Source organism: Bacillus sp. LQ16 (assembly GCF_057784645.1).
This window is the reverse complement of the sequence record NZ_CM173491.1, coordinates 4,452,374-4,566,482: the sequence shown is the minus strand read 5'-3', so window position 1 is coordinate 4,566,482 and position 114,109 is coordinate 4,452,374. Positions and strand designations below refer to the sequence as shown.

Annotated in this window: 123 protein-coding genes, 2 pseudogenes and 3 other annotated features (2 of these 128 cut by a window edge); of the genes and pseudogenes, 93 read left to right on the top strand and 32 right to left on the bottom strand. The window is 36.4% G+C overall.

Features of this window, described 5'->3' with window-relative positions:
* The 7 genes from AC3EMB_RS23095 to AC3EMB_RS23065 form a co-directional block, all read left to right on the top strand.
* On the top strand, window positions 1–2,576 hold the 3' portion of the coding sequence (locus AC3EMB_RS23095) for a DNA translocase FtsK (protein ID WP_488517288.1). Its footprint begins 1,420 nt before the window's first position; the window shows 2,576 of its 3,996 coding nt (coding positions 1,421–3,996); its start codon lies off the left edge, out of view; the stop codon is at window positions 2,574–2,576.
* A gap of 61 nt (window positions 2,577–2,637) precedes the next feature.
* The gene (locus tag AC3EMB_RS23090) at window positions 2,638–3,756 is read left to right on the top strand and encodes a nicotinate phosphoribosyltransferase (RefSeq protein WP_366987531.1); all 1,119 of its coding nucleotides are present in this window, start codon (window positions 2,638–2,640) and stop codon (window positions 3,754–3,756) included.
* A 252-nt stretch (window positions 3,757–4,008) separates the two neighbouring features.
* A complete protein-coding gene (murC, locus tag AC3EMB_RS23085) occupies window positions 4,009–5,319 on the top strand; it encodes a UDP-N-acetylmuramate--L-alanine ligase (protein WP_000219469.1) in 1,311 nt (436 codons plus the stop codon).
* 182 nt (window positions 5,320–5,501) lie between these two features.
* A complete protein-coding gene (locus AC3EMB_RS23080) occupies window positions 5,502–6,050 on the top strand; it encodes a GNAT family N-acetyltransferase (protein ID WP_053563537.1) in 549 nt (182 codons plus the stop codon).
* Window positions 6,047–6,538, top strand: coding sequence for a GNAT family N-acetyltransferase (locus AC3EMB_RS23075; RefSeq protein WP_071731401.1), 492 nt, complete (start codon window positions 6,047–6,049; stop codon window positions 6,536–6,538). Before AC3EMB_RS23080 ends, AC3EMB_RS23075 begins: the two co-directional genes overlap by 4 nt.
* Window positions 6,539–6,614: 76 nt before the next feature.
* Complete coding sequence (locus tag AC3EMB_RS23070) at window positions 6,615–7,019, top strand: PH domain-containing protein (RefSeq protein WP_488517287.1); 405 nt, start codon at window positions 6,615–6,617, stop codon at window positions 7,017–7,019.
* On the top strand, window positions 7,016–7,198 hold the full coding sequence (locus tag AC3EMB_RS23065; RefSeq protein ID WP_023523191.1) for a hypothetical protein: 183 nt from the start codon (window positions 7,016–7,018) through the stop codon (window positions 7,196–7,198). Before AC3EMB_RS23070 ends, AC3EMB_RS23065 begins: the two co-directional genes overlap by 4 nt.
* A gap of 48 nt (window positions 7,199–7,246) precedes the next feature.
* Here AC3EMB_RS23065 and AC3EMB_RS23060 read toward each other — a convergent pair whose 3' ends face one another.
* Window positions 7,247–8,362, bottom strand: coding sequence for an aminopeptidase (locus AC3EMB_RS23060; protein WP_000654729.1), 1,116 nt, complete (start codon window positions 8,360–8,362; stop codon window positions 7,247–7,249).
* A gap of 187 nt (window positions 8,363–8,549) precedes the next feature.
* Between AC3EMB_RS23060 and AC3EMB_RS23055 the strand changes: the two genes are divergently transcribed.
* The 5 genes and pseudogenes from AC3EMB_RS23055 (at window position 8,550) to ccpA (ending at window position 13,084) form a co-directional block, all read left to right on the top strand.
* Entirely contained in the window at window positions 8,550–9,062 is a 513-nt protein-coding gene (locus AC3EMB_RS23055) for a DUF948 domain-containing protein (protein ID WP_001197721.1), read from the top strand.
* On the top strand, window positions 9,062–9,388 hold the full coding sequence (ytxJ, locus tag AC3EMB_RS23050) for a bacillithiol system redox-active protein YtxJ (protein WP_001057469.1): 327 nt from the start codon (window positions 9,062–9,064) through the stop codon (window positions 9,386–9,388). Before AC3EMB_RS23055 ends, ytxJ begins: the two co-directional genes overlap by 1 nt.
* A 117-nt stretch (window positions 9,389–9,505) precedes the next feature.
* Entirely contained in the window at window positions 9,506–10,528 is a 1,023-nt protein-coding gene (locus AC3EMB_RS23045; protein WP_000738029.1) for a CamS family sex pheromone protein, read from the top strand.
* Window positions 10,529–10,694: 166 nt separating this feature from the next.
* Window positions 10,695–11,600: pseudogene (locus AC3EMB_RS23040) on the top strand (bifunctional 3-deoxy-7-phosphoheptulonate synthase/chorismate mutase).
* 485 nt (window positions 11,601–12,085) lie between these two features.
* Window positions 12,086–13,084: a catabolite control protein A gene (gene ccpA / locus AC3EMB_RS23035; RefSeq protein WP_001103303.1), complete on the top strand. Its 999-nt coding sequence runs from the start codon at window positions 12,086–12,088 to the stop codon at window positions 13,082–13,084.
* A gap of 34 nt (window positions 13,085–13,118) precedes the next feature.
* On the opposite strand, the gene AC3EMB_RS23030 is transcribed toward ccpA, so the two are convergent.
* Complete coding sequence (locus AC3EMB_RS23030; protein WP_003271799.1) at window positions 13,119–13,481, bottom strand: DUF4288 domain-containing protein; 363 nt, start codon at window positions 13,479–13,481, stop codon at window positions 13,119–13,121.
* Between the two features lies 1 nt (window position 13,482).
* Window positions 13,483–13,719 (bottom strand): DUF3949 domain-containing protein, encoded by a 237-nt coding sequence (locus AC3EMB_RS23025; protein ID WP_000637898.1) that lies wholly within the window; start codon window positions 13,717–13,719, stop codon window positions 13,483–13,485.
* A gap of 453 nt (window positions 13,720–14,172) precedes the next feature.
* On the opposite strand from AC3EMB_RS23025, the gene AC3EMB_RS23020 reads away from it, so the two are divergent.
* On the top strand, window positions 14,173–14,445 hold the full coding sequence (locus tag AC3EMB_RS23020) for a DUF3917 domain-containing protein (protein WP_000636589.1): 273 nt from the start codon (window positions 14,173–14,175) through the stop codon (window positions 14,443–14,445).
* A gap of 48 nt (window positions 14,446–14,493) precedes the next feature.
* Here the strand turns inward: AC3EMB_RS23020 and mscL are convergent, their stop codons facing one another.
* The 3 genes from mscL to AC3EMB_RS23005 form a co-directional block, all read right to left on the bottom strand.
* Entirely contained in the window at window positions 14,494–14,892 is a 399-nt protein-coding gene (mscL, locus tag AC3EMB_RS23015) for a large-conductance mechanosensitive channel protein MscL (protein WP_000267003.1), read from the bottom strand.
* A gap of 128 nt (window positions 14,893–15,020) precedes the next feature.
* Window positions 15,021–15,947, bottom strand: a complete 927-nt coding sequence (locus tag AC3EMB_RS23010; RefSeq protein WP_144465123.1) for a Gfo/Idh/MocA family protein — start codon at window positions 15,945–15,947, stop codon at window positions 15,021–15,023.
* A 79-nt stretch (window positions 15,948–16,026) separates the two neighbouring features.
* Window positions 16,027–16,707, bottom strand: a complete 681-nt coding sequence (locus tag AC3EMB_RS23005) for an ankyrin repeat domain-containing protein (protein WP_095690127.1) — start codon at window positions 16,705–16,707, stop codon at window positions 16,027–16,029.
* 149 nt (window positions 16,708–16,856) lie between these two features.
* Between AC3EMB_RS23005 and AC3EMB_RS23000 the strand changes: the two genes are divergently transcribed.
* The 3 genes from AC3EMB_RS23000 (at window position 16,857) to AC3EMB_RS22990 (ending at window position 19,414) form a co-directional block, all read left to right on the top strand.
* Window positions 16,857–18,311 carry a HAMP domain-containing sensor histidine kinase gene (locus AC3EMB_RS23000; RefSeq protein WP_095690128.1) on the top strand — a complete coding sequence of 485 codons (1,455 nt, stop codon included), beginning with the start codon at window positions 16,857–16,859 and terminating at the stop codon, window positions 18,309–18,311.
* A gap of 1 nt (window position 18,312) precedes the next feature.
* Complete coding sequence (locus tag AC3EMB_RS22995) at window positions 18,313–19,002, top strand: response regulator transcription factor (protein WP_003271808.1); 690 nt, start codon at window positions 18,313–18,315, stop codon at window positions 19,000–19,002.
* A gap of 121 nt (window positions 19,003–19,123) precedes the next feature.
* Window positions 19,124–19,414, top strand: coding sequence for a hypothetical protein (locus AC3EMB_RS22990; protein ID WP_000900160.1), 291 nt, complete (start codon window positions 19,124–19,126; stop codon window positions 19,412–19,414).
* A gap of 38 nt (window positions 19,415–19,452) precedes the next feature.
* Here AC3EMB_RS22990 and AC3EMB_RS22985 read toward each other — a convergent pair whose 3' ends face one another.
* The 4 genes from AC3EMB_RS22985 to acuA form a co-directional block, all read right to left on the bottom strand.
* Window positions 19,453–20,340, bottom strand: a complete 888-nt coding sequence (locus tag AC3EMB_RS22985) for an alpha/beta fold hydrolase (protein ID WP_414731445.1) — start codon at window positions 20,338–20,340, stop codon at window positions 19,453–19,455.
* Between the two features lie 142 nt (window positions 20,341–20,482).
* Entirely contained in the window at window positions 20,483–21,649 is a 1,167-nt protein-coding gene (gene acuC, locus AC3EMB_RS22980; RefSeq protein WP_095690130.1) for an acetoin utilization protein AcuC, read from the bottom strand.
* The gene (locus AC3EMB_RS22975; RefSeq protein WP_000634583.1) at window positions 21,646–22,290 is read right to left on the bottom strand and encodes an acetoin utilization AcuB family protein; all 645 of its coding nucleotides are present in this window, start codon (window positions 22,288–22,290) and stop codon (window positions 21,646–21,648) included. Before AC3EMB_RS22975 ends, acuC begins: the two co-directional genes overlap by 4 nt.
* A 17-nt stretch (window positions 22,291–22,307) precedes the next feature.
* The gene (gene acuA, locus AC3EMB_RS22970; RefSeq protein WP_095690131.1) at window positions 22,308–22,940 is read right to left on the bottom strand and encodes an acetoin utilization protein acetyltransferase AcuA; all 633 of its coding nucleotides are present in this window, start codon (window positions 22,938–22,940) and stop codon (window positions 22,308–22,310) included.
* 176 nt (window positions 22,941–23,116) lie between these two features.
* Between acuA and acsA the strand changes: the two genes are divergently transcribed.
* The 6 genes from acsA (at window position 23,117) to tyrS (ending at window position 28,383) form a co-directional block, all read left to right on the top strand.
* Window positions 23,117–24,835, top strand: coding sequence for an acetate--CoA ligase (acsA, locus tag AC3EMB_RS22965; RefSeq protein WP_000862047.1), 1,719 nt, complete (start codon window positions 23,117–23,119; stop codon window positions 24,833–24,835).
* A gap of 81 nt (window positions 24,836–24,916) precedes the next feature.
* Window positions 24,917–25,477: a maltose acetyltransferase domain-containing protein gene (locus AC3EMB_RS22960; RefSeq protein ID WP_095690132.1), complete on the top strand. Its 561-nt coding sequence runs from the start codon at window positions 24,917–24,919 to the stop codon at window positions 25,475–25,477.
* A 66-nt stretch (window positions 25,478–25,543) separates the two neighbouring features.
* On the top strand, window positions 25,544–25,999 hold the full coding sequence (locus tag AC3EMB_RS22955) for a hypothetical protein (RefSeq protein ID WP_000066427.1): 456 nt from the start codon (window positions 25,544–25,546) through the stop codon (window positions 25,997–25,999).
* A complete protein-coding gene (locus tag AC3EMB_RS22950) occupies window positions 25,980–26,525 on the top strand; it encodes an RNA polymerase sigma factor (RefSeq protein ID WP_095690133.1) in 546 nt (181 codons plus the stop codon). The genes AC3EMB_RS22955 and AC3EMB_RS22950 overlap by 20 nt, the downstream gene beginning before the upstream one ends.
* Complete coding sequence (locus AC3EMB_RS22945) at window positions 26,506–26,751, top strand: hypothetical protein (protein WP_001293786.1); 246 nt, start codon at window positions 26,506–26,508, stop codon at window positions 26,749–26,751. The genes AC3EMB_RS22950 and AC3EMB_RS22945 overlap by 20 nt, the downstream gene beginning before the upstream one ends.
* Window positions 26,752–26,828: 77 nt before the next feature.
* Window positions 26,829–27,056 (top strand) — a binding site (T-box leader).
* A 70-nt stretch (window positions 27,057–27,126) separates the two neighbouring features.
* Window positions 27,127–28,383, top strand: a complete 1,257-nt coding sequence (gene tyrS / locus AC3EMB_RS22940; RefSeq protein WP_488517286.1) for a tyrosine--tRNA ligase — start codon at window positions 27,127–27,129, stop codon at window positions 28,381–28,383.
* A gap of 78 nt (window positions 28,384–28,461) precedes the next feature.
* Here tyrS and AC3EMB_RS22935 read toward each other — a convergent pair whose 3' ends face one another.
* Entirely contained in the window at window positions 28,462–28,749 is a 288-nt protein-coding gene (locus tag AC3EMB_RS22935; protein ID WP_002198228.1) for a YjdJ family protein, read from the bottom strand.
* Window positions 28,750–28,914: 165 nt separating this feature from the next.
* Here AC3EMB_RS22935 and AC3EMB_RS22930 point away from each other — a divergent pair, with 165 nt between their 5' ends.
* Window positions 28,915–29,043, top strand: a complete 129-nt coding sequence (locus AC3EMB_RS22930; protein WP_000050944.1) for a hypothetical protein — start codon at window positions 28,915–28,917, stop codon at window positions 29,041–29,043.
* A gap of 86 nt (window positions 29,044–29,129) precedes the next feature.
* On the opposite strand, the gene AC3EMB_RS22925 is transcribed toward AC3EMB_RS22930, so the two are convergent.
* Both AC3EMB_RS22925 and rpsD read right to left on the bottom strand, forming a co-directional pair.
* Window positions 29,130–30,278, bottom strand: coding sequence for a type I restriction endonuclease (locus tag AC3EMB_RS22925; protein ID WP_071731409.1), 1,149 nt, complete (start codon window positions 30,276–30,278; stop codon window positions 29,130–29,132).
* Window positions 30,279–30,490: 212 nt separating this feature from the next.
* A complete protein-coding gene (gene rpsD / locus AC3EMB_RS22920) occupies window positions 30,491–31,093 on the bottom strand; it encodes a 30S ribosomal protein S4 (protein ID WP_000135315.1) in 603 nt (200 codons plus the stop codon).
* A 400-nt stretch (window positions 31,094–31,493) separates the two neighbouring features.
* On the opposite strand from rpsD, the gene megL reads away from it, so the two are divergent.
* A complete protein-coding gene (megL, locus tag AC3EMB_RS22915) occupies window positions 31,494–32,669 on the top strand; it encodes a methionine gamma-lyase (protein ID WP_000726576.1) in 1,176 nt (391 codons plus the stop codon).
* A 62-nt stretch (window positions 32,670–32,731) separates the two neighbouring features.
* Here the strand turns inward: megL and AC3EMB_RS22910 are convergent, their stop codons facing one another.
* On the bottom strand, window positions 32,732–33,211 hold the full coding sequence (locus AC3EMB_RS22910) for a GAF domain-containing protein (RefSeq protein WP_095690136.1): 480 nt from the start codon (window positions 33,209–33,211) through the stop codon (window positions 32,732–32,734).
* A 147-nt stretch (window positions 33,212–33,358) separates the two neighbouring features.
* On the opposite strand from AC3EMB_RS22910, the gene refZ reads away from it, so the two are divergent.
* Window positions 33,359–33,997, top strand: coding sequence for a forespore capture DNA-binding protein RefZ (gene refZ / locus AC3EMB_RS22905; RefSeq protein WP_000814914.1), 639 nt, complete (start codon window positions 33,359–33,361; stop codon window positions 33,995–33,997).
* An 11-nt stretch (window positions 33,998–34,008) separates the two neighbouring features.
* Here the strand turns inward: refZ and AC3EMB_RS22900 are convergent, their stop codons facing one another.
* Window positions 34,009–34,953, bottom strand: a complete 945-nt coding sequence (locus tag AC3EMB_RS22900; RefSeq protein ID WP_071731410.1) for a DMT family transporter — start codon at window positions 34,951–34,953, stop codon at window positions 34,009–34,011.
* Window positions 34,954–35,077: 124 nt separating this feature from the next.
* Here AC3EMB_RS22900 and AC3EMB_RS22895 point away from each other — a divergent pair, with 124 nt between their 5' ends.
* The 8 genes from AC3EMB_RS22895 to AC3EMB_RS22860 all read left to right on the top strand — a co-directional run bounded on the left by AC3EMB_RS22895 (window position 35,078) and on the right by AC3EMB_RS22860 (window position 44,648).
* Window positions 35,078–35,917, top strand: a complete 840-nt coding sequence (locus AC3EMB_RS22895; RefSeq protein ID WP_095690138.1) for a LysR family transcriptional regulator — start codon at window positions 35,078–35,080, stop codon at window positions 35,915–35,917.
* 210 nt (window positions 35,918–36,127) lie between these two features.
* Window positions 36,128–37,840, top strand: a complete 1,713-nt coding sequence (gene ezrA / locus AC3EMB_RS22890) for a septation ring formation regulator EzrA (protein ID WP_000377317.1) — start codon at window positions 36,128–36,130, stop codon at window positions 37,838–37,840.
* Between the two features lie 230 nt (window positions 37,841–38,070).
* Window positions 38,071–39,213, top strand: coding sequence for a cysteine desulfurase family protein (locus AC3EMB_RS22885; RefSeq protein ID WP_000638976.1), 1,143 nt, complete (start codon window positions 38,071–38,073; stop codon window positions 39,211–39,213).
* A 6-nt stretch (window positions 39,214–39,219) separates the two neighbouring features.
* Entirely contained in the window at window positions 39,220–40,434 is a 1,215-nt protein-coding gene (gene thiI / locus AC3EMB_RS22880; RefSeq protein WP_000989275.1) for a tRNA uracil 4-sulfurtransferase ThiI, read from the top strand.
* 80 nt (window positions 40,435–40,514) lie between these two features.
* A complete protein-coding gene (locus AC3EMB_RS22875; RefSeq protein ID WP_000124490.1) occupies window positions 40,515–40,712 on the top strand; it encodes an alpha/beta-type small acid-soluble spore protein in 198 nt (65 codons plus the stop codon).
* Between the two features lie 175 nt (window positions 40,713–40,887).
* Entirely contained in the window at window positions 40,888–42,474 is a 1,587-nt protein-coding gene (gene mbcS, locus AC3EMB_RS22870; protein WP_182811921.1) for an acyl-CoA synthetase MbcS, read from the top strand.
* A 102-nt stretch (window positions 42,475–42,576) separates the two neighbouring features.
* Window positions 42,577–43,008 (top strand): VOC family protein, encoded by a 432-nt coding sequence (locus AC3EMB_RS22865; RefSeq protein ID WP_000600350.1) that lies wholly within the window; start codon window positions 42,577–42,579, stop codon window positions 43,006–43,008.
* 71 nt (window positions 43,009–43,079) lie between these two features.
* Window positions 43,080–44,648, top strand: a complete 1,569-nt coding sequence (locus AC3EMB_RS22860; RefSeq protein WP_353810701.1) for an amidohydrolase — start codon at window positions 43,080–43,082, stop codon at window positions 44,646–44,648.
* Between the two features lie 193 nt (window positions 44,649–44,841).
* Here AC3EMB_RS22860 and AC3EMB_RS22855 read toward each other — a convergent pair whose 3' ends face one another.
* Window positions 44,842–45,645 carry an NAD kinase gene (locus AC3EMB_RS22855; RefSeq protein ID WP_000785186.1) on the bottom strand — a complete coding sequence of 268 codons (804 nt, stop codon included), beginning with the start codon at window positions 45,643–45,645 and terminating at the stop codon, window positions 44,842–44,844.
* Window positions 45,646–45,850: 205 nt separating this feature from the next.
* On the opposite strand from AC3EMB_RS22855, the gene AC3EMB_RS22850 reads away from it, so the two are divergent.
* From AC3EMB_RS22850 to ackA, 5 genes are all read left to right on the top strand, one after another.
* Window positions 45,851–46,489 carry a DUF2953 domain-containing protein gene (locus AC3EMB_RS22850; protein ID WP_002094156.1) on the top strand — a complete coding sequence of 213 codons (639 nt, stop codon included), beginning with the start codon at window positions 45,851–45,853 and terminating at the stop codon, window positions 46,487–46,489.
* A gap of 12 nt (window positions 46,490–46,501) precedes the next feature.
* Window positions 46,502–46,897 (top strand): GerW family sporulation protein, encoded by a 396-nt coding sequence (gene ytfJ, locus AC3EMB_RS22845; RefSeq protein WP_000350007.1) that lies wholly within the window; start codon window positions 46,502–46,504, stop codon window positions 46,895–46,897.
* A gap of 134 nt (window positions 46,898–47,031) precedes the next feature.
* Window positions 47,032–47,532 carry a thiol peroxidase gene (gene tpx / locus AC3EMB_RS22840; RefSeq protein WP_000024527.1) on the top strand — a complete coding sequence of 167 codons (501 nt, stop codon included), beginning with the start codon at window positions 47,032–47,034 and terminating at the stop codon, window positions 47,530–47,532.
* Between the two features lie 199 nt (window positions 47,533–47,731).
* Window positions 47,732–48,718: a class I SAM-dependent methyltransferase gene (locus tag AC3EMB_RS22835; protein WP_000084365.1), complete on the top strand. Its 987-nt coding sequence runs from the start codon at window positions 47,732–47,734 to the stop codon at window positions 48,716–48,718.
* 299 nt (window positions 48,719–49,017) lie between these two features.
* The gene (gene ackA, locus AC3EMB_RS22830; protein ID WP_000034575.1) at window positions 49,018–50,211 is read left to right on the top strand and encodes an acetate kinase; all 1,194 of its coding nucleotides are present in this window, start codon (window positions 49,018–49,020) and stop codon (window positions 50,209–50,211) included.
* Between the two features lie 23 nt (window positions 50,212–50,234).
* Here the strand turns inward: ackA and AC3EMB_RS22825 are convergent, their stop codons facing one another.
* Both AC3EMB_RS22825 and AC3EMB_RS22820 read right to left on the bottom strand, forming a co-directional pair.
* On the bottom strand, window positions 50,235–50,669 hold the full coding sequence (locus tag AC3EMB_RS22825) for an NUDIX hydrolase (RefSeq protein ID WP_016080077.1): 435 nt from the start codon (window positions 50,667–50,669) through the stop codon (window positions 50,235–50,237).
* Window positions 50,670–50,739: 70 nt separating this feature from the next.
* Entirely contained in the window at window positions 50,740–51,375 is a 636-nt protein-coding gene (locus AC3EMB_RS22820; RefSeq protein ID WP_001054296.1) for a DUF1796 family putative cysteine peptidase, read from the bottom strand.
* A gap of 137 nt (window positions 51,376–51,512) precedes the next feature.
* Here AC3EMB_RS22820 and AC3EMB_RS22815 point away from each other — a divergent pair, with 137 nt between their 5' ends.
* Window positions 51,513–52,346 carry an EcsC family protein gene (locus tag AC3EMB_RS22815; RefSeq protein ID WP_001256853.1) on the top strand — a complete coding sequence of 278 codons (834 nt, stop codon included), beginning with the start codon at window positions 51,513–51,515 and terminating at the stop codon, window positions 52,344–52,346.
* A 31-nt stretch (window positions 52,347–52,377) separates the two neighbouring features.
* Here the strand turns inward: AC3EMB_RS22815 and AC3EMB_RS22810 are convergent, their stop codons facing one another.
* Window positions 52,378–53,040 (bottom strand): YitT family protein, encoded by a 663-nt coding sequence (locus tag AC3EMB_RS22810; RefSeq protein WP_001244515.1) that lies wholly within the window; start codon window positions 53,038–53,040, stop codon window positions 52,378–52,380.
* A gap of 855 nt (window positions 53,041–53,895) precedes the next feature.
* Here AC3EMB_RS22810 and AC3EMB_RS22805 point away from each other — a divergent pair.
* Window positions 53,896–54,090: a hypothetical protein gene (locus tag AC3EMB_RS22805; protein ID WP_000910278.1), complete on the top strand. Its 195-nt coding sequence runs from the start codon at window positions 53,896–53,898 to the stop codon at window positions 54,088–54,090.
* A 28-nt stretch (window positions 54,091–54,118) separates the two neighbouring features.
* Here the strand turns inward: AC3EMB_RS22805 and AC3EMB_RS22800 are convergent, their stop codons facing one another.
* Window positions 54,119–54,436 carry a hypothetical protein gene (locus AC3EMB_RS22800; RefSeq protein WP_000417218.1) on the bottom strand — a complete coding sequence of 106 codons (318 nt, stop codon included), beginning with the start codon at window positions 54,434–54,436 and terminating at the stop codon, window positions 54,119–54,121.
* 166 nt (window positions 54,437–54,602) lie between these two features.
* Between AC3EMB_RS22800 and AC3EMB_RS22795 the strand changes: the two genes are divergently transcribed.
* From AC3EMB_RS22795 to AC3EMB_RS22785, 3 genes are all read left to right on the top strand, one after another.
* A complete protein-coding gene (locus AC3EMB_RS22795) occupies window positions 54,603–55,808 on the top strand; it encodes an argininosuccinate synthase (protein WP_000412315.1) in 1,206 nt (401 codons plus the stop codon).
* Window positions 55,805–57,193 (top strand): argininosuccinate lyase, encoded by a 1,389-nt coding sequence (argH, locus tag AC3EMB_RS22790; protein ID WP_053563557.1) that lies wholly within the window; start codon window positions 55,805–55,807, stop codon window positions 57,191–57,193. The genes AC3EMB_RS22795 and argH overlap by 4 nt, the downstream gene beginning before the upstream one ends.
* A gap of 102 nt (window positions 57,194–57,295) precedes the next feature.
* Entirely contained in the window at window positions 57,296–57,649 is a 354-nt protein-coding gene (locus AC3EMB_RS22785; protein WP_053563558.1) for a DUF3139 domain-containing protein, read from the top strand.
* A gap of 44 nt (window positions 57,650–57,693) precedes the next feature.
* Here the strand turns inward: AC3EMB_RS22785 and AC3EMB_RS22780 are convergent, their stop codons facing one another.
* The gene (locus tag AC3EMB_RS22780) at window positions 57,694–57,873 is read right to left on the bottom strand and encodes a hypothetical protein (protein ID WP_000342760.1); all 180 of its coding nucleotides are present in this window, start codon (window positions 57,871–57,873) and stop codon (window positions 57,694–57,696) included.
* A gap of 95 nt (window positions 57,874–57,968) precedes the next feature.
* Between AC3EMB_RS22780 and AC3EMB_RS22775 the strand changes: the two genes are divergently transcribed.
* Window positions 57,969–58,664: a hypothetical protein gene (locus AC3EMB_RS22775; RefSeq protein ID WP_095690143.1), complete on the top strand. Its 696-nt coding sequence runs from the start codon at window positions 57,969–57,971 to the stop codon at window positions 58,662–58,664.
* A gap of 41 nt (window positions 58,665–58,705) precedes the next feature.
* Here the strand turns inward: AC3EMB_RS22775 and AC3EMB_RS22770 are convergent, their stop codons facing one another.
* A complete protein-coding gene (locus AC3EMB_RS22770) occupies window positions 58,706–59,164 on the bottom strand; it encodes a universal stress protein (protein ID WP_001066672.1) in 459 nt (152 codons plus the stop codon).
* Between the two features lie 147 nt (window positions 59,165–59,311).
* Here AC3EMB_RS22770 and AC3EMB_RS22765 point away from each other — a divergent pair, with 147 nt between their 5' ends.
* The 9 genes and pseudogenes from AC3EMB_RS22765 (at window position 59,312) to AC3EMB_RS22725 (ending at window position 64,778) form a co-directional block, all read left to right on the top strand.
* On the top strand, window positions 59,312–60,103 hold the full coding sequence (locus AC3EMB_RS22765; protein WP_095691524.1) for an SDR family oxidoreductase: 792 nt from the start codon (window positions 59,312–59,314) through the stop codon (window positions 60,101–60,103).
* A gap of 213 nt (window positions 60,104–60,316) precedes the next feature.
* Window positions 60,317–61,450, top strand: coding sequence for an alanine dehydrogenase (gene ald / locus AC3EMB_RS22760; protein ID WP_001219401.1), 1,134 nt, complete (start codon window positions 60,317–60,319; stop codon window positions 61,448–61,450).
* A 141-nt stretch (window positions 61,451–61,591) separates the two neighbouring features.
* Window positions 61,592–61,993, top strand: coding sequence for a hypothetical protein (locus AC3EMB_RS22755; protein ID WP_488517285.1), 402 nt, complete (start codon window positions 61,592–61,594; stop codon window positions 61,991–61,993).
* Window positions 61,994–62,037: 44 nt separating this feature from the next.
* A complete protein-coding gene (locus AC3EMB_RS22750) occupies window positions 62,038–62,370 on the top strand; it encodes a cupin domain-containing protein (RefSeq protein WP_000450933.1) in 333 nt (110 codons plus the stop codon).
* Complete coding sequence (locus tag AC3EMB_RS22745; protein ID WP_000736718.1) at window positions 62,367–63,155, top strand: GNAT family N-acetyltransferase; 789 nt, start codon at window positions 62,367–62,369, stop codon at window positions 63,153–63,155. The genes AC3EMB_RS22750 and AC3EMB_RS22745 overlap by 4 nt, the downstream gene beginning before the upstream one ends.
* A gap of 2 nt (window positions 63,156–63,157) precedes the next feature.
* Window positions 63,158–63,502, top strand: coding sequence for a DUF6176 family protein (locus tag AC3EMB_RS22740; protein WP_001100204.1), 345 nt, complete (start codon window positions 63,158–63,160; stop codon window positions 63,500–63,502).
* A 72-nt stretch (window positions 63,503–63,574) separates the two neighbouring features.
* Window positions 63,575–64,030 (top strand): GNAT family N-acetyltransferase, encoded by a 456-nt coding sequence (locus tag AC3EMB_RS22735; protein WP_000703677.1) that lies wholly within the window; start codon window positions 63,575–63,577, stop codon window positions 64,028–64,030.
* A gap of 337 nt (window positions 64,031–64,367) precedes the next feature.
* A pseudogene (locus tag AC3EMB_RS22730) lies at window positions 64,368–64,508 on the top strand (anti sigma factor C-terminal domain-containing protein); the annotation flags it as partial.
* A 63-nt stretch (window positions 64,509–64,571) separates the two neighbouring features.
* Window positions 64,572–64,778 (top strand): hypothetical protein, encoded by a 207-nt coding sequence (locus AC3EMB_RS22725; protein ID WP_001248905.1) that lies wholly within the window; start codon window positions 64,572–64,574, stop codon window positions 64,776–64,778.
* Between the two features lie 13 nt (window positions 64,779–64,791).
* Here the strand turns inward: AC3EMB_RS22725 and AC3EMB_RS22720 are convergent, their stop codons facing one another.
* Complete coding sequence (locus AC3EMB_RS22720; RefSeq protein WP_095690146.1) at window positions 64,792–65,619, bottom strand: DUF2785 domain-containing protein; 828 nt, start codon at window positions 65,617–65,619, stop codon at window positions 64,792–64,794.
* A 94-nt stretch (window positions 65,620–65,713) separates the two neighbouring features.
* Here AC3EMB_RS22720 and AC3EMB_RS22715 point away from each other — a divergent pair, with 94 nt between their 5' ends.
* On the top strand, window positions 65,714–66,088 hold the full coding sequence (locus AC3EMB_RS22715) for a hypothetical protein (RefSeq protein WP_140155676.1): 375 nt from the start codon (window positions 65,714–65,716) through the stop codon (window positions 66,086–66,088).
* Between the two features lie 20 nt (window positions 66,089–66,108).
* Window positions 66,109–66,474: a DUF3221 domain-containing protein gene (locus AC3EMB_RS22710; RefSeq protein WP_088024373.1), complete on the top strand. Its 366-nt coding sequence runs from the start codon at window positions 66,109–66,111 to the stop codon at window positions 66,472–66,474.
* A 29-nt stretch (window positions 66,475–66,503) separates the two neighbouring features.
* On the opposite strand, the gene pepQ is transcribed toward AC3EMB_RS22710, so the two are convergent.
* The gene (gene pepQ / locus AC3EMB_RS22705; RefSeq protein WP_000994037.1) at window positions 66,504–67,601 is read right to left on the bottom strand and encodes a Xaa-Pro dipeptidase; all 1,098 of its coding nucleotides are present in this window, start codon (window positions 67,599–67,601) and stop codon (window positions 66,504–66,506) included.
* 149 nt (window positions 67,602–67,750) lie between these two features.
* Here pepQ and AC3EMB_RS22700 point away from each other — a divergent pair, with 149 nt between their 5' ends.
* Window positions 67,751–68,434 (top strand): metal-dependent hydrolase, encoded by a 684-nt coding sequence (locus tag AC3EMB_RS22700; protein ID WP_000868922.1) that lies wholly within the window; start codon window positions 67,751–67,753, stop codon window positions 68,432–68,434.
* Between the two features lie 39 nt (window positions 68,435–68,473).
* Here the strand turns inward: AC3EMB_RS22700 and AC3EMB_RS22695 are convergent, their stop codons facing one another.
* Window positions 68,474–68,635 (bottom strand): hypothetical protein, encoded by a 162-nt coding sequence (locus AC3EMB_RS22695; protein WP_000976304.1) that lies wholly within the window; start codon window positions 68,633–68,635, stop codon window positions 68,474–68,476.
* 244 nt (window positions 68,636–68,879) lie between these two features.
* Between AC3EMB_RS22695 and AC3EMB_RS22690 the strand changes: the two genes are divergently transcribed.
* The gene (locus AC3EMB_RS22690; RefSeq protein ID WP_000201579.1) at window positions 68,880–70,193 is read left to right on the top strand and encodes a CBS domain-containing protein; all 1,314 of its coding nucleotides are present in this window, start codon (window positions 68,880–68,882) and stop codon (window positions 70,191–70,193) included.
* Window positions 70,194–70,403: 210 nt separating this feature from the next.
* A complete protein-coding gene (locus AC3EMB_RS22685) occupies window positions 70,404–70,667 on the top strand; it encodes a DUF3949 domain-containing protein (protein ID WP_000093046.1) in 264 nt (87 codons plus the stop codon).
* Between the two features lie 7 nt (window positions 70,668–70,674).
* On the opposite strand, the gene AC3EMB_RS22680 is transcribed toward AC3EMB_RS22685, so the two are convergent.
* Window positions 70,675–70,980, bottom strand: coding sequence for a YtpI family protein (locus tag AC3EMB_RS22680; RefSeq protein WP_001144766.1), 306 nt, complete (start codon window positions 70,978–70,980; stop codon window positions 70,675–70,677).
* Window positions 70,981–71,139: 159 nt separating this feature from the next.
* On the opposite strand from AC3EMB_RS22680, the gene AC3EMB_RS22675 reads away from it, so the two are divergent.
* Complete coding sequence (locus AC3EMB_RS22675; protein WP_071731425.1) at window positions 71,140–72,072, top strand: DHH family phosphoesterase; 933 nt, start codon at window positions 71,140–71,142, stop codon at window positions 72,070–72,072.
* Window positions 72,073–72,123: 51 nt separating this feature from the next.
* On the opposite strand, the gene ytrI is transcribed toward AC3EMB_RS22675, so the two are convergent.
* Both ytrI and AC3EMB_RS22665 read right to left on the bottom strand, forming a co-directional pair.
* On the bottom strand, window positions 72,124–72,627 hold the full coding sequence (gene ytrI, locus AC3EMB_RS22670; RefSeq protein ID WP_001265736.1) for a sporulation membrane protein YtrI: 504 nt from the start codon (window positions 72,625–72,627) through the stop codon (window positions 72,124–72,126).
* Window positions 72,624–73,037: a YtrH family sporulation protein gene (locus AC3EMB_RS22665; protein WP_002005839.1), complete on the bottom strand. Its 414-nt coding sequence runs from the start codon at window positions 73,035–73,037 to the stop codon at window positions 72,624–72,626. Before AC3EMB_RS22665 ends, ytrI begins: the two co-directional genes overlap by 4 nt.
* 42 nt (window positions 73,038–73,079) lie before the next feature.
* Between AC3EMB_RS22665 and dnaE the strand changes: the two genes are divergently transcribed.
* From dnaE to AC3EMB_RS22625, 8 genes are all read left to right on the top strand, one after another.
* Entirely contained in the window at window positions 73,080–76,406 is a 3,327-nt protein-coding gene (dnaE, locus tag AC3EMB_RS22660) for a DNA polymerase III subunit alpha (protein WP_488517284.1), read from the top strand.
* Between the two features lie 133 nt (window positions 76,407–76,539).
* Complete coding sequence (ystJ, locus tag AC3EMB_RS22655; RefSeq protein ID WP_161114790.1) at window positions 76,540–77,748, top strand: NADP-dependent malic enzyme; 1,209 nt, start codon at window positions 76,540–76,542, stop codon at window positions 77,746–77,748.
* A 14-nt stretch (window positions 77,749–77,762) separates the two neighbouring features.
* Complete coding sequence (locus AC3EMB_RS22650; RefSeq protein WP_000204444.1) at window positions 77,763–78,407, top strand: FadR/GntR family transcriptional regulator; 645 nt, start codon at window positions 77,763–77,765, stop codon at window positions 78,405–78,407.
* 185 nt (window positions 78,408–78,592) lie between these two features.
* Window positions 78,593–79,462: an acetyl-CoA carboxylase, carboxyltransferase subunit beta gene (accD, locus tag AC3EMB_RS22645; RefSeq protein ID WP_000942855.1), complete on the top strand. Its 870-nt coding sequence runs from the start codon at window positions 78,593–78,595 to the stop codon at window positions 79,460–79,462.
* Window positions 79,450–80,424, top strand: coding sequence for an acetyl-CoA carboxylase carboxyl transferase subunit alpha (accA, locus tag AC3EMB_RS22640; RefSeq protein WP_000818801.1), 975 nt, complete (start codon window positions 79,450–79,452; stop codon window positions 80,422–80,424). Before accD ends, accA begins: the two co-directional genes overlap by 13 nt.
* A 128-nt stretch (window positions 80,425–80,552) precedes the next feature.
* The gene (pfkA, locus tag AC3EMB_RS22635; RefSeq protein WP_000821158.1) at window positions 80,553–81,512 is read left to right on the top strand and encodes a 6-phosphofructokinase; all 960 of its coding nucleotides are present in this window, start codon (window positions 80,553–80,555) and stop codon (window positions 81,510–81,512) included.
* A 53-nt stretch (window positions 81,513–81,565) separates the two neighbouring features.
* Window positions 81,566–83,323: a pyruvate kinase gene (gene pyk / locus AC3EMB_RS22630; RefSeq protein WP_001232667.1), complete on the top strand. Its 1,758-nt coding sequence runs from the start codon at window positions 81,566–81,568 to the stop codon at window positions 83,321–83,323.
* A 194-nt stretch (window positions 83,324–83,517) separates the two neighbouring features.
* A complete protein-coding gene (locus tag AC3EMB_RS22625; RefSeq protein ID WP_000871631.1) occupies window positions 83,518–83,907 on the top strand; it encodes an FxsA family protein in 390 nt (129 codons plus the stop codon).
* Between the two features lie 614 nt (window positions 83,908–84,521).
* Here the strand turns inward: AC3EMB_RS22625 and ytvI are convergent.
* Window positions 84,522–85,640, bottom strand: coding sequence for a sporulation integral membrane protein YtvI (gene ytvI, locus AC3EMB_RS22620; RefSeq protein WP_006926492.1), 1,119 nt, complete (start codon window positions 85,638–85,640; stop codon window positions 84,522–84,524).
* Window positions 85,641–86,201: 561 nt separating this feature from the next.
* Between ytvI and AC3EMB_RS22615 the strand changes: the two genes are divergently transcribed.
* The 5 genes from AC3EMB_RS22615 (at window position 86,202) to AC3EMB_RS22595 (ending at window position 91,299) form a co-directional block, all read left to right on the top strand.
* Window positions 86,202–86,663, top strand: coding sequence for a DUF441 domain-containing protein (locus tag AC3EMB_RS22615; RefSeq protein ID WP_000625507.1), 462 nt, complete (start codon window positions 86,202–86,204; stop codon window positions 86,661–86,663).
* 387 nt (window positions 86,664–87,050) lie between these two features.
* On the top strand, window positions 87,051–88,199 hold the full coding sequence (gene citZ / locus AC3EMB_RS22610) for a citrate synthase (RefSeq protein WP_000503651.1): 1,149 nt from the start codon (window positions 87,051–87,053) through the stop codon (window positions 88,197–88,199).
* 160 nt (window positions 88,200–88,359) lie between these two features.
* The gene (gene icd, locus AC3EMB_RS22605) at window positions 88,360–89,652 is read left to right on the top strand and encodes an NADP-dependent isocitrate dehydrogenase (RefSeq protein WP_071731427.1); all 1,293 of its coding nucleotides are present in this window, start codon (window positions 88,360–88,362) and stop codon (window positions 89,650–89,652) included.
* A gap of 19 nt (window positions 89,653–89,671) precedes the next feature.
* Complete coding sequence (gene mdh, locus AC3EMB_RS22600) at window positions 89,672–90,610, top strand: malate dehydrogenase (protein WP_000153232.1); 939 nt, start codon at window positions 89,672–89,674, stop codon at window positions 90,608–90,610.
* Window positions 90,611–90,825: 215 nt separating this feature from the next.
* Complete coding sequence (locus AC3EMB_RS22595; protein WP_000914180.1) at window positions 90,826–91,299, top strand: MaoC family dehydratase; 474 nt, start codon at window positions 90,826–90,828, stop codon at window positions 91,297–91,299.
* Window positions 91,300–91,355: 56 nt separating this feature from the next.
* On the opposite strand, the gene AC3EMB_RS22590 is transcribed toward AC3EMB_RS22595, so the two are convergent.
* A complete protein-coding gene (locus tag AC3EMB_RS22590) occupies window positions 91,356–91,487 on the bottom strand; it encodes a hypothetical protein (RefSeq protein WP_001238014.1) in 132 nt (43 codons plus the stop codon).
* A gap of 95 nt (window positions 91,488–91,582) precedes the next feature.
* Here AC3EMB_RS22590 and AC3EMB_RS22585 point away from each other — a divergent pair, with 95 nt between their 5' ends.
* The 12 genes from AC3EMB_RS22585 to dnaI all read left to right on the top strand — a co-directional run bounded on the left by AC3EMB_RS22585 (window position 91,583) and on the right by dnaI (window position 104,769).
* A complete protein-coding gene (locus AC3EMB_RS22585; RefSeq protein WP_053563568.1) occupies window positions 91,583–91,819 on the top strand; it encodes a hypothetical protein in 237 nt (78 codons plus the stop codon).
* 162 nt (window positions 91,820–91,981) lie between these two features.
* A complete protein-coding gene (gene phoP, locus AC3EMB_RS22580) occupies window positions 91,982–92,701 on the top strand; it encodes a two-component system response regulator PhoP (protein ID WP_001065220.1) in 720 nt (239 codons plus the stop codon).
* Window positions 92,694–94,457 carry a sensory box histidine kinase PhoR gene (gene phoR / locus AC3EMB_RS22575; RefSeq protein WP_053563569.1) on the top strand — a complete coding sequence of 588 codons (1,764 nt, stop codon included), beginning with the start codon at window positions 92,694–92,696 and terminating at the stop codon, window positions 94,455–94,457. Before phoP ends, phoR begins: the two co-directional genes overlap by 8 nt.
* 285 nt (window positions 94,458–94,742) lie before the next feature.
* The gene (gene polA / locus AC3EMB_RS22570; RefSeq protein ID WP_063548740.1) at window positions 94,743–97,376 is read left to right on the top strand and encodes a DNA polymerase I; all 2,634 of its coding nucleotides are present in this window, start codon (window positions 94,743–94,745) and stop codon (window positions 97,374–97,376) included.
* Between the two features lie 12 nt (window positions 97,377–97,388).
* A complete protein-coding gene (mutM, locus tag AC3EMB_RS22565) occupies window positions 97,389–98,219 on the top strand; it encodes a DNA-formamidopyrimidine glycosylase (protein ID WP_071731428.1) in 831 nt (276 codons plus the stop codon).
* Window positions 98,220–98,291: 72 nt separating this feature from the next.
* Entirely contained in the window at window positions 98,292–98,924 is a 633-nt protein-coding gene (gene ytaF, locus AC3EMB_RS22560) for a sporulation membrane protein YtaF (RefSeq protein WP_000281743.1), read from the top strand.
* A gap of 51 nt (window positions 98,925–98,975) precedes the next feature.
* Window positions 98,976–99,578, top strand: a complete 603-nt coding sequence (gene coaE, locus AC3EMB_RS22555) for a dephospho-CoA kinase (RefSeq protein WP_053563572.1) — start codon at window positions 98,976–98,978, stop codon at window positions 99,576–99,578.
* A 109-nt stretch (window positions 99,579–99,687) separates the two neighbouring features.
* Window positions 99,688–100,716, top strand: coding sequence for a glyceraldehyde-3-phosphate dehydrogenase (locus tag AC3EMB_RS22550; protein ID WP_000198974.1), 1,029 nt, complete (start codon window positions 99,688–99,690; stop codon window positions 100,714–100,716).
* 390 nt (window positions 100,717–101,106) lie between these two features.
* Entirely contained in the window at window positions 101,107–101,490 is a 384-nt protein-coding gene (speD, locus tag AC3EMB_RS22545) for an adenosylmethionine decarboxylase (protein ID WP_002003660.1), read from the top strand.
* 283 nt (window positions 101,491–101,773) lie between these two features.
* Complete coding sequence (nrdR, locus tag AC3EMB_RS22540) at window positions 101,774–102,235, top strand: transcriptional regulator NrdR (RefSeq protein WP_001203687.1); 462 nt, start codon at window positions 101,774–101,776, stop codon at window positions 102,233–102,235.
* 152 nt (window positions 102,236–102,387) lie between these two features.
* Window positions 102,388–103,797 (top strand): replication initiation and membrane attachment family protein, encoded by a 1,410-nt coding sequence (locus AC3EMB_RS22535; RefSeq protein WP_000415025.1) that lies wholly within the window; start codon window positions 102,388–102,390, stop codon window positions 103,795–103,797.
* Between the two features lie 33 nt (window positions 103,798–103,830).
* Complete coding sequence (gene dnaI, locus AC3EMB_RS22530; RefSeq protein WP_000400120.1) at window positions 103,831–104,769, top strand: primosomal protein DnaI; 939 nt, start codon at window positions 103,831–103,833, stop codon at window positions 104,767–104,769.
* Window positions 104,770–104,800: 31 nt separating this feature from the next.
* Here the strand turns inward: dnaI and AC3EMB_RS22525 are convergent, their stop codons facing one another.
* Window positions 104,801–104,998, bottom strand: coding sequence for a DUF4177 domain-containing protein (locus AC3EMB_RS22525; protein ID WP_095690152.1), 198 nt, complete (start codon window positions 104,996–104,998; stop codon window positions 104,801–104,803).
* A gap of 236 nt (window positions 104,999–105,234) precedes the next feature.
* Here AC3EMB_RS22525 and ytxC point away from each other — a divergent pair, with 236 nt between their 5' ends.
* The 7 genes from ytxC (at window position 105,235) to AC3EMB_RS22490 (ending at window position 111,955) form a co-directional block, all read left to right on the top strand.
* Window positions 105,235–106,116, top strand: a complete 882-nt coding sequence (gene ytxC, locus AC3EMB_RS22520; protein ID WP_000569629.1) for a putative sporulation protein YtxC — start codon at window positions 105,235–105,237, stop codon at window positions 106,114–106,116.
* Between the two features lie 31 nt (window positions 106,117–106,147).
* Window positions 106,148–106,376: a binding site (T-box leader), on the top strand.
* Window positions 106,377–106,423: 47 nt separating this feature from the next.
* Window positions 106,424–108,361, top strand: a complete 1,938-nt coding sequence (thrS, locus tag AC3EMB_RS22515; protein WP_000786077.1) for a threonine--tRNA ligase — start codon at window positions 106,424–106,426, stop codon at window positions 108,359–108,361.
* Between the two features lie 210 nt (window positions 108,362–108,571).
* Window positions 108,572–108,692: a sequence feature (ribosomal protein L20 leader region), on the top strand.
* 62 nt (window positions 108,693–108,754) lie between these two features.
* Complete coding sequence (gene infC / locus AC3EMB_RS22510; protein WP_000973215.1) at window positions 108,755–109,258, top strand: translation initiation factor IF-3; 504 nt, start codon at window positions 108,755–108,757, stop codon at window positions 109,256–109,258.
* Between the two features lie 21 nt (window positions 109,259–109,279).
* Window positions 109,280–109,480 (top strand): 50S ribosomal protein L35, encoded by a 201-nt coding sequence (rpmI, locus tag AC3EMB_RS22505; RefSeq protein WP_001125945.1) that lies wholly within the window; start codon window positions 109,280–109,282, stop codon window positions 109,478–109,480.
* Between the two features lie 37 nt (window positions 109,481–109,517).
* A complete protein-coding gene (gene rplT, locus AC3EMB_RS22500; RefSeq protein WP_001138362.1) occupies window positions 109,518–109,874 on the top strand; it encodes a 50S ribosomal protein L20 in 357 nt (118 codons plus the stop codon).
* Between the two features lie 433 nt (window positions 109,875–110,307).
* Window positions 110,308–110,799, top strand: coding sequence for a dUTP diphosphatase (locus AC3EMB_RS22495; RefSeq protein ID WP_000365050.1), 492 nt, complete (start codon window positions 110,308–110,310; stop codon window positions 110,797–110,799).
* Between the two features lie 70 nt (window positions 110,800–110,869).
* Window positions 110,870–111,955 carry a M42 family metallopeptidase gene (locus AC3EMB_RS22490; protein WP_000163555.1) on the top strand — a complete coding sequence of 362 codons (1,086 nt, stop codon included), beginning with the start codon at window positions 110,870–110,872 and terminating at the stop codon, window positions 111,953–111,955.
* A gap of 40 nt (window positions 111,956–111,995) precedes the next feature.
* Here AC3EMB_RS22490 and AC3EMB_RS22485 read toward each other — a convergent pair whose 3' ends face one another.
* The gene (locus AC3EMB_RS22485) at window positions 111,996–112,613 is read right to left on the bottom strand and encodes a TetR/AcrR family transcriptional regulator (protein ID WP_000023672.1); all 618 of its coding nucleotides are present in this window, start codon (window positions 112,611–112,613) and stop codon (window positions 111,996–111,998) included.
* Window positions 112,614–112,910: 297 nt separating this feature from the next.
* Between AC3EMB_RS22485 and AC3EMB_RS22480 the strand changes: the two genes are divergently transcribed.
* Together AC3EMB_RS22480 and AC3EMB_RS22475 are read left to right on the top strand one after the other, a co-directional pair.
* Window positions 112,911–113,564 (top strand): HlyD family secretion protein, encoded by a 654-nt coding sequence (locus tag AC3EMB_RS22480; RefSeq protein ID WP_001071419.1) that lies wholly within the window; start codon window positions 112,911–112,913, stop codon window positions 113,562–113,564.
* Between the two features lie 12 nt (window positions 113,565–113,576).
* Window positions 113,577–114,109: the start of a DHA2 family efflux MFS transporter permease subunit gene (locus AC3EMB_RS22475; RefSeq protein ID WP_353810691.1), read on the top strand. 1,267 nt of this gene lie beyond the right edge of the window; the window shows 533 of its 1,800 coding nt (coding positions 1–533); its start codon is at window positions 113,577–113,579; its stop codon lies off the right edge, out of view.

Below are 114,109 nucleotides of genomic sequence, written 5' to 3'. Positions count from 1 at the left end.
AAGTAATTGTGGAAACGGAAGAGCTAGAAGAAGTGGAAGTAATTGCGGAAACAGAAGAATCAGAAGAAGTGGAAGTAATTGTGGAAACGGAAGAGCTAGAAGAAGTGGAAGTAATTGCGGAAACAGAAGAATCAGAAGAAGTGGAAGTAATTGCAGAAACGGAAGAGTCAGAAGAAGTAGAAGTAATCGCAGAAGCAGAAGAGTCAGAAGAAGTGGAAGTAATTGCGGAAACAGAAGAGCTAGAAGAAGTAGAAGTAATTGCGGAAACGGAAGAGCTAGAAGAAGTAGAAGTAATTGCGGAAACAGAAGAGCTAGAAGAAGTAGAAGTGATCGCAGAAACAAAAGCGCCTGTAGTAGAGACATTTGTAGCACTTGAGGAAATTCAGCAAGAAGATGAAGTAATTGAACAAAACAGTGAATTCATACATGTAGCTGAGGCTGATGAACAGACAAAGAACGATGTTCAAAGCTTTGCGAATGTTTTAATTACAGAAACAGAAGAAAATAAACGAGTTGTAGAAGAAGCACCGGTCGTAGAAGAGCAATCAGTTGAAGAAGAAGTGCCGGTCGCAGAAGAACAACCCGTTGTAAAAAAAGAAGAACCAAAACGTGAGAAAAAGCGTCATGTACCATTTAATGTTGTTATGTTGAAACAAGATAGAACACGATTAATGGAAAGACATGCAGCTAGAGCAAATGCAATGCAGCCTTCTGCTAATGTACGAGTAGAGAATAAGCCAGTACAACAAGAGGTAGCAGAACCACAAGTGGAAGAACAACCAATGCAGCAGGTGGTAGTAGAATCACAAGTGGAAGAAAGCCCAGTGCAGCAAGTAGTAGCAGAACCACAAGTGGAAGAACAACCAATGCAGCAGGTGGTAGCAGAACCACAAGTGGAAGAGCAACCAGTGCAGCAAGTAGTAGCAGAACCACAAGTGGAAGAGCAACCAATGCAGCAGGTGGTAGTAGAATCACAAGTGGAAGAAAGCCCAGTGCAGCAAGTAGTAGCAGAACCACAAGTGGAAGAACAACCAATGCAACAAGTAGTGGTAGAGCAAGTACAAAAGTCAATTTCAAGTACAGAACCAAAAGAGAAAGCATATGTTGTAAATCAAAGAGAGAACGATATGCGAAATGTATTGCACACCCCACCGACATATACTGTTCCGCCATTAGCGTTGTTGTCAATTCCACAGCAATCAGCGCTAGATAATACAGAATGGTTAGATGAGCAAAAAGAATTATTAGATACAACGTTTAATAATTTTCATGTTGGAGCACATGTTATTAATGTATCGCAAGGGCCAGCAGTAACTCGTTTTGAAGTGCAACCAGACCCAGGCGTGAAAGTAAATAAAATTACAAATTTAAGTGATGATATTAAGTTAAGTTTAGCTGCGAAAGATATTCGTATTGAAGCGCCGATTCCAGGGAAGAGTGCAATTGGAATTGAAGTTCCAAATAAAGAAAGTAAGCCAGTATTTCTTCGCGAGATTTTAAGAAGTCCTGTATTCACAAAGAGTGAATCACCGCTTACTGTTGCGCTTGGACTTGATATTTCAGGGGATCCAATTGTAACGGATATTCGAAAAATGCCGCACGGACTCATTGCGGGTGCAACGGGTTCAGGTAAAAGTGTGTGTATTAACGCGATTTTAACGAGTATTTTATATAAAGCGAAACCACATGAAGTGAAGTTAATGTTAATTGATCCGAAGATGGTTGAGCTTGCACCATACAATTCTGTTCCGCATCTTGTAGCACCTGTTATTACGGATGTAAAAGCAGCGACAGCTGCGTTAAAGTGGGCAGTTGATGAGATGGAGCGTCGTTATGAATTGTTTGCGCATGCTGGTGCTCGTGATTTAACTCGCTATAATACAATTGTAAGTGAGCGAGATATTCCAGGTGAGACATTACCTTATATCGTTATCGTTATTGATGAGTTAGCCGATTTAATGATGGTAGCACCAGGTGATGTTGAGGAAGCAATTTGTCGTATTGCGCAAAAAGCACGTGCTTGTGGTATTCATTTATTAGTTGCGACGCAGCGTCCATCTGTAGATGTTATTACAGGTTTAATTAAATCAAATATTCCAACGCGTATTGCGTTTACTGTATCATCTCAAGTTGATTCACGTACGATTATCGATATTGGGGGCGCGGAAAAATTACTTGGCCGTGGTGATATGTTATTTTTAGGGAACGGTACATCTAAGCCAGTTCGTGTACAAGGTGTATATGTATCGGATGATGAGATTGAAAAAACAGTTGATCATGTGAGAAAGCAAATGAAGCCGAATTACTTATTTAAGCAAGAGGATTTATTAGCGAAAACAGAACAGGCTGAGTCGGAAGATGAGCTGTTCTTTGATGCATGTCAATTTGTTGTAGAACAAGGGGGAGCGTCCACATCTTCTGTACAGCGAAAATTCCGTATTGGTTATAATCGCGCAGCACGTCTCATTGAAGAGATGGAATCGCAAGGGATTATTTCTGAAGCGAGAGGAACTAAGCCGAGAGATGTCCTTATTTCTGAGGATGAATTTGCTGCTATGCAGGAAACGAATGTATAGTCCACGGTTTTGCTGTATACTAATAGAAAATGTTGGATAGTAAAGTAGGGAGTAAAGCGACATGAAAGAAATTGAATTAAAATTAAAAGGTGAAATAAATCGACTAACAAATAAAACATTTAAATTTGACGAACGTGTTGGAGAAGGTTGGTTCTCCGCCGTTTACTTTTTAAAAACTAGAGAAATTATTGAAGAATTTCGCCCAAAAAGTGTTGTAACGATGCAATTTTTCCAAAAAGAAAATGCAGTTCTTTGCGGAACAGATGAAGTAATTGCATTGCTGCAAACATTCGCTAAAAATCCTGAGGGACTTGAAATTAACTCTTTAAAAGATGGCGATAAAATTAGTCCATTTGAAACAGTGTTAACAATTCATGGTCCTTATGAGAATTTCGGATTTTTAGAAGGTGTTATTGATGGGATTTTAGCTCGTCGTACATCGGTTGCAACAAACGTATATAATGTTGTCCAAGCTGCACGTAGTGTAGATAAAGAAAAACCAGTTATTTTCATGGGAGATCGTGACGATCATTATACACAACAAGCTGGTGACGGTTATGCAGCATACATCGGAGGTATGAGCGCACAAGCGACGCATGCAATGAATGAATGGTGGGGCAGAAGTGGTATGGGAACAATGCCTCACGCATTAATTCAAATGTTTAATGGTGATGTTGTAGAAGCGGCAAAAGCATATCATAAGAAATTCCCAGAAGATGAATTAGTTGTACTAATTGATTACAATAATGATGTTATTACAGATGCACTTCGTGTAGCGCGTGAGTTTGGATCAACATTAAAAGGTGTGCGTGTAGATACGTCTCGCACAATGATTGATCAATACTTTATTCGCCATCCAGAAGTACTTGGAACATTCGATCCACGTGGTGTAAACCCATCGCTCGTATTTGCACTTCGCAAGGCGCTTGATGAAGAAGGATTCCAGCATGTAGACATCGTTGTAACTGGTGGATTTGATGAAAAACGTATTCGTGAATTTGAAGCTCAAAAGGTACCTGTTGACATATACGGGGTAGGAAGTAGCTTGTTAAAAATGAATATTGGCTTTACTGGTGATAATGTAGAATTAAATGGGAAACCAGAAGCAAAAGCTGGTCGTAAATATCGTCCAAACCCACGTTTAGAGCGTGTTCAATTAGAAAAAAGAGAAGATATGTAAAAGAGAGAAAAACTGATAGGTGATTGACCCTATCAGTTTTTCTGTTATCATAGTATAGCGGCTTCTTTTTTGCTATAATGGACTTGTTATGGACATATAAAGAAGTACGTACGAGTTTATCCTGATAAGTGAAGGGAAAGAATAATTTCACTACATCAAAAATGTATGATGATTACCAAAATAAGAAAAGATTCATATACTGTCTTATAGATAGGCCGTTGTATTAGTTCGAAATGTTGGAGGTTCTTTAAGATGACAGTTTACCATTTTGTAGGAATTAAAGGAACAGGAATGAGTTCATTAGCGCAAATTCTTCATGATATGAAGCATACTGTTCAAGGGTCTGATTATGAAAAGCGTTTCTTTACACAAACAGCGTTGGAAAAGCGTAGTATCTCGATCCTTCCTTTTGATAAGAATAATGTAGAAGAAGGACAAGTGATTATTGCAGGAAATGCATTTCCTGATACGCATGAAGAAATCGTAGCAGCAAAAGAATTAAACATCCCAGTCCATCGTTACCATCACTTCTTAGGTGACCTGATGAGCCAATACACAAGTGTTGCTGTAACTGGTGCACACGGAAAAACATCAACAACAGGTTTGTTAGCCCATGTAATGCAAGGTGCACACCCGACATCTTACCTTATTGGAGATGGAACAGGGCATGGGGTAGAAAATAGTAAGTATTTTGTATTTGAAGCTTGTGAGTATCGTCGTCATTTCTTGTCTTACAATCCAGACTATGCAATTATGACGAATATTGATTTTGATCATCCAGATTATTTTGCAGACATCAATGATGTATTCAGTGCATTCCAAGAGATGGCATTGCAAGTGAAAAAAGGCATTATTGCATGTGGAGATGATGAAGAACTTCAAAAAATTCAAGCGAAAGTACCTGTTATTTTCTATGGATTTGGAGAAGATAATGATTTCCAAGCACGTAACATTCAAAAGAGAACAGATGGCACGATATTCGATGTATTCGTTCGTAATACGTACTATGACACGTTCAAAATTACAGGATACGGCAACCATAGCGTATTAAATGCATTAGCAGTAATCGCGCTTTGTCATTATGAAAACGTTGATGTAGAAGCAGTAAAACATCAATTAACAACTTTTGAAGGCGTAAAACGTCGCTTTAATGAAAAGCCGATGGGAGAGCAAGTAATCATCGATGACTACGCACACCATCCGACAGAAATTAATGCAACGATTGAAGCTGCTCGTCAAAAACATCCAGAGCGTGAAGTTGTCGCTGTATTCCAGCCACATACATTCTCACGTACAGAAAAGTTCTTAGATGAGTTCGCAGAAAGCTTAAGCAAAGCTGACCAAGTATACTTATGTGATATTTTCGGATCAGCACGTGAAAACAAAGGTGAATTAACAATCGAAGATCTGCAAAAGCGTATTGACGGTGCAGAATTAATTACAGATACAACAACGGATGTATTAAAGAAACATAAAAACGGCGTTCTAATTTTCATGGGCGCAGGTGACATCCAAAAATTCGAAGCAGCTTACGTAAAAGAAGTTCAAGTTGCAGAGAAATAATAGAAAAGACGCATAGCTTGGCTGTGCGTCTTTTTTATGTTGTCGTGGTTGTGCTTTAATGTTGAAACGTCGATATATATGGAGTTGTGTTCGATATATTTCAAAAATCGTTGATATATTGGTACGCGTTTTGAAATATAAATGTTAGAATAATAAGAAAACTAAAAAGGGGACTAAAAAACATGTTCACACTCCGAGTAGATGACGAAATCGAACTACAATTACTAGAAAAACATCATAAAGAGGAATTATATCAATTATTAGATCAAAACCGTAATCATTTACGGAAATGGCTCCCTTGGGTAGATGGGACAAAATCTGCTGATGCTTATGATGAAATTTTTCCGATGTGGTTAAAGAAGTTTGCAGAGGGAGACGGTTTTGAAAGTGGTATACGTTACAAAGGAAAGCTCGTTGGGATGGTAGGTATTCATCCAGTGAGCTGGGGGAAGAAAGCCGCGAGTCTTGGGTATTACCTTGCAGAAGATGCTGGAGGAAAAGGCGTTATGACGCGTAGCGTGAAGGCTGTGCTTCAATATGCATTTGAGAATTTAAAATTAAATAAAATGGAAATCCGATGCGGTGTTGAAAATGCGAAAAGCCGCGCAATTCCAGAACGTTTAGGATTTAAGTTAGATGGTATTTTACGAGATGAAGAATGGCTATATGATCATTTTCATGATATCGCTGTATATAGTTTACTAGCTTCAGAATGGAAAGAGATTCGATGAACGAGAAGATTCGTATTGTTCCATATGAAGGTACGTTTCAAGAGGAAGTAGTAGATCTTATCGTTCATATTCAGCAAAAAGAGTATAATGTTCCCATTACGAAAGAAGAGCAACCTGATTTACTTGAAATAGAAACATTCTATCAAAAGGATCACGGAAACTTTTGGGTAGCAATTTATGATGGTAAAGTAGTTGGAACAGTAGCTTTATTAGATATTGAGAATCATCAAGTAGCGCTAAGAAAAATGTTCGTGAAGAAAGAGTTTCGCGGAAAAGAATGGGGCGCATCACATATGTTGCTTCAAACAGCAATTTCATGGGCTGAGGATAAAAAATTGAAAGATATTTACTTAGGAACAACAGTAAAATTTTTAGCGGCACATCGTTTTTATGAAAAGAATGGTTTTCAAAGTGTGAGTATAGATCAGTTGCCGAAAAATTTTCCGGTGTTACAGGTAGATAAGAAATTTTATAGGTACATTGTGTAAAAGGTCATTTAGAAATGGCCTTTTTCTATGAACTAAAATGGAAATAGTGGTATAATTTGGATTAGGGGGTGTAGGTATGAACTTTCCAATTCAAAGAAGTAAGTCAGTAGTCATTTTTGTTTGTCTTACGTTAGCTTTTATGTGTATATATCCAATTGTCATGCTTTTCACTAATAAAGCGCATTGGATATCGGCGTTGATTGGGATGGGTTTATGCTTCATTGTAAATGTACCACTTGTTTGGGAAGTATTTATTAAAAAACATAAAGTAGAAAATGGCGTATTAAAGTACGGTGTTTTAAATGACGATATTGTATTGAAAGAGATAAGAATAATTCGTCAAGTTGGGAAATCGCTTGAAATTACGACGAATGCATATAAAGTACATATAATTGCGATGCCGCAAAATATGAATGACTTTTTGGCGCTTATCGAGAAAGAAAATCCACATGTGAAAATAGAAATGGTAGGTAAGAAATGAAATATGTAAAACCTTTGTTTTGTTTGGAAATTTTGCTTGTGTTTGCTATTTGCACTAGAGTATATATGAAATGGGATCTGCCCTTATATGAACCAATATTAATAGGTACTATCGCAGTGGCGCTTTTATATTATTTTCATTTTCAGCAAACAAAAAGTAAGAACAGTAGATCGATATAGGGTGAGGATAATAAAAAAACGCTCGGATATAATTCCGAGCGTTTTTTATTATTTTAAGTTCTCTGGGTTTAAAGCTTCTAATTCAGGTACAACGAAGCGTCCGTCTTTACGGATTAGTACGTCGTCGAAGTAAATCTCACCGCCGCCGTATTCAGGGCGTTGGATGCATACTAAGTCCCAATGGATGTTTGAATTGTTACCATTCCATGCATCGTCGTAAGCTTGTCCAGGAGTGAAGTGGAAGCTGCCATCGATTTTTTCATCGAATAGGATGTCTCCCATTGGATGTAAGATGTATGGGTTTACGCCGATTGCGAATTCACCAACGTAGCGTGCGCCTTCGTCTGTATCGAAGATTTTATTAATGCGTTCTGAATCGTTTGCAGTTGCTTCAACGATTTGGCCGTTCTCGAACTTAAGTTGTACATTTTCAAATGTATAACCGTTGTAAGGAGATGGTGTGTTGTAAGAAACTGTACCGTTAACAGAGTCACGAACTGGTGCAGAGTATACTTCACCATCTGGAATGTTTAAATGACCTGAGCATTTAATTGCTGGAATGTCTTTAATAGAGAATGTTAAGTCAGTTCCAGGACCAGTTAAACGAACTTTATCTGTTTTATTCATTAATGTAACAAGGCTATCCATCGCCTTATCCATTTTACCGTAGTCTAAGTTACATACTTCAAAGTAGAAGTCTTCGAAAGCTTCTGTACTCATTTTAGCAAGCTGTGCCATAGAAGCATTTGGGTAGCGAAGAACAACCCAGCGTGTTTTTGGAACGCGAATGTCTCTATGAACTTTTTTACCAACTGTTTGGCCATGAACTTTCATACGCTCACTTGGAACGTCAGCTTGTTCATTAATATTATCGCCAGAGCGAAGGCCGATATAAGCGTCCATGTCTTTCATTACGCTTGCTTCATATGCAGCGATTTGTTCGAAATGTTCTTCAGTAGCACCCATTAATAAAGAGCGATCTACTTGATGATCTTTTAAAGAGACGAATGGGAAACCACCAGCTGCATATGCTTCTTTTACAAGTGCAGTTACAAGTTCTTTTTGTAAGCCAAAGTTTTCAATTAATACTTTTTCACCTTTTTGTAAGCGGATAGAGTAGTTAATTAAATTGTATGCTAACTTTTCAATACGTGGATCTTTCATATGTAAAGCCTCCCTACTAATTATGTATCCTCTCCTATTGTAACCTACTTAGTGGAATTTGTTGAATGATTTATGTTACAGTTAACGAATAAGTATGAAAATTCTAATGATGAGATAGGGATTAGAATGAAACGGAAAATGATTGTATAATAGGGGAAAGTATGAAAAAGATAAAGGAAGTGATGAAATGCAAGTTCTTTTATATGTAAGTGCGGCTATTATCGCGGTTGCTTTCGCAGTATTAGTAGTGTATGTATGCAGAACGTTGTTATCGGTTCAGAAGACGTTAGAAAACGTTGCAAGCACGTTAGAAGGTTTAGAAAAACAAATGCAAGGAATCAGCGTAGAGACAGAGCAATTATTACATAAAACGAATGCGTTAGCTGATGATATTCAACAGAAGTCACAGTCATTAAATAAAGTGGTAGCGGGTGTAGATGGGATTGGAACGACAATCCAATCTTTAAATACGAAGCTTCGTAATGTATCAGACTCTGTAACGGACGAAATTGAAAATAACGCTGATAAAGTAGCGCAAGTTGTACAGTGGAGCAGTGCGGCGATTGAAGTATACAATCATTACCGTGCGTCGAGACAAGAGAAGAAGGTTGAAAAAGAAGAGCGTAAATTAGAAAGAATTGAGAAAAACGCTGAAAAGAAAGAGAAGCGCTCTAGATTTCGTATGAGAGGTGAATCGTGATGAATATGACAAAGCTTGAAACAATTGAAGAGCTTGAAGTCTTAGTAGAAAAGAATGAGCCGTATGTTCTTTTTAAACATAGTACGACATGCCCGATTAGTCACGGTGCATACACAGAATTTCAAGCGTATTGCAGTGAAGAAAGAGAAGTGCCAGCGTATTACTTATACGTACAAGATGCAAGAGATGTGTCAAATCGTGTTGCAGAACAATACAGTATTAGACATGAATCACCGCAAGTGCTATACATAAAAGATGGTATGGTAGTATGGAATACATCTCATTGGAATATTAAAAAAGATGCTTTAGAAGAGAATATAAAGTAAAAAGAAGCAAGCTAAAGGTGCTTGCTTCTTTTTTTTGTTTTTGTTGAAATATATTTAATGGTACACTATTAATAGTTCAAACTAAATAACTAGATTGTTGAAAGTAGGTTTTAAGTAATGAAGAAAATGGCATTATCCTTCGCAGTCGTAAGTTTATTACTGGGAGCTTGTAGTAACAATAGTAATACGATTAGTAAGAAGGATGAAGTTATACAAAAAGATACAAAAGAAAAAAGTATGATTCCGAGAACTGCTGTTTCTAAAGATTATTATAGAACTGTTATTCCTTTAAAAGAACAAAAGGTTATTAATACAGCTAATATAAAAACAAATTCTAAATTAGATTTAGCAGAGTATGAAAATGGTTTAATAAATATTGCAACGCAGCAATTTGATACAGAGAGCCACGTACTGCAATTAAATCAGTATATTCCAGAGAAACTAGTTGATGAACTAGTTGCGAAAGTAGAAGCGCCAGTTTTGACGAATATTATAGAACAAGACTATTTCGGAAAACAGAATTCAAATGAATTAAGTTTATCTGGTGTTATGATTGGCTTAGCTATGTCTTCAAGTGTATCGAATGAAGAAGCTATGTCTAAAGGGTCTGAAGTTGCTAAACAACTTATTGAAGCTATTAACAAAAATGATAAATATAACAAATCTCCAATTACGTTTGCTATCTTTAAGCAAGAAAGTACAAGTTCTTTAAAAAATGGTACGTATATTGCTAGTGCTACTGTTCAAAAGAATGATACGAACCTTGGAAATTGGAGTACAATTGATGAAAAGTCGTATTCATATCCTTCTGATGAATTTACACAAGCACATGGAGAAGATAATACAAAAATAACTAACTTTGCTAAGGAAATAAAAGGTTTTTCTACTGGAGATTTTATTCCAGTCAACGCAAAAGTTTCTTATAAGAAAGATCAAATGGATACATTAAATATGAATATTGTTATTAAATATAACGGTAAAACAGAATTAATGGCTCTTACCCAATTGGCTGCGCAAGGTATGTTGGACAAATTGCCTAAAGATGCGAAAGTCCAATTACAGATCAAGTCCGAGAGTAAAATTGAGGCCGTTATTATAAAAGAGAAAAACAGTGATAAACCGTTTGTTTCCTTCTTGTAAAAAAAGACAGTATGTAAACTGTCTTTTTTTTATTTTAAATGAAAATATACAATGTTTTTTGATGATAATTCATTGCTGTATATCGTGTGACAATCGTATATGTATCAACTATAATAAGTTATCTTAAAAAAGTAATATATAGGAATTTGAAAGATGTGGCTTTTTTATGGCATCACAACAATTAGGTCGTTTACGTTCTGAAATTGATCAACTTAATTTACAAATATTAGAGTTATTAAACGAAAGAGGTCGTCTCGTACAAGAAGTTGGTACTTTAAAAGAAGTATAAGGTGTGAAACGTTTTGATCCTGTACGTGAAAGAAATATGCTGGATTTAATTGTAGAGAATAATAATGGTCCATTTGAAACTTCGACTTTACAACATATTTTCAAACAAATTTTTCAAGTTGGTTTAGAGTTACAAGAAGAGGATTATCGTAAAGCACTACTTGTGTCTTGTAAGAAAAAATAGAAGATACGATTGTTGAAATTAATGCGTGGTGGTGCTTTCAAGCCACATACTTCACCGTATGATTTTCAAGGTCTTGGATTAGCAGGATTACAAATTTTAAATCCAAATGATATTGAGATGTCATTAGATTACGTTGATGTTATTCAAATTGGCACTCACAATATGCAAAACTTTGATTTGCTAAGGGCAGCTCGTGCTGTAAATAAACCAGTATTATTAAAACGTGGTCTATCAGCAACGATTGAAGAATTCATTAATGCGGCAGAATATATGATGGCAAAGGGAAATGGGAACATTATTTTATGTGAACGAGGTATTCGCACGTATGAAAGAGTGACGCGTAAGACGCTTGATATTTCCGCTGTACCGATTTTAAAGAAAGAAACACATTTACCTGTTGTTGTCGATGTAACGCATTCTACAGGGCGACGTGACCTTCTCTTATCAACTGCAAAAGCAGCGATGGCAATTGGTGCAGACGCAATTATGGCTGAAGTACATCCAAATCCCGCTGTAGCTTTATCAGATGAGGCGCAGCAAATGAATATTCCGCAGTTCAATGATTTTATGAATGAATTAAAATCATTTGGAAGTAAATGATAAAAAATTTTAATGAGCTGTTCCAATAAGGCGTTTTGGGGCATCTGTATAGAGACTGTCATTGTCGATTTTTGTTGGTAAGTTGATATATTTAAAAAATCGCTGATATAATTAGAGTTGTGGTAGATATATTTGGAAAATCGCTGATATATTTCGAGTTACGGTTCATATATTCGAAAAATCGTCGATATAAATTTCATTTACTATCGTACTGCTTAAAATAAGATTTCTACTTAGGAAACATCTATTTTTTTACAAAAAATGCTCTTTTTTCATAAAAAATACGAAAATACGAGAAAAGAAGCGAATTTTTTCGAAACTTTTGCGGGAAAATATTGTATGAGCCTGCGTTTTTATCGTATCATTAGTAAAAGGAAGAACTCGGGACGATTGGTGGCATCTGCAAATAGAGTTGATGTCTTTTTTTCATTCAAGTAACCGATACATAAAAATAGATAACAAAAATAGAAGGAGTGTGCGATGAGATGAACGTAACAATCTATGATGTAGCGCGCGAAGCGAACGTTTCAATGGCTACCGTATCACGCGTTGTGAACGGTAACCCAAATGTAAAGCCTACAACAAGAAAGAAAGTATTAGAAGCAATTGATCGTTTAGGGTACCGCCCAAATGCGGTAGCACGTGGACTAGCAAGTAAGAAGACAACTACAGTAGGTGTTATTATTCCTGATATCTCAAATACGTTTTATGCAGAACTTGCACGTGGAATTGAAGATATCGCAACAATGTACAAATATAACATCATTTTAAGTAACTCTGACCAAAACAAAGAGAAAGAGTTCCATTTATTAAATACGATGCTTGGAAAGCAAGTGGACGGAATTGTTTTCATGGGTGAAGATATTACAGACATTCACATTGAAGAATTTAAAAAATCTCCAGTACCAATTGTATTAGCAGCGTCATTCGATGAGCAAAATGAAACGCCATCAGTAAATATTGATTATACACAAGCAGCTTACGATGCAATGAAGCACTTTATTGAGCAAGGACATAAGCGTATCGGTTTCGTCTCTGGTCCATTCATTGATAAAGCGGGAAGCGCGAAAAAGTTACAAGGTTATAAAAAAGCTTTAGAAGAAGAAGGTATTTCATATGATGAAAATCTTGTAATCGATGGAGATTACACATATGACTCAGGTATCGAAGCATTCGAGAAGCTTTGGAGCAATGATGAAAAGCCAACAGCAATCTTCGTATCGTCTGATGAAATGGCACTAGGTGTAATCCACGCAGCACAAGACGCTGGATTAAACGTACCAACTGACGTAGAAGTACTTGGTTTCGATAATACACGCCTTGCATTAATGGTTCGTCCGCAACTTTCAACAGTTGTACAACCGATGTATGATATCGGTGCAGTAGCAATGCGTCTATTAACAAAGTATATGAACAAAGAAAAAGTGGAAGATCACACTGTTATCTTACCTCACCGTATCCAATTTAGAGATTCAACGAAGTAAGTATAAAAAAGCTCACAGCGATTGCTGTGAGCTTTTATTCATATTCAGGATAATATTTTTCAATTACTGTATCTACAGTTTCATTTTTCTTAACGTGTAAAAATCTTGCGTACAATTCTTTTCCAGTTTCAAATGGCGTATCGTCTAATTCAAACACATGTAACACTTTTCGGAACGTCCATGTGATTTGCTCATCATACATATTATCGTATGTGTGCTCCGATTGTATAGCTATATTTTCACCTAGTTCATGAGCTTCTTCTAAACTGTTTGCTTTAACAAGAATAATACTTTCTTCAAAAAGTGTATCGTGATTCTCTTCATAATGCTCATCAATTTTCGTAGGATCAGGCTCACCAGCATGAACAGACTCAAACAATAATTTTACAGCGTACACATTATGCTGCATGTTTCACTTTATAAATAATACTTGCGACAAGCGAAGCAGGTATTGTAAATAAGTTACTTTGATAATGGTAATGTACTTGGGATTCTTCATAAGACATGTTGTCATATAGTTCGTTTTGTGAGACATTCATTTTTTTCTGTTTTTCTTTGAGCATTTTAATGTAGTTGTACTGTATTGGGACGAGAATGATGAAATAAGCTAATACGATTAGTGAAATCCAAATCATTATGAACACTCCCTTACAAAGAATATTTGTATATGGTAATTATATCAATTTATATGAAAAATATCCATATTTTCCTAGTGGTCAATTTCTTTTCCAAAATGCAAAAAGTTCTTCAGCGCTTCGTAAATTATGTTCAAGGCATGTTTGGGCAGTGCGTTTTAAAACTTTGTATTAACTGTTCTAATCTAGAAGGATCATATTGTTTCACATGGCCAGTAATAATGGTTTCATCTTTGTCTAAGTCAATTGTAATTTAATCGAATCGCTCTACTTGTTTAAAATATCCTACAATATCATCTTCCAATTGAAATTCTCCCTAGTTTATAGCTTATTTAGAAGATTTCTCTATAAATTGTATGATTCCTTGTTATATGTCACATAAGTGCAAATTTACCTATTATAGGGCAATGTCATGTATAATAGAAAGAAAAGGCTTGTGAGGGGGGAGAAGAGATGATCGTTCTTTGGATAATTACGCTTTGTATGACTGCTATTTTTGCATATATGACGTTAAAACAAAATGGCTTAAAGCGATTTGTTCCAGGAAGTATTCTTGCAGGAATTGCCCTTATCACGTATGTAATTTCTATTTTTATTGAAAGTGTATCAGTAGATATGAGCACAAGTTTAATGTTTATTGGTATTACACTATTTGCAGGTAGCATTATGGTACTTATGGTTGCTGGTATTATTTTATTTATTCATATGAATTCGGAAACGTTATAGCATATAGAAAAGGCATGTCCCGAGGGACATGCCTTTTTATCCGTTCAATTATGCTCTATCTTTAGAAGAGTTTTGCTGTTTTAGTAAGTCGCGAATTTCGCCAAGAAGTTCTTCTTCTTTTGTTGGTTCTGGAAGTTCTTCCTCTTTTTCTTCTTCTCTTTTAGATGTTAGTTTGTTGAAAACTTTAACAAACATAAAGATAGCAGCTGCAATAATTAAGAAATCAAAAATAGTTTGGATGAAGTTACCATACATAATAGATGATTTACCGAATGTAATTTTTAAATCTGTAAAGTCAACGCCACCTAATACCATACCAAGTAATGGTGTGATGATATCTTTTACTAAAGAACTAACGATTTTACCGAATGCAGCACCGATTACAACCCCGACAGCTAAATCGATTACATTACCTTTGAATGCGAATTTTTTAAACTCGTTCCACATGTGTTAATCCCATCCTTTCCACGATTCATTATGAAATTTATAATTCCTATCAACATATTCTATAGAAATTTACGAGAGAAATAAAGAGGAAATGGGAATGAAAGTAAATTCTGAAAAATGTATCCGTTTTAATTTTTGTTTACATCATCTAGTAAAGATTGTAGCATTTGCTGCGTTTTTAATCCTTCTAATCCATCTACAACAGGCTTTGTATCGCCTTGTACACACTCAATAAAATGATGAACAGCATCTTCAAAACCACGTTGTTTTAACGTCGTATCCCATGATGGGGAACCACTTTGTGAAACTGAGTTTTCCTGTTCAATTTCAAATGTATTCATATTTTTTACGCGAATGATTTTCCCTGGCGTTACAAGTTCAATTTGTTCTAAATTTGTACCGGCATGGCGATGCATTGCAGTAGAAAGTAACAGTCCACTTGGAGTTGTATATGTATGATGTCCGTAAAGAAGTTCATTCTTTTCATTGATTTGCATCATATTGTGAACGACGTTAAGGTCATTATTAGCTAACCAGCGAGCTGTATCTACAATGTGTAAATAATCATCTAACATAGTGAAATCGTACGTATATGGCCCGACTTTATTTGTGCGATGCTTTTCAATTCGAATCCATGAAATATCATTAGCCTGTTCTTTGGCAGCGACATACATAGGAACGAATCTGCGATTAAATCCGACCATTAATTTTCGGTTATATTTCTCGCTCAACTCGACTAGTTGCTCAGCTTGTTCCACTGTAGCTGCTAGCGGCTTATCAACATAAACGTCGATCCCTTTTTTCAGAAGTTCAGAAACGATTTCATAATGTGATGCAGTTGAACTATGCACGAAGATTGCATCGCATTCCGAAGCTAACATTTCAATAGAATGAAAGTCTTGAATCCGGTATTGCTGGCAAACTTGTTTTCTTTTCTCCTCGTTAGGTGTAAACGCCCCTACAAAATTCCAATCTGTTTCTTTTGTAAGTGTTGGAAGATAGGCCTTTTGCGCAATACTTCCAAGTCCAATCATCCCAATTTTAGGTTTGTTCATTTTTATTCCCACCCTATTAATATTAATGTAACGGCTTAAATGTAGCATAGGGTGGGGGAGGAAGGCAAAAATTAGCTTTTTACTTACGTCCTTCTAACAAAATCTTCTCTATCTCTTCAAAGTTATGAGCGCGAGCATGCTCTAACGGGGTAACACCATCATGGTCTGGAATATTTACATCTGCACCGTGCTCAATAAGAAGGCGAATGACTTGTTGCTGTGTTTCGTTTCCGTTACTTAGTACGATGGCTTCCATTAAAGCTGTCCATCCGAGGTTATTTACATGATTTACATCAATAGTTGTTCGAGTGAGGAGTTCTTTTATAACGTCAATATAGCCATGTTCTGAGGCTGGGATAAGAGCTGTTCCGCCGTAACGATTTGTAATCATAGGATTTGCACCAGCATCAATTGTTAGCTTTAAAATGTCTAAGTAACCTTCCGCACCGGCGTATAGAAAGGGATTGTTTTTCATGTCATCTTGGATGTTTACGTCAGCACCAGATTCGATAAGCGCTTTTGCGGTTTTTACATCATTTTTGTATGTAGCAATCATAAGTGGAGTGCGTCCTTGATTATCCGTCGCATTTATATTTGCGCCTTGTTTTAGTAAAGATATAACAGTATTCGTTTCATTTTTTTCAGTAGCTGCTAGTAGTGCAGTCTCCATGTTTGTCATCTCCTTTTTTACTTCTTGTTCTTGCGAGCATCCTTGTAAAAAAATTACGCAACATATCATACTGAATGTTTTTTTGAACATGGAATTTCAACCTCCTAATTTCAACTGTAAAATAGGAACATTAAATTTTTATAAACTGACGCTAAAATTACTATAAAATCGCTTGAGTATTTGAACATATATTTTTATGCTTATGAATATGAAGGATGGGTAAAGTGAGGATGTAAATGATGTCTATTAAAACAAGGTTTTTATTTTCTTATATTGCTGTAATTCTCGTTTCTATTACGCTCATATTAGTCGCGGGATTTTTAATTGTTTTTTCGATAACAGGTGACTTGGAAGCAGTGAAAAATTTCTATAAAAGTTCTTACATTCAAAAGCCGCTTACATCAGAAGAAGAGAATGCCTATCTTGAATTAAAATTAGCGGCAAAGCAACATCAATCTCAATTATTAGATGAATCGTTCGTTTCATCAATTGAAAAAGAAGGCGTGAAAATAATTGTAAGAAAGGGAGAAAACATTTCTTATGCTACAAAGGGTTTTGAAAGTTCGACTTTAACAGAAGCCCTTCCGAAATTTGAAGCAGCAAATATTAATAGTCGTGGTACAACGGAACTAGGTGATACATTTTATCGATATGTAAAATTTGATTTTTATTTTGCAGAGAAAGAAGAAGGGAGTATATTTGTACTAAAAAAGCAAAGTTCATTTGTAGATCTTACACAAAAATTATTTCCAATCTTATTCGTATCGCTTTTACTATTAGCTATTTTACTTATTGGGTTATTAAGTTATCTCGTTTCAAGAAGTGTAATAAAACCAATTTTTGTATTGAAAGGCGCAACAGAGAAAATTAAAGAAGGAAATTTAGATTTTCAAATGCCAGTTACATCGCACGATGAAATAGGTCAATTAAATCAAGGATTTGAGGAAATGAGGAAGAAGTTAAAAGAATCGATTGAAGTACAAACGCAGTATGAAGAAAATCGAAAAGAACTTATTTCAAACATATCGCATGATTTAAAAACACCGATTACATCTATTATCGGATATGTAGAGGGAATAAAGGACGGGATAGCAAATACGCCAGAAAAAATGGATAAGTATTTAACGACAATTCACACGAAGGCAAAACATATGGACACACTCATTGATGAACTCTTTTTGTTTTCAAAGCTCGATTTGAATCGAGTTCCATTCCAATTTGAGACAGTTGAATTAAATACGTTTATGCAAGAATTAATAGAAGAGATGCAGATGGATTTAAGTGAAGAAGGTATAGAAGTTAACTTACAATTACATTCATCGCCATTATATGTAACGGCTGATTGCGAAAAGATAAATAGAGTTATATCAAATTTAATTCATAATAGTGTGAAGTACATGGATAAAGAAGAGAAGAAAATTACTGTAACAGTATCGAGTGATAACAATAATGTTATTGTGAAAGTGATGGACAATGGATCAGGTATAGAATCTGATACGCTACCGTATATCTTTGAACGTTTTTATCGTGCAGAACAATCGCGAAATTCTAGCACAGGTGGAAGTGGACTTGGTTTAGCAATAGCGAAGCAAATTGTTGAAGAACATGGCGGGGAAATTTGGGCGGAAAGCGAGCTTGGTAAAGGCACAAGCATTTTCTTCTCATTGGAAAAAGTAGAGGAATGTGGTGAGTAAATTGAAAAGAATTTTACTAATAGAAGATGAAGTAAGTATTGCAGAATTACAGCGAGATTATTTAGAAATTAATGATTTCCAAGTTGATGTAGAGCATTCAGGAGAAACAGGTTTACAAATAGCACTGCAAGAAGAATATGATTTAATTATTTTAGATATTATGCTCCCGAAAATGAACGGATTCGAAATTTGTAAACAAATACGTGCTGTAAAAGATATTCCGATTCTACTTGTTTCAGCAAAAAAAGAAGATATAGATAAAATTCGCGGACTCGGATTAGGAGCGGATGATTATATAACGAAACCGTTTAGTCCAAGCGAATTAGTTGCAAGAGTAAAAGCACATATTGCCCGTTATGAAAGATTATCAGGAAATGTAAGTAAGCAACGTGATACGTTATATATTCACGGAATTTCTATCGATCAACGAGCGAGGAAAGTTTTTATAAACAATGAAGAAGTGGCATTTACAACGAAGGAATTTGATTTATTAACATTCTTTGTAACACATCCAAACCAAGTATTAAATAAAGAACAGTTATTTGAACGCATTTGGGGATTAGATTCCGCTGGTGATTTAGCCACTGTTGTCGTCCACATTAGAAAGCTACGTGAAAAAATTGAAAGAGATCCTGCCCACCCGCAATATATTGAAACAGTATGGGGAGCTGGTTATCGTTTTAATGTATAGGGAACCTGCCGAGTAATTGGCAGGTTTTTTGTATGTTATTCGAATGAAAAGGAAGTAATAGGTAATTTATGTTAAAATATAAAGAGAAACAAAACAGAGGAGAGCATGGGGAGCGTGCTATATGTTGGGGGATATATTAAAAGATAATAAATCAAACAAGGCTTTAAAGATTGGAACTAATATCGTACTTATCTTATTGATTATTGGTGCAATACAAATGTTTTATGATGAAGATTCTACGAATGATCATTTTGGTTGGTTCTTTTTTGCGATCTTTTGGGTAATTAAAAGCATTTCTAGCTCTAAGGTAAGTTTAAAAGATAGAGATAAAAAGTCGGTATTACTTGATGTGGGTTTAGTTGTTATTTCTTGTATTTTTTTAGTTGTTTTTAGTGTGAAATATTTCTTTTGAAAAAAGCTCATAGTCTTATAGAGGCTGTGAGCTTTTTGTCAGTGTTTAGGTTTTCTTAATAATAACGGTACTAACGATTTATAAAATGTTTGAGTAGTAGAAGTAAACTGAGTAGCCTCTTCTAAAAAAGGATAATGGTTGCTCTCCTCAAATGTCACAAAAGTAGAATCGCATATACCCTCATGTAACTCGATAGAATATTGAATAGGACACTGCACATCGTGTCTTCCGCACATAATTAGTGTTTTTGTTTTTATAGAAGGTAAATACTCCCTTAAATCAAATAACGGATATTCATTGGCGAAAGCGTTCATCCGGTTAGCGGACATTGTTTTTTTGATTGGTTTACAAAAATAAGAGTTGTAGTTTTCTGGTTTATACAATGATAATTTTGTTCTCTCAGTAGATAGTTCTTTCCATTCTTCGCTTGTAAGGTGAGGGCTTTTTAAGTTTTCGATGAGCTCTTGCATATATTGAAACTGTGGATGTGCTGGGTGATAAATGCAAAATGGTGTTTCGGTATAGTTACTTGCTGCAGCTCCTGCTACGACTAATGATTGTAAGGAATTTGGATATGTAATCGCATATAAAAGTCCAAGCATACCACCTGTTGAATGACCAGCGAAATGCCATGTTGGAAGTTGTAATGCTTCTCGTATGGCTTCCAAGTCGTGGATTGTTTCAATCATGCTTAATTCGTTTTCTGACTGGGCGGTTACAGAGCTACCAGTATCTCGTAAATTAATGAGAAATACACGATGCGTAGCAGTAAAAACATCCGCAAAGTAATCACCAGTTTCATTAAATTGTGAATAGTGATGTGTAATACAAAGCGATTCGCCATCTCCTTTTGTAAAGAGTTCAAATGTACCACGTTTCGTGTGGATCATTTGTCGTTTCCACATAATATCACTACCTTTTCTCATAAAAGTTGGGCCAGGCTGTTATGAAATGAAAATATATCGGCGATTATCAAAATATATCAGCGATTATTAAAATATATCGACTTACCGATAGAAACCGACAATAAATAAAAGGAGGCTATTCAAAAACGAGCCTCCTTTTCGTTTAGTATAAAGATTTTGTCATATTATTCCGAATAATTTCAAGGGATTTCGCTACAGTTAATGCATTTTTTTCTTCAATTTCTGGTTTACGGGGGATAGGTTTATACATGTTGTCTGGATCTTCCCATGTGAGGGGAAGTTCTGTTTCTGCTTGTCCTTTCCAAGCTTCAATCCATTCTGGAGGGAGATAACCTGAGATGTTTTGGATGTTGTTCATTTCGAGCCAAATGAGCGCCCAAGCTCTTGGAACGACGCGCCAATGGTCATAGCCGCCACCACCGACAGCGATCCAGCGACCGTCGCAATATTCATTAGCAATTTCACGAGCGAGTTTCGGTATTTCGCGGTAAATATTCATGGTCGCACAAAGGTGTGTAAGTGGGTCGTAGTAATGTGCATCAGCACCATTTTGCGTTAAAATAATATCCGGTCTAAAGTACGCTGCAACTTCTTTTACAACAGTTCGATATGATTCTAAGAATGATTCATCTTCTGTAAAAGCATCGAGTGGAACGTTAAAAGAATAACTATAACCATTACCTTGTCCACGTTCGTTTACAGCGCCAGTTCCAGGGAATAAATAGCGACCAGTTTCATGCAGTGAAATGGTGCATACGTTAGGGTCATCATAAAACGACCACTGTACGCCATCACCGTGATGAGCATCTGTATCAATATATAAGACGCGTAAACCGTATTTCTTTTGAATATATTTCATTGCGATAGAACTGTCGTTATAAATACAAAAGCCAGATGCTTTGCCGCGAAAGCCGTGATGTAAGCCGCCGCCCAAATTAAGTGCGTGTTTTACTTTTCCGGAAAGAACAGCATCGACAGCTGTTAACGTACCGCCAACGAGCAATGCGCTTGCTTCGTGCATATTTGGGAACATCGGTGTATCTTCTGTTCCGAGTCCATATGTCATCGCAATTGATTTTTCTAAATTTCCTTCTCCAGCACGTTTTACCGCATTTATGTACTCCTCTGTATGAACGTAGGCAATCTCTTCATCTGTAGCCATCCGTGGTGAGATGATTTGAGAGGGAGAGATGAAACCGCCCTTTTGTAATAAATCATACGTAAGTGTGACGCGCAGTTGGTTAAAAGGATGATCAGGGCTAAATGAATAGCCCCGAAAGTCATCCGAATAAATAAACGCGCTACTCATGCTTGCATCCCCATGATGTTTGGCCATAATACGCGGTAGCCTTCTGCTTCAAGTGCATCAATCACTTTTAGAGGATTCATCGTTTGAATGCGGAAAACGAGTACTTTATCATTCTCGTCTTTTGCTGGATAGACGAGAACGCTCACGATATTTATTTGTAAATCACTAAAAATAGCAACGACTTTTCCAAGAATACCAGGTTCGTTTTTTACTTGAATTTCAATTTGCGAACTTGGTTGATGTGCTCCTGTTAATTTTACTAACGTGTGTAATACTGTAGATTCAGAAATGATTCCAACTAACTTCCCGGCCTTTGTAACAGGAAGGCAGCCAATTTTATTTTCAAAAAATAAAGTAGCAATCTCCTCAACGAAATCGAGAGGATGGCAAGTCATTACAGGATGTTTCATAATAAGTTCAAGCGGTTGCTGTAGCATATCGAGTGAAACTTGTTCATCTAGAATAGACGGACTTGCATCTCTTACATCCCGATCAGAAATAATGCCTACGACGTGATTATTTTGATCGACAATTGGAATGTGCCGAATGCCTTTCGTGCGAATCGTTCGGATTGCTGTTTCGATTGTATCGTTTGGATGTAGTGTAACTACATTTTGATTCATAATTTCTTCTACAATCATTCCAGTTGCCCCCTTTATTAATACATAAAACGATTGTGAAAACGTAGACGATCAAAAGCTTGAATAGAATCCGTATCAACGCGTTTACCGATGCGGACCATTAAACAGTTGGCGGGATGTGAACAAATTTCAGGATCGTCTGTAGCCATCCATTGTAACCCGCCGGCATTCATCATCTTTTCCATTACTTTTCGGTATTCCCACACATTCAATCCTGTTTGTTTCAAATCCCAGTGCCAATAATATTCAGTCGTCAATATAATGTAATCTTCCATATAATCGTCCATCATAGAAACCTCTAGTAAGTTCTTTCCGACAGAACTCCCGCGGAAGGCTGGGACTACTTCAATTGCCCCAAGCTCAATTAAGTTTTCCATTTTTCCTTCTGACCATCGTTCAAGTGGATCAGGATATAAATATGTAACATATCCAACAATCATTTGGTCATGTCTAGCAATAATGAGTCGAGCTTCTGGTAATTTAGAAATTTCGACAATTGCTTTATATTGCTGTTTAGCAGGACGAAATGCAACTAAATCTGGATGAAATTCATACATTTCAAGATTATGTGTAGAGACAGGACCTTCAATAATTAAAGTGCCTTTCGCTGTTTTTAAGTTTCTAGCATTGTATATTTTTTTATGAATCAATGTATTGCTCACCACCTTGAGGGTTTGTGAATCTATTAATATCGTACTTTATAATATATGCGATGTGAATCGAATTTTGTCATTAAAAATTTGTCTAAAAATCAACAAATATACTGAAAATTTTAAATAATATCATTATAATAGATAATAGAATACATAGGAGGGGGATGTAAAGTATGAAAGTAGAAACGCTTCCTGTCATTAAAGGAGAAAATAATTTGCCGAATTATGATGAGGCATACGCGAATTTTAACTGGGAAGAGGTTAATAAAAACTTTACTTGGAATGAAACAGGCCGAGTAAATATGGCGTATGAGGCAATTGATAAGCATGCGAAATCCGATCGAAAGAATAAAGTAGCTCTTTATTATCAAGATGGATCGCGAAAAGAGAAATATACATTTAAGGAAATGAAGGATTTTTCTAATAAAGCAGGGAATGTCCTGAAAAATTATGGCGATGTAGAAAAAGGCGATCGCGTTTTTATTTTTATGCCACGTTCTCCAGAGTTATATTTCGCACTTTTAGGTGCAGTGAAATTAGGAGCAATTGTTGGACCGTTATTTGAAGCATTTATGGAAGGTGCGGTTCGCGATCGTTTAGAAGATAGTGAAGCGAAGGTGTTAATTACAACGCCTGAGTTATTAGAGCGTGTACCATTAAATGATTTACCTGCTTTAAAAACAGTTTTCCTTGTTGGAGATAATGTAGAAGAAGGCGGTAAAACGGTAGCATTCAATCCTTTATTTGAACAAGCTTCAAAAGAATTACATATTGAATGGTTAGGCCGTGAAGATGGTTTAATTCTTCACTATACGTCTGGTTCTACTGGTAAGCCAAAGGGTGTGCTTCATGCGCAAAATGCAATGGTTCAGCACTATCAAACGGCGAAATGGGTATTAGATTTAAAAGAAGATGACGTATATTGGTGCACAGCTGACCCGGGCTGGGTAACGGGAACTGCTTACGGCATTTTCGCACCGTGGTTAGTTGGAGCGTCAAATGTTATTTTAGGTGGACGCTTTAGTCCAGAAGCTTGGTATGAAGCACTGCAAGATTACGGTGTGACGGTTTGGTACAGCGCACCAACAGCGTTCCGTATGTTAATGGGAGCTGGACAAGACGCAATTAAAAAATACGACTTATCACAAGTTCGTCACGTATTAAGCGTTGGTGAGCCGTTAAATCCAGAAGTAATTCGCTGGGGTATGAATGCATTTGGACTTCGTATTCATGATACGTGGTGGATGACAGAAACAGGTGGACAAGTTATTTGTAACTACCCTTGTATGGAAATTCGCCCAGGCTCAATGGGTAAACCAATTCCAGGTGTGAAAGCAGCGATTGTTGATAATGAAGGAAATGAAGTTCCTCCATACACAATGGGTAACTTAGCAATTGCGAAAGGTTGGCCATCTATGATGCGTGCAATCTGGAATAACCAGCAAAAGTATGAATCTTATTTCATGCCGGGAGATTGGTACGTATCAGGTGACTCTGCCTATATGGATGAAGATGGATACTTCTGGTTCCAAGGACGTATTGACGATGTAATTATGACGTCAGGTGAGCGCGTTGGTCCGTTTGAAGTAGAAAGTAAATTAATCGAGCATGCTGCTGTTGCAGAAGCAGGTGTAATTGGTATTCCTGATCCAGTGCGCGGCGAAATTATTAAAGCATTTATCGCACTTCGAGCAGGATACGAACCATCTGATGAATTAAAAGAAGAAATTCGTCAATTTGTAAAGAAAGGCCTAGCAGCTCATGCAGCGCCAAGGCAAATTGAATTTAGAGATAAATTACCGAAAACGAGAAGTGGTAAAATTATGCGCCGCGTATTAAAAGCGTGGGAGTTAAACTTACCAACAGGTGACTTATCAACGATGGAAGATTAAGAGAGGAAGGTCTGAACGAAAAATATTCAGGCCTTTTTTTATGTTATTATTAACTTATATATATAAGTTAAAGGGGGGAGTATGATGAAAACAGAAAAAGAAAAGATGATACTAGGAGAAATGTACATACCGGCTGATCCAGTTTTAGTACAAGAAAGAGAGCAAGCACGTATATTAACGAGAAAATTAAATGATACGCCAGAAGAGCAATTAAAAGAGCGTAGCGAAATCGTAAAAGAATTATTTGGAACGACAGGAGATAATATTCATCTTGAATCTTCTTTTAGATGTGATTACGGTTATAACATTCACGTTGGCGAAAATTTTTACGCGAACTTTGACTGTACAATTTTAGACGTATGCCCGGTAACAATCGGAGTGAACTGTATGTTAGCTCCAGGTGTTCACATTTATACAGCAACACACCCGCTTGATCCAGTAGAGCGCATAAGCGGATCAGAATACGGAAAACCAGTTACAATTGGCGATAACGTATGGGTTGGCGGAAGAGCAATTATTAATCCAGGTGTAACAATTGGAGACAATGCGGTGATCGCATCTGGTGCTGTCGTAACGAGAGATGTACCTAATAATGTAGTAGTTGGCGGGAATCCCGCAAAGATTATAAAAAAACTAAAATAATATTTGAACGAAGTGTCTTCCTCGTCTGTATACATTTGTGAAAGAATAGATGAGGGAGGCTTTTTTATGTCTAATAAATTACTTCTTGCTTTTGCTTTAATTGGAATTATAGTTGTATTTTCTTGTGGTCTTTTCTTACCGATACCAATTGGATATAGAGTATCAATGCTTACAGCTGGAGCTATAATGGGTGTTCTGTTTTCAATAATTATTCCATTTGATAGAAAACATATAGTACGGAAAAATGGATATAAAATTGATTTTACAAAAACAAAAGTGTATTTTCGCTGGAATGTATTTGATACTATTTCTGTCTGCCTTGCGTTGTATGCATGCATATGTGTGCAAGCGTTAAATATTTTAGTTGCAATGGGATTTACGATTCAAAACCCATATGTGCAATTTTTTACAAATCAATCACAATTGTGGATTTTTATTGCGATTGCATATTTAATTTCCCGTATTTCATTAACGTTAAAAGGAATAAAGGAGATCAAAAATCATGGCGCAGATTGGGATTGAGGAGGAGCTCATGCTTGCGTATCAAAGTGGAGATAAACAAGCGGGAGAAAGACTATATATTTTAATCAAACCAGCGCTATACACATTTTTATATCGATTTAACCGAGATGAACAATTAAGTATCGATCTTGTGCAAGATACGTTTTTGACGCTAGAGCGTAAGAAACATATGTATGAAATTGAAAAAGGTAAAATAAAAACGTATTTATTTCAAATTGGTTATCGTCTTATGATTAATAAATTAAATAGGAGAAAAAGGTGGCGTACGCTTTTGCCATTTTTAGTGCCGATTCCGGAAAAAGAATTTTCTCACGAAGATCGGCTCACAGTAAGAGAAGCAATTTTGAAAGTTCCAGAAGAGCAAAGAGCGGTCCTAATCCTTTCTTATTATCATGATATGCAGCAAAAAGAAATTGCAGAAATATTAAACATTCCGATTGGAACAGTGAAATCGAGACTTCATAATGGAATAAAGAAATTGAAACAATTGCTGGAGGTGGATGAAATTGAGCGAAAATCCCTTTAAGAGTGAATATAAGTTAAAGCAACATTTAGATAGTGATCATGTAGAAATACCAGACTTTCCAAAAACGGTAAGTCGATTCGATCGATTAATCGGGTTTCTTGGTTCCCCGGCGAAAGATCCTGTGGAGGCGACCATTGGAAATGATTTATCGGTTGTGTTTCATGTATCGTTGTTAGTTGGGGTTCCAATGCTTTCTCTTATTACGATACTCTTTATGGCGTTGTAAAGGATTGGAAAGAAGAGAAATTCCACCTCTATTTGACACGCCTATATAAATGATGGTATAAAGAAAAGTATATGAATAATTGAGCGTGGAAAGGGAGAAGTAGTGATCATTTCCCTGTTTTAGAGAGCTGATGGTCGGTGGAAATCAGCACATAGATGATCGCGAATTACGCCCCTAGAGCATCTTTTTTCGATTGAATTGTATTCAAAAGGGAAAAGACGGTGCTAAGCCGTTATGTAAATAAGGTGGTAGGCTTTTTTGCCTGCAACTAGGGTGGTAACGCGATAATCAAAATCGTCCCTTATTTGAAGGGGCGATTTTTTTATGTTTTCAACCTTCACGCCAGTAATGAACTTAAAGGAGAGTATGTAGGATATGGGTATTTTACAAGATCTTGAATTTCGCGGTCTAATTAATCAGCAAACAGATGCTGAGGGACTTGAGCAATTATTAGAAAAAGAAAGTGTTAAATTATACTGTGGTTTCGACCCGACAGCGGATAGCTTACACATCGGTCATATGTTACCAGTATTAATGTTACGTCGTTTCCAATTAGCTGGTCACCAACCAATCGCACTTGTTGGCGGTGGTACTGGTATGATCGGTGACCCAAGTGGTAAAAAAGCAGAGCGTACATTAAATACGAAAGATACAGTTGCTTACTACACAGAAAGCATTAAAAACCAACTTTCAAACTTCTTAGAGTTCGAAAACGTGGAAAACCCAGCGACAATGGCTAATAACTATGATTGGCTTGGTAACTTAGATGTCATTTCATTCTTACGCGATATCGGTAAAAACTTCGGTTTAAACTATATGTTAGCAAAAGATACAGTAGCATCTCGTTTAGAAACTGGTATTTCATTCACTGAGTTCAGTTACATGATTTTACAATCATACGACTTCTTAAACTTATACCAACACCATAATTGCCGTCTGCAAATCGGTGGTAGTGACCAATGGGGTAACATTACAGCTGGTCTTGAATTAATCCGTAAATCAGAAGAAGATGCGAAAGCATTCGGTTTAACAATTCCACTTGTTACAAAATCAGACGGTACGAAGTTTGGTAAAACAGAAGGTGGCGCAATTTGGTTAGACCCAGAGAAAACAACTCCTTACGAGTTCTACCAATTCTGGATCAACACAGATGACCGCGACGTTGTTAAATACTTAAAATACTTCACATTCTTATCTCATGAAGAAATTCTTGAGCTTGAAAAGCAAGTAGCTGAAGCACCAGAAAAACGTGCAGCACAAAAAGCATTAGGTTCTGAAATGACAAAACTTGTTCACGGCGAAGAAGCATTAGAGCAAGCGATTAAAATCTCAGCTGCATTATTCAGCGGTTCTGTAGCAGAACTAACTGCAAGCGAAATCGAGCAAGGATTCAAAGACGTACCATCTGTAGAACGTACTGCAGAAGATACAGTATTAATAGACTTACTTGTAGAAAGCAAAATCTCTCCATCAAAACGTCAAGCACGTGAAGATGTAACGAACGGCGCAATCTACGTAAACGGTGAGCGTATACAAGCGTTAGACTACGTTGTAACAGAAAACGACCGCATCGAGGGTAAATTCACAATCATTCGCCGCGGTAAAAAGAAATATTTCTTAATTCGTTACTAATTAGAAACGAATATAAACAAATAATACCCCGAATTATAGGCTGAAAAGTTTATGATTCGGTTTTTTTTATGTATGGATTTAAATCGCCGGATCTTTTTTTGAAAATAGAATATAAAGAATTAATATGAGCATATAAAGTAAACTAACTAGCATAACGATAAATGCTGTTGGATAAAATTTTGCTGCATATATAAAGAAATCGATTTGATAAATATCTTGGTAATTTGAAACGGTGCCTTTGAAGTAATTCGTAAACTTAGCGCTATACTTCCATTCATCAGGATTATCTATTAAATTACTCCCTTGATACCAACTCATCAGTGCTGAAGTAATAAATAGCATAAATGAACTTCCGAGTTGAACCATTTGGTTTATTGTCAAAAAGAATCCACCTCCTATTTAATGGTTATTATAGCGTGCATTCATAGGCCTGTAACCTTTTTGTTGTAATCTCCTTTTCGAGTTCATACGGAAATCACATGTAAGCGGTATGATAAATGTATAACAACTAGAAAGGAGTGGTAAAACAAAATGTCACTAGAAGCGCTCATTATTTTTTCTTTGCTAAATGCGGGTCAGCTTGCAGAGAATTCGAAGGTGGATGTACATAAAGAGCAGAAAGATGCTTATGTATATGTTCAAAAAGAGGAAAATAAATAATTTTATTTTATATATAAACGAAAAAGCCAATCCATTGGATTGGCTTTTTGTCAGGTTGTTGGAAAAAGAACGTACATTTTTCTCTTTTAAACATTAGCTAAAATTTGATCATAGCACGAAGTAATAAGTGCTTCCAGATCTTTTAAGTCATTAACGTTATCGATAAAAATTCTACTCACTCCCTGTGATTTTGGGGCTTGTTCAACCACAAAATTAGGGCATAGCTGTTTAGTAGCTTCTAAATCGAGTCTTACAACTAAGGATTTTGCATCGCCATCAAGGAAGAGACGTATAAACCATTTTGTGATTACACGATTCATGATACAAAAATAACTAATGGTATCTTTATATTTGAGGTTACTGATATCTCTTTGATGCTCAGTTAAAATCTCTTTAACAATGTTAAATGCGGTTAGTTCATTTTCTGTAGTGAAAACTCTATCTGTTTTGTCTTCTTTGTTAATGTCTTCAATTATTTCGGTAGAAGCAGCTGCAACTAGGCTTGTTTCTATGTTCTCCGATGTTTTTGTTTCTTTTGGTGTTAAACCATCACTGATTATTTCTAATAGTGTTCGATTAATTGCTTTTTTAACGATTGGTCGGAATCGCTCTAAAACGTTATTTGTAATTCTAGTTGAGCTAAAGTCTCTAATTAGAAAACGAAGGAAGTCATCTGAAGGATTTTTAAATAGTTCTTTAATTGTAGAGTTTAAATTGGTCATATAAATAAGCTCTTCAGCATATTTTACGATTTCTTCAGCTTCAAAATTTTCTTTTGTAAAAGTTTCAATCGTTTCAATATCTAAATTAGTTAAATTATCCATGCTGAATGTGAAGAAAGGTTTTTCATCCATCACATTGTCATTTGTTAAATCAGTATAAAACTTGTATTCTACACCATTAGTTAGTACCCCTACTTTGACATCAGGTAAGGCATTGAAATATCTAGATAGTTGCGCATCGTGTTTAAGGAGATTTTCTGTTACAGATTTTGCCTCGATTAAAATAATTGGAACCCCATTTTTAAAAACCGCATAATCGACTTTTTCTCCCTTTTTAGTTCCGAAGTCTGCAACATACTCAGGTCTAACTTCTAAAGGATTAAAAACGTCATAACCTAGTTTTTGAAGAAAAGGAATAATTAATGATTGCTTGGTCATTTCTTCATTAGTTATGTACTCTGTTCGTTCTAAAATTTGGTTAGCTATTTTGTTTATGTCATTTCTGAATTCCATATCAATGTCTCCTCGTTATAAAGTTTAAAAATCTTTAATATTATTGTTATTCCGTGAAAATTCATAATATAACAGAGTTCTTTATGGAAACAGGGAGGTTATTCTTTTTGTTTTAGATGGGAGTATAGGGTATTGGGATTTTTATGTTATGTAGGATATAAAAATAATGGGGGAATTGAAAAAAGCCAATCCACAGGATTGGCTTTTTGTCATTAACGAGAGTAGAACTCTACGATTAATGCTTCGTTGATTTCAGCTGGTAACTCAGCACGCTCAGCGTGACGAGTGTAAGTAGCTTCTAATTTGTCAGCATCGAAAGTTAAGTATTCTGGTACGAAGTTGTTAACTTCGATCGCTTCTTTAACAACAACAAGGCTGTTAGATTTTTCGCGAACGCTGATAGTTTGACCAGGTTTTACACGGTAAGATGGGATATCTACGCGAGCGCCATCAACCATGATGTGACCGTGGTTTACTAATTGGCGAGCTGCACGACGAGTGCGAGCTAAGCCCATACGGTAAACTAAGTTGTCAAGACGAGCTTCAAGAAGGATCATGAAGTTTTCGCCGTGCTTACCAGGCATTTTACCTGCTTGGTCAAATGTGCGACGGAATTGACGCTCAGTCATGCCGTACATGTGACGAAGTTTTTGTTTCTCTTGTAATTGTAAACCGTATTCTGAAAGTTTCTTACGTTGGTTAGGACCGTGAGGACCTGGTGCGTAAGGGCGTTTTTCTAATTCTTTTCCTGTGCCGCTTAGAGAGATTCCAAGACGACGAGACAGTTTCCAAGCTGGACCTGTATAACGAGCCATAGTTGACTCCTCCTTTAAAAATGTTTTTATTTACGTAAAATAAAAACAGACGTAATCGATATTTACGGGCATTTTGTTTTCATGTACCTTCGCTCCAGCAGCAGGGAGTTACGAGATACACCTCCGTAGAGGAACAAAATACAAACGATAAACTCACATTACAAGGCTGCCTTTTTATTTTACACAAACGCTATTATATCTTTTACCCAGAGTTTCGTCAAGCGAGTACGTTTTTGTTTTATGCATATAAATTTTGGAAATTAATATAAGAAGGAATTTAAAACAATATAAAAGAAGAGATAGAAACACAAATAAAACGCTTACATAAAATGTAGTAAAAACGTTCATCAGTTTTTTACTGGTGAATATGCGGTAATAAAAACATAAAGGGGATGTTTTTATGAAAAAGAAGCATATGGAGACAGCGTTAATTCATCACGGTTATACACCTGAGGAACATAAAGGAAGTTTAACACCACCTTTATTTCAAACCTCTACGTTTACATTTGAGACTGCGCAGCAAGGAGAGGCGAGTTTTGCGGGAGTGGATCCATCTTATATTTACTCAAGGCTTGGAAATCCGACTGTGAAATTATTTGAAGAACGTATGGCGGTGTTAGAAGGAGGAGAAGAAGCACTTGCCTTCGGATCTGGTATGGCAGCTATTTCAGCAACTTTAATCGGTTTTTTAAAGGCTGGAGATCATATTATTTGTTCAAATGGATTATATGGGTGTACGTACGGTTTTTTAGAAGTGTTAGAAGAAAAATTTATGATTACGCATTCGTTTTGTGAGATGGAGACAGAGGTTGATATTGAAAATAAAATTCGTCCAAATACAAAGCTTATTTTCGTTGAAACACCGATTAATCCAACAATGAAATTAATCGATTTAAAACAAGTTATTCAGGTTGCGAAGCAAAATGGTTTACTTGTCATTGTTGATAATACGTTTTGTTCACCTTATTTACAAAGACCGCTTGAGCTTGGCTGTGACGCTGTTGTGCATAGTGCGACAAAATATATTGGTGGCCATGGTGACGTTGTAGCGGGTGTAACAATTTGTAAAACGAAAGCGTTAGCTGAAAAGATTCGCCCGATGCGAAAAGATATCGGCGGCATTATGGCGCCGTTTGATGCGTGGTTATTATTACGCGGGTTAAAGACGTTAGCGGTAAGAATGGATCGTCATTGTGATAATGCAGAAAAAATTGTATCGTTCTTAAGAAAACATGATGCGGTAGAAGGTGTTTGGTATCCAGAAGGGGAATTAGCATCTCGTCAAATGAAGCGCGGGGGCGGTGTTATTTCTTTTTCAGTAAAAGGCGGAAAAGAAGAGACGCAAGCATTTATTAATGACCTCCACTTTATTACAATTGCGGTGAGTTTAGGAGATACAGAAACGTTAATTCAGCATCCAGCAACGATGACGCACGCTGCGATTCCAGCTGAACTAAGAAAAGAAATGGGCATTTTCGATAATTTAATACGCTTATCGGTTGGTTTAGAATCTTGGGAGGATATCGTTTCTGATTTAGAGCAAGCATTAAAGAAAATATCTACTGTTAATCAATAAAAAAAGAGTGAGCTATCGGTTTTGTACAGGACGTACTAAATCGATAACTCGCTCTTTTCTTTTTACATATGTTTTAGGAGTGTTTCCACAAACTTTTCTAAATAGCGCTGATCTAATTCATCAAAACGATTCTTTTCAGGACTATCAATGTCAAGTACACCAATGACAGCTCCTTCTTTCACAATCGGTACAACGATTTCTGAATTAGAAGCACTATCGCAAGCGATGTGACCTGGGAATTGGTGAACGTCCGCTATAAGCTGCGTTGTTTTCGTTTCAGCTGCTACGCCGCAAACGCCTCGTCCAAATGGAATGCGTACGCAAGCAGGCATTCCTTGGAACGGTCCAAGGACAAGCTGATTTCCTTCTGTTACGTAAAAGCCAACCCAATTAACGCGATCTAAAAATTGGTTTAATAATGCGGACGCATTTGATAAGTTTGCGACTACGTTTGATTCGCCAGTTAATAACGCATCCAGTTGTTTAATTACTGTCTCATATTGCTGCACACGAGATCCTGCATAACTTTCTTTAGTAAACATGGAAACAGCTCCTTTTTTATCGAGATGTGTAAAATATTAGCAAAATACGATGTATTTCACATGACTTTGTCGATAGAAAATTAAAGGAATTTGTCTTAAAAGTCAAGAAATTTAAACTATAGCTGTTCATTGAGAGGAAGTGAGCGCATGAAGCAGACGAAACAAAAAGTAATTGATGCGGCAATATCGTTGTTTAATACGAAAGGTTATGATGGAACGTCGGTGCGAGACATTGCAAAGCGAGCGGATGTGAATGTAGCGAATATTTCATATTATTTTGCTGGGAAGCAAGGTTTATTAGAACAGCTTATTACTGATTTTTTAGAAGGGTATATTCATGTGATTGAAATTTCGTTTGAACAGAGAGAGTATTTGTCGGCTAAAGATGTGATGGTGCAAATGGTGCGTGGGATGTTACGATATCAATTTGAAAATAGAGAACTAACACGTTTCTTCTACCGAGAGCTTTCGCTTGATACGACATTAATTCGTGAAGTAATGACCGTTTATTTTTCTAAAGAAAGATATTATATAGAGCAAATTATTAGACAAGGACAAATGAAACAAGAATTTCAGAAAGTATCATTTACAATGTTTATGACGCAATTAAAAGGTATGATAAATATGCCGTTTTTATATCCACAATATATATCAGAAGTACTGCATTCTTTCCCGTCTGAGACATTTTTCATAGAAATGTATACGAAAGAGATTGAGCAATGGATGGAACAAGCATTATGTAAAGCAAATATGTACCATGAATGGCCAAGAGCTGTTCATATGTGAAGAATCCCCACCTAACGAACTGAGGTGGGGATTTTTATGTTTACTTTTCTTTGCCATAAATTGTTACATAATAGAGCGATAATTGTTAATGCAGCTCCAGCGATTTCAATTTTATCGACTGTATAACCTCGAAAGATAGAACCGATCAGGGCAAGGATAGGAACTAAATTCATAAATAATATGCCGTTAATAGATGAAATATAGCGATTTCCCATATTCCAGCAAAATACAGCGATAACTCCTGCGATAATCGACATATAAAAGAGCTCAAAACGAACGCTCACAACTGTACGCAGTGACGGCATAGTAACTATATTTGTATACGTTAAGAAAGTAACAATAACGATGAGTGAAATGGAGCCAAATAAACAAGTTAATGTCGTATATCGAAGTGGTGACCAAGATTGAAAACGAGCACCCCCGTTTGTATAAATGACCCAGCAAGTAACGCCGCATAGCATCAATATATTTGTCGATAAGTGGCTTGCAGCTCCAAATAATAAGTGAATATTTCCTTTTGAAATGACAAGCATAACACCGAGTAATGCAACGAACATACAAAGGAATGTGTAGTTTTGTGGGCGCTTGTTTTTTGTTATCCATTGTAATGATAAGGCAATTAGTGGCATGAGAGACTGAATCATCGCTGCATGGATTGCTCCAGAAGGCCCGGCAAGTTGTTGTCCGTAGAAAACGAGAAAACCATATCCTGCGAAACCGACTGTCCCGTAAAAGAACAGAGAAAGTGTTCTTTTTTCTAAGTGGAGTGAAGTCTTCCCTTCAGTAATTAATAGCAAAATAAGAAAAATAATAGCTGCTGATCCATAGCGAATCGTTGTGAAGAAGAACGGATCGATAAATTGCAGGGCATTTGCCATTACAGGAAACATAAATCCCCAGGCAGTTACGGCGAGTAAGCATAGAAAGGATCCGAGTAGCATTTGTTTTTTGTTCAAGAGTATCTTTCCCCTTTACATTTCGTTATAGTAAGTTGATGAAATAAGTATAAAGAGTAATTGTTTATAGGAGGAAATATCGATTTCTTATAACGGTTATAACTTTTTGTTAGAGGTGTGTACGATGGATTTGGAGGCAGTACGATCGTTTATCGAAGTGAAGCATACGCGAAGTTTATCAAAGGCAAGTAAGATTTTACATATATCTCAACCAGCGCTTAGTAAGCAAATTCAAAAGTTAGAAGCGGATTTAGAGGTTACTTTACTTAAGCGTTCTGCGCAAGGAGTGGAGTTAACGGAGGCAGGAGAGTTATTTATAAAAAGAATGCTACCGATTTTGGAACAAATAAATGAAGCAAAAACAGAAATGAGGGGGTATCAAGAGAACCGAAAGTTTTCAATTGGTATACTACCGAGTTTAGCAGAACATTATATATTAGAATGTAAAGATGTATTAGGTGATGAGTTCGAAGTAGAGTGGCAAATCGGACATACGGAAGTATTAAGAGATTTATTTAAAGCGCGGGAGATTGACGCGATGTTCATCGATTCAGTAGTAGAAGGTGCTACGTATATAAAAGAAGTGCAACAAGAGAAAATTGTTTGTGTCATTTCAAATAATCATCCGTATAAAGAGAAGAAAGTCATTCAAATAGAAGAGCTGCAAAATGAAAAATTAATTGTATATCCAGAAATATGCGATGTAAGGAAAATGATTATGAACATGTTTCATGAGATAGGTGTAAAACCAACTATAGCTGTGGAAACATCTTACGCAGAACCGATGCTTGCAATGGTAAAAGCTGGCCTTGGCATCACTTTACTTCCAGAAAGGGCAGTAGAGCAGTCTGTAAGGCAGGGAAATGTACATGGAATTTCTGTTGAACCACCACTCATGCGGAAAATTTATTTCGTATCTCATACGAAAGATTGTTTGTTATTACAATCATTTGAGGATAGGTAGTGAGGTAGGCGGAATATTGAGAAAGATTACAATCGCATTGAAAGAAACATGAAATTTTAAAAAAAACTAGGTCAAAAACAAGCCATTACATGGTATGATTAGTACATTGTTAGTTGTTAAATATAGGGGAATTCCCTTTTTATACATAATGCCTTCCATTTCATAAACGGAACGGACAAAAAAAGAGATATAACTAGGAGGCTTTTTTGCATGGATTCTATCCTGACGATCGTTATCATTGTAGTAAGCTCTATTCTAGTGCTGCTCATGATAGAGCTTGTGATAAGAAATCGTTCATATAAAGATATTGAAGCACTGGAGCAGTGGAAACAAGAGATAAAAGATAAACCTGTGGCAGATGAACTAAAACGGGTAAAAGATTTAAACATGACGGGTCAAACAGAAGAACTGTTTGGTAAATGGCGTGAAGAATGGGATGAAATTGTATCAACAACCCTTCCGAAAGCTGACAAAGATTTAGCGCAAGCGCGAAAATTCGCCTCGCAATTCTCCTTCCGAAAAGCAAAGCATGCGATGAACGAATCCATAAGTGGTTTAGATGACGCTGATAATCGTATTACAGGTGTTTTAAATGAATTACAGCAATTGTTAGAAAGCCATGAGAAAAATAGCTCGGAAATTGAAGGGTTACGTGATACATATCGTAGTATGAAAAAGAGTGTTCTTGCTCATAGACATATGTATGGAGCAGCAGAGCAGAAAATCGAAGAGATGCTAGACGCTGAATCTAATAAATTTAAAAGCTTTGAAGAAGCAACAGATAATGGTGACTACTTAAAAGCGAGAGAAATTGTTATTAGTTTAGAAGAAGGTTTAGCAAGTTTAGAAATCATTATTCACCAAATTCCAGATTTATTAGTAGAGTGTCAAGCGACGTTACCAGTTCAACTGGAAGATTTATTACAGGGTCATAATGATATGGTAAGACAAGGTTATGTATTAGAGTATTTGGAAATCCCTAAAGAAGTTCGTGATATGACGACACAACTAAACACATGTTTAATGGATATACAGGAGCTTCATATAACAGAAGCGGCTGAAAAAGTGGAAGACTTAAAAACTCGTTTAGATGGTTTCTATGATCAACTTGAGCAAGAGGTGCATGCGAGACATTATGTGGAGCAAAAAACCCTTTCTGTTTATGAAGACTTAGAAGAAATACGTATCGAAACGATTGAAACGAAAACAGAAACACAACTTGTGAAACAAAGCTATCAATTGCAAGATAAGGATATTGAATCTCAAAAAGTAATTGAAAAGCAAATGCACATTTTAACGAAACGTTTTGAAATGCTACAATTACGCGTTGCTGAACAAGATATTGCCTTCTCTATTATTCGTGAGGAACTAGAAGAGGTTTATGAGCAATGTGAAACGTTAAAAGTACTTCATGCAGAATATAAAGAAATGCTGCAAACGATGCGCAAAGAAGAATTTGAAGCGCGTGAGAAGTTACAAGAAATGCGAAATACTATTTTCGAAACGAAACGCTTTATGCAAAAGTCGAATTTGCCAGGTCTTCCAGAGAGTATTATGGAAGATTTAAAAAGAGGGCAAATGGCAATGCAAGCTGTATATGAACAATTAGAAGTGAAGCCGTTAAATATGAACGCTGTAAATAGCAGTTTAGAAGAAGCATACACAACTGTGAACGGTGTAGCTGAAATGACAGAAGAGTTAATTGGACAAGCGTATTTAGTTGAAAAATTAATTCAATACGGTAACCGTTACCGCAGTCATGATGAAAGCCTTGCAGAAAGCTTAAATTATGCGGAGAAATTATTCCGTGAATATCAATACGATGCAGCTTTAGAACAAGCCGCTTCTGTACTAGAGCAACTTGAACCTGGTGTTGTTCAAAAAATAGCTGAATATGTAGACAATGAACAAACCCTTTCATAAAAGGGTTTGTTTTTTTGTGTAATTTTGCAGGCGATGTTGCTATAATGAATAGCGGAATACAGTAAGGTTATTCGTTTCAAAATAAAGTGAAACTGTAATCAGTGGGGGTATCTCACTAATTATTATTATTCACTAATCGGGATAAAACGGAACCTTTGCGTAGTCTTAGCGTAATGACACGTATTTATGATATGATTATATGATGTGATAGCGCTGAAAGGGGAAGAACGATGATCTATTTTGATAATAGTGCGACGACGAAGCCATATCCAGAAGCTCTTCAATCGTACGTGACGGTTGCTGGGAAATATTTTGGTAATCCTTCTTCTATTCATTCGCTTGGAGGAGAGGCAGAGCGTCTATTAACACAATCAAGAACGATTGCAGCGCAGCTTCTTCACGTTAAACCTTCTGAAATTATTTTCACATCAGGTGGAACGGAAGGGAACAACCTTGCGATTAAAGGGATAGCGATGAGGAATCGTTCGCGCGGCAAACATATCATTACAACAAATATTGAACACGCGTCTGTGTTTGAGGCATATAAGCAATTAGAAGAACTCGGATTTGATGTAACATATTTACCGGTTAACGAGCATGGTGTTGTATCGGTAGAGGATGTAAAACGAGCACTTCGTGAAGATACGATTCTTGTATCAATTATTCATGTGAACAACGAAACTGGAGCAATTCAGCCCGTTGCTGAAATTGGAACGTTATTATCGAATCATCCGAAAATAAGATTCCATGTAGATCATGTACAAGGGATAGGAAAAGTACCGCTTGATTTATATGCTTCTCATATTGATCTTTGCTCAATATCTGGACATAAATTCCACAGTGTAAAAGGAACGGGTCTTCTTTATATACGTGATGGTGTAAGATTAGATCCGATTTTATCAGGTGGTCAACAAGAGCTTAAGTATCGCTCTGGTACAGAGAATTTACCTGGCATTGTAGCGATGGTGAAAGCTCTTCGCATGACAATGGAACAAGTGAAAGAAAAGGTAGCTCATTTGCAAAGTTTACAAGCAGAGCTTGTCAGCTTCTTTAAAGAGATGGAAGATGTGACAATTAATACATCGCTTGCATATGCAGCACCGCACATTTTAAATGTATCATTTGTTGGTTTAAAACCAGAAGTAGTCGTTCATGCTTTAGAAGAGCACGGTGTATATGTATCGACGAAGTCTGCTTGTTCTTCAAAAGCAAATGAAGTGAGCAGAGTGTTAGTGTCAATGGGAGTGCCGCATGCAGCAGCTGCAAGTGCTATTCGTATTAGTTTGGCACCAGACAACACGATGGAAGAAGTAAAACAATTTGAAGGTATTGTAAAAGAGACGATGCCAAAATTATATGAAGTGATGAGGTAAAGAAATATGATGACATATGAATATATTTTAGTGCGTTACGGAGAAATGACGACAAAAGGTAAAAACCGTTCTAAATTTGTAAGCACATTAAAAGATAACGTGAAGTTCAAACTGAAAAAGTTCCCAAATATTAAAATTGATGCAACGCATGACCGTATGTACATCCAGTTAAATGGTGAAGATCATGAAGCAATCTCTGAAAGATTGAAAGACGTATTTGGTATTCATAAGTTTAACTTAGCGATGAAAGTACCATCAGAATTAGAAGACATTAAAAAAGGTGCATTAGCAGCGTTCTTACAAGTAAAAGATGATGTGAAAACATTTAAAATTACAGTGCACCGTTCTGATAAGCGCTTCCCAATGAAGACGATGGAGTTACTTCCAGAAATCGGTGGGCACATTTTAGAAAATACAGAGGATATCACAGTAGACGTCCATAATCCAGATGTGAATGTACGTGTAGAAATTCGCAGTGGTTACAGCTATATTATGTGTGGTGAGCACATGGGAGCTGGCGGTTTACCAGTTGGCGTTGGCGGAAAAGTAATGGTACTTCTTTCTGGTGGTATTGATAGCCCAGTAGCAGCGTACTTAACGATGAAACGCGGCGTATCTGTGGAAGCAGTTCACTTCCATAGCCCACCTTTCACAAGTGAGCGTGCAAAACAAAAAGTAATCGATTTAGCACAAGAGTTAACGAAATACTGTAAACGTGTAACGCTTCACCTTATTCCGTTTACAGAAGTGCAAAAAACGATTAATAAAGAAATCCCATCTAGCTATTCAATGACGGTTATGCGCCGTATGATGATGCGTATTACAGAGCAGATTGCTGAGGAGCGTAATGCACTTGCAATCACAACTGGTGAAAGTCTTGGACAAGTAGCAAGCCAAACATTAGATAGTATGCATACGATTAACGAAGTAACAAACTACCCAGTTATTCGTCCGCTTATTACGATGGATAAATTAGAAATTATTAAAATTGCTGAAGAAATCGGCACGTATGATATTTCAATTCGTCCATACGAAGATTGCTGTACAGTATTCACACCAGCTAGCCCGGCGACGAAGCCGAAGCGTGAAAAAGCAAATCGATTTGAAGCGAAATACGATTTCACACCGTTAATCGAACAAGCTGTAGCGAACAAAGAAACAATGGTATTACAAACAGTTGAAGTAGTGGCGGAAGAAGAAAAATTCGAAGAACTTTTCTAAAACCATAAATTACCATATCTAAAATGTGTATGAAGTCATGTTATTTATCACACTCTATACTCACAAGGAGGTGATATAACATGGCACGTAGCACAAATAAATTAGCGGTTCCTGGTGCTGAATCAGCATTAGACCAAATGAAATACGAAATCGCTCAAGAGTTTGGTGTTCAACTTGGAGCGGATGCAACATCTCGCGCTAACGGTTCTGTTGGTGGCGAAATTACAAAACGTCTAGTTTCACTAGCTGAGCAACAATTAGGCGGTTTCCAAAAATAATCCCATATACGATGGCTTAGAAAGAGCGGGTTTTCCCGCTCTTTCTTTTTGTTGTTCAAATTAGTATAAATTCATTTCGACAAAAGCATAAAAAAATTGTCAAAAGAAGAGGGTTCAAAATTTACTGAAAATTCTTTATTATATAAGGGAGGCATAAAGAAAAAGGAGGATGTTTATGAAGAGAGAGGAATTGTTGGCACCACCATCTTATAATTTAGTTTCAGAAATAGAGAAATATACAGACGATAAAGAGAAGCTTGCTTTAATTTGGCAAGATGATAAAGGGAATAGACGAGAAGTTACATATTTTGAATTAATGCAAGGTGCAAATAAAATTGGAAACGCTTTTATAAAAAGTGGCTTACAAAAAGGGGACAAGCTCCTTATTATGATGCCGCGCTTAATTGAAGCTTACATGACGTATATTGCTGCGATTAAAGCAGGATTTGTCGTAATTCCGAGTTCGGAAATGTTGCGTAAAAAAGATATCGAATATCGAATTGGACATGGCGAAGTAAAAGCGATAGTAAGCTATGAGCCGTACATTGGACAGTTTGATGATATAGAAGCAATGGAATCTCTTCAAAAATTCGTCCTGAGCGAGCAGTCAGTAGACGGATGGATCAATTTAAAAACAGCACTAGAAACAGAAAGTGACATGTTAGAAATGGCGAAAACAGATAAAGAAGATATGGTCTTTTTATCTTACACGTCAGGGACGACAGGAAACCCGAAAGGTGTCGTTCATACGCACGCGTGGGCATACGCTCATTTACGTACAAGCGCCCCAAATTGGCTCGGAATTGAAGAGAATGATGTTGTATGGGCAACGGCTAGTCCAGGGTGGCAAAAGTGGATTTGGAGCCCGTTTTTAGCAACTCTCGGTTCAGGGGCAACAGGATTTGTATACAACGGTAAGTTTGAACCGAAAACGTATTTAAATTTATTAGGCGATAATAAGGTGAATGTGCTTTGTTGTACACCGACTGAGTATAGATTAATGGCAAAGGTAGAAGATTTAAGCGAGTACAATTTAGAGGCGTTACATAGCGCTGTATCCGCAGGTGAGCCGTTAAATAGAGAAGTCATTGGAACATTCCAAAAGCACTTTGATATTACAGTAAGAGACGGCTATGGGCAAACGGAAAATACACTACTTGTTGGTGTAATGAAAGGGATGGATATTAGACCAGGATCAATGGGGAAACCAACGCCAGGTAACCACGTCGATATCGTAAATGAGGAAGGTATTCCAGTTAAAGTAGGCGAGGTTGGTGATATTGCAGTTCACATTGAAACGCCGGCACTCTTTAAACAATATTATAAAGACGATGAGCGTACAGCGATGCAATTCCGCGGTGATTATTATATTACAGGTGATAAAGCGAAGAAAGATGAAGACGGCTACTTCTGGTTTGAAGGGCGCGGTGATGATATCATTATTAGCTCTGGTTATACAATCGGGCCGTTTGAAGTAGAGGATGCGCTTGTAAAACATCCTTACGTAAGAGAATGTGCGGTTGTCGCAAGTCCTGATGAAATTCGCGGAAGTGTCGTGAAGGCATTTATCGTATTAAGAGAGAATATAGAAAAGAACGAAGAAATATTAATTCCAACACTCCAACAACACGTCAAAGAACTCACTGCACCATATAAATACCCTCGCAAAATTGAATTTGTAGATGAACTACCAAAAACGATTTCTGGAAAAATTCGCCGTATTGAACTTAGAAAAAAAGAGATGGAGATTCCGTCAAAATAATTTTGAAAACAGTGAAGTAAATAGTTGAATGAAATGCAAAACAATGATAATATAAAAACGAACACAAGTTCGATTTTATAAATTTAAAAAAGAGGTGTCCGTATGATTTTAGGTATTAATCCGTACTTAGTTTTAGATGGTAGTGGGCAAGAAGCTGTACAGTTTTATAAAGAGGCTTTAGATGCAAAAGTAGAAGTCATGCAAACTTTTGGTGACATGCCTGAAAATCCAGAATACCCGATTCCAGCTGAAGCGAAAGAGCGCGTTTTACACGCTACTTTAAAAGTTGGTAATACGGATCTTATGATTTCTGATACATTCCCAGGTCAAGGGCATGCAATCGGATCTCAAGTAACAATCGCAATTCAAATTAGTAATGCAGAAAAAGCAAAAGAAGTATTCGATAAGTTACAAGAAGGTGGAGAAGTTATCATGCCACTTCAAGAAACATTCTGGAGCCCAGCATACGGACAAGTAAAAGATAAATTTAATATTGAATGGCAAGTTACAACGTCTACTACTGAACAAAAGTAATTTTTAGAAAAGCACCATGTTTTGAAATGGTGCTTTTTTTTATACAATAAAAAATAAAGGAGATGGGATATATGGGAGAAATTTGGTATGGCGGTACCATTTACACAATGAGAGAAGAAAATGAAAAAGTGGACGCTGTTTACATTGAAAACGGTACGATCGTTGATTTTGGAAGTAAAGAAGAGTTAGAAAACCAATATGCCGCGGTTACATTGCACGATTTAAAAGGCAAAACAATGATCCCAGGTCTCGTTGATAGCCATATGCATCTTATTGGGCATGGAGAGAGATTACTCCGTCTAGATTTATCAAATTGTACATCTTATGGTGAAGTGCTTACTCTTGTTCAGAAGCGAGTTAAAGAAGCTCCAAAGGGCTCTTGGATTATTGGAGAAGGATGGAATGAAAATAACTTTACAGATACGAAAGATGTTCACGCGCGTGATTTAGATGAAATTTCGAAAGAACACCCCATTTTATTAAAGCGAGTTTGTCGTCACGTTACATGGGTGAATTCATACATATTGCAAGAAGCGAACATAACAGAAGCGACGCAAAATCCAAAAGGCGGGAAAATCGGTAGGGATTCATCAAATAAGTTAACAGGACTTTTATATGAACAAGGACAAGAATTAATTAAACATGTTCAGCCTGAAATTGATGAAGCGTATTTACAAAGAGCTTTGCAAATAGCGATTAAAGATTGCTGGAAATACGGACTTGTTGGCGGGCATACGGAAGATTTAAATTACTATGGTGGTTTTAGAAAAACGCATAATGCGTTTTCTCACGTTATAAAAAAAATGCCATTTAAAGCACATTTGCTCGTTCACCATGAAGTAGCACATGAACGAAAAGAATATGAAAATGAACATTATATTGAATTTGGTGCAATGAAAATTTTTTCTGACGGCTCTTTTGGAGGAAGAACAGCATTATTAAGTGAACCGTATGAAGATGCAAAGGAAACGGATGGGGTTGCAATTTTCTCGCGTGAAGAACTTGCAGAATTAGTGAAGAAAGCACGAGACTTACATATGCCAGTTGCGATTCATACTATCGGTGACTTGTCGCTTGAATATGTTATTGATGCACTCGAATTATATCCACCAGCAGAAGGGTTACGTGACCGTATTATTCATTGTCAGCTTGCTCGTGAAGAGTTGATAGAAAGAATGAAAAACTTGCAAGCCATTATCGATATACAGCCAGTCTTTCTTTCATCAGATTTTCCATCAGTCATTGAAAAACTGGGAGAACACCGTCTTCGTTATGCGTATGCTTGGAAGACATTACTGGAAGCAGGACTACATTGTAATGGTGGCTCAGATGCTCCTATTGAACAAGTAAATCCGTTTCTAGGCATATATAGCGCTGTTACACGTAGAAGTTTTATTGACGGTGTATGCTATATGCCTGAGGAAAGATTAACGGTATATGAGGCTGTTTCTTTATTTACAACAGGGAGTGCCTATGCAATCGGAAAAGAAGCGAAACGAGGGCAAATTACAAAAGGATATGAAGCAGACTTTACAATATTAGACCACAATATTTTTGAAATTGAGGCAGAAGAAATAAAAGAAGTACAAGCAGAAATGACCGTAATAGATGGCCGAGTTGTCTATAGAAAAGATGTGTAAAAATATATCAGCGATTTTCGGAATATATCGACCGTAACTCGAAATATATCAGCGATTATTAAAATATATCGAATTACCGACAAAAACTGACAAGAATAACGGCCGGATAGTAAGAGATTATTGTTCGCGTCAATCGGGGTAAATAAATAACCGCAGAATTATGGAATTCCATAATTCTGCGGTTATTTTAATCCTATAAAAACGTTCTCTGTACTTTTTCCCAGAACGAATTATTTTTTAATTTAACTGTTTTAATTTGTTTATCGCTTAAGCGTACAACAGCTTTTTCCACTTGTTTAATGCTAAGCGCTTCGTTATCCATGCCGATAACAGGATAATCGTTACCGTCTGGTCTTAGTTTTAAAGTTAATGTACGTTCGTGATTTAAAATGAACGGTGAACCGAGCGTACGGTAAGTGTTGTTGTTTAAAGATGCTAGTTCGCTTACTTGGAAACATGGAATAAGTGGGTCAACAACTGCACCATGCAATGATTTATTGTAAGCAGTACTTCCTGTTGGGGTAGAAACTACTAAACCGTCTCCTCTAAATGTTTCGAAATATAAATCATCAACGTGAACATCTACAACGAATGTTTTAATAATGCTAGAACGTAATGAGAACTCATTTAAACAATGGAAAGATGTACTGTGATCTACATCTACCTGAATTGTTGGATATTTTCGCACTTCAATTTCATTTTTTGTAATTTCTTGAAGGGCTGTATCAACGTGATCAATGTGGAAATCGCAGTAGAACGAAGTTTCATCTTTCGTAGAAATCCCTGCGTATAAGCAATCTTCCCTAAAACCAGTTTTACGAACGGCTTGTAAGAAGGTTGCATCATCTCCAACACTGACGATAGCGTTTGCATTTTTTGGATGATCTAATATGGTAAATCCATTCTCTTCTAAAATACGATAGATTGGTTTCATTTTTTCAACGAGCGTTGCTTTGTCATCACCATAAAAGAAAAATAAATTGCGACGATCTGCCATTATGTATCCCTCCACTGCAGTTAAATTTTCTGTTTTTCGTGCTACATATCATTAGAGTCCGTTCCCTGATGATATGTTCAAATAATATATTTCGATACAAATTGTCAAAATACCTTTTTATTTTTAGAAAAATTTTTATATTCAATCTTATGGAACTCTGTTTAATGATGAATAAAGTTGTCGATAATGGGTACGGAGTGAAAGGATGATACGTATGAAGTGGCTCGTAATTGGAATAATAATTCTTCTCCTTTTTATTTTGCTTATACTATTGTCGAAAATATCGCTTAAGGTGACATTTTTATATTCAGAAATGGAAAAGCAATGTTTATTTCAAGTGAAAATATGGATGATTCGATATACATTTGATGTATTGGAAAGAATTGAAAAACAGCAGAAAAAAACAGGACAGAAAATCGAAAAAGCTGAAGAGGACGGCGGACTAGATAATAAAATTATGGCGCAACTTGACAGTATTGGAGAACTGATAAAAAGGCTTCAAAAAGTTCATACTATCGTTAAAGATTTTCTCAAACGAGTGAAAATCAATGGTTGGAAATGGCATACGCAAATTGGAGCAGGCGACGCAGCTAGTACTGGAATTGTCACTGGATATGCATGGGGGACAAAAGGAATGGCTGCTGGAGTTGTCGGACAATATATGCATATTGTCGATGTACCAGAATTTGAAATTACTCCTGTTTTTCAAGGGAAAGGATTTGCATCGAGATGCGAGTTAACAGCATCTTTTCGTATATTTCGTACTATAAAAACAGCGGTGAAATTGCTCATATTTATGAGGCAGCAAAAATCTGGTATGACAGAAAAATCTGTTCAAGCATAGGGGGGATATAGAATGGACCATCCAATTCAAGGTTTAATGACAACCGCAATGCAGCATTTAAAACAAATGACTGATGTAAATACAATTGTTGGTGACCCAATTAAAGCGGCAGATGGAAGTGTAATTCTTACTGTTTCGAAAGTAAGTTTCGGATTTGCTGCTGGTGGAAGTGAATTTGGTAGGGTAGAACATTCAGGCCGTCATCCATTTGGCGGAGGAAGTGGAGGAGGAGTTTCTATTAATCCTGTTGCCTTTCTTGTTATAAATGGAGATGGTGTGAAAGTATTACATTTAGATAAGCAAACGCATGTCATCGATAAAATAATTGAATTAGCGCCACAAGCTGTTGATAAAGTGAAAGAAATGATGGATAAACGAAAAGAAGATGATCCTGAATTTCAAATTTAACGAATAAAGAAGCTAATCAATAGGTTAGCTTCTTTTATTTTTTTGTAAATAAAGCGATTTTATTTGCATTATCGATAGGGACAAACTATCATTTACATTGTACATATTTTGTTTAAATAAGGGAGGATTTTCAAGTGGCAAACGTAACTTTTAAAGGTAATCCAATGACTTTAGTTGGAACAGAAGTTAAAGTTGGCGACCAAGCGCCAAACTTCCAAGTATTAGCAAACGACTTATCTCCAGTAAGTTTAGAAACATACAAAGGCGAAGTAAAATTAATTAGTGTTGTACCTTCAATCGACACAGGTGTGTGTGATGCACAAACACGTCGTTTTAACCAAGATGCAGCAGGTATTGAAAACGCAAAAGTATTAACAATTAGCGCTGATTTACCATTCGCTCAAAAACGCTGGTGTGCAGCAAACGGTTTAGAAAATGTTGTAACACTTTCTGACCACCGTGACCTTTCATTCGGTGAAGCTTACGGCTTAGTAATGAAAGAACTTCGTTTACTTGCTCGTGCAGTATTCGTAGTAGATAGCAACGACAAAGTAGTTTACGTAGAATACGTAGGCGAAGGTACAAGCCATCCAAACTATGAAGCAGCATTAGAAGCAGCTAAATCTGCAAAGTAATGTGAAGGAAATGACCTCTTATAAAGAGGTCGTTTTTTCTCATATATCGCTGCGTAACGGTGCCGATATATGAGAAAAAACGTTATATCATATATAACTTGAGAGGGAGCTCTTTACAGGAGGTCGCTTTTTCTTTTTGGAAAAAATCACTTTGTGGTATGATATAAGTTATGTGTAAAAGAGAGAAGGAGGAATGTACGTGAGTCAGACAGTGGAAACATTATTTTCTATTTTTGATTCTTCTGCGGTAGTTTTACGTAAAGAATTAGATGTGACATATTTAGAGGCGCTTGTAGAAACAGGTGATAACTTGTTTGAGGGAGCGATTTTACAAGAGGAATTATCCGAATCAGCAATTGAAAGGCTGAATCGTGAATATAGTACGTTTAATGAAGAAACATATAAAGGTGAAGAAATTCGTAAAGCATTTCAGTTAGCCATCTTAAAAGGAATGAAAGAAGGCGTACAAGCGAATCATGAAATGACGCCTGATGCAGTTGGGATGTTCATGAGTTACTTATTCCATAAATTTATGCAAGGTCAAAACGAAATTACAGTTTTAGATCCTGCAATTGGAACAGGAAATTTAATGACTACAGTGTTTAATAGCGCCAAAGAAGGACTAACAATGAGTGGATTTGGTGTAGAAGTGGATGAAGTGCTAATTAAACTTGCTTTAGTAAATGCAAATTTACAAAAGCATGCAATCGAATTCTTCCATCAAGATGGACTAGCACCACTTTATATCGATCCAGTTGATGCAGTCGTTTCAGACTTACCGATTGGTTACTATCCAAACGAAATCGGTGCCAGTGAATATAAATTAAAAGCAGATGAAGGAATGTCGTATGCTCATCACTTATTTATTGAACAAAGTGTGAAACATACGAAAGAGGGCGGGTACTTATTCTTCTTAGTACCAAACTTCATTTTTGAAAGTGACCAGGCACCAAAATTACATGCATTTATTAAAGAAACATGCTTTATTCAAGGGTTATTACAGCTTCCTGTTTCCATGTTTAAAAACGAGAAAAATGCAAAAAGTATATTTGTTCTCCAAAAGAAAGGCTCTAATGTAACAATGCCAAAACAGGCGTTATTAGTGGAGTTGCCTAAATTCTCTAACATGAAGGCGATGGAGAACATTATGGATCAATTAAATACTTGGTTTGCAACACATAAATAAAGCTGGGTGTATGTAACAGCATTAGTGATTCATGTAGTACAGTTTTATATAATATGTCATATTTTTAAATATATACTAGATTTAACTGAATTTTTTTGAAATCTGTAATATATATTTTTTCTTGGTGTTACAATTTTTTCACTTGAAATATATGTCGGACGATGTTTAAATTAAAATCGTGAGTATAAAATTTGCTAATGATGAAACGTTTTCATATTTAGTAAATTTGATTAGATAAAATCGAGCGGTTTGTGGAAACATCCACACAACTACCAAGAGAAAAAGGGGCGAAAGACTAGATGTCAAAAATCATCGCGATTAACGCAGGAAGCTCTTCCTTAAAATTCCAATTATTTGAAATGCCAAGTGAAACAGTATTAACAAAAGGTTTAGTAGAACGTATCGGTTTAGAAGATAGTATCTTCACTATTACTGTAGATGGCGAAAAACAAAAAGAAATTACAAACATTCCAGATCACGCAGTAGCAGTTAATATGCTTCTTAAAAAGTTAACTGAAAACGGAATCGTTAAATCTCTAGATGAGATTGGCGGTATCGGTCACCGTGTCGTTCACGGCGGCGAAAAATTTGCTGACTCTGTTTTAATTACTGATGAAGTATTAGCTGATATCGAAGAATTAAGCGATTTAGCACCACTTCATAACCCAGCAAACGTTGTTGGTATTAAAGCATTCCAAGAAGTATTACCAAACGTACCAGCAGTAGCAGTATTCGATACAGCATTCCACCAAACAATGCCGGAATCTGCATTCCTATACAGCTTACCATATGAGTACTATGAAAAATTCGGCATCCGTAAATACGGTTTCCACGGAACTTCTCATAAATATGTAACTGAGCGTGCGGCTGAATTATTAGGTCGTCCAATTGAAAGCTTAAGCTTACTTTCTTGTCACTTAGGTAACGGTGCAAGTATCGCAGCAGTAGAAGGCGGTAAATCTATCGATACTTCTATGGGCTTCACTCCACTTGCTGGTGTAACAATGGGTACACGTTCTGGTAACCTTGACCCTGCGTTAATTCCATACATCATGGAAAAAACAGGCCAAACAGTAGAAGAAGTAGTTAACGTATTAAACAAGAAGAGTGGTATGTTAGGTCTTACTGGTTACTCTAGTGACCTACGTGACATCATTGCGAAAGAAGAAGAAGGCGACCACCGTGCGAAAGTAGCACTTGATGTATTCGTAAGCCGTATCCATAAATACATCGGTTCTTACACTGCTCGTATGAAAGGTGTAGACGCAATCATCTTCACAGCTGGTGTAGGTGAAAACAGTGCGATTATTCGTGAGCGCGTATTAGAAGGCCTTGAGTACATGGGCGTATACTTCGATGCAAAACGTAATAACGTATTCGGTGAAGAAGCATTCATCAGCTTCCCACACTCTCCAGTAAAAATTATCGTAATTCCAACTGACGAAGAAGTTATGATTGCTCGTGACGTACTACGTCTTGGAGATATTGGTTAATATATGAAAAGAAAGACGAGATCCTATAGGATTTCGTCTTTTTTCTTTTGGATGTATTTTAAAACTCCATCTGGATATAATATTTTTTCTTTCTGAATGAATGCCGTAATAGGAATCCATTTCGCATACGCTACTGTTTGCTCATCTTGTATATTTAATATTTTCATTTCATATAGTGATGTGTCTAATAAACGCAAAGAATATAGTTGAATGATTTCATGACCAATGCCCCCATCTAGATGAAAGACATTTTCTAAACAACCTAAATAATTGATGATTTCTATCTCCGTATGAAGCTCTTCTGTAAACTCCCGAATAACAGTATGTGCTGATTTTTCACCAAGTTCAATGGAACCGCCAAGAGGACGATAATATGTTTCGCCTTCTGTATGATATTCTTGTACGAGAAGACGATCTTGATGTACAGCAAGACCGAAAGCTTTTGCACGTGGATACATATAGAATCACTCCTTATTTGTTTTGTATAAGGACGATTATAATGTATGGTGTGATAAAAGTATCGTGTATTTAAGTGTGTGGTCTAACTGTAATTCCATCAAATAAGTCTTTCCAAAATGCTTCATTGTATTGGTATACATCCATAATAGGACATTTCATAACGCAAGTACGTTGTAATCCCCAATCTTCTTGGGTGATAGTTGGTATATCGGCAGGAATTAGTAATAGGACAGAGAATGTATGTGTAACGATTTGAGATAAAATTTGTTCTAGGGAACATGCTTCTTCATATGTTCCTCCAGTTCGAATAAACAATATGGATTCTGCCGTTTCAATTGTAGTTAGAAAACGATTAATTCGATGTTCATAGTTTAACTTAATTTCTGTATAAGAAGGCCAATAATTTGGTGTGTTTACATCTGTTTTAAAGTCATGACAGGAGTCAATTTCATAAAGGTTGTCCCTTAATCTTAATTTGGCATCATCATCCCAAAATGAGATGAAGGATAGATTTTCGAAATTTAAAAAACGGTCAAATCGATTTTGTAATAATAAATTTACTTTCGTTAATGAAGGACTTAGCATAAAATCAATAACGCCAAAAAATGGTGATAATTCTAATTGATATAATGCCCAAGCAGGCCAACAGTTTTGTCCTAAGCTGAATACTGCGTTATAGTTTTGTTTTAGATTGGATAGATTCATGTGAAGTATCTCATCCTTTTTGCTATTATTTTATGTCACTCATAAAGGGTATGTGAAAAGAGATATACAAGCATATTTGTAAAGAATAAGCAGAAATATGTTACAATAGAAAAAAATCGAACGAGGTGGTTGTTACGATGCGATCGAAGCGAGAACAAGCCATTTTAGACAATATAAAAGAATGGGAAGCGCAATTAGTTGAGCAAGAAGCGACCGATTTTCAAAAAGTGTTTGATAAATGGTTACATACTACAGTTGCGAAATTACCTGAGAAAAAGCGAAAAGAATTCTTCACGAAAGCAGATGGATGGCTCTTTCATTTGCATGCATTTATTCAAAGTTCACAAGCACAGTTAGACGCACGTAATCGGATTTTAGGAACATCGAGATTATTTGATGAATCGATTGAACAGCTTGAAGATTTGAAAGCATTATCTATTGATCAGTTAACATACATAGCAGAGCAGCAAACAGCACGTCATCGTCTATATTCATTTGTGCAAGGCGGGGCGACAGGTGCTGGAGGTTTATTATTATTAACGGCGGATTTTCCGGTTATGATCGCGTTAAATGTGAAGGCGGTCCAACTTATTGCAACATCATTTGGACATGATGTGAACAAGCCATATGAAATGATGCTTGCGTTAAAGGTGTTTCACGCGTCATTACTACCAGGAAGACTTCAGCAATACGCATGGTACAATTTATTGCAAGAGCTGGAACAAGAAGATTCGTTCTTTTATGAAGGAGACGAAGCAGTGTTACAAACAGCTTCTACTGAAGTTGTGTTAAAACAAATTTTGAAGACATTTTCGATTTATGCTCTTCGTCGTAAATTATTCCAAGGTATTCCGGTAATTGGAATGGCAATTGGATCTACAGTGAATTATCGTTTAACAAGAAACGTTACTGAATTTGCAAATAGATTTTATCAAGTGCGCCATATAGTCGAGAAAGAAAAAAGAGCATAAAAAAAGCGAGAGGCCGAAGCCTTTCGCTTTTTTAATTTGTTGCATGTTTTTTGGACATTGGAACAGATACTGGCTGTTTTTCTGCTGTTTTTTCTGTTTTTGGATAATAAATTAAATCCAATGTTTTTGCCTGTACGGCAATCGAAAGAATAGTAAAAGCAATTTCTGTCCAATTTAAATAATATAATGAAAGCGCAAGAACAATCGCGTCAAAGACGAAGAAAATTTGCCCAATTGTAAAACGAGTTCGTTTACTTAATACAATTGTTAAAATATCGTCTCCACCGGTTGCACCGCCAAATCGCAATATAAAACCGAGTCCAATACCAGCTAACGCACCGCCAACTACTGCAGCTATAAATAAGTTATTTGATAAATCTACCGTAAATGGAGAATAATTTTCCATAAAGGAATAAAATACTCCGAATGAAATTGAACCTAAGAATGAGTAGCCAACCATTTTTCTACCTAAAAATGAAGCACACAGTAAAATAATTGGGATATCCATTAATACAGTTGAAATAGATGGTGAAATATCATAAAAGTTTTGAATGAATAGTGCAATTCCTACAAAGCCACCTTCTGTTAAGTGGTTTTGGAAGTGAATGTGATATAGCGCTGCTGCTAAAATAAATGAACCGATTAAAACCATAAAAATTTCTTTAATAATTTGCCGACTTTGGATGTTCCTCATCGTTATTCCTTCTTTCCGTAGTTAGTAGTCCTTTTTGTGTTGTAAACTAACTACGAGCTCACATGTAGCTTTCAGTTAGTTTACGAAAAAACTAACTACGCTATATGTCGCTGAAGAAATAACGAATAATCCTCTCGTCCATCAATTCTCCCTACCTTCGTTTTAGTTTAAGTCTTAAAACGACTAAACAAAACGTGGAGTAGGATTCGTCATTTAGCAATCCTGCTCTTCTTTGTTTTGTTTAGTTAGTAACAATTAAGTCCTAAACAAAACGCTATGTGTAAGAAGAGTCTTTTTTTTGCCAAATTATCCTTCGGGCAATCATAATTTCCCCACTCTCGTATTTTTTTCGCTAGACTAAAGTATCTGAGCTAAAAAATACGCTACGTGTATGATTCGTCAATACGATGCCACATGCTCCTTCGAGCGATCATGATATCAAAATCCCTTCCTTCAAGATTTATACTATTATATCATACTTTTAAAAAATGTATGCGGATGGAAACCGACAATAAACGGAGGGAATCTACAAAAAATGTTATGTTTAAATATTTTTGTAGAAAAGCCTAAGTTATTTCGGAGGATTGGACAGTTTGTAACGGTTTGTCCAATAAGTAAGAAAAAAAGGGTTTTATTCAGTTGTATTCTTTTCATCACTTTTATCTTTAAAAAACGCATCCCAACTAATCACACTTAAAAAAGTTAAAGCGATAATAACGAAAGCACGCATAAGCTTTAGACCCCCCTTTTGTACATAGTATATGAATCATTCGATTCGGAATGTGTCATTTTTTTACAAGTCTTAACTATTATGAGAGTATATTAATATAGATAGATGAAGGGGAGAGCGAAGATATGTTAAAAGATATGTTCAAAAGAAAAGAATTAATATGCGTTTCATGTCAGAAAAAAATTCAATATGAAGAAGAGCTTGTTGCTTTTGTAAAGTTGCCGAAAGAAAGAAGTATATTAGTTGGTCCATTCGATGTATGTTTGGCGAAAACAGCACAAGAAATATATTGTAAATCTTGTTACGACAAAAAAGCATGACCCAAAGTAATTGAGGGGCATGCTTTTTTCATTGGTGTGCTTTCCCCTCAGATACATTTTGAGTGAGTCGATACCAAAGCCAAAGGTCATTAATGATAGAAGCAAGATCGGCAATTTCTGAATTTAGTTTACAAGAAACTTCGAAATCTTCTTCGTTATTTAAATAATGTTGTTTTGTATTAATATAGTGCTCAAGTTCTTTTATACGATCAGGAATTTTCCCGCGAACTTGTTCCCATTTTAGTAAAATAGCATGTTGCATTTTTTCGGGGATTTCTTCCCAGTCTTCTTGTAAATGCGGAATTTCAATTCCTAGATGTTCGTCGTATAAGAAATACTTTTCCATAAGTTCACCCCCGTTTTCCTGCTTATATTGTACAGAAAAACAGAAAGAAGTTCGACGAAATTGTTTGAAAAAATTTGAAAATGACTCTTGATACATTTTGTGAAAGGTGGTAAAGTGTGAATTATTATAAAAGAAAATGAATATTTATTCTTTAGGGGGATGCAAAATGGAGAAGAAAAAAGTTGTATTAGCATATTCCGGAGGTCTTGATACTTCCGTTGCAATTAAATGGTTACAAGAGAAGAATTATGATATTATCGCGCTTTGTTTAGACTTAGGGGAAGGTAAAGACTTAGCATTTGTAAAAGAAAAGGCACTTTCAGTAGGTGCAATTAAATCATATATGATTGATGTTCAAGAAGAATTTGCAAACGAATATGCATTGATGGCGATGCAAGCACACACATTATACGAAGGGAAATACCCTCTTGTCTCTGCATTATCTCGTCCGCTTATTGCGAAGAAATTAGTAGAAATCGCAGAACAAGAAGGCGCAACTGCAGTTGCACACGGATGTACAGGGAAAGGAAATGACCAAGTTCGTTTTGAAGTTTCTATCCAAGCATTAAATCCTTACTTAGAAGTGATTGCGCCTGTACGTGAATGGAAATGGTCACGTGAAGAAGAAATTGCATATGCAAAAGAAAACGATGTACCAATTCCGATTAATTTAGATAGCCCGTTTTCAATCGATCAAAACTTATGGGGACGCAGCAACGAATGTGGAATTTTAGAAGATCCATGGGCAGCGCCGCCAGAAGATGCATATGAGATGACATTGGCATTAGAAGATACACCGAATAAACCAGAGTTTGTAGAAATTGGATTTGAAGCAGGCGTACCGACTACTTTAAATGGCACTGCATATTCACTTGCAGAATTAATTAAAACGTTAAATGCGCTTGCTGGAAAACACGGCGTTGGACGTATTGATCACGTAGAAAATCGTCTTGTCGGTATTAAATCTCGTGAAGTATACGAATGCCCAGCAGCAATGACGTTAATCACTGCGCATAAAGAGTTGGAAGATTTAACACACGTAAAAGAAGTAGCACATTTTAAACCAGTGATTGAACAGAAAATAACAGAACTTATTTATAATGGTTTATGGTTCTCGCCTTTAAAACAAGCGCTTCATGCATTTTTACAAGAAACGCAAAAGAATGTAACAGGTACAGTGCGTGTGAAATTATTTAAAGGTCATGCGATTGTAGAAGGACGTAAATCTGAATACTCTTTATACGATGAAAAATTAGCAACATATACTGCTCAAGATGAATTTAATCATGATGCAGCAGTTGGATTCATTTCATTATTCGGTTTACCGACGAAAGTATACAGCCAAGTGAATCAAAAGAAGGTGGAAGCGTGAGCAAACTTTGGGGCGGACGTTTTACAGAAGAAGCGGAAGCATGGGTTGAAGAGTTCGGAGCATCCATCTCCTTCGATCAACAATTAGTAAATCAAGATATAAAAGGAAGTATTGCGCACGTCACGATGCTAGCAAAGCAAGGCATCGTTACGAAAGAAGAGGCAGAGAAAATAAAGATAGGTCTTCAATATTTATTAGAAGAAGCGAAACAAAATAAATTGCATTTTTCGGTTGAAGCTGAAGATATTCATTTAAATATTGAAAAGATGTTAATTGAAAAAATCGGTGAAGTAGGAGGGAAACTTCATACAGGCCGAAGTCGTAACGATCAAGTGGCGACAGATATGCATTTGTATTTAAAAGAAAAGGTAGAACATATTATAAAAGCTACAAAACAATTGCAAACTGTTCTTGTACATCAAGCAGAAAATAACATTGAGACAATTATGCCTGGCTATACGCATTTACAGCGTGCCCAGCCGATTTCATTTGCTCATCATATTCTTGCTTACTTTTGGATGTTAGAGCGTGATGTGAATCGTTATGAAGATTCATTAAAGCGTATTAATATCTCCCCATTAGGAGCAGGAGCGCTAGCTGGGACGACATTCCCGATCGACCGAGAATATAGTGCGGAACTTCTTGGGTTTAATGGAATCTATGAAAATAGTTTAGATGCAGTAAGTGATCGTGATTTCATACTGGAGTTTTTAAGTAACTCATCTATGCTTATGATGCACTTATCACGCTTTTGTGAAGAACTTATTTTATGGAGTAGCCAAGAGTTTCAATTTATTGAAATGAGCGATCAATACGCGACAGGAAGCAGCATTATGCCGCAAAAGAAAAATCCGGATATGGCGGAACTAATCCGTGGTAAAACAGGCAGAGTATACGGTAATTTATTCAGTTTACTTACAGTAATGAAAGGATTACCACTCGCTTACAATAAAGACTTACAAGAAGATAAAGAAGGAATGTTTGATACAGTCAAAACAGTAGAAGGATGTCTTCATATTATGGCGGGCATGCTTGAAACGATGACTGTAAACAAAGAAAAAATGGGGCAAGCTGTGACGCAAGATTTCTCCAACGCAACAGAAATTGCCGACTACTTAGCAAACAAAGGACTACCATTCCGCCAAGCTCATGAAATTGTTGGGAAGTTAGTGCTACATTGCACACAAAAAGGAATTTATTTATTAGATGTCCCGCTTGAAACATATCAAGAAATGAGCTCTTTATTTGAAGAAGATTTGTATGAAGTTCTTTCACCATATGCGGCTGTAAAGCGTCGTAATAGTGCTGGTGGGACAGGGTTTGAACAAATCAAAAACGCTTTGGAGAAGGCGAAGGGGTTAACGAAAGAAGTTATTAGGAATTGAGTTGGAAAGTACGCTAGTCTGTTAAAGTCTAGCGTACTTTCTTTTTATCGGCATTAAAGTTATGATATAGTCAAAGATTACAATTAAAGGTCAGGGGAATCTATGAAAAAAATAATATTTATAGTCGTACTATTAATCAGCTTACTTGCAAATGCTAAAGTATTTCTCTTGGACAAATATTTGTCTGTTGGTGAAAAAGAGAAGCAAGAGGAAGCGATTATCGCAACGATGTGGCATTTGCAAGAGAAAGGATATAAAGAAAGTGATATTTTATATATAAAACCGGCCTTTTATAGCAAAATGGATTCGTATGGAATGAATGTGCAGTTTAAAGATGAACCAAATGAATCATATACATATAGAGTTTTAAAAGATGCGAAAACAAATAAACTAACTGTACACCAAGATAGCAATGAGCCAGGTGGTATGGGCGGGAAGCATCAAGAGCTTAAATAAAGAAAGAAAACGACTGATGGCATTCGCCTGCAGTCGTTTTTCTTTTAATCATACTTATGTCGATCTTCCGTAATTCGAATATACTCAATATCCATCAAATCACGAAGCAATGCACCATTACTTAGTTCAACGCCATGTTTCTCTTTAAAATGAGTGCGAATCGTATCTAGCATTTCAATTTCTTTTCCGTTCACGTCTAAAATAATGCGTTCAGAATCATCCATATAGCATCCTCCTTTTTTACACATATATATTTTGTCCGTCTATTTCTAAAAAATGTATGTTAACGTAATGTTAGGAAATAAGAAAGGGATGAAAAATGAGACGTATTTATTTTATAGGGCTAATTTTGTACACGCTAATTGTATTGCATGTTGCATTCCCAAACGTATTTTCATTTGGAAATGTAGAAACAGTACATGTTGCGATATTTATCTTTTCTCTATTTGTAGTAGATTGCTTTATTTCTATATGGCTTTCGAAAAGAAAAGATATACAAGGTAAAAAAGAAATGGAACGGAAAAAGAGAAAACGTTCATTTTGGATGATGACGTACTGTTTGTCTTTAGTGCTTACTGCTGCTTTTTTTAGTGAGCATATTCCATTAGAAAGATTAAATATTGGATTTGGAGCGTTCGTATTCGCATACTATTTTTTTATGCACTTTCTTCCTTATATGAAAGAAAAGCGAGGAGAAGAGGAAGACCCACTTGTAGAAGAAGCGAGAGAACAAGAGCATAAGAGAATAGAAGGGGATATAAAGAAACTTGGAGAACAAAAATGGTATTTAAAATCAAAAATCATATATGTTCTTTGTTTCATTACGCCGCCAATTGGCTATTTGTACGTCTTCTTACTTCGTAAAAAAATGACAGAAGATGCAAAGCAAACGTATTTAACAGTTGCGACAATCATGATGGCATTATGGTCTTTGAAGTTTCTGCCGCCTTATGTATTGGCGATTACCGTTGTTGTCGTAGCATGTCTTGTGTTTATAGTGAAGTTGATAAAATGAAAAACACCAAGCCTATGTGGACTTGGTGTTTTATCTGTAAATTAAAGATCACCTTGCTCCTCATCACCACGAACAACAAGGACATCGCATTTCGCATAGCGAATAATATGTTCAGAGACGCTACCGATTAGGAAGCGTTCAACAGCATTTAAACCAGTCGCACCACACATAATTAAATCTACTTTATGGTTTGGAGCGATTTCTTTTGAAATTTTAGATTTAGGATTACCAAATTCTAATACAGTTTCAATTTTTTCAAGACCAGCTTCAAGCGCAGTTTTTTTGTAGTCTTCTAATAAGTCTTCTGCAAATAGATTTGCACGTTCAGCAATTGCACGGCTATAAGCCTCTACTGCTGAGTACGCTTTTACATCAACGATATGGGCGATTGTTAATGTTGCATTGTTGCGCTTTGCGACTTGAATTGCTTTTTTAAAGGCTTTTTCTGCTTCTTTAGAACCATCCACCGCGATTAAAATATTTGTATATGTATTATTCATAGTAAATTCCTCCCAATCTGTTTTATAACTGTTTACAACTTAATTATAAAACAAATTTTGGTAACGTGCTTGCCAGAAACGTTACAGAATTTTGAAAACTCTGTTTCAATTCATTTTAGTTGTAATTGGAGCGAGAACTTGTTACATATGAAGTATAGCAATTTAAAAGGGGGCAGTTTTGTGAGACATGCGCTCATTACAGCCGGTACGAAAGGTTTAGGAAAGCAAGTAACAGAAAAGTTATTGGCTAAAGGCTATTCAGTAACAGTAACGTACCATAGCGATATCACCGCTATGGAAACGATGAAAGAAACATATAAAGATGTGGAAGAGCGTCTACAATTCGTGCAAGCAGATGTCACGAAGAAGGAAGATTTACATAAAATAGTAGAAGAAGCGATGAGCCGTTTTGGCAAAATTGACTTTTTAATTAATAATGCTGGTCCATATGTATTTGAACGAAAAAAGTTAGTTGATTATGAAGAAGATGAATGGAATGAAATGATTCAGGGAAATTTAACAGCGGTATTTCATTTATTAAAACTTGTCGTTCCGGTCATGAGAAAACAGAACTTTGGCCGTATTATTAATTACGGATTTCAAGGGGCGGATAGTGCACCGGGATGGATTTATCGTTCAGCTTTTGCAGCGGCGAAAGTAGGACTTGTTTCATTAACGAAAACAGTTGCTTATGAAGAAGCGGAGTATGGTATTACTGCGAACATGGTATGTCCTGGTGATATTATTGGCGATATGAAAGAGGCGACTATTCAAGAAGCACGTCAGCTAAAAGAGCATAACACACCGATTGGTAGATCTGGAACAGGTGAAGATATTGCAAGAACCATTTCGTTTTTATGTGAGGAAGATTCCGATATGATTACCGGTACAATTATTGAAGTGACTGGTGCAGTGGATGTTATTCATAGACATCGATAGAATAAAATAAGATGAAGTTTCAAATAATTGGACAGTTTATCCATTGTGCTGAGAGGTGCGGATAATACTGTCTTTTAATATAAAATTAAATCTATCGGAAAACTTGTATTATTTTTTGTCAAATATTGAGATATTATGTTAAAATATAAGAGCGTAGAAAGCGCTTTAAAAAATGATTCAGGGGTCATTTCATAACTCAAGGGGGAACTAATCATGCGTATCGGTATTCCAACAGAAATTAAAAACAATGAAAACCGTGTGGCAATGACGCCAGCGGGAGCAGTACATTTAGTACAAAATGGTCATGAAGTTTTTGTTCAAAAAGGAGCAGGTTTAGGATCTGGTTTTACGGATGAAGAATACGTACAAGCTGGTGCGAAACTTGTAGAAACTGCTGAAGAAGCATGGAATCAAGATATGGTTATGAAGGTAAAAGAGCCAGTAGCAAGTGAATACGGCTATTTCCGTGAAGGTTTAATTTTATTCACATACTTACACTTAGCTCCAGAGCCAGAATTAACGAAAGCATTAATCGATAACAAAGTTGCATCAATTGCATACGAAACAGTACAATTAGACAATCGTTCTTTACCATTACTTGCACCTATGAGTGAAGTAGCTGGTCGTATGTCTGCACAAATCGGTGCACAATTCCTTGAGAAAAACAAAGGCGGTAAAGGTATTTTACTTGCAGGCGTTCCAGGGGTAAAACGCGGCAAAGTAACAATCATCGGCGGTGGTCAAGCTGGTACAAATGCAGCTAAGATTGCAGTAGGTTTAGGTGCAGATGTAACAATCATTGACTTAAGTGCAGAACGTCTTCGTCAATTAGATGATATTTTCGGTAACCAAGTAAAAACATTAATGTCTAATCCATACAACATTGCAGAAGCTGTTAAAGAATCTGACCTTGTTATTGGAGCAGTATTAATTCCAGGTGCAAAAGCGCCAAAACTTGTAACTGAAGAAATGATTCAATCAATGGAACCAGGTTCTGTCGTTGTAGATATTGCGATTGACCAAGGTGGTATTTTCGAAACAACTGATCGTATTACAACTCATGACAACCCAACTTACGAAAAACATGGCGTTGTTCATTATGCAGTTGCTAATATGCCAGGTGCGGTTCCGCGTACGTCAACTCTTGCATTAACAAACGTAACAGTACCATATGCAGTACAAATTGCGAACAAAGGCTATAAAGATGCTTGCCTAGGCAACTCTGCATTATTAAAAGGTATTAACACATTAGATGGATATGTAACATTCGAAGCAGTTGCAGAAGCTCACGGCTTACAATACGCTGATGCGAAAGAGCTACTTGAAAAAGCTCCGGCTTTATCATAATAGAAATACATTTGAGGCCTTCCTTTTCATAAGGAGGGTCTTTTTTATATGGGGAAATAACATGTGAATAATTGTTATTTATTGGTGTAAATCGATTTTTATTATGATAATTTAGAATTATATAATAAAAGAGGGGATTCAATGGGGAGTAAAAAAAGGAAGCAAAAGCAAGCTAAAAGACAAAAGTACATAAAGAAAAAACAGAAACAGAACATACCTTTTTCACAAAAAGTAGTCATTATGATAGAAAAAACATTCCGGTATATTTGTATGGCTCTGTATGTAATTTTGTGTATGTATTCATTTGGAGTGCTTTACAGTTTTGGGATAACTCCCAATATTATTGAGAGCATTCTAGAATTTATACTTGTTGTAATAGAATTAGCCTTATTCGTTATACTCTTTGCTACAGTATGGCCTAGTCATGAAAGTAAAAAAGATAGAAAAAGAAGCAAAAAATCTTCATACGCTTCAAGCTCATCAAGTGGATTCGGTCACTACAGTAGCAGTGATTGTAGTAGCTCAAGTGATGGGGGAGATTAAGTTAATTTTTCAGAAGAACGACTAACGAAAGGATGGGATGAAATATGGAAACTGTGAACTTAATAGAATTAACAAAAGACATTCAAGATCAACATAAAAACTTCGTCGTTTCAAATATAAACAGTCATTGTTTACGAATCGCTGTATTTACTGGTGAATATGATTGGCACTATCATTCTAATTCGGATGAATTATTTATTGTGCTAGAGGGAGAATTACTTATTGATTTTGAAGATGGAGAAACAGCGGTTTTAAAGCCAAATGATTCTATTTTAATTCCAGCATGTACGATTCATAGAACGAGAGCATTAAAGAGAACGGTAAATCTTTGTTTTGAACATATAGAGGCTGATACGATTAAAGTGGAGCAATTATGAAAAAATTATCTGTAGCCGATTATAGAAAAGTTCTTCCGGTTTTAGAAGGTAATACAAGAACGACGACGTTTGCTTATGCGGTATGTGATCAAATGATAGATGGCGAGGTTTTTATAAACGGGCAATTAACAGCAGGATTAATTATTACAGCTAATGGTATCTATTATTTATTTGGTGATACGGATGATCAAAATTATAACGAAGAGTTATTTTCATATTTAAAAACGGCTATTGAAAAAACAGAGAAGAGATTTACACTGTTCACTTCGAGTGAAGAGTGGGAAATGATGATAGAAGAGCGTTTTAGTAATGTACTTCGGAACATCCCGCGAATGAAATTTCAAAGCGTAACCTTTGAAGAGAGTCAACGAGATTTTAACAAAAATACATATGAAGTGAAGCGTATTGATAGAAGAGATATAGAGCGCAGCAGTGAATTTAAAGAGGAGTACTACAAAGAGTATTGGGGATCAAAAGAAACGTTTTTGAACAGTGGTTTTGGATTTTGTATAGAACAAGATGGGATAATTGTAGCTGAATGTGTCTCAATATTTAGCGGGAATGGTTTTGCTGAAATAGATATTGCAACACATGAAGCGCATCAAGGGAAAGGATTAGCTCAAGCTGTTGCGACAAGGTTCATTGAACATTGCATGCAAAATGACATTATACCGAGCTGGGATTGTTATGTAGACAATATTCCTTCGCGAAAATTAGCTAGTAAATTAAGTTTTTATCATCCAATAGAATATAGTTTGTTTGTACGTAAGAAAACGGGGGAATAAAAATGAATGTAGAATTAACAAGATTTAAAGTTAAGCCTGGTAAGAGTCATCGAGTAGATGAATGGATGCAGCTTCTTAATGACAATTTGAAAGAAGTGCTTTTGACATTAAACGACGAAAAAATGTACGTTGAGACAATTTTCCGGGAAATAAGAGATGGAGAAGAGTACTTATATTGGTATTCTGTGCAAGGAGAAGGTGGTATTTTTGTCGAAAATTCGCATCATGAAATTGATAAAAAGCACTTAGCATTTTGGTATGAATGTATCGATGAAGAAGCACCGTCTATTGATATGAAAACAGAAGTTGTTATGATTCAAGATGTTGTGAAGGAAGCGATGAAATAATAGATTGTTATTTTATAACCGTAAAATGATCTTCTTTTTTGTTGGAATATATATTATTGGAGATGCTGTAGGATGAAAATTAGTAATAAATATATCACTCTCGGTGAAATAGAAATAATAAGAGAACCTTTAAATAAATTACATGAATATCATAATAATAAATCAAAACATTTTTCTGGTGATTATCCAAGAATGACATTTGAGGAACGTATTGAAAATTATAAACAGAATTCAAATTACGGAGAATATAGAATTGAATTATTAGTTGAGGCGGAAACAGATGATATATTAGGGTTTTGTATAGCGTATAGTAAAAGTGTAAGCGGAAAGATTGAAGTTTTATTCGTTGATGAAAAATACCGAAGAAACGGATTTGGCTTAAAATTAATGAATAGTGCAGTGGAATGGTTTAAAGCGAAGAAGATAGATGAAATTGAATTAACAGTAGTGTATGGAAATGAAGCTGTATCGTTTTATGAAAAGTTGGAGTTCTATCCTCGTTCAATTATTATGGCAACTAAGTCATAACGATAGTATGGGGAGAGAGGAGTGGGTGTTTTTGCTTCAAAAAAATGATTCATATTTTACTAAAATATATGTGAAAAGCGCATCAAAATGGATGTGCTTTTTATTATGAAAAAATTTATAAAAGCTGCATTTGAATATCTTTAAGTGAAAATAAAGAGGGATATCGAGAATATTTTAGGATAAACTATAAAGTGAAACTTTAATCAGTGGAGTGGTTCATCCCCCACTGATTATCAGCCCTCACCAATCGGGCTTTTACGGGCAGTCCGCCCCCCACCTAATTTCTTTGCTTCCGCTGAATTTTGATGTGGGGTCTTACTGCCCGTTAATGCGGGATAAAGAAATAAAAAACACCAAACCAAAAGACTTACCAATATACGGTATAGTCGTAACAGGAAAAACAGAGGATTTACAAAGTTTACAAGGGTCACCGTATATTAAGGCTGCTGTAAGAGGTGTAACAGTTGAGAAATATTGATTACAAGTAATTAATGTGAATAATCAGAAAATTTATGTTATAATATGGGAAAAGGAGGTTTATATGAGGCAAATACATGGAGCAATTTATATTTACATAACAATGTTTTTCGTGGCGATATCCTATGGATTGGGGCACGTGTATTCGCATCCTATACTAACTTTTTTAAGTGGAGCATGTATGGCGTTTGCGCTTCTTGTCCACCTTTTCTCAGTTTGGATCGTGAAATTTCAATTAAATATTAGTGAAATAGAAGAAGGCACTTTTTGAGTGGCCTTCTTTTTTAATAATATTTTGGAAGCTCTTGTAGCAATTTTTCAATTTCGAATTCGGTTTCTTCACATATAGAAAGTGTGCGTAGTCTGAAAAATAAGCTACGTAAGAAAGATTTTGTATTTCCATATAAAAACTCGTACGATTCAATAGGTAGTGCTTGTTTTTGGACCGGTAATTGAGCTACTAAGTCACGAAGGGCTAATATGAGTATTTCTTCTTTCAGGCCATTTTGCAGCATTGCGACAATCGGATAAACGAGACGCTCGTCTTCTTCGTATTTATAGTAAATAGAATGGACAAAAACTTTGTTTAACAAAGTTTTTAATATCTCTTCGTAATGTAAAGTTTCTAATTTAGGACTATGAACAAGCGCCTCAAATGTATCGGAAGCATGTGCGATACTATGTGCCCAGCCGTGGTCTTGCACATATCCGCGGAAATCATGTTCATTGTTCATATATAGAATTAATTGATCTTTTACAGTTAAAATATCATTCTGTGATAAGAAATTATGAGTTGTATCTGCATCTATAATGAGCGCAATTAATAAGGTCGTAAATGCACGAGTAAATACAGCATCTTCATCATCTGAATGAATCTTATACAATAAATATTTTTCACCGATGCTTTCTAATAATAGTTTCTGTAATTGTGTGTGTGAAAGGTAGCGATTTTTGATGAGATGATAAAAAGTAGAGTAGATGAGTTTGTCCCTTAAGTAGCTATCAGTAACACCGATATGTTCAAGCATACTGGAACTTAAAGAATCAATATGAAGTGTGTTATCTATGATGTAATTATTATTACGAATTTCTTCTAACTGTTGTTGTAACATATAAACCTCCTATTTTAGAAAATTCTGTATTTTTATAATATAATAAGAGGAAGAAATAGACAATAAATAAGTGCATTTGAATGGAGGGGGCATTATGAAGAGAGCATTATTCTTTTTTATTAGTATTTTCTTTTTAGGAAGCTGTTCCATTTCGTATGTTAATTTTTCTAGCGAGAGCAAAAGTTGGACTGGACAATATAAAGGGCATATTAAGGATGACAGTGAAGATGGAATGTTTACGTTTCAGTACAAGGGCGGAGATGGGAATACAGAATTTAAAAACTTAGAGATTGCTATTAATGGAGCCTTTAGTACAATGACACAAACGTCAGAAGTTCATAAAGGAGCAAGGGTTGAAATAAAATCTTCTTGTGTAAGTTGTGCACCTCTATCTAAAGATGAACCGATAGAAGTTGTAATTAAATGGAATGATAAGTATGAGGAGAAGATGGTGTTAAATTTGAAATAGCCTAAAGTAAGGAGTTAAAAATGAATAGGCATATGAAAATTGTTATGTTTTTAAGTGTATTTCTAGTCATATTATCAGCTTGTACTACAAAACAAGTAGAGCAGGTAACGGTAAAAGAAGTCCCTAAAGAAGGGTATATCATATTAAGAAATGACACGGTATTTTTTGCCGATGATAAAACGTTTAACATAAAAGTAGAGTTGCAAAATTATATAGAACAACAAATGAATAAAGAGCATCCATCACATATAGTCTTGAGCTTTAAGGACAAAGACGCATATAAACAGTTAAAAACAGGGGATAAAATAAAAGTATGGTTTTCTCAAATACTTGAAAGCTATCCAGCAAGAATGATTGTAGAGAAATTTGAAATAGTAGAGGAATAAAAAAAGGCAGCATTCACGCTGCCTTTTTATTATTTTACAAATTGTAATTCTTTCGGGAATTTCGTTAAAATTTCTGATCCGTCTTTTGTAATGTAAATATCATCTTCAATACGAACGCCACCTACGTTTGGTACGTAAATACCAGGTTCGATTGTGAAGACCATACCTTCTTTTAATGGAGACTCGTTACCAGCTTTTACATCTGGATATTCGTGTACGCTAATTCCAAGTCCATGACCAAGTCGGTGCGGGAAGAAGTCTCCGTAACCTGCATCTGCGATAACAGAACGAGCAGCGTTATCGATTGCGCCAAGTGTAACACCTGGTTTACATGCTTCAACTGCTTGTAGTTGTCCAGCAAGTACAGTGTTGTAAATGCGAGTTTGCTCTTCAGAAATCTCACCGAATGCTACTGTACGTGTAATATCAGAGCAATAACCTTCAATGATTACACCTAAATCAAATAGTACGAAATCACCGCGCTTCATTTTGTTTGCGCCAGGAATACCGTGTGGAAGAGCAGAGTTTGCACCCGCTAATACCATCGTATCAAATGACATCTTATGTATGCCTTTTGTTTTTAATTCGTGTTCAATAATTGCTAATACTTCTAGCTCGCTACGGTTTTCTTTAATTGCATTTACACCAACTTCAACAGCGTAGTCCGCCATTTTAGCTGCTTCGCGTAAAATAGAAAGTTCTTTTTCATCTTTAATTAAACGAAGTTCGCGAACTTTCTCCTCAGCTGATTTGAAAGCTGCATTTGGGAATAATTTCGTTAATTCTTCGTAGCGCTCTACGTTTAAATGTTCTTTTTCAATTGCAACTGCATTTGCATTGATGCCGCGGTCTTTAATTGCTTTTGCAATCATATCCCATGGTCTGTCAGTATCAGTAAATCCGATAATTTCATGTGCCCAGCCAGCGTTACGTGCTTGACCTTCTTCCATTTTAGGACAAATTAAAATAGGTTCTTTTTCTTGGAATACAAACATACCAAGTAATCTTTCATGCGGTTCACAGTGGAAGTTCGTCATGTAGAAGACGTTCGGTGTAGAAGTTAAGAACGCAGCTTCTACGTTTTTTTCTTTTAGCCATTGCATTAAATTTTCTAATCTAGCATTCATCGATTGGCACCCCCGAGATATTTAATTACAAATATAACTTTAACTCGGAAGAAAGCGTTATGACAAGTAAATAGATGTTAGAAAAGACAGGGAATTGAAAAATCATGTAGAATAAAAAGTGAGAATGTGAATAGGGGAGGAATGTAATAATGAAAGTATCTTATCATGGACATTCAGTTGTGAAAATTGAGGCGAATGGAAAAGTTATTTTAATTGACCCGTTTTTAACAGGTAATCCGAAAACAGATTTAAAAGCTGAAGATGTAAAAGTGGATGCAATCCTTTTATCGCATGGACACGGTGATCATGTTGGAGATACAGTAGAACTTGCGAAGAAAAATAATGCAGTTGTTGTAGCGCCATTTGAACTAGCAACATTTTTAAGTTGGCAAGGTGTAAATACACATCCGATGCATATTGGTGGTTCACATGAATTTGACTTCGGAAAAGTGAAGTTTACACAAGCATTCCACGGCTCTAGTTATATTGATGAAGCAAATAAGACGATTACATATACAGGTATGCCAGCAGGTATTTTATTTACAGCAGAAGAGAAAACAGTGTACCACGCAGGAGATACTGCACTATTCTCTGATATGAAGTTAATTGGGGAATTAAATAAAGTTGATCTAGCATTTTTACCAATTGGTGATAATTTCACAATGGGACCAGAAGATGCTGTACTAGCGGCAAAATGGATTAATGCGAAAACTGTTGTACCGATGCATTACAATACGTTCCCAGTTATTGAACAAGATCCATATCAATTTGTAGAAAAGCTACAAAATTGTACAGGGAAAGTATTAGAAGCTGGAGAAAGTATTACACTATAGAAAAGAAACCCTTCATTTGAAAAGAAAAGTGAAGGGTTTTTACGTGTGTAGAACAGCTTTTAATGCTTGTATTTGTTTTGGTGATTCTTTTCTTTTGGTACGTGGTTGTTCAGGTGTTTCATTCAATTCCATTGCAACTTTTTTCCCATCTACGAAAGCTAAAAATACAGCACCTACAACCTCTAAAAGTTTTTTCATCATGTGTTCGCTCCTTTGTTTTATTTCTTGTCTTCATTGTATAGGGAATCAAGTGGGCGAACTATCGAATGAGATGACAAAAGCATTACATTGTTGTCATAGAATGACTGGTGGAATGTAAGAGTCATTTTGTTATAAAAAAAATAGTACAGGTATGCAAAGAGAGAGTGTAACAGTTTTGAAAATATAGTATACTGAAAGTACAACACATGAAGAATTTAGGGAAAAGAAAGTATGGTGAAACCATTTGGCTACCAAGCATAACCAAATTTTAGAACATATTAATAGCCTGCCAGTAGGCCATAAAATTTCTGTAAGACAAATTGCGAAAGATTTGAGTGTAAGTGAAGGGACAGCTTACCGTGCAATTAAAGATGCAGAAAATAAAGGATATGTTAGTACAATTGAACGTGTCGGAACAATTCGAATTGAACAAAAGAAGAAAGAGAATATCGAAAAACTGACATATGCAGAAGTCGTTAACATTGTCGACGGTCAAGTACTTGGGGGCAGAGAAGGACTACATAAAACATTAAATAAATTCGTAATCGGAGCTATGAAATTAGAAGCGATGATGCGCTATACAGAAGCTGGGAATTTACTCATTATTGGTAACCGTACGAATGCACATCAATTAGCGCTAGAAACTGGAGCCGCTGTATTAATTACGGGTGGATTTGATACGGAAGATCATGTGAAGAAATTAGCAGACGAATTAAAGCTGCCGATTATTTCAAGTAGCTACGATACATTTACGGTCGCAACGTTAATTAACCGTGCAATTTATGATCAACTGATTAAGAAAGAAATTGTACTTGTTGAGGATATTTTAACACCAATTGAAGAAACGTTATATTTAAAGCCACATGATACAGTACAGCAATGGCATGCATATAATGAAGAGACAATGCACGGAAGATATCCAATTGTCGATGAAAATAAAAAAGTGCTAGGAATCGTAACTTCAAAAGATATGATCGGTGTAGCGAAAGAAACACCAATTGATAAAGTAATGACAAAACACCCAATTACAGTGAATGGTAAAATGTCTGTCGCAGCTGCGGCACGTATGATGGTGTGGGAAGGAATTGAATTACTTCCTGTCGTTGAGGAAGGAAATAAACTGCAAGGTATCATTAGCCGTCAAGATGTACTTCAGGCACTGCAAATGATTCAACGTCAGCCACAAGTTGGAGAAACAATTGATGATATTGTAACGAATCAATTTATGACGCCAAAAGAAGCGAAAAATGAGCATCTATATCAATTTTCAGTGACGCCGCAAATGACGAACTCAATCGGAACGTTATCGTACGGTGTATTTGCAACAATTGTGACAGAAGCGACAAATCGCGTCATTCGTGCGCAAAAGAAAAGCGATTTAATTGTTGAAAACTTAACGATTTATTTCGTAAAACCAGTTCAAATTGATAATGTTGTATCCGTTCATCCGAAAGTATTAGAAATTGGACGTAAATTTGGTAAGGTTGATGTAGAAGTGCATCATGAAGGTAATGTTGTTGGAAAAGCATTACTTATGGTGCAGTTAATCGATAAATAAAAAGATGGAACAAATCGTTTTGATTTGTTCCATCTTTTTTTGTTGTTTTAAATTTGAAAGGCATGATTTTAGATGAGAGTTTTAGTGAAATATGTATGGGGTGGAGTGGAAAAGTAACGCAAGAAAAGACAGAATAGTAATTCAATTTGGTTGTATATTGTGTTATGATTATATTGTAAGAAAATGGATTTATGGAAGGTGGTATACATTATGTCGTCAGCCGTACTCTTTTTTGGTAGTATCGCACTATTTTACTTTCTTGTAATGATACCGATCCAATATTTATATTTACAAGGTTTACATGAAAAAAAGGAAAAGACAGGATTATCTCAGCGAGAGCTATATGAAAAAATGTCTTTTGGAGAAGAACAATTACATTTTCACGTACAAGGTAACCCATTTAATATACCATCTGCGTTTGTCGCATATATGATTTTAAAAGTTAGAGGACGTAAAAAAGCATCACAATTTTGATGCTTTTTTACGTTGTTTCATAGACTTCTGCTTCTTTAACTGCTAATGGTAAGAAATGTTTGTATTGGCGAAATCCATTAAATACACTTGCACTACCAAATAGAACGAATAAGATACCAACGATAATACGAGCGGTTGAAAGTTCTAAAAAGAATTGGTTTATCCCGAAGAATAAGACGAATGAACCGAGTGCCATTGCGGATTTTCCAGAGAGCCAACCTTTCTCCATTGGGCGGTTTGTACGAAAGTATTTTGTTTTGTAGAAGAGATACAACATAAATGAGACGATAATACAGAAGACTAATACTGGCATAATGAACACTCCCATCGTTTTATGAAAAAAATAGTGGAGAAAAAAGAAATACCTAAACTTTCTAACTTTTATTATAAAGCAATTGTTCGCATGTATGAAATACTTTCCGTTATAATGAGAGATAAAGTGAAGAAGTTGATTAAAAAGGAGATTATACATATGCATGAGCAAATTTTAGGAGCAATTAAAGAGTTTGATACAATTATTATTCATCGCCACGTGCGTCCGGATCCAGATGCATTAGGTTCACAGGGTGGCCTTGGTACAATTCTAAAAGAATCGTTTCCAGAGAAAAATATTTATACGGTTGGGTACAATGAACCGTCGTTAGCATACTTACGAGTAATGGATGATATTGAAGATAGTATATACGAAAATGCGCTTGTTATTGTTTGTGATACTGCGAATCAAGAACGTGTTGACGATCAACGCTATACAAAAGGGAAGATGTTAATTAAAATTGATCATCACCCAAATGAAGATCCATATGGAGATATTACGTGGGTAGATACGACAGCGAGTTCGACAAGTGAAATGATTTATGAGTTTTATAACTATGGAAAAGATAAAGGATTAAAAATAACAAAAGAAGCAGCCCGCCTTATTTTAGCAGGAATTGTTGGAGATACAGGTCGTTTCTTATTCCCAAATACGACAGCAAAAACACTTCGTTACGTAAGTGAGCTTGTTGACATGGGTGTGAAATTCACAGATTTATACAATGAAATGTATAAGACAAAAGAAAAAATTGCTCGTTTAAACGGTTATATTTTACAAAACTTTACGGTGGTAGAAGAAGGAGCAGCTTACATTAAATTAACGAAAGAAGTATTAGAAGAATTTGATGTACTTCCTTCTGAAGCATCTGGTGTTGTTGGAGCGCTTGGCAATATTGATGGATTAAAGGCGTGGGTTCTATTTTTAGAGGAAGACGACGTAATTCGTGTTCGTCTTCGTTCAAAAGGACCAGTTATAAACAAATTGGCAATGCAATATAACGGCGGAGGACATCCGATGGCTTCTGGTGCCAAGGCATCTTCTTGGGAAGAAGCGGATCGTCTTTTTGCTGATTTACGTGAGATTTGTAAATAAGGGACTATATGTTAGAACGAAAAGAAGGAGCGGCGCTAAAGCCCTCCTTCTTTATTTTTCCTTTTCTATAGTAATGCTAATTTCAAGCACTGTATCAAAAGATATTGTATCGACTTTAAAACGGTATAGTCGATCGTAATGTTTGTACGTTTTGTTTTCGATTACCTTTTTGAGTAGGTCTTTATTTTTTGCGATACTTTGAATGTTTTTCGTTAAAAGATGCTGGAGATCATTATGGATAGATGTAGTCATATTTTCGAGTGTAAGATTGTCTAAATCGTATTTTTCTCGATTGATAAGTTTTATTTTAATCTCTTGAATGGTTAAGAGCCGTTTATTTTCAGTGTTCAATTTTTCTTGATCTTCGAGAAGGACGTGGAGCTTTGCTTCTTGTTTTTCTATAATTTCTCTTTGTTCTGCTATTTTACTAGCTTGTTCTTCTTGAAAAACACCGTATATGTACAAAAAAATAAACCAGCTCAACACGCCTCCAACAGCAGCACCAGCTAATACTAAGTACCATCTTTTTGCTGTATTGGCACTTGGTACTCTCATACATGTTCCTGCGTTAGCCATTTAATAATAATGAGACCTGTTTGCATACCACCAGTTGCGAAAAAAATAAGGAGAATTTGTTTTACGATATCTTTCATATCTCCGCCAAAGAAACTTCTTTCAAAGCTATAAAAGGTATCGAATGTTCCACCAATTGCTGCAACGAGTGCCCAAATTCTTAAATTTTGGGCGAATTGATTAATGTAAGTTAGAGCTGGTTTTCCGATAAGAAACGCACCAAATCCACCAATTAATGAACCGCCAAGTATAACCCCAAAGGCAATAAAATAACTAATAATAAGCAGAGAGAAAAAAGTATGTTCTCTTACATCCATCGTCATTCCCCTTTCTTCTTCATATATATGGACAAAGTATAAGAAGTATGTTTTGATTTCCGCTTTCCTCATCACCTATAATAAAAGTAGTCAAATAGGTAAAGAGAGGGTACAACAGTGAAGTTTGTGCATTTACAATGTCAAACCGTTTTTAGTTTATTAAAAAGTGCTTGTAAAATTGATGAGCTTGTAGTCAGGGCGAAAGAACTTGGTTTTTCATCGCTGGCTATTACGGATGAAAATGTTATGTATGGCGTTATTCCGTTTTATAAAGCATGTAAGAAACATGGTATACAGCCTGTTATTGGATTAACCGCTTCTATTTTTAGTGAAGAAGAAGAAAGGTCTTATCCACTTGTATTACTTGCTGAGAATGAAATAGGCTACCAAAATTTATTAAAGATTTCTAGCAGTATTATGACAAAATCCAAAGAAGGTATTCCTAAGAAGTGGCTTGCGCATTATGCGAAAGGATTAATTGCTATTTCACCAGGTAAAGATGGCGAAATTGAGCAATTATTACTAGAAGACAATGTGAGTCAGGCTGAAGAAGTAGCTCGCACATATCAAAATATGTTCGGCCATTTTTATATGAGTTTGCAGCATCATGCGATTCAAGATGAGTTGCTTTTACAAGAGAAACTACCTGAATTTATTAGTAGGGTTAATATTCCAGTCGTTGCAACAAACGATGTGCGCTATATCAATCAAAGTGACGCACTTGTTCACGAATGTTTACTATCTGTTGAAAGTGGAACGAAAATGACTGATCCAGATAGGCCGAGGCTGAAAACAGATCAATATTATTTAAAGTCATCGGATGAAATGGAAGCACTATTTTCCCATGCGCCGGAAGCAATCCAAAATACAATGAAAATTGCAGAGCGTTGCCAAGTAGAAATACCGTTCCATGTAAATCAACTTCCGAAGTTTCCTGTTTCGTCTAATGAAACGAGTGATATATACTTGCGTCGTGTTTGTGAAGAAGGTTTGCGGAAACGATATGGTGCGCCGAAAGAAGTGCATATAAAGCGTTTAAATCATGAATTAAATGTTATTTCTCGTATGGGATTTAGTGATTATTTCCTCATCGTATGGGATTTTATGAAGTATGCACATGAAAATCATATTTTAACAGGACCAGGTCGTGGATCGGCAGCTGGTTCACTCGTCTCATACGTATTAGAAATTACAGATATTGATCCGATTGAATACGATCTATTATTTGAAAGGTTTTTAAATCCTGAACGTGTGACGCTTCCCGATATTGATATTGATTTTCCAGACGTAAGACGTGATGAGATGATTCGCTATGTGAAAGAGAAATACGGTCAGCTTCGTGTTGCGCAAATTGTAACGTTTGGTACGCTTGCAGCAAAAGCGGCAATTAGAGACATTGCCCGCGTAATGGGGCTTCCGCCGCGAGATATTGATATATTTTCAAAACTTATCCCATCAAAGCTTGGTATAACGTTAAAAGATGCATATGAAGAATCACAATCACTTCGTGAGTTTATACAAGGGAATCTTCTGCATGAGCGTGTGTTTGAAATCGCAAAACGTGTAGAAGGTTTACCACGTCATACGTCTATTCATGCGGCTGGCGTTATTATGAGTCAAGAACCGCTAACAGGCAGTGTAGCAATTCAAGAAGGACATAACGATGTTTATGTTACGCAATATCCAGCCGATGCGCTAGAAGAACTTGGGTTGCTTAAGATGGACTTTTTAGGATTACGTAATTTAACGTTACTTGAAAATATTGTAAAATTTATCGCGAACAAAACAGGGAAAGAAATCGATATAAGAAACTTACCTCTTCAAGATGAAAAGACGTTCCAATTATTAGGGAGAGGGGATACAACAGGTGTATTCCAGCTTGAGTCAGGTGGTATGCGAAATGTACTTCGCGGGTTAAAACCGAATGAGTTTGAAGATATCGTAGTTGTTAACTCATTATACAGACCGGGACCGATGGAACAGATACCGACTTTTATTGAATCGAAACATGGAAAAAGAAAAATTGAATATTTACATCCGGATTTAAAGCCAATTTTAGAAAGAACATACGGCGTCATTGTATACCAAGAACAAATTATGCAAATTGCATCGAAGTTAGCAGGGTTTTCGCTTGGTGAAGCAGATTTACTGCGCCGTGCAGTGAGTAAAAAGAATCGTGATATTTTAGATCAGGAACGTAAGCATTTTGTCCAAGGTTGTTTGCAAAATGGTTACGATGAGACGTCTGCTGAGAAAATTTACGATTTAATTGTAAGATTTGCGAATTACGGTTTTAACCGAAGTCACGCTGTAGCTTACAGTATGATCGGATATCAACTTGCCTACTTAAAAGCGAACTATACGCTGGAATTTATGACGGCACTATTATCAAGTGCAATTGGAAATGAAGATAAAATTGTACAGTATATACGAGAAACGAAGCGGAAAGGTTTTCACGTTTTGCCGCCGTCTCTTCAAAAAAGTGGTTACAACTTCCAAATAGAGGGGAATGCGATACGTTACAGTTTACTTTCGATTCGAAATATTGGAATGGCTACAGTGACGGCATTATTAGAAGAACGAGAGAAAAAAATGTTCGAAGATTTGTTTGAATTTTGTCTCCGTTTGCCGTCAAAGTTTGTAACGGAGCGCAATTTAGAAGCTTTCGTCTGGTCGGGATGTTTTGATGATTTTGGTGTTTCGAGAACGAATTTATGGAAAAGTATTAAAGGGGCATTAGAGTACGCGAATCTCGCACGTGATTTAGGAGATGCTGTTCCAAAATCAAAATACGTACAAGGAGAAGAGCTATCTTTTATTGAACAACTAAATAAAGAGAAAGAAGCACTTGGCTTTTATTTATCAAGTTATCCGACAGCGCAGTATGTAAAGTTAGCAAAAGAATTAGAAATTCCATCTCTCGCTCAGGCGATGCGACACAAGAAAAAAGTACAAAGAGCTATTGTGTATATAACAAGTGTGAGAGTGATTCGTACGAAAAAGTTTCAAAAGATGGCATTTATTACATTCTGTGATCAAAATGATGAAATGGAAGCAGTCCTCTTCCCGGAAACGTATATACATTTCTCGGACAAGTTACAAGAAGGAGCAATTGTTTTAGTTGACGGTACGATTGAGCTAAGAAATCATAAGCTGCAATGGATTGTAAATGGGCTATATCCGCTAGAGGAAATGGATGTTTATGAAGAAAAGAAAGACGCATCTGTTTACGTGAAATTGCCGTCTCAGTATGAGAAAAAGCTTTTAAATCAGGTTACGAAAATATTGTTCGACTATTCAGGTTTTGCGAAAGTACTAATTTATTATGAAAAGGAACATAAAATGGTACAATTATCTCGGAGTTTATCGATTCATCCAAGTGAAGAATGTTTAGGAGCACTTCGTGAAATTGTCGGGGAAGAAAATGTAGTTGTGAAAATATAATGGACAATTTCCCTACACTTCGATTATTATAGTAGTAGTGTTCGTGGTCAGACCACTTGGAGAAATTGATATCAGCAAGAATAATTTGAGGAGAGTGGATAGTTTGTCAACACTTCGTGAAGAAGCACTTCACATGCATAAAGTGCATCAAGGAAAATTAGAAACTGTATCAAAAGTAAAAGTAGAAAATGCAAAAGATTTAAGTCTTGCATATTCTCCAGGGGTTGCAGAACCTTGTAAAGAAATTTATGACGATAAAAGTAAGGTATATGAATATACGATGAAGGGAAATATGGTAGCAGTTGTGACAGACGGAACGGCTGTACTTGGTCTTGGTAACATTGGACCTGAAGCATCTCTTCCAGTAATGGAAGGTAAAGCTGTATTATTCAAGAGCTTTGCTGGTGTAGATGCATTCCCGATTGCCTTAAATACAAACGATGTAGATAAAATTGTTGAAACTGTAAAATTAATGGAGCCAACTTTTGGCGGCGTTAACTTAGAAGATATCGCAGCACCAAACTGCTTCATTATTGAAGAGCGTTTGAAAAAAGAAACAAATATTCCTATCTTCCATGATGATCAACACGGAACAGCTATCGTAACAGTAGCAGGTCTTGTAAATGCACTGAAATTAGTTGGAAAGAAAATGTCTGACATTAAAGTTGTCGCAAATGGCGCAGGTGCAGCAGGTATTGCAATTATTAAACTTTTATATCGCTATGGTGTACGCGACATTATTATGTGTGACCGTAAAGGGGCAATCTATGATGGTCGTCCTACAGGTATGAATCCGGTGAAGGATGAAGTTGCAAAATATACAAATAAGAATCGTATAGAAGGTTCTTTAGCTGATGTTGTACAAGGTGCGGACGTATTTATTGGTGTATCTGCAGAAGGTGCATTAACAGAAGAGATGGTTCGTACAATGAATGACAATGCGATTATTTTTGCAATGGCAAATCCAGTTCCAGAAATTATGCCAGAATTGGCAAAAGCAGCGGGCGCAGCTGTTGTTGGAACAGGTCGTTCTGACTTCCCGAACCAAGTAAATAATGTACTGGCGTTCCCTGGTATTTTCCGCGGTGCACTTGACGTACATGCGACACAAATTAACGAAGAAATGAAGATGGCAGCTGTACAGGCTATTGCTGAGCTTGTAGCAGAAGATGAGTTGAATGCAGACTATATCATTCCAGCGCCATTTGACGCGCGTGTAGCGCCTCAGGTAGCGGCTTACGTTGCAAAAGCAGCAATGGAGACAGGAGTAGCTCGCCGTCAAGTAGATCCAAATGAGATCGCTGAAAAAACAAAACAATTAGCGCTGATTGGTAAAGAATAAGCGAGGAATTTCCATTGACATCATCAAATACAAAAGTATATCTCGAAATTGTAAAAAAAATCCGTTCCATTATGGAAGAGGATGGATTGGTAGCGGGGGATCGTTTGCCGTCTGAGCGCGAGTTAAGTTCACGTTTAAACGTAGGACGTTCCTCTGTAAGAGAAGCATTGCGTGCTTTAGAACTGGTAGGATTGATTGAAACGAGACGTGGTGAAGGGACGTTTATTCGAAACTTTTATGATAACGGTCTTGTACAATTAATTGCTCCGTTCTTACTGCAAGATGAGAAAACAATTCGTGATTTATTACAAACAAAACGATTGCTTGAGAAAGATATGATTCGAATTGTATGTAATTTACCGAAAGAAACGTTTTCTAAAGTACTAAGTAGATTACACCAAGTACTTGAAGAAAATGAAAGCTCAATCCCAACGCTTCATCAAACGTTCTTTAAAACACTTATTGAACAAGTCGATAATTATTTACTATATCGCATTTGGATGATCGTAAATGATTACGTAGCAACTCTTTCTTGTAAAGTTTCAAGAGATTCTATCGATATGTATAGAAAGCTTTATGCTACTTTGGAAGAAAAACAAGAAAATGATGCACTAAAAATTTACGATGAATTAGTAGAGAATATACAGTTTCACTCGTAATGTATAAAATTTGTCGAAATGACCATGACACGTTATGACAAACATTCTACCGCGTAGCGGTTAAAGTTAAACGTAAAGAGTGAGGTTATTAGACAGATTGAGAAGATAAGGCTAACATCAAACTTTGGTGTTAGCCCCATTTTCTTCTTACGCTAACCTTAGCTCTCAACGAAGGGGGTCAAATTGTGCTAAGAGATTTATTCGTGAAAAAGAAAAAGTACGCTGCAATACCTTCAGAACAAGTACGAAAAGATGTGCCAGATGGCGTTATGACAAAATGTCCGGAATGTAAAAAAATCATGTATACGAAAGAACTTCTAAAAAATTTAAAAGTATGTGTGAATTGTGGATATCATCATCCTATGAATGCATGGGAACGTCTTGATAGTATATTGGACGAAGGGTCATTCCGTGAGTATGACAAAGAAATGGTTTCATTAAATCCACTCGAGTTTCCAGGTTATGAAGAGAAACTAGAGAGCGATCGTAAGAAGACTGAATTGAACGAAGCGGTTGTAACTGGTGAAGGAACAATTGATGACATGCTTGTTGTTGTTGCAGTAATGGATTCTCGTTTTCGAATGGGGAGCATGGGCTCTGTAGTAGGAGAAAAAATCGCCCGTGCGGTTGAAAAGGCGTACGACTTACAAGTTCCATTTATTATCTTTACTGCTTCGGGTGGTGCCCGTATGCAAGAAGGGATATTAAGTTTAATGCAAATGGCAAAAACAAGCGTAGCTTTGAAAAAGCATAGTAATGCAGGAGGGTTATTTATTTCTGTTATGACTCACCCAACGACGGGCGGGGTTTCAGCGAGTTTCGCTTCACTTGGTGATTATAATCTTGCAGAACCAGGTGCACTTATCGGATTTGCTGGTAGACGTGTAATTGAACAAACGGTGCGTGAGAAACTACCGGAAGATTTCCAAACGGCAGAATTCTTACTAGATCATGGTCAATTAGATGCGGTGGTGCATCGTGATGATATGAGAGAATCGCTTCGCAAGATTTTAGAAGTTCATCAAGGAGGGGAATTGGCTGTATGGCAGAGCTAGAATTTGAAAAACCAGTTGTTGAGCTAAGAAATAAGATTCGTGAACTGAAAGACTATACGAAAAACAGCCAGATGGACTTCAGTGAGGAGATTCGTATTTTGGAAGAAAAGCTAGAAAATTTAGAGGAAGATATATACGGCAATCTAAAAGTATGGGACCGTGTTCAAATTGCTCGTCATGCAGAACGACCGACAACGCTCGATTATATTGAGCACTTATTTACTGATTTTTTCGAATGTCATGGAGATCGTCTATTTGGCGATGATGCAGCGATTGTCGGCGGCATTGCGAAATATAAAGGGATGCCTGTAACTGTAATTGGGCATCAGCGCGGAAAAGATACGAAAGAAAATATTCGCCGTAACTTTGGAATGCCTCATCCAGAAGGATATCGAAAAGCACTGCGTCTCATGAAACAAGCGGAAAAGTTTAATCGTCCTATTATTTGTTTCATCGATACGAAGGGAGCTTATCCTGGTAAAGCAGCTGAAGAACGTGGACAAAGTGAAGCTATTGCCCGCAACCTATTTGAGATGGCAGGTTTAACGGTACCAGTTATTTGTATCGTTATCGGTGAAGGCGGTAGTGGTGGTGCGCTAGGTCTTGGAGTAGGAGATTACATTCATATGCTAGAAAATTCCACTTATTCTGTTATTACACCAGAGGGTGCAGCGGCAATTCTTTGGAAAGATGCAGGAAAAGCAAAGGAAGCTGCAGAAGCAATGAAAATTACAGCAGCAGATTTGAAAGAATTAGGTGTAATTGATGAAATTATTCCAGAGGCAAAAGGTGGAGCTCACCGTAATCTTTTAAAACAGTCAGAAAATATAGACTTAATGATTAGAAAAACTTTTGAACAATTAAACGGAATTTCGAAAGATGAATTAATCGAAAAACGTTATGAAAAATATATGAAAATTGGGCAAGTTTCGTTTTCAAACGCTTCCATTGGGATAAAATAAGAAAAGCGTGCGTTCCTCTTCGCGAATGCACGTTTTTATTATGAAAAGACACATCTTCTCCATTGTGTTTTTATATTTTTTCGTGTTATTTTATTATAAGGCAAATAATCTTTATGAGGTGAGTACAAATGAAACGTATTGGTGTATTAACAAGTGGTGGAGATTCACCTGGTATGAATGCTGCCATTCGTGCAGTTGTTCGTAAAGCGATTTTCCATGATATTGAAGTATATGGTATTTACCATGGATACGCTGGATTAATTTCTGGTCACATTGAAAAATTAGAACTTGGTTCTGTTGGCGATATTATCCACCGCGGTGGTACGAAATTATATACAGCAAGATGTCCTGAGTTTAAAGACCCAGAAGTACGACTAAAAGGTATCGAGCAATTAAAGAAACATGGTATCGAAGGACTTGTTGTTATTGGTGGAGATGGTTCTTACCAAGGCGCTAAAAAATTAACTGAACAAGGATTCCCATGTGTTGGTGTACCAGGTACAATCGACAATGATATCCCTGGAACAGACTTCACAATTGGTTTCGATACAGCTTTAAACACTGTTATTGATGCAATTGATAAAATCCGTGACACAGCTACATCTCATGAACGTACATATGTTATCGAAGTAATGGGACGTCACGCTGGTGATATCGCATTATGGGCTGGTTTAGCTGATGGTGCAGAAACAATCTTAATTCCAGAAGAAGAGTATGACATGGATGATGTTATCGCTCGTCTGAAGCGCGGTAGTGAACGTGGTAAAAAACACAGTATTATCGTTGTAGCTGAAGGTGTTGGAAGTGCAATTGACATCGGTAAGCACATTGAAGAAGCAACAAACTTTGATACTCGTGTAACTGTATTAGGTCACGTACAACGTGGCGGATCACCAAGTGCACAAGACCGTGTATTAGCAAGTCGTCTTGGCGCAAGAGCAGTTGAATTATTAATTGCTGGTAGAGGTGGACGTTGTGTAGGTATTCAAGATAACAAACTTGTTGATCATGATATTATCGAAGCGTTAGCTCAAAAGCATACAATCGATAAAGATATGTATCAATTATCTAAAGAATTATCCATCTAATCGGCGTAATGTCAGATATTTGGGAACGGTTTCATAATTTTCGGAGGTGCAATATGCGTAAAACTAAAATTGTATGTACTATAGGTCCTGCTAGTGAAAGTATTGAAAAATTAGAGCAATTAATCGAAGCAGGTATGAACGTTGCTCGTTTAAACTTCTCTCATGGTAGCCATGAAGAGCACGGAGCTCGTATTAAAAACATTCGTGAAGCTTCAAAGAAAACTGGTAAAACAGTTGGTATCTTACTTGATACAAAAGGTCCAGAAATCCGTACTCACGACTTCGTAGACGGACAAGCTGAGCTTGTAACAGGTGCAGAAGTAGTTCTTTCTACTGAGCAAGTATTAGGTACTGCAGAGAAGTTCTCTGTATCTTATGCTGGTCTTTATGACGATGTAGACCCAGGTTCTCGCATTCTAATCGATGACGGTCTTATCGAACTAGAAGTAATCGAAAAAGCTGATGGAAACATCCGTACAAAAGTTCTTAACAGCGGAACTGTAAAAAATAAAAAAGGTGTTAACGTACCAAACGTAAGCATTAAGCTTCCTGGTATCACTGAAAAAGACGTAAAAGATATCATCTTCGGTATCGAGCAAAAAGTTGATTTCATCGCAGCTTCATTCGTACGTAAAGCGTCTGACGTATTAGAAATCCGTGAATTATTAGAAGAGCATGGCGCTCAATACATCCAAATCGTACCGAAAATCGAAAACCAAGAAGGTATCGACAACATCGATTCAATCTTAGAAGTTTCTGACGGTTTAATGGTAGCTCGTGGTGATATGGGTGTAGAAATTCCGCCAGAAGAAGTACCATTAGTACAAAAACGTCTAATCAAAAAATGTAACGTGTTAGGTAAACCAGTTATTACTGCGACACAAATGTTAGACTCTATGCAACGTAACCCACGTCCAACTCGTGCGGAAGCAAGTGACGTAGCTAACGCAATCTTCGATGGTACAGATGCAATCATGCTTTCAGGTGAAACAGCTGCTGGTCAATATCCGGTAGAAGCAGTAACAATGATGGCTAACATTGCAGTACGTGTTGAAAAATCATTACAATACGAAGATATGTTCAAAAAACGTATTAAAGAGTTCACTCCAACAATTACAGATGCAATTAGCCAATCTGTTGCGCATACAGCACTTGCTCTTGATGTAGCTGCAATCGTAGCTCCAACAGAAAGTGGACATACTGCGAAAATGATCTCTAAATACCGTCCAAAATCTCCAATCGTAGCTGTAACATCTGACGAGCAAGTAGGACGTCGTCTTGCACTTGTTTGGGGTGTACAAGCATTTATGGCTGAGAAGCGCGCAGCTTCAACTGACGAAATGTTAGATACAGCAATTCAAACAGGTATGGATGCAGGTCTAATCGGCCTTGGAGATACTGTAGTAATTACTGCTGGTGTTCCAGTTGCTGAAACTGGTACAACAAACTTAATGAAAATCCACGTTGTTGGTGAAGAAGTTGCTAAAGGACAAGGAATCGGTCGTAAAGCTGCAAAAGGTAAAGTAGTTGTAGCAAAAACAGCTGCTGAAGCTGTAGCGAACGTAAACGAAGGTGATATCCTTGTTACAACAAGCACTGATAAAGATATGATTCCTGCAATCGAAAAAGCTGCTGCTTTAGTTGTAGAAGAAGGTGGCTTAACAAGCCATGCTGCTGTTGTAGGCGTATCAATCGGTATTCCTGTTATCGTTGGTGTAAACGGCGTAACAGCAACTTTAAAAAATGGCCAAGAAGTAACAGTTGATGCAGCACGCGGAATTGTTTATAATGGACATGCGGAAGTGCTATAAGTAATACGGAGAGAAGGATCGGAGTCCTTCTCTTTTTTTTACACAAAAACGAGATAGAGTTAGCTTAAAACGCCTAGAATTGCTTTTAAAAGCTGTTTGTTATGGGTTTTAATATGAAAGGGTATTATATTTCATATGATGTATATAGGCGTTGTGAGGGCGTTAAAAGTGAGTTGTGGGAGAGGTGTAGAACTATGAAGTGGTTACTATTCTTGTTTATTTTAATACCGGCGATTGAGATTACGGTCTTAATCGGATCAAGTCATGTAATAGGTTTATGGTCTACGTTCGCTATGATTGTATTTACAGGTGTAGTAGGTGTGTATTTGGCGAAAAGACAAGGATTTAAAGTGCTTGGAGAGATTCAATCTAAGTTGAATAGAGGGGAAATGCCAGGTGAGGCAGTACTAGATGGTATTTTTGTATTTGTAGGAGGTATTCTCTTAGTGCTTCCTGGTTATGTGACAGATGTGCTAGGGTTTATCTGCGTGATCCCTATTACGAGAGCTTTATTGAAGCCGCTTGTTATGAAGTGGATGGAATGGAAGTTTAGAAAGAACTCTACTATTATCATTCAGAAGTAGCGCTTAGATTATAACGATCTAAGTGCTATTTTTTTGTCTTGTAAGAGGGGAGGAACTTTCTGATTGAAGCTTTGCTTTACCGCGTTATTTGTGGGGTGTGGAATTTCTATCTCAAAGCTGGGATGCTCGTAAGTGTTTGATGTGGGGGGGATGAACAAAACGTCCGCTTATTATATTTGCTATATAATTTTCGTTTGAACTCTTGTTGTGCTTCGATTAAACGTGTGATTTTTTAGTGCTATTAATTTGGATGAATAAGATGGTGCGAAATGCAGCCAAATTAAAGTTTTGCTTTTGTATATAAAGGAGCGATTGGTGTAAAGAATTCATATAAAAGGTGGTGATTGTTAGTTGAAGCCTTATTTTATGCCATTTTGTATATTTATTCATTTACATAAAAAGTAATAAATGTAAGTAATAATTATAGATAAAATAGAATAAAAATGTATTTTTAGCTAGAATATGTGTTTTTTTATGCAAAAAAACAAGAGGATTATCCTGTTTCTGGGTAATGCTCTTGTTGCGTGTGAGTAGTGTGAAAAATAGGTAAAAGGAATAATCAGTGGGAATTTCCCACTGATTATAGCTTGATTTTTTGTATGAATTAGAAACTGTTATTTTGAAGGTGAACCTTTAATATATTTCCACAAGTCATGGAAGACATTAGCTTTGTGTAATGTATTAAGTAGTACTAAGGTGACTGGACCGATGATTAATCCTAAAAAGCCAAAAAGTTTAAAGCCGACAAATAGAGCGACGAGTGTTGCTAATGGATCGAGACCGATGTTAGATGAAAGTACTTTCGGTTCCATAATTTGTCTTTGGACAATCACGACGATGTATAAAATGAGAAGACCAATGGCGAATGCGGTATCGCCAGTGAAAAATACGTATATAACCCATGGAACGAAGACTGCGCCTGTTCCTAAATATGGTAGTAAATCTACAACTCCTGTAATAATCGCAATAGTAATGGCGTATGGTACGCGTAATATTAAAAGTCCGATCAGTACAATAACGGTTGTCATAGATACGAGTGTAAGTTGTGCTTTCACAAAACCGAATAAAGCTTTTTTTAAGTCGACAAAAATAGTTTTTCCGTAGCCATGTACACGATTTGGTAGTAATTTTCTTGCTTTTTGAGCAAGACGGTGCCAATCGTAACTAATGAAGAAAGTGGCTAATAAAATGAATACAAGGACAGTTAAAGTTGTTGGCAGTGCACTAATGAAATTCGTTAACCCGCTTATAATGGCGGTTAAAAGTTCTTTCATTTGTGTTGTTGCCTCTGTTCCTAAGTTTTGAATGTTTTGTGTAATTGTATAGCGCTGTGGTTCTCCAAGATGATTAAATTTAGAGATTAAATCATCGTAGAGAGGCATAATATGATTAAGTGCAAATTGCTGAGCGAATGTAACGATATCTGGAAACTTTACTGTAACAAGTTGTAGTAAGTATGTTGTGGCAGATATTGCTTCAGTCACAAGATATGTAACAAGTCCAACGATAGCTCCAAATACGAGAATTAAGCTAACGAGTACTGCTAGTGCGCGAGGAAATTGTAGTTTTTGATTAAGGAAATTGACGACAGGATTAATCAAATAAGCAAATGCAAAAGCGATAATAAAAGGATAGATAAGCCCTGACATGTATAGTAATACATAGAACCCAGCTACCGTTGCTACAATGACAAATATGAGTCGCAATATCATATATAGTAAGTTTCGGTTCAAAGATGTATACCTCCCATTCCAATTTGGATTATCCTAATTCGTTCAACTTATAACGAGTGTGCCCCACTGATTAAAGTTTCACTTTACCCCGCATTAACGGGCAGTAAATCTCCTACCCGAAGTGCGGCTGGATCAAAGGAGTTAGATGGAGATAAACTGCCCGTAAAAGCCCGATTGGTTCAACTAATAATCAGTGGAAAATGCCCCACTGATTAAAGTTTCACTTTATGTTATAGTGGAATGATGGATTTTTCCTGCTTTTTCAGTATGTGAGTGACTGTGAAAGCTTGGTGTTGATGCTTCTACTATATGGTAAAAACTTCATTTTCTCTTCTTTTTATTTTACCTGTTTCTAATTAGAAAAGAAAGAAGAGACGCCTGTTTTTTAAAATGTATACATGCTTAAATTTTTATGGTGAAAGTCTCAATTTATCATTTTAAAATACATAAAAAATGAAGTGATTCATGTTGAATAGGCATCGATATATCATGTATAACGATAGGTTTAAAGGTATTTTTGTTTGGAAATGAGTTCATTATTTTCAGAAAGGAAGTGCAAACATGATTAGTCAGTCAACGTTATTTTTATTCATACTACTTATTATAGGACTTATTGCTAAAAACCAATCGCTTACTGTAGCAATTGGTGTGTTATTTTTATTGAAGTTTACGTTTTTAGGAGATAAGGTCTTTCCTTATTTACAAACGAAAGGAATTAACCTAGGTGTAACGGTCATTACAATAGCGGTGCTCGTACCGATTGCGACGGGGGAAATAGGTTTTAAACAACTTGGAGAAGCGGCAAAATCTTATTATGCGTGGATTGCTTTAGCTTCAGGTGTAGCGGTCGCTTTGTTAGCGAAAGGCGGCGTACAATTGTTGACAACGGATCCTCACATTACAACTGCGCTTGTTTTTGGGACAATTATAGCGGTTGCGCTATTTAATGGGGTTGCTGTTGGTCCGTTAATTGGGGCTGGAATTGCCTATGCGGTTATGAGTATTATACAAATGTTTAAATAAGGAATTTTATAGTAATATAAAATTTTTGAATTCTTTCTGTTCACAAAAGTCAGATAATTGTTTATAATAGGATTAGAAACTTTGAAAAGTTACATAACAGCAGAGACTTTACACCAGATAAAATAAAAACAACATAAAACAATTTTATAATGATATTGTTTTATGTTGTTTTTATCATAAAACTCTTCGGAATGTATTTTCCTCACTAACTTGTTGTTTTGAGCGTGAGGATTCGGGGAGACATTCACGCTCATGCTTTCCATGTAAACAATGGACAATAAGAGGGGAACATCGCAACAAATTTGCATGATCGTGCATTTTGCTTGCCTAAAGAGTGAACGGGCGTTCATAATTCATAAGGGGAGCAAATAGATATAAGGAGCAAGGTTGGGAGAATTTTCAGGAAAAGGAGAGAATGTCATGACTGTTATTCGAGGTTTAGAAGGGGTAGTAGCAACAACATCATCTGTGAGCTCTATTATTGATGATACATTAACTTATGTTGGGTATAATATTGATGATTTAGCTGAGAATGCTACGTTTGAAGAAGTAGTGTACTTATTATGGCACCGCAAGCTTCCTAATGAAAAAGAACTAGCGGAATTTAATGAAATTGTATCTGAATACTATAAAGTTCCAGGTGAGATTTTAACATATTTGAAACAAGTAGATTTAAAAATTGCACATCCGATGTCTGTTTTACGAACTGCAATTTCCATGCTATCATTATACGATGAGAGCGCTGAAATTATGGATGAAAAGTCTAATTATTTGAAAGCGGTTAAATTACAGGCTCAAGTGGGAACTTTAGTTGCTGCTTACGCCAGAATCCGTAAAGGTTTAGATATTGTTGAGCCAAGAAAAGATTTATCATTAGCTGCAAACTTCTTGTACATGTTAAATGATCGCGAGCCAAATGAAGTTGAAATTGAAGCTTTTGATAAGGCACTTGTACTTCATGCAGATCATGAGTTAAACGCTTCTACATTTACTGCACGTGTTTGCGTAGCTACACTGTCAGATGTATATTCTGGTATTACAGCAGCAATCGGTGCATTAAAAGGTCCTCTTCACGGTGGGGCAAATGAAAATGTAATGAAGATGTTAACTGAAATTGGCGAAGAAGAAAATGTAGAGTCATATATTCATAATGCTCTTCAAAATAAAGTGAAAATCATGGGCTTTGGCCACCGTGTGTATGAGCAAGGTGATCCACGTGCAAAACACTTACGTGAAATGTCTAAGAGATTATGCGTGCTTTTAGGAGAAGACAAATGGTATAATATGTCTATCAAAATTGAAGACATTGTAACAAAAGAAAAAGGTCTTCCACCAAATGTCGATTTCTATTCAGCTTCTGTATACCATTGTTTAGGAATTGACCATGACTTATTTACACCTATTTTTGCAATTAGCCGTATGTCAGGCTGGTTAGCTCATATTCTAGAACAATATGAAAATAACCGTTTAATCCGTCCGCGTGCTGATTATAATGGACCAACGCATCAAGTGTATGTTCCAATCGCACAACGATAAGCGAAAAACACTATTTCGATAGTGAAAATACGCTTTCAAAAGTCTGATTTTTTCGGAAAGATGTAATGATTAGAATATTTTAATTTGACTAACGGTTTGAACTGAGGGGTTATTCCCTCAGTTTCATACATATGAAATTTCAAACATGGGGGTTATCACATTGACGACAGGTGAAAAAATTACTGTAACTAATGGTGTTATGAATGTACCAAACAATCCGATTATTCCATTTATTGAAGGAGATGGAATTGGTCCTGATATTTGGGCAGCTGCATCTCGCGTAATAGAAGCAGCAGTTGAAAAAGCTTATGATGGTGAGAAGAAAATCGTTTGGAAAGAAGTGCTTGCAGGGGAAAAAGCATTCAACCAAACAGGCGAGTGGTTACCAGAAGAAACTTTAAATTTAATTCGCGAATATTTAATCGCAATTAAAGGTCCACTTACAACTCCAGTTGGCGGTGGTATTCGTTCTCTAAACGTAGCACTTCGTCAAGAATTAGATCTATATGTATGTCTACGTCCAGTTCGTTATTTTGAAGGTGTTCCTTCACCTGTAAAACGTCCGGAAGATACTGATATGGTTATTTTCCGTGAAAATACAGAAGACATTTATGCTGGAATTGAATATGCACAAGGATCTCCAGAAGCAGAAAAAGTTCTTACTTTCTTAAAAGAAGCAATGGGTGTTAATAAAATCCGCTTCCCAGAAACATCTGGTATTGGTATTAAACCAATCTCAGAAGAAGGGACAAAGCGTCTTGTTCGTGCTGCAATTCAATATGCAATTAATGAAAAACGCTCTTCTGTTACATTAGTTCATAAAGGAAACATTATGAAATTTACAGAAGGTGCTTTCAAAAACTGGGGTTACGAAGTAGCGGAACAAGAATTCGGCGACAAAGTATTTACTTGGGCTGAATATGATCGCATTGTTGAAAAAGATGGTAAAGATGCAGCAAATAAAGCGATGGCAGACGCTGAAGTGGCTGGAAAAATCATCGTAAAAGATTCTATTGCAGACATCTTCTTACAACAAATTTTAACTCGTCCACGTGAGTTCGATGTTGTTGCAACAATGAACTTAAATGGTGACTATATCTCTGATGCACTTGCTGCACAAGTAGGTGGAATTGGTATTGCACCTGGTGCAAACATTAACTATGTGACTGGACATGCTATCTTTGAAGCTACACACGGTACAGCTCCAAAATATGCAGGTTTAGATAAAGTAAACCCATCTTCAGTTCTTCTTTCAGGTGTATTATTATTAGAACACTTAGGATGGAATGAAGCAGCGAAATTAGTAACAGATTCAGTTGAGAAAACAATTGCATCAAAAGTAGTAACATATGACTTCGCTCGCCTAATGGAAGGCGCAACAGAAGTGAAGTGTTCTGAGTTTGCTAATGAGCTTATTAAAAACATGGATGTAGCGATAATCAAAAACGCATAATTAAAGCGGGGGGTAAATTATGACAATCAAACGCAAGAAAGTTTCAGTCATCGGTGCAGGATTTACAGGAGCAACAACGGCATTCTTATTAGCACAAAAAGAACTTGCAGATGTTGTATTAGTGGACATTCCACAACTGGAAAATCCAACAAAAGGGAAAGCGTTAGATATGTTAGAAGCGAGCCCAGTACAAGGTTTTGATGCTAACATTATTGGAACATCTGATTACGCAGATACTGCTGATTCTGACGTTGTCGTTATTACAGCAGGTATTGCACGTAAGCCTGGTATGAGCCGTGATGACTTAGTAGCAACGAACTCTAAAATTATGAAAAGTATTACGCGCGACATTGCAAAACATTCACCAAATGCAATTATTGTTGTGTTAACAAATCCAGTTGATGCAATGACATATTCTGTATTTAAAGAAGCAGGATTCCCGAAAGAGCGTGTAATTGGCCAATCGGGCGTATTAGATACAGCTCGTTTCCGTACATTCATCGCACAAGAATTAAATCTTTCTGTGAAAGACATTACAGGATTTGTTCTTGGTGGACACGGTGACGACATGGTACCTCTTGTGCGTTATTCTTATGCAGGCGGTATTCCGTTAGAAACGTTAATTCCGAAAGAGCGTTTAGAAGCAATCGTAGAACGTACACGTAAAGGTGGCGGTGAGATTGTAGGCTTATTAGGAAACGGTAGTGCATATTACGCACCAGCAGCTTCTTTAGTTGAAATGACAGAAGCAATCTTAAAAGATCAACGCCGTGTATTACCAGCTATTGCGTACCTTGAAGGTGAGTATGGTTATAGTGACCTTTACTTAGGGGTACCAGTAATTCTAGGTGGTAACGGAATTGAAAAAATTATTGAATTAGAACTTCTTGCAGATGAAAAAGAAGCGTTAGATCGCTCTGTAGAATCTGTACGTAACGTAATGAAAGTTCTTGTTTAATAATTGAATAGTAGTGAAAAAGATTCGGGATTCCGAATCTTTTTCTACTATTTACCGAATTGTTTTTTTGAAATAATATGAAAACGCTATCATTTGTAGTATCCTATAATGAAACTATAGATTTATACTATACATTGCCCTCATCATAGTAAATTTCGGATAAGGTATCGCTTTTAGTAGGATAATAAGGTGAAAAAATCGGAGGGGGTTGTAACATGTTAAAGAAAAAAGTTCAAATTGGTCGTAAAATGGATGAAATTACAGTAGGAGAGAAATTATCTATCACTGAAAAAATTGAGGATAAAGATTTGTTATTGTACTTAGGGTTAACGAATGATGCCAATCCATTATATATTCAGCATGATTACGCATCCCAAACTCCGTATGAAAAGCCGATTGTACCAAGCATTATGCTAACGGGAATGATTACAACGGCAGTTACGAAATATTTACCGGGTCCAGGAAGTCATATTACTAGGAAGGACCTTACGTTCGTGAAGCATGTTCACCATTATGAAACGTTACAAATCCACTTTGAAGTTGTGGCTGTTTCTGAGGAGGAACATACAATTGATATGCTTGTATCTGCTCATGATGAAAAAGGAGAAACTGTTGTAAAAGGTTCATTAACAGTCACGCCGCCTTTTAAATCTGTTTCCATTATGGAAAAAGCATTAGATAATTTTTAAAAGATGAAAATATGAATAGCGCTAGCATACCTTGAATAAGGATGCTAGCGCTATTTTTAGTTGAAAAATCCTTCTTTGAACCCTTCAGCAAATTCTGAGCACCCCGTTTTAATCGTATCCCAGCTCGGTACGTTAAAAGTAAGGAAACATGTTACTACTAAAGTTAAAATAGGTAGTAATAGTCGCATAATAGATCCCTTTTTATATTCGGATTATCGGATTAACAATATTTACTATATTATAATTTGATAATTTAAGTCAATGGAAGGAGTGATTCTTTAAGATGAGGTGGAAAGGAGAAAACGTTATCTTTGAAACGGTAAGAGAAGCTGAAGTGTGGGCAGACGGGGTTGCGAATGAAATGTACGGGAGAGTATTTGATGGATATGAAACACCGGATTATAAAATAGCGTATGCTCTTTCGTTTTTCTTAGCACAAAATCAAGATTTTATAGTTCATACGGAAGTGAGCTTTAAAGAAGAGAGAGTAATCTATAAAGTTTGGCAAAATCCTGTGTAGTTGCAGGTGAATCGTAATTACTTCTATTTTCTCAATTCTACACAAACGATCTCCATGAATAGACAATTATATTGAGAGGGACCTTGTTTTCTAGTATGATGAGAATAACGGGGAAAATACTAGGATGAAGAAGGTTTCAAGTCTATAACTTGGAGGAAAAGAATGAACAATCGTATTTTAGTAGTTGATGATGAGGAATTTATCTTAACTTTAATCGAATTTAATTTACAACAAGCTGGGTTTGAAGTTATAACAGCGATGGATGGAGAAATGGCGCTTCAAAAAGCGACAACAGAACGCCCAGATTTAATTATATTAGATTTAATGCTTCCGAAAATGGATGGTATGGAAGTGTGTAAAGAATTACGATTGCAGCGCGTTATGACGCCGATTTTAATGTTAACGGCAAAAGATGATGAGTTTGATAAGGTGCTAGGCCTTGAACTTGGGGCAGATGATTATATGACGAAGCCATTTAGTCCAAGGGAAGTTGTTGCTCGTGTGAAGGCGATTTTGCGCCGCACGAAATTACAACAAGAAGAACAAGTTGCAGAAGCGCCAGATGAAGATAGCATCACAATTGCAGAACTTAAAATTTTACCGGAGTTTTATGAGGCTTATTTCCAAGGAAGAAAGCTTGAATTAACACCAAAAGAATTTGAACTACTTGTGTATCTTGCGAAAAATAAAAGTCGCGTGTTGACGCGTGATCAATTATTAAGTGCTGTATGGAATTACGATTTTGCTGGTGATACACGAATTGTTGATGTTCATATTAGCCATTTGCGCGATAAAATTGAACAAAATACGAAAAAACCGACGTACATTAAAACGATACGTGGTTTAGGATATAAATTAGAGGAGCCAAAAGGGAATGAATAAATTTCGTTCCAGGCTTCTTTTTACATTTGTTTCTCTTATTGTATTTATTTTAGTTGGACTAGGTTTATTGCTAGAAACTGTGTTTGAAAACTACTATATAGATCATGCTAAAGAGAGAATGGTAAAAGAGACGGAGTATGTTGCGGCGTTAGCAGAAGAGCAAGGTTTTGATAATGTCTTAAAAAATCCATACGTATTTGAAAAGTTAGAAGAAAAAATACCAGCTTCTATCGTATTTGTGGATGAAAAAAAGAAAGTTCAATATAGAAAAGGACAAGAATTGGCATTTAGTCCAGAGACGATTAAAGAACTTACTTCGGAATTGGCAAAACAACGGAGTAAAGTGATTACGAAAGAGACAGATCGAAAGAATGAATTTTATCATGCGGTGTTCGTTCAAGATGTAGAAGGAAAACAAGGATACGTTTTGGTGAAAAGTACAATCGATCCTTTAAAAGACGTACATCAAAAAACGTGGGGATTATTAATTATCGGATTTGTTATTGCTTGTCTCGTAGTTGTATTTTTAGGTATGAAAATTACAGGGCAATATATTAGGCCGATTGAATCGGTTACAAAAGTTGCAATTGAATTGGCAAAGGGTAATTATAAAGCACGTGCATACGAAAGTCATTCGGATGAAACAGGAATGCTGAGTAAAGCGATTAATATTTTAGCTCGTAACTTACAAGAGATGACACTTGAACAAGAAATGCAGCAAGATCGTCTGCATACGTTAATTGAAAATATGGGAAGCGGAATGATTTTAATTGATAGCCGCGGGTATATAAACCTTGTAAACCGCTCTTATAAGGAAACTTTCCACGTAACAGATGAAGAATATTTAGATCGCTTATATTATGAATCGTTTCATCATACAGAAATTATTGAGCTTGTAGAAGAAATCTTTATGACAGAAGTGAAAGTGCGTAAACAAATGTTATTGCCGCTTGGAATTGAGCGGAAGCATTTCGAAGTATATGGAGCGCCGATTATCGGGACAAACCATGAATGGAAAGGGATTGTTCTCGTATTCCATGACATAACAGAGTTAAAGAAATTAGAACAAATGAGAAAAGACTTTTTAGCGAATGTTTCTCATGAATTAAAGACACCGATTACTTCTATTAAAGGTTTTTCAGAAACACTCTTAGACGGAGCGATGGATAATAAAAAATTCTGCGAACATTTCTTGCACATTATTTTAAAAGAAAGTGAGCGCATGCAAGGATTAATTGAAGATTTATTAGATTTGTCAAAGATCGAACAACAAGGATTTAAATTAAATATGGGAACCGTTGACATGAAGGGGCTGCTTGAAGATATTCATATGGTGCTTGATAATAAAGCAGGAGAAAAAGAAATCTCTTTACAAGTGAATGTATTAAAACGTGCTTCTGTTATTGGAGATCCAAGTCGTTTGAAACAAATCTTTATTAATTTAATGAATAACGCGATCGTATATACACCGGCTGGAGGCGTTGTTTCAGTAGAGTTAGCGGAAGATAAGTATAATGCTTATATAAAAGTATCGGATACTGGAATTGGTATTAGTAAAGAGGAAATTCCACGTATTTTTGAACGCTTTTACCGAGTGGATAAAGCGAGAAGTAGAAATACTGGTGGTACAGGCCTTGGATTATCAATTGTAAAGCATTTAGTAGAGGCGCATCACGGTACAATTACAGTGGATAGTGAAGTTGGGGAAGGGACAACATTTACAGTTGTTTTACCAAAATCAGCAACTGAAAAATAGGATGAAGGATGTTTACAATATATTAACAATGGCTTAATTAAATATTAATAAAGCTCTGTTAATATAATACATGAAAACCCCTTCATCCAAGGAGTAATTTTGGACGAGAATAGTTAAGCTGTTCTCGTCACTTCCCTTTATGCCAATATAAGTCTGTTTTATATATGAAAGAAAATAACCGTTATTTTTCTTCTCTCTATTAGTCATGTTAATATAGAGAGAGGAAAGGAACGGTTTTTTTCTGTGAAAAAAATCATTTCAAATTTGTATGGGGAGGTTTCAATTTTGGAAAAAAAGGTCGTATTAGTAGATGGTAATAATATCGCGTATCGTGCTTTCTTTGCACTACCGCTTTTAAATAACGACAAAGGTATACATACGAACGCAATTTACGGTTTTACAATGATGTTAATGAGAATATTAGAGGAAGAAAAGCCAACTCATATGTTAGTGGCGTTTGATGCAGGCAAAACAACCTTCCGTCATAAAACGTATAGTGAGTATAAAGGAGGACGTCAAAAGACTCCACCTGAATTATCAGAGCAGTTCCCGTTTATTCGTGAGATGCTGGATGCGTTCAATGTACCGCGTTATGAATTAGAAAATTATGAAGCGGATGATATTATGGGAACGCTAGCAAAAGAAGCGAGTGAACAAGGAGCAAGTGTAAAAGTTATTTCAGGAGATAAAGATTTACTTCAACTTGTTTCTGATAACACGCTTGTATGTATTCCGCGAAAAGGGATTACGGAAGTAGATGAATATACGAAAGAATCTTTATTTGAAAAATATAGCTTATCACCAAAGCAAATTATCGATATGAAAGGTTTAATGGGAGACCAATCAGATAATATTCCGGGTGTACCAGGAGTTGGTGAAAAAACGGCGATTAAATTGTTAACACAGTTTGGAACGGTTGAAGAAGTGTATGAAAATCTAGATCAAGTAAGCGGGAAGAAATTAAAAGAAAAACTGGAAGAAAATAAAGAACAAGCTCTTATGAGTAAAGATCTTGCGACTATTATTACAGATGCGCCGATTACAGTTCATGTGGATGATATGGCGTATAAAGGATATGAAGCAAGTGATGTGATTCCAATGTTCGAGAGTTTAGGATTTACATCTCTTTTAAATAAATTAGGCGTTACGCCAGAAGAAACAGCTCCAGCTGAATTAGATGATATTACATTTGATATTGTGGAAGAAGTTACAGAAGAAATGCTTCAGCAAGATAGTGCGCTTATCGTAGAAGTGCAAGAAGATAATTATCATAAGGCGGACATTCAAGGCTTTGGTATTCAAAATGAAAATGGTTGCTACTTTATTCAGAAGGATATTGCTCTTGCGTCGGATGCATTTAAAGCATGGCTTGCAAATGGAGAAATGAGAAAGCATACATTTGATGCGAAGCGAGCAATCGTTGCACTGAAATGGAATGGGATAGATATGCAAGGGATTGACTTTGATCTATTAATCGCTGCTTATTTACTTGACCCGGCTGATACAGATAAAGATTTCCGTACTGTAGCGAAAATGAAAGAAACGCATGCTGTGAAATCAGATGAAGAAGTTTACGGAAAAGGTGCGAAGCGTGCTGTTCCAGAGTTAGAAGTAGTAGCGGAGCATGTGGCTCGTAAAGTGCATGTATTATATGATGTAAAGCAAACATTCGTTGAAGAGTTAAAGAAGAATGAGCAATATGAACTGTTTACAGAGTTAGAATTGCCACTTGCGCGTGTATTAGCTGATATGGAAGTAAAAGGTGTAAAAGTTGATACGGAGCGTCTTCGTAATATGGGAGAAGAACTCGCAGGTAGATTAAAGGAAATGGAACAGGAAATTTATAAGCTTGCGGGAACAGAATTTAATATTAATTCACCGAAGCAGCTTGGTGTAATTCTGTTTGAGAACTTAAACTTACCGGTTATTAAAAAGACGAAAACAGGTTATTCTACGTCAGCTGATGTATTAGACAAGCTTATGGATCGCCATGAAATTATTCCAAACATTTTACATTATCGTCAATTAGGGAAGCTAAATTCAACTTATATTGAAGGTTTACTGAAAGTTGTACATGAAGATTCATCTAAAATTCATACTCGCTTTAATCAAGTGTTAACGCAAACAGGTCGATTAAGTTCAACGGATCCGAACTTGCAAAATATCCCGATTCGATTAGAAGAAGGAAGAAAGATTCGTCAGGCATTTGTTCCATCAGAAGAAGGTTGGATTATGTATGCGGCTGATTATTCACAAATCGAACTGCGTGTATTAGCTCATATTGCAAATGATAAAGGGCTAGTTGAAGCATTCCAGCATGACATGGATATTCATACGAAAACAGCTATGGATGTATTTGGCGTTGAAAAAGATGAAGTAACTTCAAATATGAGACGACAAGCGAAAGCTGTTAACTTCGGAATTGTGTATGGTATTAGTGATTATGGTCTTTCACAAAACTTAGGAATTACAAGAAAAGCAGCAGCGGAATTTATTGAAAAGTATTTAGAAAGTTTCCCTGGTGTACAAGAATACATGGAGGACATCGTAAAAGATGCGAAACAAAAAGGATATGTGGCTACATTATTAAATCGTCGTCGTTATATTCCAGAAATTACGAGTCGTAATTTCAATTTACGTAGCTTCGCTGAGCGTACAGCGATGAATACACCAATTCAAGGTACTGCAGCAGATATTATTAAAAAAGCGATGATTATTATGGCAGATCGTTTAGAAGAAGAAGGATTACAAGCGCGTCTTCTTCTGCAAGTACACGATGAATTAATATTTGAAGCACCAAAAGAAGAAATTGAAAAATTAGAGCAGCTTGTACCTGAAGTAATGGAGCATGCGATTGAACTCGCAGTTCCGCTGAAAGTTGATTATTCTTACGGTCCAACTTGGTACGACGCAAAATAAGGAAGTGATGAAATGCCTGAATTACCAGAGGTTGAAAACGTCAGACGGACACTTGAAAATCTTGTAACAGGAAAAACGATTGAAGATGTTATTGTTACTTATCCAAAAATAGTGAAACGACCAGATGATGCAGAAATCTTTAAAGAAATGCTAAAAGGCGAGAAGATTGAAAATATAAAGCGAAGAGGAAAGTTTTTGCTTCTATATGTAACAAATTATGTTATTGTTTCACATTTGCGTATGGAAGGTAAGTTTTTACTACATCAAGAGGATGAGCCAATTGATAAACATACGCACGTCCGTTTCTTATTTACAGATGGAACTGAATTACATTATAAAGATGTGAGAAAGTTTGGTACGATGCATCTCTTTAAGAAAGGTGAAGAGATGAACCAAATGCCTCTTGCTGACTTAGGGCCGGAGCCGTTTGATGCTGAATTGACACCACAGTATTTACAAGAAAGATTGCAAAAGACAAATCGTAAAATAAAAGTTGTGCTATTGGATCAGCGTCTTTTAGTAGGGCTTGGAAATATATATGTGGATGAAGTTTTATTCCGTTCTCAAATTCATCCGGAACGAGAAGCGTCGTCTTTGACAAAAGAAGAAATTGAGCGAATTTATGAGGCTACGGTTACAACGCTAGGAGAAGCAGTGAAGCGTGGCGGAAGTACAATTCGAACGTATATCAACTCACAAGGGCAAATTGGTTCGTTCCAAGAACTCCTAAATGTATACGGAAAAAAAGGAGAACCGTGTGTAACTTGCGGTACGATATTAGAAAAAACAGTTGTTGGCGGAAGAGGAACGCATTACTGCCCAATTTGTCAGCCAAGAATATAGAAAAGAGATAACATCGGATAGGCATTTGTCATATACATACAGCAGAGCTATGTATAAGGGAGGAGCTTACCGATGTACCTTTATTTATCTCTTATTTTATTAGCTTTTACATTAAGCTTAGATAGCTGTAGTGTAGGGCTAACATATGGTTTAAGAAGCGTAAGAATTCCACTAAGATCAATTATAATTATCGGAATGTGTTCAGCGGCTGTTATGCTTGTTTCAATGGGAATTGGACATATGATCGCGAAAGTATTTTCACCTGTTATCGCAACGCGTATCGGTGGGCTTGTTCTTATTGGAATAGGGATTTGGGTATTGTATCAATTTTTTCGAAGTGAAAAAAAAGAAGAACCGAAGCAAGAGGAGAAGGTCTGGAAATTAGAGATTGCCTCGCTAGGGCTAGTGATTCAAATTTTACGGAAACCGACTGTAGCAGATTTTGATAAATCAGGCACCATTTCTGCAGGAGAGGCATTGCTTCTTGGTATCGCTCTTTCTGTAGACTCATTTGGTGCCGGAATTGGTGCATCTTTATTAGGGTATGCACCCGCTATGATGGCGATATTAGTTGCGATTATGAGTTCTTTGTTTTTATTTATTGGAATGAAACTTGGAACGGTTTTATCGAATATGAAGTGGTTACAAAAATTTACATTCCTGCCTGGGGTATTACTCATTATAATTGGAATTTGGAAAATGTAAGTATGGGCGTGGAACATTAGTTTCGCGCCTTTTATTATGAGGAGGCTTATTATGACAGTAGTAATTGGATTAACAGGAGGCATTGCAAGTGGAAAAAGTACAGTATCTCAAATGTTTCGTGAACTGAGCATACCGGTTATTGATGCAGATATTATTGCACGAGAAGTTGTAGAGCAAGGAAAACCAGCATATAACAAAATAGTAGAAGTATTTGGAACGGAAGTGTTACAAGAAGATGGAGAACTAGATCGTCCAAAACTGGGAAGTGTCGTTTTCTATAATGAAGAAAAACGATTGCAGTTAAATAAAATTGTTCATCCTGCAGTGCGTGAGGAAATGAATAGGCAAAAGGAGATGTACATAAAAGAAGATATGCAAGCGGTTGTGTTAGATATTCCTCTCTTATTTGAAAGCAAATTAACAAGTCTTGTTGACCGCGTTTTAGTTGTAGCAGTTAAGCCGCATACGCAATTAGAGCGTTTAATGAAACGAAATAACTTTTCAGAAGAAGAAGCAACAGCTCGTATTCAATCTCAAATGCCGTTAGAAGAAAAAGTGAAAAATGCAGATGAAGTGATAAATAATGATGGCACAATTATGGGAACGAAAACACAATTGCAGGTAATTTTAAAGAAGTGGAACATTATTGACTAAAAAATTGTGAAATTAATGAAAATGCTTAGTGACATATCTCCTTTTTGTGTTATACTATTATTGGGATTGGAGATAAATAGTATAACGCATTCAAGGGGGATAACATATTATGACTCGTGTGGCAATTAATGGATTTGGACGTATTGGGAGAATGGTATTTCGTCAAGCAATAAAAGAAAGCGCATTCGAAATTGTAGCAATCAATGCAAGCTATCCATCTGAAACGTTAGCACACTTAATTAAATATGATACAGTTCATGGCAAGTTTGACGGAACAGTAGAAGCATTTGAAGATCACTTATTAGTTGATGGAAAAATGATTCGCCTTTTAAACAACCGCGATCCAAAGGAATTGCCTTGGACAGATTTAGGTGTTGAAGTTGTAATTGAAGCAACTGGTAAATTTAATTCGAAAGAAAAAGCAATTCTTCACGTTGAAGCTGGAGCGAAAAAAGTTATTTTAACAGCGCCTGGTAAAAATGAAGATGTAACAATTGTAGTTGGTGTGAATGAAGACCAATTAGATATTACAAAACATACTGTTATTTCAAATGCATCTTGTACAACAAACTGTTTAGCGCCTGTTGTGAAGGTGTTAGATGAGCAGTTTGGAATTGAAAACGGTTTAATGACGACAGTTCACGCTTATACAAATGACCAAAAAAATATTGATAACCCACATAAAGATTTAAGAAGAGCACGTGCTTGCGGACAATCAATCATTCCGACAACGACAGGTGCTGCGAAAGCGCTAGCAAAAGTTCTTCCGCACTTAAACGGAAAACTTCATGGTATGGCACTTCGTGTACCAACACCAAACGTGTCTCTTGTTGACTTAGTAGTAGATGTAAAACGCGATGTGACAGTTGAAGCTATTAATGATGCATTCAAAACTGTTGCAAACGGTGCGTTAAAAGGTATTGTAGAATTCAGCGAAGAGCCTTTAGTATCTATCGACTTTAATACAAATACACATTCAGCTATTATCGATGGTTTATCTACAATGGTAATGGGTGATCGTAAAGTGAAAGTACTTGCTTGGTATGATAACGAGTGGGGCTACTCTCGTCGTGTTGTAGATCTTGTAACGTTAGTTGTTGAAGAGTTAGCGAAACAAGAAAATGTGCAACACATTTAAGTGAATAAGGGAGGAGAGGGCAAGGCAATATTTGCCCTCTTTTTTTATTTTTTTCTGAAAAGGAAAAAAATTATATAAGTATATTTTAAAAAGTGGACATACCACGAAACGTTGTGATTACTGCATTTGTGAATCGTTTATTTTTTTTAGGGAAAAGTAAAGAGGAAAATATGACAGAAAATCGAAAAAACTGTTGTTGCAAAATGAAAATAAACAAAGTATACTAACACTCGTAAACTTAAGAGCTGAGGTACGTAGTCACTACTTAAAGGGTTAGGACCTCTCTGGACTAACTTTCCCCCGTGGTAGTGGAGCAAGCCAAATTGCAAATTAGTTTTCAATTCGAACAGTTAGAATAAATTTACAAGGGGGAACTGTAGAATGGATACTATGGATACGATGGGTCGTCACGTGATTGCTGAACTTTGGGATTGCGATTTCGACAAGCTTAATGACATGCCGTATATTGAACAATTATTTGTGGATGCAGCACTAAGAGCTGGTGCTGAAGTGCGTGAGGTTGCTTTCCATAAATTTGCACCACAAGGTGTAAGTGGAGTAGTAATTATCTCAGAATCACATTTAACAATTCATAGCTTTCCGGAGCACGGTTACGCAAGTATTGATGTTTATACTTGTGGGGATCGTATTGATCCAAATGTTGCTGCAGAATATATTGCAGAAGGTTTAAACGCGAAAACGCGTGAGAGCATCGAGCTTCCTCGAGGCACTGGTAGCTTCGAAATTAAGCAGAGAGAAACAAAAGCTCTTTAAAAAAGAACATAATTGATTTAAAATGTAAAGAGGTGTATAATGCACCTCTTTTTTAGTTTATAAAAAAGGAAAAATATAACGTACTCGTTAGTTGAATACATTGGACTCTTGCAAATGAGGTAGTGCCTTATATACCATCTTATTTTTAAGTATGAGATGATAAAGTGATGCGCTGAAACTTAAAGTGGTAAGAGAGTTAGAATGAGTTATATAATATTGTATATATATTTTAGGTGAATTGAGTAGAGAAAAATAAAGAGTATAGTGTAAAGGAGTGAATGAATTGCGTTGTCCATCCTGTTCTCATAATGGTACAAGAGTGTTAGATTCGCGTCCGGTAGACGAGGGGCGCTCTATTCGAAGAAGAAGAGAGTGTGAAAGTTGTTTAAGTCGCTTTACGACCTTTGAAAGGGTAGAAGAGTCACCTCTTATCGTTGTTAAAAAAGAAGGCACACGAGAAGAGTTTAATAAAGAAAAGATTTTACGCGGTTTAATTAAAGCGTGTGAAAAAAGACCAGTATCTTTAAGACAATTAGAAGAAGTAACACAAAGCGTGGAACGTGAACTGCGTAATTTAGGTATATCAGAAGTGAAAAGTGATATGATTGGTGAAATTGTTATGGAAGAACTTCGCGATATTGATGATGTTGCTTATGTACGTTTTGCTTCTGTATATCGTCAATTTAAAGATTTAAATGTATTTATTGAAGAATTAAAAGATATACTGCAAAAAGAAAGAGAGTAGAAGTTGTATTTTATTCTCTTTACATACCGTAAGTAATAGGATAAGAGAGCTAGAAGCGAAAGCTAATAGCTCTTTTTCACTAAGAATTTATATAATGAAGATAGAAGGAATGAAGTAGAGGATAGATTGGATGAGAGAAAGGAAAAGCAAGAATGGAAAAACAGTCATGGATGGAGCTATTGCCGATTGATCGTTATAAAGTAAGTGCGAAAGGGCTACTGCATAATTACGACCGAAAAGTATTGACGATGTTGTATCAGCCGTTAATAGGTAGTAGAGCTTTTAGCTTATACATGACACTATGGGGGGAGCTAGAGCAAGATCGTGTATTTGGAAAAGAGAATACACATCATTCCCTTATGGTGACTATGCAAATGCAACTTCCTGAAATATATGAGGAACGAGTAAAGTTAGAGGCAATTGGGCTTTTGAAGGTATATATTAAGAAAGAAAAAGATATTCGAATGTTCATATATGAGTTGCAACCACCTTTATCTCCGAAGCAGTTTTTTGATGATATTGTTTTAAGTATCTTTTTATACAATCGATTGAGTCGGACAAAATATAATCAAGTAAAGCAATATTTCTTAGAAGAAGAATTTGATTTTGCTTCTTATGAAAATGTTACGCGCTCTTTCAATGATGTGTTTGGTTCGTTTAATCCAGGACAGCTTGAGCATGCGCAAGAAGACCTTCGTATTCCAAAAACGACAACTATGCCAAGTAACGAGAAGGGAGACGCTCCGAAAGTTTGGAATGATTTCTTTGATTTCTCTTTATTTGTAGATGGATTGTCCGCTCTTGTTCCTAAAAAGGCGATTACAGATCAAGTAAGAGACTGCGTTATAACACTTGCTTACGTGTATGGTGTAGATGTGTTATCGATGCAAAATATCGTTCTTGGTGCGGTGACAGAGATGCAAACAATTGATATGGAAAGGCTTAGAAAAGGAGCGCGCGATTGGTATCAATTTGAAAATGGTCAAGCATTACCGGTACTAAGTGAAAGAGTACAGCCTCATGCTGCACGTACGATGAAAGAGAAAGAGCCTTCATCACAAGAGGAGATGTTAATAAAGCAGCTAGAGGAAATCTCGCCAAAACAACTATTGAAAGAGATTTCTGGTGGTGCAGAGGCAACGAAAGCGGACTTGCAAATCGTTGAAGATGTCATGATTAATCAAAAATTGACACCAGGAGTTGTGAATGTACTTATTTATTACGTTATGCTACGCTCAGATATGAAACTTGCGAAAACGTATGTCGAGAAGATTGCTGGGCATTGGGCACGTAAAAAGGTCGGTACAGTAGCGGACGCGATGGCGTTAGCGAAAGAAGAGAACCGTCAATATCAAGAGTGGGCTGAGACGAAGAAAAAAGGCCGTACGGCGAAGAAAACGGTACGAAAAGAAATGGTGCCAGATTGGCTTAAGGAAGAAGAGCCGAAAGAACAAGAGAAAGAAACGGCGAAGAAAGATGTAAGTGTAGAAAAAGATGCAAGTACGCTAGAAGATGAACGAAAACGATTAGAAGAAGTGTTAAAAAAATATAAGCGTGATTAATAGAAGAGAATGAACGCTCTTTGAGGTGAGAAAATGGAGCATATTCAAAATTCATTTACAAAATTAATGGAAAATGAAAACTTTAAAAATAGATATGAAGTATTAAAGGCAGAAGTAATGGCGCATCCGCGTGTGAAAGAATTTATAGACGAACATAAAGGTGAAGTAACGACTTCTATGATTGAGCGCAGTCTTGTGAAGTTATATGAATATATTGGACAAAGTGTAGGTTGCGTAGATTGCCCGGATTTAGGTGCATGTAAAAATATGCTGCAAGGGTATGAGCCAAAGCTTGTTATTCAAGGGAAAATGATTGATATTCAATACGATCGCTGCGTTAGAAAAGTAGCATATGACGAGAGAAAGAAATATGAAAAACTCGTTCAAAGTGTATATATGCCAACGGATATTTTACAGGCAACTATGGAAAACTTAGACCCTTCTGATTTAAATGCACGTATCGATGCAATTGGCGCAGCGAATGAATTTTTAAGTACATATGAACCAGGTAAAAAAGCACAAGGTTTATATTTGTACGGTAAATTTGGTGTAGGAAAAACGTACCTTTTAGGAGCAATTGCGAACGAGCTTGCTCGAAAGAAAATAAGTTCGATGCTCGTATACTTCCCGGAATTTTTACGTGAAATTAAAAGTTCGATTCAAGATAATTCGATTGGCGAAAAGATTGATGCGGTTAAACGCGTACAAGTTTTAATGTTAGATGATATCGGGGCAGAAGCGATGTCGAGCTTTGTGCGTGACGATGTGCTTGGTGCAATCTTGCAATTCCGTATGTTAGAAAACTTACCGACGTTCTTTACGTCTAATTTTGATTTTAAACAATTGGAACATCATTTAACGTATACACAACGTGGTGAGGCTGAAGAAATGAAGGCAGCACGTATTATGGAACGAATTAAATATTTAGCCAAACCAATTCCAATTGGTGGGAAAAACCGTCGTCATAAGTAAAAGAGCAAGCTGAGAAGCTTGCTCTTTTGTATTATAGTGATATTTTCTTTTCAAATATGAGATCGAAATATTCAGGTTGTCCAGAACTGCCAATCGTAGGGGCAACAATCTGTACGAACCTCCAGTCATCTCTAGCATGTTCTTGAATAATTTCTTGGTAGTCTTCAGCTAGTTTTGAGCGAGTGAGCCCCCAATGAAATTCGACTCTTACGAATTTATATTCAAACATTCAGATACCTCCCTTTAGTAATAAGTAAAGTATACAATAAAAAAATTCATAGTAGCTTGTATCATTTTTTTCTTCCTCCCTTAATATATATAAAATTAGCAAGCCATATTGAGTGGATTTTCTAACGATAGGAAATGTAATTCTACTAAGAGTGAACTTCACGCGGGACGGACTCTTATAGGATTTGTAACGTATAGATACAGTCCTTTAGAGCAGGGATAAAAGGGGGGACAAAAGTGATTGAAATTTGCTTCGAAGAAAAAAATGATGCTATGCACGTATATAGACAATTGCTGAAAAGAGCGGAAGTATTATATAAGGAAACGAGTGTGTATTTACAGGAACAAAAAGTGGTGATTCACATACCAGTACGTGAATCAAATTATATTGAAAAGATCTTATTGCCGGTAATGGTGTATTTTATTGTGAATGTGAAACAAAATGAGTGGATTTATACGATCTTAAAAGAAAAGTTTTTTTATGAAGAACAAGAAGAGTGTCATCAAATATTGCACATGGCACATGAGATTTTAAAGGGAAGAAGAAAAGGGGTAGCTCAGGATTTAACGCGTAACGCATTTGAGTCATATATTAAGTCTTCTTTAAATAATTGGCTTTGTGATCCGCTCTCATTCTCGTTTTCATCATATATCCGTTTTCGTCTTCGTACATATAGGGAAATGGTGGCTAAACTTGCGGAAGTGGCAATTGATGAATATAAGATGGAGCAAGAATACCAAATGTTCATTGAGACGCTTCGGCAACAAGTAAGTAGCCGTAAATCACGCTTGTCCTGCGTGCATCTTATTTTTGATGAAAGCTTTATCTTTTATGATGATAAAGGAAGACGTTTAAAACAGGAGAAGTTGGTCCAATATATAGATGAGGAATTATTAAAGCAAAATGATGTATATATTGATACGAAAGTAATTGCGCCGCTTCTTTCTATTTCGCCCAAAAAGATTTATTTATATACGAAAGAACAAGACCATAATATGATTATTACTTTGCGAAATGTGTTTCAAGAACGGGTCCAATTACATGGATTACATGATTTTGAGCGCAATGTGAAAAATTTAAAAAATAAAGGTAACGCCCTTGATTTTCTAAGTTTTTGAGCATATAATTACCTACATAAATGAAATATATCGAAATGTCATGATGAGGACATGAGTAGTTTTCTACGATTTTCAGAGAGGGAAGCCTTAGGGTGTGAGCTTCCTAGTACGGGATTATTACTTACCACCTCTAAACTTTAGCAGTGAACGGTTTTTCTAGTAATTGCTAACGGACAACACCGTTATGTTGAACTTGAGCAATTAACAATTATGTTAATTGGAACAAGGGTGGAACCACGAATTCAACACTCGTCCCTTTTTACGGGATGAGTGTTTTTTATTTTGAGAAAAAGAGGAGTGACCAGTGATGGCAGATGTAGTTAAAATTACTTTCCCTGATGGAGCTGTGAAGGAGTTTCCAAAAGGCGTAACAACTGAAGAAATCGCAGCTTCTATTAGCCCAGGCTTAAAGAAAAAAGCTGTAGCTGGAAAATTAAACGATGAGATGATCGATCTTGTTACACCAATCGAAGAAGATGGTGCAGTTTCTATTATTACATTAGATTCTGAAGATGGCTTATATATTTTACGCCATTCAACAGCCCACCTTTTAGCACAAGCGTTAAAACGTTTATATAAAGATGTTAAGCTTGAGCTTGGCATTGGTCCAGTAATTGAAAATGGCTTCTATTACGATATCGATATGGAAGAAGCAATTACAGTTGAAGACTTCAAGAAAATCGAAAAAGAAATGCAAAAAATCGTGAACGAAAACTTAGAAATCGTTCGTCATGAAGTACCACGTGCAGAAGCACTTCGTCGCTTTGAAGAAATTGGTGATGAGTTAAAATTAGATTTAATTAACGATCTTCCAGAGGATGCAGTTATTTCAATCTATGAGCAAGGCGAATTCTTCGACCTTTGCCGTGGTGTTCACCTTCCATCTACAGGGAAAATTAAAGTGTTTAAATTATTAAGCGTTGCAGGTGCTTACTGGCGCGGCGATAGCAATAATAAAATGTTACAACGTATTTACGGTACTGCATTCGTTAAGAAAGCAGAATTAGATGAGCACTTACGTATGCTTGAAGAAGCGAAAGAGCGCGATCACCGTAAATTAGGTAAAGAATTAAAACTATTTACTAATAGCCAAAAAGTAGGGCAAGGTTTACCACTTTGGTTACCAAAGGGTGCAACAATTCGTCGTATTATCGAGCGTTACATCGTTGATAAAGAAGCAAGCTTAGGCTATGATCACGTATACACTCCAGTATTAGGAAGTAGAGAGTTATATGAAACTTCTGGTCACTGGAATCACTACCGTGATGGCATGTTCCCATCAATGGAAATGGATAATGAAGAATTAGTTCTTCGTCCAATGAACTGTCCTCACCATATGATGGTTTATAAAAATGATATTCACAGCTACCGTGAATTACCAATCCGTATTGCGGAACTTGGAACAATGCACCGTTATGAAATGTCAGGTGCGTTATCTGGGTTACAACGTGTACGCGGAATGACTTTAAACGATGCGCACATTTTCGTTCGTCCAGATCAAATTAAAGAAGAGTTAAAACGTGTTGTAAACTTAACTCTAGAAGTGTACAAAGATTTCGGTTTAGAGAACTACTCATTCCGTCTATCTTATCGTGATCCAGCAGATACTAAAAAGTATTATGCGGATGATGAGATGTGGGAAAAAGCACAAGGTATGTTAAAAGAAGCTATGGATGAAATGGGTCTTGATTACTATGAAGCTGAAGGTGAAGCAGCATTCTACGGTCCAAAACTTGATGTTCAAGTTCGTACTGCTCTTGGAAAAGACGAAACACTTTCAACTGTACAATTAGACTTCTTACTTCCAGAACGCTTTGAATTAACTTATGTTGGCGAAGACGGTAAGCAACATCGTCCAGTTGTAATTCACCGTGGTGTCGTATCAACTATGGAACGCTTCGTAGCCTTCTTAATTGAAGAATACAAAGGTGCATTCCCAACTTGGTTAGCTCCAGTTCAAGTACAAGTAATTCCAGTTTCTCCGCAAGTACATTTAGACTATGCGAAGAAAGTACAAGACGAATTGCGTCGTGCTGGTATCCGTGTTGAATTAGACACTCGTGAAGAGAAGATCGGTTACAAAATCCGTGAAGCACAAATGCAAAAAATTCCGTACATGCTTGTAGTAGGTGATAATGAAGTAACTGAAAACGGCGTAAACGTACGTAAATATGGTGAACAAAAATCAGAAACAATCGCATTAGATGCTTTTGTTGATATGATTAAAGTAGAAGGAAAACGATAAGAAAAAGCCGCGGTATACCGCGGCTTTTCTTTGTAATATAAAAGAGAAAAACTAGAAAAAATAACCATGTAACACTTATCATAAAAAAGTATTGCAAGTATGTTAGTTGTTTGTTACAATATTTCTTGTTGTTAGTAAAACACATCGCGTCTTCTTGACAGACGTCATGTCCTATGATAAACTCATCAAGGATAATAGAATATTGTTTTGTGGAACAAGTAGAAGCACCCGCTTCTCACCTGATGGACGCATTCGCAGTTAGCAGGTAAATGTATTTCTTACTTAAGATTTTACAAGTGTGGGTGTCGTATGCCCGCACTTTTTTTGTCGGGTTCTATGACTACAAAATATGTTCTGAGAAAACCTTGGAGGTGGCTTACTATTAGCAAGGATATGATGATTAACGAGCAAATTCGTGCACGTGAAGTACGTTTAGTTGGCGCAAATGGCGATCAACTTGGAATCAAGTCTCGTAATGACGCTTTAGACTTAGCTGCAAATCTTAATCTTGATTTAGTATTAGTTGCTCCAAATGCGAAACCGCCAGTATGCCGCATTATGGACTACGGTAAATTCCGCTTTGAGCAACAGAAGAAAGAAAAAGAGCAGCGCAAAAATCAAAAAGTAATTAGCATGAAAGAAGTTCGTTTAAGTCCAACAATTGATGAACACGACTTTAACACAAAACTTCGTAATGCTATCAAGTTTTTAGAGAAAGGCGACAAGGTTAAAGCGTCAATTCGCTTTAAAGGACGTGCCATTACTCATAAAGAAATCGGTCAACGTGTTTTAGATCGCTTCTCAGAAGCTTGTGCTGAAGTTAGTACAGTTGAATCTAAGCCTAAAATGGAAGGACGCAGTATGTTCTTAGTTTTAGCACCGAAAAACGATAAGTAATAGATAGAGGAGGAAATACCTATGCCTAAACAAAAAACTCATCGCGGCGCTGCAAAGCGTTTCAAAAAGACTGGATCAGGTAAACTGAAACGTTCTCACGCTTACACAAGCCATTTATTCGCTAACAAATCTACAAAAGCTAAACGTAAACTACGTAAAGCTGGTGTAGTAAGCGCTGGTGACTTCAAACGCATTCGTCAAATGCTTGACAACTTAAAATAAGTTCGGCTGATATATAGAACAATTAGGAGGTAATATTATGCCAAGAGTAAAAGGTGGTACAGTTACTCGTCAACGTCGTAAAAAAGTAATTAAATTAGCAAAAGGTTACTACGGTTCAAAAAATACATTATTCAAGGTTGCTAACCAACAGGTTATGAAATCTCTAATGTATGCATTCCGTGACCGCCGTCAAAAGAAACGTGACTTCCGTAAATTATGGATTACACGTATCAACGCAGCAGCTCGTATGAATGGTCTTTCTTACAGCCGCTTAATGCACGGTCTTAAAAATGCTGGCATCGAAGTTAACCGCAAGATGCTTGCTGACTTAGCTGTTCATGACGAAAAAGCTTTCGCTGAATTAGCAACAGTTGCAAAAAACAACATTAACTAATTAATTAGTTGAAACCTTAGAAGAATTTTCTTCTAAGGTTTTTTTGTTTGTGTTCAGAGAGAAGTTTGAAGTTCTAAAGATTAACGGATGTGTTGTTATCGATATGACAAAATCAACATAAAAACTATAGTGATATAGAAGAATATACATATGAAGTCAGGAGAATCCTCCTGGCTTTTTTTAATTATGCACGTTTGGAAAGAAGAGTATCTTTCCTAGCCGAAACGACACTGCTATAATGGAAAGATGATATGGAACTTTCATCAGATGAACAATTTAAGAGTGATGACTGAAACGTATTTGCAAATTAAGGACAAGCTATTTTATAAAGAGGTAGATAGCTGACTTATTCATAAGAACTGAAACATAATAATGAACTTTGAGATGAAACAACATTGTTGCGTAAAATGCGATGTTGGAGGAGGACAATAGAATGGACTTACTACAACTATTTAAATTACAAAAAGAATTAGATGACCGTATTGCAAAAGAACATGACTTACAACCGAAAAAATTGTTAAAAGAAAAAATGTTAGCTCTTCTTGTAGAAATTGGTGAACTTGCAAATGAAACACGTTGTTTTAAATATTGGAGCAACAAACCAGCTTCGGAACGTGAAGTAATATTAGAAGAATACGTAGATGGTTTGCATTTTATTTTATCAATCGGAATTGATTTAGGTATTGATAAAAACTTCTTATTCTATAAATGTGCACAAACGAATAAAACACAAGTGGAAATTTTCTTAGACACATATGCGAAAGTAATTCGTTTTACAGATCAACCATCTATTACAAACTATATTGAATTATTTACGAGCTATCTTCGACTTGGACAAGCACTTGAATTTGAGCAAGAAGAGATTGAAAAAGCATATTTAGATAAAAATGAGGTAAATCATCAGCGTCAAACACAAGGATACTAATTTAATTTTTGAATATTTAAATTTAATTATTGTATAATGAATTGACTGAAGAAAAAGGAGGGTGTTGGCAATGACAAAATTAGACGCGACATTGACAATGCTAAAAGAATTAACGGATGCACGTGGTATTGCTGGTAACGAACGTGAACCACGTGAAGTAATGAAGAAATATATCGAGCCGTTTGCGGACGAACTTTCTACTGATAATTTAGGGAGTTTAGTTGCGAAAAAAGTAGGGGAAGAAAACGGTCCGAAAATTATGGTTGCAGGTCATTTAGATGAAGTTGGATTTATGATTACACAAATCGATGACAAAGGTTTCCTTCGCTTCCAAACGGTTGGTGGCTGGTGGTCACAAGTTATGCTTGCACAGCGCGTGACGATTGTAACGCGTAAAGGAGATGTAACAGGTGTAATTGGTTCAAAACCACCGCACATTTTACCTCCAGAAGCTCGTAAAAAGCCAGTTGAAATTAAAGACATGTTCATCGATATCGGTGCTTCTAGCCAAGAAGAAGCGATGGAGTGGGGCGTACGACCAGGAGATCAAGTTGTACCGTACTTTGAATTCCAAGTGATGAAGAATGAAAAAATGTTACTTGCAAAAGCGTGGGATAACCGAATCGGTTGTGCAATTGCAATTGACGTATTAAAACAACTAAAAGATGAAAAGCATCCAAACGTTGTATACGGCGTTGGAACTGTACAAGAAGAAGTTGGTCTTCGTGGTGCAAAAACATCTGCGAATTATATTAAACCAGATATCGCGTTCGCAGTAGATGTTGGTATCGCTGGAGATACACCGGGTGTAACGTCAAAAGAAGCGCAAAGTAAAATGGGCGATGGACCACAAATCATTTTATATGATGCTTCTGTTATTGGACATACAGGTTTACGTGATTTCGTAGTTGATGTTGCTGATGAATTACAAATCCCGTATCAATATGATTCAGTAGCGGGCGGAGGAACGGATGCGGGTGCGATTCACATTGCTGTAAATGGTATTCCTTCTATGGCAATTACAATTGCAACGCGCTATATCCATTCTCATGCGGCAATGTTACATCGTGATGATTATGAAAATGCAGTGAAGTTAATTGTAGAAGTTATTAAACGTCTTGATAAAGAGGCTGTACATAACATTACATTTAATTAATAGAAAAAGCGAAGGAGATTCTCCTTCGCTTTTTTATGTTTTAAAAAGGCCGTTCTAATCCCGCTGCAGTATGAGCGCCTAAAATAATTAAACGAGTTAATTGCATCGCCATAAAATGCGGGGTATATATCATTCCTCTTTTTAACCATGACATAATCATCCCTAGATGGGCGCCAGTAACATAACTAATGAGAATATCGCGTGGAACCATTAGTTTTTCATCGTTAGGTTGTGAAATAGAGAGGCTTAATGTTAAATGCGTTTGAATTGCTTTCATCATCTTATACGTATAGTTTCCGGCAGCTTTATCACCAAGCATGACGTTATAGAAGTTAGTGTTTTCTGCAATATGTTCGAACAAGGCCAAAAAACTTGGATGTGGCGAATCAAATGTTAGTTGGAAATCTTCTTTATTTCTATTTCTCGGTTTAATTACTTCAGTTAGCTTTTCTAACATTTCTTCAATGCTTTTGTCTAGTAAGTCATATTTATCGTGGTAATGGCTATAAAATGTAGCGCGGTTTACAGGAGCGCGTTCTGCAATATGTTGAACAGTAACATTTTCAAAACCTTTTTCGCCTACTAAAGCGACAAAAGCATCCTGTATGAGTTGTCTCGTCCGTTTTACACGTGGATCATTTGTATTTTTAATAGACATTTTTATTTCCCCTCGTTTAATTTTCTGTACTTAAACAACATATTGGTATTATATTGTTGTTTAAACGACATTTCATACGTAAATTGTCGGTTGTAGATTCAAAATAATTATTTATAATTATAAACGATAGTCCTTCAGAAATCAGCACCGCTCGCAGGTAGATAAATTTCGATTTACGCTGCAGATGGTGTGATTTTTTTGTTAAAAGGTTAATATAATTAACAATTAAACAATCTAAACAATAAGGACATAAATAGTTTAGAAAAAAATTATATGCGATATAAGGAGAGGAATGCAATGAATCAGTTTCGAAGAATGGTAATTATCAACATTATCACATTAATTGTACTAGTTGGCGGCGGTATTGGCGGTTATTACTATTACAATCAAACGGAAAATTACTTAAAAACAGACAATGCAAAGATTGATGGAAAGGTAATTCCGGTTGCTTCACCAGTAGCAGGTAAACTAACTGACTGGAAAGCTGAAGTAGGAAAAAATTATAATGAGAACGATAAATTAGGTACTGTTACTGTAGCGGCAGCTAATGGAGAACAAACAGTAGATGTAACAATTCCACAAAATGCAACAGTTGTACAATCAAACGCAACAACAAATGCTTTCGTTGGAGCAGGTAGCCCGATTGCTTATGCATTTGATATGAACAATTTATGGGTAACAGCAAACATTGAAGAAACAGATGTTGATGATGTTCAAAAAGGTCAAGATGTAGATGTGTATGTAGATGCATACCCAGATACAACGTTAACAGGAAAAGTAGAACAAGTTGGCTTAACAACAGCGAATACATTCTCTATGTTGCCATCAAGCAACGCAACAGCGAACTATACGAAAGTAACACAAGTAGTACCAGTTAAAATTTCTTTAGATCATAGCAAATCAGTAAATATTGTTCCTGGCATGAATGTGACAGTTCGTATTCATAAGTAAGGGGGAGATGAGATGTCCTCAATTGTAATTGCAGGATATGCACTATTTTGTATAATCGTCTTCTTCCTTGTAAATCGTCTTTTACGAAAGAAAAAAACGAAAATGGGAGAAGAACAAGTCCCAGCCGTAAGTAAAATAGAAGTAAGTAAAGTTGAAACAGAAGAGAAAGAAATTGAACGAAAGCAAGAATCGGAAATTTCTAATGTAGTTGAGTTAGAAACAGGAAAGCAAGAAGAAGTAAAACAAGAAAAAGAAGTGCCGAAAAAACAAATGTCTATGCCTGTAGAGAATGTGAACGTAAAAGCAGTTGTAGCTGTATTAATTCTCGGCATGTTCGTTTCTATTTTAAACCAAACAATCATTAACGTTGCATTACCTCCGTTAATGAATGAATTTAATGTATCAACTTCAACAGCACAATGGTTAATTACAGGCTTCATGCTTGTAAATGGTATTTTAGTACCGATTAGTGCCTTTTTAGTTTCACGATTTACGTATCGTAAATTATTCGTAGCAGCAATGTTATTCTTCACGGTAGGATCTAT

What these genes read in the sequence shown, in the direction of transcription:
- AC3EMB_RS23090 (WP_366987531.1), top strand. Translation starts at nt 2,638, where the DNA reads ATGAAAGAAATTGAATTAAAATTAAAAGGTGAAATAAATCGACTAACA.
- murC (WP_000219469.1), top strand. Translation starts at nt 4,009, where the DNA reads ATGACAGTTTACCATTTTGTAGGAATTAAAGGAACAGGAATGAGTTCA.
- AC3EMB_RS23080 (WP_053563537.1), top strand. Translation starts at nt 5,502, where the DNA reads ATGTTCACACTCCGAGTAGATGACGAAATCGAACTACAATTACTAGAA.
- AC3EMB_RS23075 (WP_071731401.1), top strand. Translation starts at nt 6,047, where the DNA reads ATGAACGAGAAGATTCGTATTGTTCCATATGAAGGTACGTTTCAAGAG.
- AC3EMB_RS23070 (WP_488517287.1), top strand. Translation starts at nt 6,615, where the DNA reads ATGAACTTTCCAATTCAAAGAAGTAAGTCAGTAGTCATTTTTGTTTGT.
- AC3EMB_RS23065 (WP_023523191.1), top strand. Translation starts at nt 7,016, where the DNA reads ATGAAATATGTAAAACCTTTGTTTTGTTTGGAAATTTTGCTTGTGTTT.
- AC3EMB_RS23060 (WP_000654729.1), bottom strand. Translation starts at nt 8,362, where the DNA reads ATGAAAGATCCACGTATTGAAAAGTTAGCATACAATTTAATTAACTAC.
- AC3EMB_RS23055 (WP_001197721.1), top strand. Translation starts at nt 8,550, where the DNA reads ATGCAAGTTCTTTTATATGTAAGTGCGGCTATTATCGCGGTTGCTTTC.
- ytxJ (WP_001057469.1), top strand. Translation starts at nt 9,062, where the DNA reads ATGAATATGACAAAGCTTGAAACAATTGAAGAGCTTGAAGTCTTAGTA.
- AC3EMB_RS23045 (WP_000738029.1), top strand. Translation starts at nt 9,506, where the DNA reads ATGAAGAAAATGGCATTATCCTTCGCAGTCGTAAGTTTATTACTGGGA.
- ccpA (WP_001103303.1), top strand. Translation starts at nt 12,086, where the DNA reads ATGAACGTAACAATCTATGATGTAGCGCGCGAAGCGAACGTTTCAATG.
- AC3EMB_RS23025 (WP_000637898.1), bottom strand. Translation starts at nt 13,719, where the DNA reads ATGATTTGGATTTCACTAATCGTATTAGCTTATTTCATCATTCTCGTC.
- AC3EMB_RS23020 (WP_000636589.1), top strand. Translation starts at nt 14,173, where the DNA reads ATGATCGTTCTTTGGATAATTACGCTTTGTATGACTGCTATTTTTGCA.
- mscL (WP_000267003.1), bottom strand. Translation starts at nt 14,892, where the DNA reads ATGTGGAACGAGTTTAAAAAATTCGCATTCAAAGGTAATGTAATCGAT.
- AC3EMB_RS23010 (WP_144465123.1), bottom strand. Translation starts at nt 15,947, where the DNA reads ATGAACAAACCTAAAATTGGGATGATTGGACTTGGAAGTATTGCGCAA.
- AC3EMB_RS23005 (WP_095690127.1), bottom strand. Translation starts at nt 16,707, where the DNA reads ATGTTCAAAAAAACATTCAGTATGATATGTTGCGTAATTTTTTTACAA.
- AC3EMB_RS23000 (WP_095690128.1), top strand. Translation starts at nt 16,857, where the DNA reads ATGTCTATTAAAACAAGGTTTTTATTTTCTTATATTGCTGTAATTCTC.
- AC3EMB_RS22990 (WP_000900160.1), top strand. Translation starts at nt 19,124, where the DNA reads ATGTTGGGGGATATATTAAAAGATAATAAATCAAACAAGGCTTTAAAG.
- AC3EMB_RS22985 (WP_414731445.1), bottom strand. Translation starts at nt 20,340, where the DNA reads ATGAGAAAAGGTAGTGATATTATGTGGAAACGACAAATGATCCACACG.
- acuC (WP_095690130.1), bottom strand. Translation starts at nt 21,649, where the DNA reads ATGAGTAGCGCGTTTATTTATTCGGATGACTTTCGGGGCTATTCATTT.
- AC3EMB_RS22975 (WP_000634583.1), bottom strand. Translation starts at nt 22,290, where the DNA reads ATGATTGTAGAAGAAATTATGAATCAAAATGTAGTTACACTACATCCA.
- acsA (WP_000862047.1), top strand. Translation starts at nt 23,117, where the DNA reads ATGAAAGTAGAAACGCTTCCTGTCATTAAAGGAGAAAATAATTTGCCG.
- AC3EMB_RS22960 (WP_095690132.1), top strand. Translation starts at nt 24,917, where the DNA reads ATGATGAAAACAGAAAAAGAAAAGATGATACTAGGAGAAATGTACATA.
- AC3EMB_RS22955 (WP_000066427.1), top strand. Translation starts at nt 25,544, where the DNA reads ATGTCTAATAAATTACTTCTTGCTTTTGCTTTAATTGGAATTATAGTT.
- AC3EMB_RS22950 (WP_095690133.1), top strand. Translation starts at nt 25,980, where the DNA reads ATGGCGCAGATTGGGATTGAGGAGGAGCTCATGCTTGCGTATCAAAGT.
- tyrS (WP_488517286.1), top strand. Translation starts at nt 27,127, where the DNA reads ATGGGTATTTTACAAGATCTTGAATTTCGCGGTCTAATTAATCAGCAA.
- AC3EMB_RS22935 (WP_002198228.1), bottom strand. Translation starts at nt 28,749, where the DNA reads ATGGTTCAACTCGGAAGTTCATTTATGCTATTTATTACTTCAGCACTG.
- AC3EMB_RS22930 (WP_000050944.1), top strand. Translation starts at nt 28,915, where the DNA reads ATGTCACTAGAAGCGCTCATTATTTTTTCTTTGCTAAATGCGGGTCAG.
- AC3EMB_RS22925 (WP_071731409.1), bottom strand. Translation starts at nt 30,278, where the DNA reads ATGGAATTCAGAAATGACATAAACAAAATAGCTAACCAAATTTTAGAA.
- rpsD (WP_000135315.1), bottom strand. Translation starts at nt 31,093, where the DNA reads ATGGCTCGTTATACAGGTCCAGCTTGGAAACTGTCTCGTCGTCTTGGA.
- megL (WP_000726576.1), top strand. Translation starts at nt 31,494, where the DNA reads ATGAAAAAGAAGCATATGGAGACAGCGTTAATTCATCACGGTTATACA.
- AC3EMB_RS22910 (WP_095690136.1), bottom strand. Translation starts at nt 33,211, where the DNA reads ATGTTTACTAAAGAAAGTTATGCAGGATCTCGTGTGCAGCAATATGAG.
- refZ (WP_000814914.1), top strand. Translation starts at nt 33,359, where the DNA reads ATGAAGCAGACGAAACAAAAAGTAATTGATGCGGCAATATCGTTGTTT.
- AC3EMB_RS22895 (WP_095690138.1), top strand. Translation starts at nt 35,078, where the DNA reads ATGGATTTGGAGGCAGTACGATCGTTTATCGAAGTGAAGCATACGCGA.
- ezrA (WP_000377317.1), top strand. Translation starts at nt 36,128, where the DNA reads ATGGATTCTATCCTGACGATCGTTATCATTGTAGTAAGCTCTATTCTA.
- AC3EMB_RS22885 (WP_000638976.1), top strand. Translation starts at nt 38,071, where the DNA reads ATGATCTATTTTGATAATAGTGCGACGACGAAGCCATATCCAGAAGCT.
- thiI (WP_000989275.1), top strand. Translation starts at nt 39,220, where the DNA reads ATGATGACATATGAATATATTTTAGTGCGTTACGGAGAAATGACGACA.
- AC3EMB_RS22875 (WP_000124490.1), top strand. Translation starts at nt 40,515, where the DNA reads ATGGCACGTAGCACAAATAAATTAGCGGTTCCTGGTGCTGAATCAGCA.
- mbcS (WP_182811921.1), top strand. Translation starts at nt 40,888, where the DNA reads ATGAAGAGAGAGGAATTGTTGGCACCACCATCTTATAATTTAGTTTCA.
- AC3EMB_RS22865 (WP_000600350.1), top strand. Translation starts at nt 42,577, where the DNA reads ATGATTTTAGGTATTAATCCGTACTTAGTTTTAGATGGTAGTGGGCAA.
- AC3EMB_RS22860 (WP_353810701.1), top strand. Translation starts at nt 43,080, where the DNA reads ATGGGAGAAATTTGGTATGGCGGTACCATTTACACAATGAGAGAAGAA.
- AC3EMB_RS22855 (WP_000785186.1), bottom strand. Translation starts at nt 45,645, where the DNA reads ATGGCAGATCGTCGCAATTTATTTTTCTTTTATGGTGATGACAAAGCA.
- AC3EMB_RS22850 (WP_002094156.1), top strand. Translation starts at nt 45,851, where the DNA reads ATGATACGTATGAAGTGGCTCGTAATTGGAATAATAATTCTTCTCCTT.
- ytfJ (WP_000350007.1), top strand. Translation starts at nt 46,502, where the DNA reads ATGGACCATCCAATTCAAGGTTTAATGACAACCGCAATGCAGCATTTA.
- ackA (WP_000034575.1), top strand. Translation starts at nt 49,018, where the DNA reads ATGTCAAAAATCATCGCGATTAACGCAGGAAGCTCTTCCTTAAAATTC.
- AC3EMB_RS22825 (WP_016080077.1), bottom strand. Translation starts at nt 50,669, where the DNA reads ATGTATCCACGTGCAAAAGCTTTCGGTCTTGCTGTACATCAAGATCGT.
- AC3EMB_RS22820 (WP_001054296.1), bottom strand. Translation starts at nt 51,375, where the DNA reads ATGAATCTATCCAATCTAAAACAAAACTATAACGCAGTATTCAGCTTA.
- AC3EMB_RS22815 (WP_001256853.1), top strand. Translation starts at nt 51,513, where the DNA reads ATGCGATCGAAGCGAGAACAAGCCATTTTAGACAATATAAAAGAATGG.
- AC3EMB_RS22810 (WP_001244515.1), bottom strand. Translation starts at nt 53,040, where the DNA reads ATGAGGAACATCCAAAGTCGGCAAATTATTAAAGAAATTTTTATGGTT.
- AC3EMB_RS22805 (WP_000910278.1), top strand. Translation starts at nt 53,896, where the DNA reads ATGTTAAAAGATATGTTCAAAAGAAAAGAATTAATATGCGTTTCATGT.
- AC3EMB_RS22800 (WP_000417218.1), bottom strand. Translation starts at nt 54,436, where the DNA reads ATGGAAAAGTATTTCTTATACGACGAACATCTAGGAATTGAAATTCCG.
- AC3EMB_RS22795 (WP_000412315.1), top strand. Translation starts at nt 54,603, where the DNA reads ATGGAGAAGAAAAAAGTTGTATTAGCATATTCCGGAGGTCTTGATACT.
- AC3EMB_RS22785 (WP_053563558.1), top strand. Translation starts at nt 57,296, where the DNA reads ATGAAAAAAATAATATTTATAGTCGTACTATTAATCAGCTTACTTGCA.
- AC3EMB_RS22780 (WP_000342760.1), bottom strand. Translation starts at nt 57,873, where the DNA reads ATGGATGATTCTGAACGCATTATTTTAGACGTGAACGGAAAAGAAATT.
- AC3EMB_RS22775 (WP_095690143.1), top strand. Translation starts at nt 57,969, where the DNA reads ATGAGACGTATTTATTTTATAGGGCTAATTTTGTACACGCTAATTGTA.
- AC3EMB_RS22770 (WP_001066672.1), bottom strand. Translation starts at nt 59,164, where the DNA reads ATGAATAATACATATACAAATATTTTAATCGCGGTGGATGGTTCTAAA.
- AC3EMB_RS22765 (WP_095691524.1), top strand. Translation starts at nt 59,312, where the DNA reads ATGAAGTATAGCAATTTAAAAGGGGGCAGTTTTGTGAGACATGCGCTC.
- ald (WP_001219401.1), top strand. Translation starts at nt 60,317, where the DNA reads ATGCGTATCGGTATTCCAACAGAAATTAAAAACAATGAAAACCGTGTG.
- AC3EMB_RS22755 (WP_488517285.1), top strand. Translation starts at nt 61,592, where the DNA reads ATGGGGAGTAAAAAAAGGAAGCAAAAGCAAGCTAAAAGACAAAAGTAC.
- AC3EMB_RS22750 (WP_000450933.1), top strand. Translation starts at nt 62,038, where the DNA reads ATGGAAACTGTGAACTTAATAGAATTAACAAAAGACATTCAAGATCAA.
- AC3EMB_RS22745 (WP_000736718.1), top strand. Translation starts at nt 62,367, where the DNA reads ATGAAAAAATTATCTGTAGCCGATTATAGAAAAGTTCTTCCGGTTTTA.
- AC3EMB_RS22740 (WP_001100204.1), top strand. Translation starts at nt 63,158, where the DNA reads ATGAATGTAGAATTAACAAGATTTAAAGTTAAGCCTGGTAAGAGTCAT.
- AC3EMB_RS22735 (WP_000703677.1), top strand. Translation starts at nt 63,575, where the DNA reads ATGAAAATTAGTAATAAATATATCACTCTCGGTGAAATAGAAATAATA.
- AC3EMB_RS22725 (WP_001248905.1), top strand. Translation starts at nt 64,572, where the DNA reads ATGAGGCAAATACATGGAGCAATTTATATTTACATAACAATGTTTTTC.
- AC3EMB_RS22720 (WP_095690146.1), bottom strand. Translation starts at nt 65,619, where the DNA reads ATGTTACAACAACAGTTAGAAGAAATTCGTAATAATAATTACATCATA.
- AC3EMB_RS22715 (WP_140155676.1), top strand. Translation starts at nt 65,714, where the DNA reads ATGAAGAGAGCATTATTCTTTTTTATTAGTATTTTCTTTTTAGGAAGC.
- AC3EMB_RS22710 (WP_088024373.1), top strand. Translation starts at nt 66,109, where the DNA reads ATGAATAGGCATATGAAAATTGTTATGTTTTTAAGTGTATTTCTAGTC.
- pepQ (WP_000994037.1), bottom strand. Translation starts at nt 67,601, where the DNA reads ATGAATGCTAGATTAGAAAATTTAATGCAATGGCTAAAAGAAAAAAAC.
- AC3EMB_RS22700 (WP_000868922.1), top strand. Translation starts at nt 67,751, where the DNA reads ATGAAAGTATCTTATCATGGACATTCAGTTGTGAAAATTGAGGCGAAT.
- AC3EMB_RS22695 (WP_000976304.1), bottom strand. Translation starts at nt 68,635, where the DNA reads ATGATGAAAAAACTTTTAGAGGTTGTAGGTGCTGTATTTTTAGCTTTC.
- AC3EMB_RS22685 (WP_000093046.1), top strand. Translation starts at nt 70,404, where the DNA reads ATGTCGTCAGCCGTACTCTTTTTTGGTAGTATCGCACTATTTTACTTT.
- AC3EMB_RS22680 (WP_001144766.1), bottom strand. Translation starts at nt 70,980, where the DNA reads ATGCCAGTATTAGTCTTCTGTATTATCGTCTCATTTATGTTGTATCTC.
- AC3EMB_RS22675 (WP_071731425.1), top strand. Translation starts at nt 71,140, where the DNA reads ATGCATGAGCAAATTTTAGGAGCAATTAAAGAGTTTGATACAATTATT.
- ytrI (WP_001265736.1), bottom strand. Translation starts at nt 72,627, where the DNA reads ATGAGAGTACCAAGTGCCAATACAGCAAAAAGATGGTACTTAGTATTA.
- ystJ (WP_161114790.1), top strand. Translation starts at nt 76,540, where the DNA reads ATGCATAAAGTGCATCAAGGAAAATTAGAAACTGTATCAAAAGTAAAA.
- accA (WP_000818801.1), top strand. Translation starts at nt 79,450, where the DNA reads ATGGCAGAGCTAGAATTTGAAAAACCAGTTGTTGAGCTAAGAAATAAG.
- pfkA (WP_000821158.1), top strand. Translation starts at nt 80,553, where the DNA reads ATGAAACGTATTGGTGTATTAACAAGTGGTGGAGATTCACCTGGTATG.
- pyk (WP_001232667.1), top strand. Translation starts at nt 81,566, where the DNA reads ATGCGTAAAACTAAAATTGTATGTACTATAGGTCCTGCTAGTGAAAGT.
- AC3EMB_RS22625 (WP_000871631.1), top strand. Translation starts at nt 83,518, where the DNA reads ATGAAGTGGTTACTATTCTTGTTTATTTTAATACCGGCGATTGAGATT.
- AC3EMB_RS22615 (WP_000625507.1), top strand. Translation starts at nt 86,202, where the DNA reads ATGATTAGTCAGTCAACGTTATTTTTATTCATACTACTTATTATAGGA.
- mdh (WP_000153232.1), top strand. Translation starts at nt 89,672, where the DNA reads ATGACAATCAAACGCAAGAAAGTTTCAGTCATCGGTGCAGGATTTACA.
- AC3EMB_RS22595 (WP_000914180.1), top strand. Translation starts at nt 90,826, where the DNA reads ATGTTAAAGAAAAAAGTTCAAATTGGTCGTAAAATGGATGAAATTACA.
- AC3EMB_RS22590 (WP_001238014.1), bottom strand. Translation starts at nt 91,487, where the DNA reads ATGCGACTATTACTACCTATTTTAACTTTAGTAGTAACATGTTTCCTT.
- AC3EMB_RS22585 (WP_053563568.1), top strand. Translation starts at nt 91,583, where the DNA reads ATGAGGTGGAAAGGAGAAAACGTTATCTTTGAAACGGTAAGAGAAGCT.
- phoP (WP_001065220.1), top strand. Translation starts at nt 91,982, where the DNA reads ATGAACAATCGTATTTTAGTAGTTGATGATGAGGAATTTATCTTAACT.
- phoR (WP_053563569.1), top strand. Translation starts at nt 92,694, where the DNA reads ATGAATAAATTTCGTTCCAGGCTTCTTTTTACATTTGTTTCTCTTATT.
- mutM (WP_071731428.1), top strand. Translation starts at nt 97,389, where the DNA reads ATGCCTGAATTACCAGAGGTTGAAAACGTCAGACGGACACTTGAAAAT.
- ytaF (WP_000281743.1), top strand. Translation starts at nt 98,292, where the DNA reads ATGTACCTTTATTTATCTCTTATTTTATTAGCTTTTACATTAAGCTTA.
- coaE (WP_053563572.1), top strand. Translation starts at nt 98,976, where the DNA reads ATGACAGTAGTAATTGGATTAACAGGAGGCATTGCAAGTGGAAAAAGT.
- AC3EMB_RS22550 (WP_000198974.1), top strand. Translation starts at nt 99,688, where the DNA reads ATGACTCGTGTGGCAATTAATGGATTTGGACGTATTGGGAGAATGGTA.
- speD (WP_002003660.1), top strand. Translation starts at nt 101,107, where the DNA reads ATGGATACGATGGGTCGTCACGTGATTGCTGAACTTTGGGATTGCGAT.
- AC3EMB_RS22535 (WP_000415025.1), top strand. Translation starts at nt 102,388, where the DNA reads ATGGAAAAACAGTCATGGATGGAGCTATTGCCGATTGATCGTTATAAA.
- dnaI (WP_000400120.1), top strand. Translation starts at nt 103,831, where the DNA reads ATGGAGCATATTCAAAATTCATTTACAAAATTAATGGAAAATGAAAAC.
- AC3EMB_RS22525 (WP_095690152.1), bottom strand. Translation starts at nt 104,998, where the DNA reads ATGTTTGAATATAAATTCGTAAGAGTCGAATTTCATTGGGGGCTCACT.
- thrS (WP_000786077.1), top strand. Translation starts at nt 106,424, where the DNA reads ATGGCAGATGTAGTTAAAATTACTTTCCCTGATGGAGCTGTGAAGGAG.
- infC (WP_000973215.1), top strand. Translation starts at nt 108,755, where the DNA reads ATGATGATTAACGAGCAAATTCGTGCACGTGAAGTACGTTTAGTTGGC.
- rpmI (WP_001125945.1), top strand. Translation starts at nt 109,280, where the DNA reads ATGCCTAAACAAAAAACTCATCGCGGCGCTGCAAAGCGTTTCAAAAAG.
- rplT (WP_001138362.1), top strand. Translation starts at nt 109,518, where the DNA reads ATGCCAAGAGTAAAAGGTGGTACAGTTACTCGTCAACGTCGTAAAAAA.
- AC3EMB_RS22495 (WP_000365050.1), top strand. Translation starts at nt 110,308, where the DNA reads ATGGACTTACTACAACTATTTAAATTACAAAAAGAATTAGATGACCGT.
- AC3EMB_RS22490 (WP_000163555.1), top strand. Translation starts at nt 110,870, where the DNA reads ATGACAAAATTAGACGCGACATTGACAATGCTAAAAGAATTAACGGAT.
- AC3EMB_RS22485 (WP_000023672.1), bottom strand. Translation starts at nt 112,613, where the DNA reads ATGTCTATTAAAAATACAAATGATCCACGTGTAAAACGGACGAGACAA.
- AC3EMB_RS22480 (WP_001071419.1), top strand. Translation starts at nt 112,911, where the DNA reads ATGAATCAGTTTCGAAGAATGGTAATTATCAACATTATCACATTAATT.